The organism is Enterococcus sp. 3C7_DIV0644 (assembly GCF_002141235.1).
GTDB lineage: Bacteria > Bacillota > Bacilli > Lactobacillales > Enterococcaceae > Enterococcus_D > Enterococcus_D entomosocium.
Genome location: NZ_NGLK01000001.1, coordinates 2,088,741 through 2,204,083, shown reverse-complemented (window position 1 = coordinate 2,204,083; position 115,343 = coordinate 2,088,741). Strand labels below are relative to the sequence as shown.

The window sequence follows — 115,343 nt, the reverse complement described above, 5'->3', positions numbered from 1 at the left end:
CCAACGCTTGACCGGCGTCTCCTCTGCCACCCATTGCGCCATTTTTCCGTCACCGGCAAAATCAGCCGCATTCATCGGCGTTTGAATCGCACCTGGCGCGATGCCCTTCACCGAGATCCCTTGATCTGCAACATCCAACGCCAACTGTTTGGTAAACCCGACGATCGCGTGTTTTGCGGTTGTATAAGCGATCCCACCTCCACCTGCGACCATTCCAGCGATCGACGCCATATTAATGATCGTTCCGCCACCATTGGCTTGCATCAGCGGCAAAATTTCTTTCGTTAAATAAAACATGCTGGAGACATTGGTTTGAAATATCTCCTCCCACTCCATTGATGTCGTCTCAGCGATCGTATGATAGCCATCTAGTTTCCCGGCTGTATTCAACAAGATCGTCATGCCACCAAAGTGTGTAACACAAGCTTGGACCGCTGCAAGACAATTTTCTTCCACCGCTAAATCGCAACACGTGCCGAAAAAGCGGGGCTGGGCTAAAAGCGTATCAGGAAACGATTGGCAGTCAACCCCAAATACTTGAGCGCCTTCTGCAAGAAACGCCTCTGCTTGCGCTCTGCCGATGCCTGAAGCAGCTCCTGTGACAAACACAATCGTTTTGTCATCGATCCACGATGCTGTCATTCCACGATTTTCCAATCTTCCGCAAGAATGTCGCAAACAGTCGGTGCGAAACTCGAGAATCCCTCATCTGCTGTTTTGATCAAAAAGTAAGGGGTGACTGGGGCATTGTCGTACACTTCGCCTTCAACGAATGTCACATAAAGTTCAAAACCGCCCCAACCTTCACGGATGATTTTTTTTCCGGCTTTTAATTCTGGTAAGATTTCTTCAAATGTCATAATTTTTCTCCTTTGTGTTTTTCTTCTAATGGTTTAAATTGCTTGGAAATTCAATTACGAAAACAAGCAGGACTCGGTTGCTGCGCTAATACGGCAGTAGTGTGATCGCTTGCGCCAATTCTTCTAAAAGATGCGTCGTTTTATAGTCCTCAAATGCCTCATGATGGTTTCGCAGCAGCGTCCGAACTTTCGTTGGCGAATATGCTTCTGCTAAGTGATTTTCCATAACGAACCGGCGGGTCAACTGCCATTCATAATAGTAGCCGAAGGGGCGGCAATAGTAGCTGGTTCCCGCAAGTTCTTTTTTCTCAAAGCGTCGATGGGTATGCCCAAAGACAACTGCCCGAACATTGGCGTAGCGGTCGATCACTGCGCCAAAATCGGGCGACCCTAAAAACGCATTTAGGTGGTTCCAGCGGGCATACTTGCCGGTCTGACGAACAATAAACGCTTCTTGGGGCACAAAATGGGTAGAAAGAAGAATTTCTTGGTCTTGCGGCAAACGGGCCAATGTTTCCGCTAAACGCTCATTGATGGCTTGACTGATTTCCTTATCCGATCCCTTTCGCTGAATCATGCGGTCATACCAAAACAAATTTTTCAGCCGCAAGATCTCAGATTCACTGGTCAGATCAGAATATTGGTAGTCATACCAGCCATTGATTCCCAACAGCAGTGTTTTTTCTGATAAGCGATACGTCTGAAAATTAAGAAAGGCGGGATCATCGAAAGCCTCGATCTCTTGTTCCGTCAAGTCCACCATTTCATGATTGCCCCAGTGAAAGGTCGTTGGCACCTGTCGACTTTGAAAAAATGCGACCACGTCTAATAGCCGTTGCTTTTTATTCGCCACATCTCCTGCCAGATGCAGATGGGTCACCTGATTTTGCTGCAAATAATCAGCGATCAGCTTCAGATGGGGGTCGAATAATTGGTTGATATCGACGTGCAAGTCGCTAATAACCGCCAGCGTGCCCATATCAGTGGCCTGCCGTCTGCTTTTCGATCCGTAACAATTGGACATCGTTAGCTAAGATCCCGCTATTTCCAATCAATTGCAACCGTTGATAGGTCGGTTCCACCTGCAACCGGGTCTGTTCTTCTAAATACACCTGTGCCCCTTGCTTCAACCAAATCGTGCCTAATGGTGTCGTTAAAGGGGTGTCGTAGATCGCCAATCCTTCTTCTGGATAGCTTTGCGGCACGATAATCAGGCGAAAATGGATGTCCAAACGGCAGGTGATCTCCGTTGCGGGAAACGGACCGACGCCGTCTTCAAAATCCAAATAGAGACGATCGTCTGGCTGCACATAAGGGGTTATTTTTTCAATTGCTGCTGGCTCAATGTTCAGTTCCATGACGAGAGCCCTCCTTTACATAATACGTTTTTTCCATTCCTCAAGGGTGATGCCGCGCGTGACTTCATCGATGATTTCTTCACCCGATTTGCGGGCAGCTGGGATCGTTGCTTCCAATTTCATCCCAATTTTCTCCATGACCCGTCCAGACTTGGGATTTCGGGCATCATGTCGAGCAAAAATCCGAATCAATTCGAGTGTTTCAAAACCAAAATGCAGCAGTGTCATTGCCGCTTCTGGCATGATCCCTTGCCCCCAGTAATCGCGACTTAATGTATAACCAAGCTCAGCGATCTCTTTTTCAGATTCCACCCGTAAATCGATGGTCCCGATCATTTTGCCTGAGTCTTTTTCTTCGATCGCAAATTTTCCTAAGGGTGCAGCAACAAAATACTCGGCGATGCGCAGTTTTGTTTCGTCAACCGACCCATGTCTAGCAAAGACGAAGGCTGTCGTTTCTTCATCATTTGCATAGGCAAACATGTCCGCTGCATCCGCCAAGGAAACGGGGCGCAAGAGCAGCCTCGGTGTCTCCAACCGCTGATTTTCTGCTAATAATAGCAAATGTCGTTCTTTTGTTGTCATAGGATCCCTACTTTCTATCAAAACTCTCTCACGATCGCACCCCTCTTTTGCTATTTACTGGATATGCTATAATAAACATAAGTAAACGCTTTGAGGAGGATACTTCAATGTCAGACGAATTAGAAAAACGCCTTGATACAGGAATGTATGGGACGCCTCGCGTCAACCCAGATGAACAGCGCAAGTATTTAGGCACGTTTCGTGAACGGTGTTATCTTAGTATGACAGTAACAGAAATGAAGAAGAAGGACAACCAGAAAACGCTCTTAAACGCCTTACCAGATTATCAAGGAGCACTCGTGCTGCTCAACGGAAAATTGCCAGAATCGATCCAGACCGATTACATCACTTTACTGACCAAACAACAGATGGAATTTCGGATCGTCTCCGATGCCCAAGATGCCGGTCCAGACAGTATTGGCTTGCTGATTGCCGGGAAAGAAGCCGTCAATCAAGACGTCATCGATATCGAAAAAAAATTCCCTGCAGCTGCCGCTCCATCGGATAAAGAGCAGGAACAACCAGAGAAAATGTCATTTTGGAAACGACTTTTCCATTAAAAGGAGGAACTATCATGGAACAATCAACACCGCCCTACCTTTCATTAAAGAAAGAACTGCTTGATGCTTTGGATCTGCATATCGATTTGTTGAAAACGGCCCCTACGATCGAATCCAGCCATCTAGATGGCGTATTGTTCATGATGCGCAGCTTGGGTTTTATGCTGGATCGCGCTCCGAAAGTGCTCCTGCTGGAGGATAAGAATGAAATGAACTTTATGATGTTTCAATATTATAGCCTCCTGTCAGAACTGAAGTACAATCTGGTTTTAAACTTTCCCTATGCCTCGATTCAAGGCGTACCGTTATTGACCTTGATCCAACGTTTTCCTACCACGTATGAAAAAGAAATGAAACAATGGTGGGAAGCCCGAACGGGTCTCAAGGTGGAAGAAACAAAACAAACGATTGAGATTGCTGCTTTTGAAGCCTAATAAAAAGACTGCACACTTTCGAAGGGAATCACCTTCCAAAGTGTGCAGTTCTTTGCTCTCTATGCTTCCATCAGCTCTCGAAGACTTCAGGGAACAACAGGCGTAAAACAGACATAGTTAAGCGTCGGCCTTTCCCGCTGTATGGATAAACGTGCATATGCATCGCTGGGTTGAAATTGGCTTCAATGATTCCATAAGCCCCCGGTTCATTGGCTGGCTTGGTTTTATCTGGAATAATCAGATCGATTCCGCTGATAGACGCTTGTAATGCGGCGACCGCATCGACTGCTACTTGTTTGTAGTCATCGTTGAAGTCATCCGTTACATCGATAGAATCACCGCCAGTACTGATATTCGAGTTTTCTCGCAGATAAACGATCTGCCCCTCTTCTGGCACTGAATCCACTTGATACCCTTGCTCTTTTAACATCAGTTGTTCCAGTTCCCCTAATTGGATCAACTCTAATGGAGTCCGATGATGGGTGCCGCGCAATGGATCGAGATTTTTCTCTGCGACGAGTTCCGTGATCGTGCGCTTGCCGTCACCCACGACATTGGCTGGGATACGTAATAAAATCGCATCGACTCGCCCATCGATCACGAAGAACCGATATTCCGTCCCTGATAAAAAGGTCTCAACGAGGATCGAATCATCTTCCGCAAAGGCAATGGCGACCGCCGCTTGATAATCCTCTAAAGAGGCACCTTCTTTGAAAATCGAGATACCGATCCCATAGTTGGTGGTTTTCGGTTTTACCACAAACCCGTTGTGGGCGATCTGCGGATAAAACGCGATTGCTTCTTCTGCCGAAGCGAATTCAGCGCCACCTGGTACATGAAAGCCATTTTCGGCTAAGATTTTTTTGGTGACCGTTTTATTCGCCATGATCAATGGGACGATGTACTGATCCTTACTGGTCATATTGGCATTTTTAATATATTCGATGTGGTCTTTCACGGCTAATTTCAAGAACTGATCCGTTTCATCCAGTACCGTCACTTCGATACCTTTTTGGATCGCATCGAACAAGAGAATCTGGGTCGACAATTCCATTGCTCGAAAACCAGCCAATTGATACGGTTTTTCCCAAGCAGCATGATGATACTTTTGTCCCAGCAATGTTGCTGTCTGCGCTTGGCTGGTTGCTTGACTCGCTGAGAAAAGACGTCCAGCGAAGGTTCTTTCTGGTTCAGCCAGCATCTCAGAAAGCTGATCCAAAAATGGCGGATGCGGCAGCTCAAGGGCTTGGGCAAAGTCCATCATTTCAGCAATCAGTGCTTGCGCTTCTTGCTGATAAGTCAATCGTGCAAGTGGGTGTTCTAATGCGACCTGATCATTTTTCTGATTGCCTTCTTCGATCCACGTATCGGCATCGCTGCCTTCTTCTTTTGTACTTAAAAACAATAAGAAGAAATGTAAGAACGCGACTTGCTCTTTGGAAATGCCATAGCGGGCAAAGGGATCGATATCGATATTTCTTAACTCAATATAACGGATACCAGCTGAGGCTAGATCTGCGACCCGTTTTCCCCCACGTAAACGCACTGGCGCATAAAATTCTTTTTCTTCTGAAAGCTTTCCTGTCTCCACTAAGTTGGCAATATCCGCAAGATAGGTCTCTAACGAAGCATAAGATACCTTGACGTCTTCGTGATTCGTGTAGCCATAACGGCTATTGCGAATACTGCGGACTGGTTCTTGCGGTCCGTTTTCTGTCGTAAAATAATTGGCTTCTGATGCAGGGGTCGCCCCAAAGAAATACGTCAAAAACCAGCGATAATGCAAATAATTGCGAGTTACTTTCAAATAAAGCGCCGTTTTAAAGGCTTGATAGCTTTCCTTCGTTTCAGATAAAGCATACAGTTGCTGCAAAAAGTCTTCCGCAAATTCAAAATTGAAATGTATCCCACTGACCATTTGCTTGCGGCGACCATAAGTTTTGGCCAAATAGCGGCGGTAGAGCACATCTTCAAATTGGTCTAATTTAGCAATGACGATGTCTTCTTCTTTTTCTGGTAAAGCCGGTGGCATACTCAAAGGCCAGAGCATTTCTTCTGCTGCCATTGAACGATATGCCACATCGTGGATGGCCCCTAAGAAACGGAACAATTCATCCACTGAATCCGCGACCGGCGTGATCAGTTCCAGTTGATTTTCCGCAAAATCTGTTTGGATATACGGATGGAAGCGCCGATTGCCCAGCGCTTTCGGATGATCGGTTCCCGCGAACGTCCCATCGAGCCGCACCCGTTGCGCTTCACGCTCAATCCCATAGCGTCCTTTCAATAAATAGGGAAAAAGCTCTTTATGTGATAACAATGTTTTTATTTTCATTCGACTGCCCTCTATGTTCTTCTACTATTTTTTTCTTAAATTCTGCTTCTTTCCATCTATTATAGTGAAAAATGGTGAAAAATGCAGAAATTTGCTCTTCACTTGTAATATCTCTTACTAAAATTACCAAGAATTTATAAAATACTTGAATAAATTTGATATTTACCTTCAAAATAAAGTATACTGCTTATAGAACAGTAAATTATTATGTCCATATTACTCTTTTTGAAAGGAAGAATAGTGAATGAAGCCACTTAATCTTACCAAACGCGAACGTCAAATCATGAATATCTTTTGGAATTCAGACAAACCTCTTTCTGCAAATGACATTGCTGTCCAACAGCAAGATCTAAGCAAGAATACCATTCAAGCAGTCGTACGTAAACTAAAAAACCACGACTTATTGAAAGTAGCAGATATCGGCTACAGCGGTACTGTTTTGACTCGGTTGTATTCTCCGAATGTGACCCAAGAAGACTTCTTAGCAGCAGAATTGTCTGATCAATCTTTATTGAATTTGATTACGAACTTTATCGAAACCAATAAAGATATCGATACGTTGAACAACTTGGAAAAAATGATCACTGAGCGCCAAGGGGAACTTAAGAAATAATCTTTCCCCCTCGTTCAACTCGTTGTATTCTGCCTGATACTTCCCAAAGTTTTTAGACAGCGCAGAAGAAAACGAATCGTTCAAACTGCTTTTCCTGATTTTTGGCAAAGTCGTGCATCGCTGTACCCACATTTGCCACGCCAAGTGTTCTCAGCTTTCCGTCACAAGTCAAGCTCATGGAAAGAGACGACGACCCGTTTTCTCTTCCCTTTGATCTCACAAAAGCAACAATAAAGGAGAGCCATGTGCAGGTATTTGACCTGACACAGGGCTCTTCTTTTTTTATTCTTTGATCAAGCCTTTGAATAAGCCGACGACAAATTCATTTGGATCAAATGGTTCTAAATCGTTGATGCCTTCTCCAAGTCCCACTAATTTGACTGGCAGCCGCAGCTCGTTACGGATCGCCAAGACGATCCCTCCTTTAGCTGTGCCATCAAGTTTGGTTAAGACGAGGCCAGAAACATCCGTCGTCTCTTTAAACTGTTTTGCTTGATTCATGGCATTTTGCCCCGTTGTTGCATCCAACACGAGCAAGACTTCATGAGGGGCCGTTGGGTCCACTCGCTGAATGATCCGTTTGATTTTTTCTAATTCGTTCATCAAATTGACTTTGTTTTGCAAACGGCCAGCTGTATCTACTAATAAAACGTCAGCATTTTCTCGTTTTGCGCGCTCCATCGCATCAAACACAACCGCTGCTGGATCGCCTCCTGCATTGCCACGAACGACTTCAACCCCAGCCCGTTCACCCCAGACCACTAATTGATCGATGGCACCGGCACGGAAAGTATCCGCTGCAGCCAATAAGACTTTCTTGCCTTCGGCTTTGAATTGATGGGCTAATTTCCCGATGCTGGTGGTTTTTCCAACACCGTTCACGCCAACAAATAAAATGACGGTCAACCCCGGTTGCATGTTCAACTCGTTGACTTCACCGACACCCGCTTCCCCATATAGGTCAACCAGTTTTTCGATGATGACATTTTGGACATCTGCCGTTTTCTTCACATTACGCAATTTGACTTCTTGTCTCAATGCATCCGCGATCTTCATCGCCGCATCAAAGCCAACGTCTGCGCCGATCAGCGTTTCTTCCACTTCTTCGAAGAAGTCTTCGTCCACCGTACGGAAGTTGGCAAACAATTCGTTCATCCGTTGCCCAAAGGTTTTCCGTGATTTCGTCAATCCTTTGGTGTATTTGTCCTGCACACTTTCCGTCTCTGGCGCTGCTTGAAGGATTGGTTCAGAAGCTGGTACTTCCTCTGATGGTGTATCCTTAGCCACTTCAACTGGAACACTTGGTGCTTCTTCTACTTTATTCGCTACCGTTGCTTCTTGCTGTGGAAAAGTTTCCGCAGTTTCTTGCTCTGCCTCCAAATCACTGGAGTCGGCGGCGTCTGCAGGTGCCACTGGTTCTGAAGCTTCATGTTCAGCAGGAGTTTGTGCTGGCTGTCTTTCTTCTGAACGCTGTGCCTCTGGTGAGTCAGCATCGACTATCGGTTTGTCGATTTCTTGCTCTGCTTCTTTGGTTTCTCCAATCAGCGCTTTTTTGATTTTGTCAAAAAATCCCATCTTACGCACCTCCTTTTAAGACATATTCTTCAATCACTGCTGCCACACCGTCTTCTTGGTTTGAAAGGGTGACAACGTCAGCCGCTTCTTTAATGATTGGCACGGCATTGGCCATCGCTACGCCAATCCCTGCATAGCGAATCATCGGCAAGTCATTTTCTTCATCACCGATCGCCATCACTTCTTCTTGCTTGATCCCTAAATCTTGCGCCAATAGGCTGATACCATAGGCTTTGGTGATTCCTTTAGGCATAAATTCCAACAGGTTATTCCGGCTTTTGATGATTTCATATTTCTCGCGGATCTCTGAGGAAATCTCAGGGATCTTAGGATCCAAAACTTCCTGATGGTAGGCGATCACCGCTTTATTATAGAGCATCGATTCATCCAGATCAGCTACGGCAAAAGGACGACAATCCAATAAAGGATTCAAGGAGCCATAAATCGATGGATGCGCTGCTGAAGTGGGCAAACTCAAGACGATCTCTTCTGATACCACGTCTAGAGGCAAATTTAAGTCTTCCGCCACTGAAACCAATTCATGGATATCTGCCAGCTGCATCGCTGCTTTTTCAATGATCTCGCCAGTCTCATTTTTTTGAACCAAACCGCCGTTAAAGGTGATGCTATAGTCGCCGGGTTCTTTCAGCGATAATTCTTCTAAATAGGGACGGATCGCCCGTAATGGACGTCCCGTACAAATGACGGTCTTTACGCCTTGTGCTTTGGCACGAGCAAGTACCTCTTTGTTGCGAGGAGTCACTTCTTTTTTGTCATTCAATAACGTTCCGTCTAAATCGATCGCAATCAGTTTAATCATACCATTCCTCCTCTATGCTTGATCTGCTGCAAAACTACCGCCTTCACGCACTTCTTCTAAGCGCACGGACACGATCTTCGACACTCCAGATTCTTGCATGGTCACACCATACAACACATCTGCTGCCTCCATCGTTCCTTTACGGTGAGTTACGACGATAAACTGTGTATCATTTTGGAAAGCACTCAAGTAATGACCGAAACGAGAGACATTGGCTTCATCCAATGCTGCTTCCACTTCGTCAAGCACACAAAACGGTACTGGACGAACTTGAATAATGGAAAACAATAACGCAATCGCAGTCAGTGCCCGTTCGCCCCCTGATAGCAAGCTGAGGTTTTGCAATTTCTTGCCCGGTGGTTGGGCTTCGATCTCAATCCCAGTGTTCAATAAATCTTTCGGATCTGTTAAGACTAATTCCGCATGACCGCCGCCAAACATATTAGGAAATACTTGTTTGAATTGCAGACGAATCGCATCGAAGACTTCGCCGAAACGGGTTTTGACTTCTTCATCCATTTCAGACATCGTATCAAACAGCTGTGCTTTAGCCGACAGCAGATCGTCTCGCTGACTCGTCAAGAACAAATGCCGTTGATTGACTTGCTCATATTGTTCGATCGCATTTAAATTGACTGGACCAATTTGTTCGATCGCTTGTTTTAGTTCCTGAATGTCGACTTTGGCTTGATCTGCATCCTCGATTTCAGAAAAATCTTGCGCGGCCTTTTCAAAGGTAAGATTGTATTCTTCTTGTAAATACAACAAGCGATTGTCCATCACCAATTCTGCGCGATTTTTTTCGATCTCAACTTCAGTTTTTTCTGACAGCTTTTCTTTTTGCGTTAAGTTTTCAGCACTCAGGGCTTCGTCTAATGCGCCGATTTCTTGTTGAACCACTTGCCGTTGTTCACGAATCACCGTCAATTCCGCTGTTACCTGCTGCTTGGTTTTTGTGAATGCTTCAATTCGCTGAAGAATGTTTTCTTCTGAGAACTCATGATCGCTGACGTTACTTGTCAAGGCAGCTAACTGCCGTTCTAAGGAGTGCTGACGCGCTTCGTTTTCTTCCAATGCTTGATTCGTAGCGGCAATTTTTTGCTGCAAATGCGCCACTTGTTCTTTTTGAACGGCGAAAGCTGCCTGCAAGCGCGCACTTTCTTGTGCTAAGGTTTGGCGTTTTTCCTCGATCAAGTCTTCTTCGGCATTCATTTGATGAATATCTTGATCGATTTTCGCCAATTGCGCCGCAATATTCTTTTGCTGTTCTTCCAAACTCGTCTTCTTCTCATCATATTCTTCAAAGAAGGCTTGCACTTCGCGATGTTCAAAATCAAACACTTGCTGCTCTTGCTTCAAGCGGCTCAGGTCATTCTCAAGATTTTGTAAGCGGCTTTGCAGCTCATGCTCCGTCATGCGAGCCTGTTCCCCTTGCGTCCGCAATTCTTCTAGTGCTGCTTGTGCTTCTTTGGTCGCTGCTTCAAAATGCTGGACTTGCTTTTCCGTTTTTAAAAGCCGCTCATCCAGTTGCGCCGCTTGTGCCGTCAATTGTTGCAGCTCATTGCTTTGGCTAAACAAACTACCGGCATTTTTCTTCGTTGCGCCACCCGTCATGGAACCGCCAGCATTCATGACATCCCCTTCTAAGGAAACGACCCGATAGCTATAGTTCAATGCCCGTGCTAACGCATTGGCACTTTGCAAGTCTTCGGCAATCAAGATACTACCTAACAAGTTATCCGTAATGGTTTGAACGTGTTCAGACGACTGTACCAATTCGCTGGCAACACCGATAAAGCCAGACACTTGCTTGGCTTGATTGCGGGCATAATCTGGCAAATGACGGGCTTTGATGGTCGTCAACGGTAAGAAAGTGGCACGACCGCCGCGATTTTCTTTCAAATACGTGATGGCTGACCGTGCATCTCGTTCATTTTCAACGACGACATGCTGTGCAGCGGCGCCTAGTGCGGTCTCGATCGCCACGGTATAGTCTTGTGGCACATCGATCAACTCCGCTACTGCGCCAACGATGCCGCTGATTTGCTGTTTGTTTTTCAAAATCAAGCGAACGCCTTGATAGAAGCCGCTATAATTTTCTTGAATGTCTTGCAGACTGCGCTGTTTCGCTCGTACCTGCTGCACTTGACTCATTAACTGATACATTTTCTTTTGTTCTTCATCAAAGCGTTTTTTGTTGGTCTGAGCTTTTTCTTGAAGATGGATGTATTGCTTGCGTTGTTCTTCTAAAATCACCTTAGCCTGCGTTAGCTGCTCTTCCACGATTTGCGCTTCCGTCGTCTTTTCTTTCAACGACGTATTCATTTGCGTCTGCTTGCTTAACGCCGTTTGATTTTTCGCGGCTTCTTGCTGGTATTGACGCTCCAAGTATTTCAATTCGTTTCCGATCGTTGCCTGCTCTTGCATAGCTTCGACATATTGGCTACGCAATTCTTCAATGATTTCTTTTGCTGAACGTTGGTACTTTTCCTGCTCTTGCTGACACGCCAGCATCGCTGCTTCAACTTCCTGCACACTACGATTCTTTTGTGAAAGCAAGCCAATCAGTTCTGCTTTTTCTTCATTTAAAAGTGTGACCCGTTCCGTGACTTCCTCTAAGGTTTCTTGGTATTCCGCGGAGCTTTTTTGCGTATGTTTTGATCGTTCATCCAAGACTTCTTTTTGTCCTTCAGCTTGCTTCAGTCCTTCGGTAACCTCTAAAAGCTGCTGATTCAAACGCTCCAACGTTTCATCAAAGGCGGTACGTTGTTGTCGCAAAGAATGTAGCGACAGTTCCCCTTGATTGATCTTTTCGGAAATCTGCGCCAGTTCTTGGTTAAAGGTACTCAGTTGAGCTTTGGCTGTCTCCCACGCTTCTTTTGCTTTCGTGATCTCTAAGACCGCATAGGCCACATCAACCGTCGTCAATTTTTCTTTTAACGCTAAAAAGCGATTGGCTGCGTCACTTTGGGCTGCCAAAGGCACCAACTGATCTTCTAGTTCATAAATGATATCTTGTAGACGGCTTAAATTGTCTTCCGTTTCAAACAACTTTTGCTCGGCTTTCTTTTTCCGCTGTTTGTACTTCAATACCCCCGCCGCTTCTTCAAAAATCCCACGACGGTCTTCTGGTTTGCTGCTGAAAATTGCTTCTACCTTGCCTTGGGAAATGATCGAAAATGATTCTTTCCCCAACCCAGAATCCATGAATAACTCTTGGATGTCCTTTAAGCGGCAAGCTTGTTTATTTAAGAAAAAGTCGCTTTCGCCGGTTCTTCTCAAGCGGCGAGTCACGCTGATCTCACTGTAATCCATCGGTAAGTAATGATCGCTATTGTCTAAAACGATCGTCACTTCCGCTATATTTAGCGCTCTGCGGGTGTCAGAACCTGCAAAAATAACATCAGGCATTTTGCCACCACGTAGATTTTTGGCAGATTGTTCTCCTAAAACCCAACGAATCGCTTCGGTAATATTGCTCTTGCCGCTGCCATTTGGTCCGACGACTGCAGTCACACGATGTTCGAAATCAATGACTGTGCGGTCGGCAAAGGATTTAAAGCCGGCAATCTCTATTCGTTTTAAATACACTCCGCCAGTCCTCTCTTACTGTTCAAGATCTGCCAAGGCATTCGCCGCGGCGTCCTGTTCTGATAATTTCTTCGATTTTCCTTGTCCTTTTCCGATCAAGGTATCATCGCAATAGACTTCCGTCCAAAAAATCCGTTCATGGGCGGGGCCTGCTTCTTTGATCAAACGATAGTTGATGGAAACATCGCCGCCACGCTGCAAGACTTCTTGCAAGCGGGTCTTGTGATCCATCTCATGGGAAAAAGCACCTGCTTTTACTTTTGGAAAAACAACTTTCGTCAAAAAGCCGCTGACACTTTCCAGTCCTTGGTCCAAGTATAACGCACCTAAAAAGGCTTCAAATAGATCACAAAGCAAAGAAGGTCGTTTACGACCGCCAGAGTTTTCTTCCCCTTTGCCTAGACGAATGTATTCATCGAATCGGCAATCTTTGGCAAACATGGATAAACTGTCTTCGCGAACGATTGCCGCCCGTAGCTTCGTCAGCTTACCTTCGGGCAGATCTGGCAATTCACGATACAAATACCGTGAAACGATCAACTCTAAGACAGCATCGCCCAAAAACTCTAAACGTTCGTTATCTGACAAGTGCAAGTTGCGGTGCTCATTCACATAAGATGAATGCGTAAACGCTTGTTCAAGCAGATCTACATCATGGAACACAATATCAAACTTTTCTTTTAGTTCTTTCGTTAATTGTGTATTCATTTGTCACATTCCTTCATTAGTTTATCGACACTTCCCTATTATACTGGTTTTTGCCGAATTATGAAATGTTTCCTCCAAATTCTTGGAAAGACCGTAATAAAATTTTATCTACTTATTCTTCTCCTGTATAAAAAAAGCCTGTTTTCCTCAGATACCTGCAAAAAAACAAGAAAAAAGACGTCCCAGAAAGGACGTCTTTTCATCGATCATTGATTAACGAGATTCAGCTGTAACTGAAATTGTTGCCCAAGGATTGTAATTCACATCATAGGCCCATGTGAAGTCTTTGACACGATTTGATACAGGTAACACCGCACTACGGTAAAGTGTTGGGATAACAAATGCTTCATCAGCAGCATATTCTTGCCATGCATCAAACGCTTCTTTACGTTTTGCTTCGTCAAACGAATCTTTTGAATCGATTGCTTCTAGCAATTTCGTATTTTCTTCTGATTCAAAACGAGTGTAGTTGAACGCAGAGTTAGGTCCATACAAGCCCATTGGTGATGGGTCATAGCCAGTATTCCATGCACCTTGGTAAACATCAATCTCAGGATCATCATTTTCCAATTTGTCATAGAATGCTTGGAAGTCGATCAAGCGACCTGTTGTGTATTGTACATCAAGTCCGATTTCATTCCATTGTTGGATGTAGTAATCTGCTAACGGTTGTGCTGTTTCGCCACCGGACATTGAAGCAAAGTTGATGGTCAATTTCTCACCATTTTTGTCTTCACGCATACCGTCGCCATCGACATCTTTGTAGCCAGCATCATCAAGTAATTGATTTGCTTTGTCGATGTTTAAAGTATAACCTTCAACATCTGTATTGTGTAATGAGCCAAATACTGGTGGGATCAATGTCGTTGCATTTGTACGCAAGCCATTGTAGAAACGGCTTCCGACAGCATCATTATCTAATGCATACCCCATTGCTTGACGCAATGATTTGTCAGCCATTTTTGAATCAGGATTATATTCTACTTTTCCTTCATCAGCATTCCATTTACCTAATTTGAAACCTAAATAGGTGTAAGCAGTATCTGTTCGGCCTAAGATTTGATAACCATCAGTATCTTTATAAGTAGGATACGTATCTGTCGGCATTGATAAAGCCATATCATATTGTTTTGCGTTCATCGCTTCAACAATAGATGAAGTTGGAACTGCTTTAAATGATAATTTATCTAGTTTTGGCTTATCTCCATAATAGTATTCGTTTGGAACGTACTCTACGGATTCACCAGCTACGATATTTGACATTACATATGGTCCGAAGACGATTGGATTTTTACGAACTTGATCGCTTGATTCCATATCTTTGACTTCGATTCCTTCAAAGGCGTGTTTTGGTAATGCAGAAGCCCAAATACCACCACCTGCTTGCATCATACCAGGGTGAACTTCTTTGTATTCGATTTTAACGACTTTGTCACTTTCTTTGGTGATACCAGAAATAGTATCAGCTTTGCCATCATGGTAATCTTCCATACCAACAATGTTAGTAAAGTTACTATCATAACGAATACCAGTATAATCTTTGTTACCAATTACTTCGTATGTGAAGATGATATCATCTGCCGTAACATCTTCGCCATCAGACCATTTCAGGTTGTCGCGTAAAGTAATTGTTGCTGTGTTGTTGTCTTCATCTAGCTCAAGATTTGCAGCCCCGCCGTCAACAATTTTGAAATCAGCGTCATTGACGAATAAACTTTCATTACTTGGCAACATAAATTGTGCATCATAGTTATCTTGATAAAATTCTGTTTGGAACAACCCTTGGAATTGCGTATCCATCACTACTGCAACATCCAAAGTACCACCTTCGATTGCCTCTGCATCATTGCTAACTTCGATTGGGAAGTTGCTTACATCTTCCGTATCGTTTGCTGCATTGCCGCCACCAGAAGAATCGGTTCCGCCGCCGTTGCTGCCACAAGCTGCCAATGCTAACACTGACAAAAGAGTGACCATACCAAAAATATTTTTCTTCATCCTGTATCCTCCTTGTTTATCCTAGTCGTTGACGCGCATCCGCTGAACGCTTAAATGCTTGACCAACGTAATTGATACTCAACATCAAGACTAAAATTAGAATTGATGCGGGTAACCAGATCCACTGTCTGTTGACCAGCACATCACCGCTGCTGGCATATCCGATCAGTGTTCCCAAACTTGGAACATTGGTCGGCAGACCAAAACCTAAGAATGTTAGTGTCGTTTCAATACCGATATTCGCTGCAAAGTTCATTGTTAAGTTGGTGATGATCAATGAGCTAAGGTTCGGCATGATTTCGCGGAACATGATGACAAAGTCATTGGTTCCGAGGGTTTTCGATGCACTAACATAGTCGCGACGGCCTTCTGAAAGGGTCTTACTTCGGAAGAGCCTTGCTTTTCCGACCCAGTAAAAGGCACTCATGACCCATATAAAGGTCCAAACGTTATAACGAGGTACGATCGATACGATAACGATAATGATCAACATGATCGGCAAAATCATAACGAAGTCAACGATACGCATCAAAATGTTATCAATGATGCCGCCGTAGTAACCTGAGATGATCCCTAATCCGACCCCAACGATCGACGTAATGATCGTGATTGAAAAACCAATCAAGATTGAGTTACGCGCACCGATGATCAATTGTCCCCAAACATCACGGCCACCTTCATCCGCCCCTAAAAGGTAGGTGCCGCCGTTTGGCGAAATCGCGCCAGGTACAGCATATTTATCAAGGATGCTGACACGCATCACTTGTGATTGATCGATAACTGCCGAGCCGATAAACACGAATAATAAAACTGCGACTAACAAAACTAATGAAAAAATCGCCATTTTATCTTTTAAGAATTCGCGAAAAATCATTTTCAATCCCATAGGCGGGATGCTCTCTTGTTTTAGTACTTTTTCTTTCTTTTCAGACACATTTATCCCCTCCTATTACTGGATTCTGATTCTTGGATCGACAATACTCATGATGATATCTGACAGCAGCGTACCGATCAAGGTCGCTAGTCCTAAGATCAATGTCAGTGAAGTGATCACGGCATAGTCCCGTTGGACGATACTATCGATAAACAGTTTTCCGACACCTGGGTAGGCGAAGATTTTCTCAATGACCACAGAACCTGCGATCAATGACGTGATCTCGTAGCCCATTTGTGATGCGATCGGCAACGATGCATTCCGGAAAACGTGACGTGAGAAGACTTTGTTCGTTGGTACCCCTTTTGAACGAGCGGTACGAACGAAATCCAATGATTTCGAATCAATGACTTCACTTCGCAAGTATTGGATCGTCACTGCTGTTCCTAATAATGCAGAAGTGATTGCCGGTAATAGTAGGTGATACAAGCGACTCCAAAACTCAGCCATGCCGCTGACCCCCGGTGCAACGGAACCACCCGTTGGGAACCAAGCCAATCGGTAACCGAAGATGAACAATGCGATCAACGCAAAGATAAACAACGGTACGGCGAAACTGAAGAAGTTGTAAACAACGACGACTTTATCAAGCAATGAATTTTGGTAACGTCCTGCCCACATCCCTAAAGGAATGGCAATCACGTAAGTCAAAATGACCGTCAATAAGGATAACCACAATGTATTGCTGATACGTCCTGCTAATAATGTTGAAACAGGCAATTTAAAGATGAAGCTTTGTCCAAAGTCCCCTTTTAAGGCATTTCCGATCCAACGGAAATACTGGGTATACCATGGGTCATTCAAACCAGCGGCTTCACGCATCCGCTCAATAACAGCTGGATCTTGGTTTGGATTGATCAAACCAGTAAATGGATCCCCAGGCATTGCTTGTGCGATCAAGAAAATCAAGATACTCAAAATAATGACTTGTGGGATCATCAACAACAAACGACGTAGAATTGTTTTCCACATTATTCAGCACCCCCGTTTTTCAATGCGACTTGGTGCGACTCGGTGATTTTACGCAAGTCATACACTCTGCCAGATTCGTCGTAGTAATCTTTTTGATGGGTCACATATTCCAACTCGACCTTGCGGCGGTTTTCTTTGTGAGCATCGCGATTTTTTACGTCGATTTGAGGAATCGCTGATAATAAACGTTTTGTATAGATGTGACGCGGGTCTTGGTAGATATCTTCCCGTGTCCCGATCTCAACGAAGCGGCCTTTGTACATGATGGCGATATTGTCGCACATATGTTTTACGACCCCTAAGTCATGAGAGATAAATAAGAAACTTAAGCCGAATTCTTGCTGGATCCGTTTCATAAAGTTCAGTACCTGTGCTTGCACGGATAAGTCAAGAGCTGAAACCGGCTCATCGGCGACGATCAGTTTTGGATTGGAAGCTACCGCACGGGCAACCCCTAACCGTTGACGTTGTCCGCCAGAGAATTCATGCGGATATTTGTATAGGGCATCTTCTGGCATCCCAACGATATCCAACAAACTTTTCACACGTGTTTTCTCTTCTTGATCGCTTAAGCGTTCAAAGTTGCGCAATGGTTCTGCGATAATGTCCACCACACGTTTTTTAGGATTCAAGCTAGACATTGAATCTTGGAAAATCATTTGGACATCTTTGTTGTAGTTCATTTTCTTGCGGACAGAACGTTTAGTCACGTCTTGCCCATCATAAATAATTTCGCCGCTAGTGATTTTTTCTAACCCAACGATAGCTTTCCCAGTTGTGGATTTACCAGAACCAGACTCACCAACCAATCCGTAGGTTTTTCCTTTTTCAATGACGAAGTCCACACCATCAACGGCGTACACGTGATCCGTGACGCGGTTGAAGAATCCGCTGCGAATAGGATAGTGGACTTTCAGATCTTTGATTGTAATTAATTCTGTCATCTACACTTCTCCTTCTTCGTCTCTAAAATGAAAATGCTTGTAGCATGTGCAACGGACCAAATGATCAGGTGCTACTTCATGCAAGACTGGGTTTGCTTCGTGGTCGCTTTCAGGGATCCAAGGAATCCGTGCAGCAAACCGACAACCAGTCCGAGGCATATTTTTCAAGGAAGGAACCACCCCTTCGATCACATGCAGTTCACTGTCTTGAGAATTTTCTTGAGGGATCGAGTTAAGCAATGAGCGGGTGTATGGATGTTTCGGATTGGCAAACAACTCTTCGGCTGATGCGACTTCCACAAACTGTCCCCCATACATTACGGCTACTCGGTCGGCCATCTCTGCTACGACACCTAAATCGTGGGTGATCAAAATGATCCCCGTTTGCGTTTCTTCTTGCAAATCTTTTAGTAGATCAAGGATCTGTGCTTGGATCGTCACGTCCAACGCTGTCGTTGGCTCATCCGCAATGATGATTGGCGGTTTACAAGCAATCGCGATCGCGATGATGACCCGCTGACGCATCCCACCAGACAATTCATGAGGGTATTGACGTCCTACACGTGGCGGATTTGGAATCCCAACTTGTTCTAATAATTCTAATGCTCGTGCTTGGCGCTGTTCGGCATTCATATCTGTATGATAAGACAAACCTTCTTTGATTTGGTCTTCGATCCGCATCAACGGATTCAGTGCAGACAACGGATCTTGGAAAATCATCCCAATATCATTTCCGCGAATTTTGTTGTATAACGTTTCATTTAAGTTTGACAAGTTTAAATCTTTATATAAGATTTCCCCAGTGATTTTCGTGTTGTTTGGGTCATGTAGCCCCATGATCGTTGTAGCCAACGTACTTTTTCCGCAACCAGATTCTCCTACGATTGCTAAGATCTCATTACGATCCAGTGTAAAAGAAATACCATCTACTGCGTCATAGTAATCGTCTTTGATACGAAAACCTGTGTGAAGGTTTTGAACATCTAGTAATTGATTATCTCTGGACAATCGAATACCCCTCTCTACTTTCTAAGATGTCTTGCGTTTTAATGTAAAAAAGAAGGAACATGCATTTCATTTCCAAAAGCTTTCTTAACATTGTATAATATATTCTTAATAATTATATAGAAATGCTAACAATAATGCAAGTCCCAGAAAACTTAATACACTGAATTTTCAGAAAATTTACATTATGCTTCCAACGCCGTCATGTCAGGTTTAACGATCGTTTTTTTGATTTCGATTCTAAAGAAAAACTGCCCAAATCACAGCGGATCAATTATGAGAAAGAAAGAGCTAAGTCATCTAGGACTTAGCTCTTATGTCTGTCTTAAGCAAGATGGCTTGAAATATAATCAACCGCTCCACCGACTGTTTCGATCTGCTCGGCATCTTCATCAGAAATCTCGGTACCAAATTCATCTTCTAGTTCAAGGACGAATTCCATCACACTGATCGAATCAGCGTTCAAGTCGTCTTTAATGCTCATCGTATCCGTTACGTTCTCTGCGTCAATTTCAAAATGATTGGCGATCACGACCGCAACTTTCTTGAATACTTCATCTCGTGTCAACTGGCTTCACCTCCACGCGTTTGCACAAAACATAGAATGGCTAACAAACATTGTACTGCTTTCTATGCTTTTTGTCTAGATTTTTTTGCAATTTCATTACAATGATTGCATTATGATTGCGTTTCGTCTTTTGCAGCCGGCATTTCTTCAAAGTGGGCGACCAATTGTGCCACGACATCTGTTGCTAGCATCGTATGGATCTGCTTGATGGTGTACGCTACCGCTTCTGGTCCTGTCGCACCATGGGTTTTGATGACTGGTGCTTTCAAACCAAACAATACGGCCCCGCCATGTTTCGCATAATCCATTTCATTTTTCACTTTCCGCAATGCATCTTTCAGTAACAATGCGCCTAATTTCCCTTTGGTACCTGAATCAAGAATCGATTGTTTCAACAACGCCATCAAGTTCAAGGCGGTTCCTTCGATCGATTTCAAAACAGCGTTCCCAGTAAAGCCATCTGTCACGACGACGTCAGCTGCACCATCCAGTAATTCCCGGGCTTCGACATTGCCGATAAAGTGGATCGTAGGATCCGCTGACAGCAGTTCAAAGGCTTTTTTCGTTAATTCACTACCTTTGGTTTCTTCCGTTCCGTTATTTAATAAGCCGACCCGTGGTCGATTGATCCCACGAACTTTTTGGGCGTAAAAGGATCCTAAGACGGCATAGTTTGCCAAATGTTCTGGTTTATTGTCGGCATTGGCACCTAGATCCAGCATATCAAAGCCAGCATCTTTGCCGATCACTGGCATTGTGGACATTAATCCTGGACGATCGATTCCTTTGATCCGACCGACGATAAACAAACCAGCCGCTAACAAGGCACCGGTATTTCCAGCTGAAAAAATCGCATCTGCTTCGCCATTTTTCACTGCTTGTGCCGCTAAGACCATTGAAGCGGTTTTTTTCCGTCTGATTGCTTTGACGGGTTCTTCATCACTATTGATTTTTTCATCTGTGTGGATGATAGTGACATTTTTATCATCCGTCATGTATTTTTTGATTTCATTTTCTTTTCCGTAAAGGAGGAATTCAATCTCTGGAAAGTCTTTTTTCGCCAGCATGACTCCTTCTACGATCGCTTTTGGGGCGTTGTCTCCGCCCATTGCATCAACAGCAATCCGCATCTCGCTGCCACTCCCTTCATTTTCCCAATCAGTATAGCATATTCTTTAATCAAAAAATTGTTTGTCTGCTTTTTTTGCTGCCAAATAGTTCGCCAATGCCGAAAATTCTGGCAACAGCTGCCAGCTGTTTTTTTGCCAAAGCTGGGTAGCTTCGACTTGTGCCACTTCTAGAATATGGGCATCCGCGACCAAATCGGCAGCCGCAAACTCTGGCAAGCCCGATTGTCGATTGCCGAAGACTTCTCCTGGCCCCCGCAACTGCAGGTCTTTTTCGCTGACTACAAAGCCGTTGGTGGTTTCTGTCATGATTTTCATTCGTTCGACCCCCGTCTCATTTTTCGGGTTCGCGATCAAAATACAGTAAGAAGCATCGGCGCCGCGTCCTACCCGTCCACGTAATTGGTGGAGCTGGGCTAATCCGAAACGATCAGCATCGATGATCAGCATCACTGTCGCATTGGGAACATTGACCCCTACTTCGATGACCGTCGTGGAAACCAAGATCTGCAGTTGATTTTCTTTGAATGCTTCCATAATAGTGTCTTTTTCTTGATTCTTCATTTTCCCGTGCAACATCCCTACTTGATAGGTTGGGGAAAAATAACTTTGCAGCTGCTCATAAATCTCCGTGGCATTCTTGACATCCAGCATTTCGGATTCTTCGATCAAAGGACAGATGACATACATCTGATGCCCTTGGGCCAATTCTTTTTGCGCCCACTCTAAGATCGATTCAAACTGCGGTGGCCGGACCCAGCGAGTCTCTACAGGAATCCGTCCTGCCGGCATCTCATCGATCACCGAAACATCCATTTCGCCATAAGCCGTGATCGCTAGCGTACGAGGGATCGGCGTGGCGGTCATAAAGAGTACATCAGGCAGATAGCCTTTTTCCCTTAAGACTTTTCGCTGATTAACCCCGAAACGGTGTTGTTCATCGGTGATGACTAAGCCAAGATGTGCAAAGTCTACCCCTTCTTGGATCAGCGCATGGGTCCCAACGATGATGTCGATCTCCCCAGCTGCTAATTGTTCTAAGATGACCCGCCGTTCTTTTGGTTTGGTCGAGCCTGTTAAAAGAGCGGTGGTCACTTCTAAGGGGTCAAAGAGTTGATTCAAGCTCTCTAGGTGCTGTTGGGCCAAAATCTCAGTCGGCACCATCAGTGCGCCCTGAAAGCCAGCCGTCATCGTAGCATAGAGGGCGATCGCCGCAACGACTGTTTTCCCGCTCCCTACATCTCCTTGCAAGAGCCGCTGCATGTGCTGCGGACTTTTCAGGTCATGGCAGATTTCATTGGTCACGCGCTTTTGCGCATTCGTCAATTCAAAGGGCAGTTTACGAGTAAATTCTTTCAAGCGTTGCACATCATAATCGATCGCCAAGCCGTTTTTCTCGGCTTTTTCGCTTTTCTTCAGTCCTTGGATCTGCATTTGGAACAAAAAAAACTCTTCAAAAATCACCCGACGCTTCGCTTGATGGCTCTCTTGGGGATCTTTGGGAAAATGCATTGCAAACATCGCGGATTTTCGATCCAACAACCGATATTTTTCGATCAATGACAAAGGCAAGATCTCCGTGATCTGATCACCAAAATCAAGGAATGCCTGTTTGATCAGTTCGATCAACACACTTTGACGCACGGCTTTATTGACATGATAAATTGGGGCAAAGTCTTCTGCGCTCTTGCTGCCGAGAATTTTCATTCCCGTCAGTCCTTTGCGTTTGGCGTCCCATTTGCCATAGACGGCGATCTCTTCTGAGACCTCTACTTTATCCTTCAAATAAGGCTGATTGAAAAAGGAGACATTAAAGACATCGTGGTCTTGCATCATGCGAAATTGCAACCGACTTTTCTTGTAACCAAAGCGATTGACGACCGGTGGGGAAACGACGATCCCCTTGATCGTTACTTTTTCTTGGTCTTGAATCTCCGCTAATTGCCGTTCTTGAATGTCTTCATAACGAAACGGGTAATACTTTAGCAGGTCTTCGATGGTTTCGATTCCTAAACTCGCCAAGTCTTGGGCGCGTTTTTCTCCGACACCCTTTAATACCGTAAGTGGCTGATTCAGCATAGGTACCCTCCTTTTCCAAAAGTGATTTTGATTCATTGCAGGGGTTCCTGCATTCATAGAAAAAGACGGAGCCAAAAATCATCTACGATTTTTGCCCCCGCCGCCTAATTTGTTTATTCTGCTGAGAAAAGATATGGATAAACCGGCTGATCTCCTTGATGGATCTCTACTTCGATCTCAGGATGCAGTTCAACGATCGCTTCTTCGATTTTCGCTGCTTCTTTGGCTTTGCCTTCTTCACCGATAATGATGGTGACGATCTCAGTATCTTCTGTGATCATTTTTTCTAAGGTAGTCATAGAAGCAGAGAAACGATCAGGAACAGAAACAACGATTTTGCCGTCCACCATTCCTAAGAAGTCGCCTTCTGTGATTTCGATGCCATCAATTGATGTATTACGAATCGCATGGGTCACTGAGCCACTGACAACACTTGCTAAGACATCAGTCATCGCTTGCTGGTTTTCAGCTAGTGTGGATTGCTCGTGGAAGGCTAGCATCGCCGTCATCCCTTGAGAGATCGTCCGTGTTTCAACAACCGCTACTGGAATCTCGGAAACTTCCGCTGCTTGCTGCGCAGCCATAAAGATATTTTTGTTGTTCGGTAATACGATCACTTGATCAGCATTGACTTCATTGATTGCCACCAAAATGTCTTCTGTACTTGGGTTCATCGTTTGGCCACCACTGATGACATAAGAAGCGCCTAGGCTAGTAAACAATTCTTTCAAGCCTTCGCCAGCCGCGATCGCGATGATCGCAAATGGTGTCCGCGGACGTTTTACTGGTGCAGTTTTTGCTTCTTGCTGATCGTGTTCCAAGATCGTTTCATGCTGAAGACGCATGTTATCGACTTTGATTTTCACCAACGAACCGAATTTTTGACCATAATTCATAACTTCGCCGGGATGTTCCGTATGGACATGGACTTTGATGATCTCATCGTCATTGACCACTAATAAGGAATCCCCTAACTCGTTTAAGTAATTACGGAATGTTTCATAATCAAATTCACTATCTACAGTCGGACCTTCACCGATCTTCACCATGATTTCTGTACAGTAACCAAAGGTGATGTCTTCTGTCGCTAAGTGCCCTTGAACGCTGCGATGATGTTCGGCATTGACCATTTCGTCCATAGCCGCTGGGGAAGGTTCGAAGATTTCATCGGCTGGGTATTCCCCAGTCAATGCATTTAAGAAGCCTTCATAGATAAACAACAATCCTTGACCGCCGCTATCTACCACGCCGACTTCTTTTAAGACGGGCAATAGATCAGGGGTTTTCGCCAATGAACGTTTTGCGCCGTGAACCACGGCTTTCATCACTTCGATACAATCATCGGTAGTTTGTGCTTTTTTCTCGCCATATTCAGCTGAGATGCGTGCCACAGTCAAGATGGTTCCTTCCACAGGTTTCATGACTGCTTTATAGGCGGTTTCTACTCCATGAGTAAAGGCTTGAGCCAATTCTGGTGCAGTGAGTGTTTCTGCGGTCGGGATAGCTTTAGAAAAACCGCGGAATAATTGAGACAAAATGACGCCGGAATTCCCACGTGCGCCCATCAATAGTCCTTTTGAAAGTGTAGCGGCAAGATCGCCGACGTTTTCTGAAGTCGCATCTGCGACAGCTTTTGCTCCACTGGTCATGGATAGATTCATGTTTGTCCCGGTGTCTCCATCTGGAACAGGAAACACATTCAATGAGTTGACAAACTCTGCATTAACTTGTAGACGAGCCGCGCCTGCCTGCACCATTTCTTGAAACTGACTTGCGCTGATATTCGTTACCTTCACTTAGATAGTCCTCCTTAAAATCATCCGCCATGAACGGATCCCTTGCCTAATCTGGCAGTACACGTACGCCTTGAACAAATACATTTACCGAGTTCGCAGATACACCTAGCATCGTTTCTAAGTTGTATTTCACTTTTTCCTGCACGTTGCGGGAAACTTCGGAAATTTTTGTTCCATAGCTAACAATCGTGTATACATCCACTGCAATGCCGTTTTCTTCTTGGCGGACAACGACACCGCGAGAATAATTTTCTTTTCGTAAAATTTCATTGATGTTATCTTTGATTTGTTTCTTGCTAGCCATACCAACAATGCCGAACACATCTGTTGCTGCGCCTCCGACCACTGTTGCAATGACTTCATTGCTGATTTCAATAATACCTGATGAGGTTTGAATTTTTACAGCCATTTTATAGCCTCCTTCAATGGGCATGACCCATCTTTCTTCTTACATATTTTATCATAGCTGTACCGCAAATAAAAGGATGAGACATATGAAAAGGGGCTTTCTGACCAAACGTCTTGCATTTCGACCTTGTTTAATTTACAATGTTTACTGGGAAAAGTCAATGTTTCTTGAAAATTACTCTTGCTTTTCTCACCTTTCTGTGATAAATTCAGATGGTATGAGCTGAAATAGCGCTCCAACATCAAGGCAAAGGAGGAAATAACCACATGGCTAAAGTTTGTTACTTTACTGGACGTAAAACTGCAAGTGGAAACAATCGTTCTCACGCAATGAATGCGACAAAACGTACTGTGAAACCTAACTTGCAAAAAGTTCGCGTTATGATTGACGGAAAACCTAAAAAAGTTTGGGTGTCAACTCGTGCTTTGAAATCTGGAAAAGTTGAGCGCGTATAATTAGACCTTTTCGGCCGTTCGTTTTGAACGGCTTTTTTTGTACCCTTTTTTTCTTTGGTGCGCTTTCACTTAGGTTTTCATTAAAGAAAATAGGTCTTTGTTTTTTTAATCGATTCACCTGTGGTAAACTAAGAAAAAATTGATAAAGAACAGGTGACTTCTTGTGACGAAAATAAAAACATTTGCCAAACAACATTGGCCTTATATGCTTGCTAGTTTCTTCTTGCCGTTTCTTATCATGGCAGTGATCTATTTGACCATCGGTATCTACCCCGGCAGCAGCCGCAGTGTCTTAGCCAGTGATGCCTTTTCGCAATTCTCAAACTTTCATGCCAGCTTTCGCAATATGCTCTTAGGCAAGCAAAGTATCTTTTATACATGGGACGCCTCTTTAGGCTTAAATTATCTGGCATTGATCTCCTATTATTTAGGGGGAATCTTCACTCCCCTCGTCTTATTTTTCCCAAATCAGCTAATGCCAGATGCGCTGTACTTTTTAACCTTGATCAAAATCGGCAGTGCGGGCTTGGCGTTTTGGTTCTATGCCAGCCAAACCTTTAAGATCCAACGTTGGCAGCATGTGACCTTAGCAGTCTGTTATGCCTTGATGTCCTTCATCACCGCCCATTCGGAACTGATCATGTGGCTTGATGCCATGATCTATCTACCGCTAGTGATTTTAGGTATTGACCGGTTAGTGAAAAAGAAAAAAACAGTCGTGTTATTTATCAGTTATCTGCTGTTATTTTTATCCAGTTTTTACATGGGCTTTATGATCGGTCTCTTTTCCGTGATGTATTTCTTGGTTCAATTGGGTCGCAACTGGAAGCAAGCTCGCGGGGCGATCATTCCTTACGGCATCACCTCTTTGTTAGCTGGCGGCGCCTCAATGGTGATCATCTTACCTGCCTTATTAGATTTGCGGTCGAACGGGGAAGAATTGACGACGATTTCTTCCTTTAAAACCGAAGCCACCGATGTCTTTGATCTCGTGATGAAAAACATGATCGGTGTTTACGATACGACAAAATACGGCTCCATTCCCTTCATCTATATCGGCTTATTGCCGTTGCTGTTGTGTATTTTATATTTTGTTTCGAAGAAAATCCGCTTGAAGGATAAATTCTTATACGCTGGCATGTTTGCTGTTTTGATCGCCAGTTTTTATATCGTGCCGATGAATCTTTTTTGGCACGGGATGCATGCCCCAAATATGTTCCTTTTCCGCTATGCCTATTTGTTCTCTTTCTTAGTGATCATGCTGGCGGGATACGGATGGGAGCAACTTCAGCAAAAAGATCGCGGATTGTTTCTCATTATTGGTCTTTCTACGATCGTGGTATTTGCCCTCTCCTACGCATTGAAAGGAGCCGGAACCTATGAATATGTTTCCGCTACTTCCTTTGCGCTAACGATCGTATTCTTTGTTCTTTACTTGTTATGTATTGGGTTCGGGCAATTAGGTCTTTTAACACAAAAACGAGTGACGATCTTGATGCTGATCTTCGTCTGCGGAGAAATGGCCGTCAATACGAGCGGCATGGTTCGCGGAATTTTGAATGATTGGAACTATGCTTCTCGTAGTTTGTATACAGAACCTTATCCGGACATCAAAAAACTAGTCACTCAAGCCAACGAAGACAATGATACCTTTTTCCGATTAGAAAACCTTGATCCTGTTTCTTCCAACGACAGTATCAATTATGGCTACAGCGGGGTCAGCATGTTTTCTTCAATTCGTAACCGCAATTCCTCAAGCTACCTGGATAAGCTGGGCTTTCGGTCTCGCGGCACCAATTTAAATATCCGCTATCCGAATAATACCTTGCTGATGGATGCTTTTACAGGAATCAAATACAATATCTCCAAGCCAAATCTCACCAAATACGGCTTTCAACGAGTCGGAGAATCTGGTGAATACAAGCTCTATGAAAATCAAAATGCGTTACCTCTAGGTTTCTTGGCTGAACCGACCATCGAATCGATTGAACAGCCGCAAAACGACAACTTGACGAGCCAGAAAAATCTTTTCAATGGCTTGGCCGATTTAAATTTAGAGTATTTTGCCTTTCAGCCGATCACGGTGATCCATAGTAAAAATACAGATATCACCAATGACGGCATGTATATGAAATTTACTGAGCAAGAAAGCAATGTCGCAAAAGAAGTGACTTGGCAAGTGGAGGTTCCGGCGAACTCGCAAGCGTACTTGAGTCTCTTCCCTGCCAACTTCGGAGAATTGGAAAGCTCATCTGCCACCGTGACAGTCAACGGTCAGCAGCGAGAAACGCAAATCAGTATCAACGGTCAATACTACGACTTAGGACATTATGAGACCGATACGACGGTTCAATTCACCGTCAGCTTCTACGGAACGCCTGAAATCTCCTTCCAAAACCCGCAAGTCGTGACCTTGGATACCAACGCCTACCAACAAGCCATTGATGCGATCCAAGATCGAGGGGTCGCTATGACGGTCGGCGAACGCAGTGCCAAAGCCGATGTCACGACTGAAAAAGAGCAGCAGCTTGTAACGACCATCCCTTATGACAAGGGCTGGACTGCTACGCTTGACGGCAAAGAAGTTCCAATTACCGCCTTTCAAGATGGCTTTATCAGTGTGACGATCCCAAGTGGCACCCATCACTTGGAACTCTCCTTCTTGCCGCAAGGCTTTGTTATCGGTGTTTGCTTGTTCTTTGGCTGCATCGCATTGTTTATCTTGTTTGCTTGGTTTTACCAGAAACAAGTAGCCAAAAAGCAAGTCTTGGACAACCAACGCCAACTCATGGATCAACCACCAGAAACCTAATCGAAAAAGAACCAACTCGTCTTTTTGAGGCGATCTCCTTAAGTTAGAGCAAACGCTGACTTATGGGTGTCGCTCAATGATCGGTGAGTTTGGTTCTTTTTTGTGCTCAGGTTCCGCAGTTGTTCGCTCTAGTGGTCTTAGCATCCATTACCCGCTAGATCCCCTTCGATTCGGGGAGCAATGCCTAGCCCGTTAGCCCTTAGAGCGTTTAGCGAAACATAAGATAACTGTTGGGTTCTTCCGCATTTTTCTTGATGGAGTGCAACGATCGCTCCCATAATTTAACCATTTTGGTTTGTTTTAAGACGCGAAAGATCGAAAGCCCTTGATCGATTTTCAACAGTCCTTTTTCTTGATCGCCATAAATATACCAGTACCATCCTTGATAGCAAAGAAGATGCGTACTGTTTAGCATGTCTCCGCGATCTGCCAATAATTCCTCTGCAATGGTCAACACCTCTTTTGCCCACTCCAGGCGGCGAAAATTGACAAACGTCGTAAAACAACTAAAAATCAAATCCATTTGAATTTCTCGCATCAAGGACAAACCTTGTTCTTTTTTTGTGCGAGAGATAGCGATCTGCAGTAAGTGATAGGAGGTTTCGACAGGAAACAAGAATTGAAAATAACGAAACAGCAAAATCTCATAAACGCCCCAGTTGTCTACTTTCGTAAGGTAGGAAATGACGGGGCGGGTTTTGGTGCGAAGCTTTTCCATATAGTCGCCAGAAGAGTGATCGGGTTTAGGACCTGAGAGATTGATTTCATGTATCTCCTTTGTGATCTCAAGGTACAGAAAAACAAAAGAATGCTGTTTGGAAGCGGCGATCAGTTCGCTACGCATTTCCTCCAGCCCTTCTTTGCTTCTCTGGGCGTGGGCGTTACTCAAATAAGCTTCTTTGTTGATCCCTAAAATTCGATCCAGTAAATCCATAAATTCGCTCGTCATATAGCTGGGAAAGCTCATCAGGTTGTCGTGACCTTTTACGCCCTTTTGTTGCGCACGCAAATAATAAAACTCCTCCACTGTGACATGGATATTTTCTAATAAGCGTTCCAATCGATGAATACTGATACTTGAAGCACCTTGCTCAAATTTACTGATAAACGAGCGACTGTTTTGTTCATCCGCCACGTGAGCGATCGTATAGCCGCGCTCTTTGCGCAATTGTCGGTACAGTTTTCCTTCTTCCATAACCATCCTCCTCACAACGATCGGTCTACAAACACCAAACCAATCCCACTTCACGAATGAAGCTCCGCAATTAAATTTTCCTGTTCTAGATTCAAGTTTAGATTCAAACCTATAAAATGTTGAGGAGCAAAATCTGCGGCACCTTATTTACATGCCACTCTTTTAACTGCTAATCACTCGTGACAGTAACCTCTGGTATGCTCCTGGTACATTTAAATTCCACTATAGTGGATTATTTTCTTCTCTTAGTATAAAGCATCCTATACTGATTTTACAACGTAGAACGTGAAAGGATGATTTCGATGAAAGAATATCAACAAAACAACGGCTATCGTGCCTTAGTCAACGCCGCCTTACTCAGCGGTATCGGCATGAGTTTATTTAATATCGTCTTTGTAGTTTATGCCAGTACTTTACCCTTTAATGCCCTTGCTGTTTCCTTAGCCTCCATGGCACTGCTGATCCCTGATCTCTTACGGATCCTGACCGGCTATCTAGCCGATCGTACCAAAAACAAAGTGCAATGGATGATCAGCAGTCGACTATTACAAGGAGTCCTTTTCGTGGCACTCGCTTTTTTGATCCAACTGCCGCCTAGTTTATGGTCTTTCTTCCTTTTGCTAGGCATCAACATTGTATCTGATTGTTTGGGCGCTTATTGTTCTGGGTTACAGCTGCCCTATGTTCGCCGTCTTGTGCCTGCTGATTCCTTAGACAGTGCCATGGGCTTTCAAATGGCGTGTCAAACCACCGTTCAAATCGTCTTTCAAGGCATCGGTGCTTGGGGTATCATTTTACTGAATAATAATTTTGCGGCTTTTGGTTTGATCAATGCCGTGACGTTTTTCTTAGCCGCGATCGTGATCTTCTGGAACCGCTCGCTCTTCTATGCGGTGCCAGGGAAAATCAATCAAGCAGCAACACCACTCTTTCAGAATTTCTCGGATACTTTTAAATTATTGACTGGTACGGCTTTTCTTAAAAAGATGATCCTCTTTGCCTTACTGATCAATACCTTAGCTGCTAGTACGAGCGGTCTACTAAATCTCCAGCTGTTGGATGACCTTGCGCTTTGGTTTGCCACTTATGGCAACACCGTTGCGATGGCAGGCATCGCTACTTCGATCGGTATGGTCGCTGGCGCCTTGTTTGCTGCCGACTGGTTCAAGAATACCGGTCTGGTTCGCTTGATTGCGTATACCTCTTTCGTTTTATGTCTGTTGACCTTGAATTTTCTCTTCCTGCATAACCGTTGGCTCATGATTGCGCTGCTCTTTGCTGAAGGCTATCTGATTGGAAAAATCAATCCACGTTTTTCGGCACATCTGATTCGTGAGATTGATGAAGAACATCTCGCCATCAGCAGCGGGATCTTTTCCACCATTGTAATGCTAGGGGGACCTGTCGGACAAATGATCTTTTTAGGCATCGGCAATCGCTATCACGTTGCTTGGAGCTGGCTGCTTTACTTGCTTTTCGCATTTTTGGTAGCCATCGCCGCCTTAGTCGCTGCCGGTACCTTGGAAAAAACACCCACCACTGCTGCGCCTAAAAACGCGACGGCAAGGACTGAAGATTGGCAAGAAACCACCTCTGTTTTGCCTGAGAAAAAATAAAAACACAAGCTTTCGCTTTCTCTTGTTGTGTAAGAGCAGCGAAGCTTGTGTTTTTCCTTATTCATAAGCAACATGAACCAAATACAATCCTTCTGGATGAGCCGTGGGACCTGCCGCATTTCGGTCTTTTTGCGCAATGATTGCAGGAATGCTGTCAGGTGCGATCCGTCCATTGCCGATTTTCAGCAATGTGCCCACCATGATCCGGATCATCTTGTACAAAAATCCATCGCCGCGAAAGGTAAAAATCAACTCATCTCCAGCGTCATTGACCGCCATGGACGCCTCATGGATCGTCCGCGTCTTGTCATCGACTGAACTGCCCGTCGCACAAAAACTGGTAAAGTCATGGGTGCCTAAAAAATCTGGCAACGCCCGTTGGATTTTTTCCAAATCTAGCGGATACGGATAATAACTTGCATAATGACGGCGGAAAGGACTGCGGGGCTTCCCAATGTCTACCCGAAACTGGTAGGTTTTTTCAATGACTAAGTAGCGGGCATGGAAGGTATCGTCAACGATCTCCACCGATTTTACCGCAACATCTTCTGGCGTTTGGGTATCTAAACCAAAGCGCATTTTTTCCAGTGGACGCTTTTGAGGGAAATCGAAGTGGATCACTTGCCCTTGCGCATGGACACCCGCATCGGTGCGGCCAGAGCCATGAATCTGAATCGGCTGACCATTGTTCATCTTCGTTAATGTCTTTTCAATCTCTTCTTGAACCGTTCGTCCATTGGGTTGACGTTGAAATCCTTGAAAATTCGTGCCATCATAAGCGATCGTCGCTTTATAGCGGACCATTGAATCACCTGTTTCTTTCTATTTTTTCAAAAAAAGGCCTATGAGAAAAGTCTGATCGATCGACAGGCCTTTTCGAACCAGCCGCTGGGATTGCGAGCAGTCTCGTTGCTTCGTTAAGAACCTTTCGTGGGTTGACTTCAATCATAGGTCTTCGATTATCCTCTTAAGAACACTAACGCTACTGTAAAGAGCGCAAAAACGATGACAACCAATGTGTCCCGTTGGTGCCAGTGCAAAATACGATACTTGGTACGCCCTTCGCCGCCTTGATAGCCTCTGGCTTCCATAGCGGTAGCTAGATCTTCCGCACGGTTAAAGCTGCTGACAAATAAAGGAATCAATAAAGGAACGATCGCCTTCATCTTCTGCAACAGTCCCCCTTCGCCGAAATCGACCCCGCGGGCACGCTGAGCATTCATAATTTTTTCTGTTTCATCCATCAAGGTTGGTACAAAGCGCAACGCAATCGACAGCATCAGTGAGATTTCATGGACAGGGAAACGGATCGCTTTTAAAGGACGCAAAATGTATTCGATCGCATCTGAAAGCTCTAATGGGGGCGTCGTTAACGTCAACAGAGTCGACATGAAAATGATCAAAACAAAACGACAAAAAATAAAGATCCCATTTTGGACACCAAATTCTGTGATGTTAAAGATCCACCAAGACCAATAGACGTCACCGCCGGTAGTAAATAAAATCTGTAACGCCACGGTAAACAAAATCAGCCAAATCAAAGGACGCACGCCTCGAATAAAGAAGCCAAAATCGATTTTTGAAAAGGAGATACAAAAGAGCGTAAAAGCACCCGCTAATAAATAGCTTTGCCAATTATTCGCCAAAAAGATAATCGCGATAAAATAAAAACTAGCAATCAATTTGACTCGTGGATCTAAACGGTGGATCAAGGAGTCCCCAGGAATAAAACGACCGAAAATCAGTTTATTCATCATGGGCAGTCGCCCCCTTTGCTACTAAAACATCTGCCAGCTCATCAGCTGTTAGCGGCAACTGCTCAAATGCCAATCCTCTGGCTTGTAGTTGCTCCGCAAATGCAGTTGCTGTCGGTACCCCTAGCTGCTTTTCTTGCAGCCAGGCAGTGTCTTGAAACACAACAGACGGCGTGCCTGCTTTGACGAGACGGCCTTTTTCTAACACATAGACATAATCAGCATAGTTTGCCACATCATCCATCAAGTGGGTCACTAAAATGATCGTCATGTTCTTTTCCCGATGCAGGCGATCAAACATTTCCATCATCTCTTTGCGTCCTTGTGGATCTAAGCCAGCTGTCGGCTCGTCTAAGACCAAAACTTCTGGTTCCATAGCCAAGACCCCAGCAATCGCTACACGGCGCATTTGCCCCCCTGAAAGGTCAAATGGTGAACGTTCCAGAAAACTTTCATCTAAACCTACCAATTGAATGTATTCTTGGGCTAAACCTTTGGCTGCTTCTTCGGAGACCCCAAAGTTTTTCGGTCCAAAAGCGATATCTCTCGCAACGGTTTCTTCAAATAATTGGGATTCAGGAAATTGAAAAACGATCCCGACTTTTTTACGTAACGGTTTTAGATTTTTGTTGTCTGTCTCGGGTTTGATGACTCGCTCACCGATCGTGACCGTGCCAGTCGTTGGTTTTAATAATGCATTCAAGTGCTGCAGCAACGTAGATTTTCCGCTACCCGTATGACCGACTAAGGCGGTATAAGAGCCTTCTTTGATCTCTAAATCGATATCGAACAAAACTCGCTGTTCAAACGGAGAATGCGGTTGGTAGGTGAATCCTACTTGTTCAAAACGGATGTCCATAGCCAATCCACCATCCCTTCTTCAGTTAAGTACGCTTGCGGTACCGTGACGCCCCGCTGTTTTAGTGACGCCTTTAATTTTTCAGGAAATGGCAGATCTAAGCCTAGCTCAATCAGTTCTGGACCTGCAGAAAAAATCTCTGCGGGTGTCCCTTCGCGGACGAGCTCTCCTTGACGCATCACCAGCACCCGATTGGCGTTGGCTGCTTCATCGATATCATGGGTGATCGATAACACGGTCAAATTGTTTTTTTCTTTGATTTTTTTGATCGTTGCGATCACTTCTTCACGACCTTCTGGATCTAGCATACTAGTGGCTTCATCAAGAATGATGATATCTGGACGCAATGCAACGACGCCCGCAATGGCTACCCGCTGTTTTTGACCACCAGAAAGACGCGCGGGTTCCCGGGTCGCAAACTCGCTCATCCGTACTTGTTCCAGAGCGTCTTTGACACGAACCAGCATTTCTTCACGTGGGATTCCTTGATTTTCCAAACCGAAAGCCACATCATCTTCCACCGTCGAACCAACGAATTGATTGTCAGGGTTTTGAAAGACCATACCGACCATTTTTCGAATATTCCAGATATTTTCTTCATTCAAAGGCAATTCGCCGACAGAAACACTGCCTTCTTGCGGCAAGATCAAGCCATTGATGGTTTTTGCTAAAGTTGATTTTCCAGAGCCGTTATGGCCGATCAACGCCACCCATTCCCCTTTGTTGATGGAAAAGGATACGTTATTTAACGCGGCACGCTCTTCTTCACTATAACGCACAGTAATAGCATTCAATTCAATGATTGGCTTCATGATAGACTCCTTCATTTGCGATTAATTCTTTCTAACACTACCAAAAAAGCGCACGTTTTTCAATGATTCACGCACGATTTGTCTCCAGATCTTTTTTTCACTTGCCATTACCTGTCTTGACAGGTAATCGAAAGTAAAAAAAAAGCACTTTATGATGAGTGCGTACACCTCGAAATACATCGAGGTGTAGGCGCTGAGCTAGACTCGGAAAGTTTCTTCCAACATCATAACACTCTTAGTAAACATCTATAAAGTGATGATAAGTGTGATTTTAAACAAGTTCTAGGATAACCATTGGTGCAGCATCTCCGCGTCTTGGTTCTGTTTTCAAGATACGAGTATATCCACCTTGGCGATCTGTGTAACGAGGAGCGATATCATTGAATAATTTTTGTAATGCTGATTCAATAACTACTTCTTCGTTTTCTTCACGTACACTTGCAACTTCATTACGAACGAATGCTGCTGCTTGACGACGTGCATGCAAATCACCACGTTTACCTAAAGTGATCATTTTTTCTGCAGTTGAACGAACTTCTTTCGCACGAGCTTCAGTCGTAACGATACGTTCGTTAATGAATAAATCAGTTGTCAAATCACGCAACATCGCTTTACGTTGGCTAGATGTGCGTCCTAGTTTACGATAACTCACGTGGTTTCCCTCCTTCACTTTCGAATGTTGTATCGGTCAGACGAACCGAACTAACGTAATCGAAAACGGTTTAATCGTCTTTACGTAGTCCTAAACCTAAATCATGTAATTTCACTTTGACCTCTTCAAGAGATTTACGGCCTAAGTTTCTTACTTTGATCATTTCTGGTTCAGATTTGTTTGTCAATTCTTGTACAGTATTGATTCCTGCACGTTTTAGACAGTTGTATGAACGAACAGATAAGTCTAATTCTTCGATCGTCATTTCCAACATTTTTTCTTTTTGTGTTTCTTCTTTTTCAACCATGATTTCAGCGTTTTTCGCTTCATCAGTTAGGTTAACAAAGATGTCTAAATGTTCAGTCATGATTTTCGCAGACAAACTCATTGCTTCCAATGGTTCGATTGAGCCATCAGTCCATATTTCCATCGTTAATTTGTCGAAATCATCTCGACGACCGACACGTGTGTTTTCTACTTGATAGTTGACACGACGTACTGGTGTATAGATTGAATCGACTGGAAGAACGCCGATTGGCATGTCTTCTTTTTTGTTTTCGTCCGCTTGAACGTAGCCGCGGCCAGGTTTCACTGTTAAGCGAGCATGGAACGTAGCACCTTCAGAAACGGTACAGATATACATATCTTTGTTAAGGATTTCTACATCACTATCAACGATGATATCGCCAGCAGTTACTGTAGCAGGTCCTGAAATATCAATTTCAAGGGTCTTTTCTTCATCCCCGTACATTTTCAATGCAAGACCTTTAATATTCAAGATGATTTGAGCAACGTCTTCCCGAACACCCTTAACAGTTGAGAATTCGTGTAAAACTCCATCGATTTGAATATTGGTGATTGCCGCACCAGGTAAAGAAGATAATAAAATACGACGTAGGGAATTTCCTAGTGTAGTTCCGTAGCCTCTTTCAAGAGGTTCCACGATGAACTTGCCATAATCTTTGTCTTCATCAATCTTTGCGATTCTTGGTTTTTCGAATTCAATCATTCTTATCTATTACCCCTTTCAAAACGAAAAGTGTCTTGTTCAATGACGTATTTGTTACACTCAAAATGAGCAGCACTCATTAAACACGACGGCGTTTTGGAGGGCGGCATCCATTATGAGGGACTGGAGTCACGTCACGGATCGCACTCACTTCCAAACCTGCTGCTTGTAATGAACGAATTGCTGCTTCACGTCCAGAACCAGGTCCTTTAACTGTTACTTCAACAGTTCTTAATCCGTGTTCCATTGCTGCTTTGGTAGCTGTTTCTGCTGCCATTTGAGCGGCAAAAGGAGTAGATTTTTTGCTTCCTTTGAAACCTAATGAACCAGCTGATGACCATGCTAATGCATTACCATGAGTATCAGTGATCATTACGATTGTATTATTGAATGTTGAGTGAATATGTGCAATACCCGCTTCAATATTCTTTTTCACACGGCGTTTACGACTCACTTTTTTTGCTGCCATGAAGTTTTAACCTCCTTCACTTAGGAATTATTTTTTCTTGCCTGCGACTGTTTTAGACGGGCCTTTACGAGTACGTGCATTGTTTTTCGTGTTTTGTCCACGAACTGGCAATCCACGGCGATGACGGATCCCACGGTAAGAACCGATTTCCATCAATCGTTTGATGTTTAAGTTCACTTCACGACGAAGGTCACCTTCAACTTTTAATTTATCAACTTCTGCACGGATAGCATCTGTTTGTTCATTCGTTAAATCACGAACACGAACTTCTTCAGACACGCCAGCGTCAGCTAAAATTTGTTTTGCAGTCGTGTTACCAATACCATAGATATAAGTAAGTGAAACGACCACACGTTTATCACGAGGAATATCTACTCCTGCAATACGAGCCATATTTGTTACACCTCCGATTATCCTTGACGTTGTTTATGTTTTGGATTTGCTGGGCAAATCACCATAACGCGTCCTTTACGACGAATTACTTTACAATGTTCGCACATTGGTTTTACTGATGGTCTTACTTTCATGATAATACCTCCTGTGGTTTTACGGAGTACAATTATTTAAAGCGATAAGTAATGCGGCCACGGTTCAGATCATACGGGGATAATTCCACCGTTACTTTGTCTCCAGGTAAAATACGAATGTAGTGCATCCGGATCTTACCAGAAACGGTCGCTAGAACTTGGTGTCCGTTTTCCAATTCTACTTTAAACATTGCATTCGGCAAAGTTTCGACGACTGTACCTTCGACTTCAATCATATCTTCTTTTGCCACGCACAGTACCTCCTTGTACTTGTGATTTTCACACGATAAAATGGCGGAAACTCGGTTCCCACCTGATATTCTCAAACTATGCTCCTACTTAATAAAAAGTAGAAGTCGGACTGACATATTCTATCATATCCTGTCAAAGATTTCAAGAGAAAGTTTTAAGCTGCAAGTTGGACTCGGGCAATCTATGATTAGTCAATGATCTTTTGAACATCTTTGAATACAGCGTCGATGTCGCGATCCCCATCAATCGATTGCAATAACCCTTTGTCTTTGTAATAAGTCAAAATTGGTTCACTGCTTTTGATATTGACAGCTAGACGATTTTTGACCGTCTCAGGCTTATCATCTTCACGCTGGTAGAAGTCATGACTTCCACAACGATCACATGTTCCTTCCTCTTTGGGAGGATTGAACAATTTATGATAAGTTGCCCCACAATTGCGGCACATGAAGCGGCCGGCTAAACGTTCTACAAGAACTTCTTCAGGAACATGAATATCAATAACGGCATCAAGTTTTTTGTTAAGGTCAGCTAGCATCTCATCTAACGCTTTTGCTTGATCCAAAGTACGAGGAAAACCATCTAATAAGAAACCTTTCTCGGTATCAGGTTCAGCTAAACGTTCTTTAACGATCCCATTTGTAACCTCATCAGGAACTAATGCGCCTTGATCCATGTATGATTTTGCTTTAAGGCCTAGTTCTGTTTCGTTCGCCATCGCAGCCCGAAACATATCGCCTGTTGAAATATGAGGAAGACCGTATTCAGCAACGATACGTTCTGCCTGAGTACCTTTTCCAGCACCAGGTAATCCCATTAAAATGAAGTTCATTCTAATTCCTCCTGTAAGTTTTTGAATAGTGTTGAGGAAATCCTCAACACTTCAATAACTTTAATTGATGAAACCAGTATATTTCCGTTTCAGCATAAGCCCTTCTAACTGCTTGGCAGTATCAAGTGCCACACCGATAATGATCAATAGACTCGTTCCACCTAGTCCGATCGATTGCGGTAAATTCCAAGCCATCTGAGCGATGATTGGAAGTAAAGCAACCAATCCTAAAAAGATCGATCCCACCGTGCTTAATCGCATCAACAAACGCGATACATATTCTTCTGTTCCTTTACCAGGACGCACACTCGGAATGTAACTTCCTTGTTTTTGCAAGTTTTCCGCTAATTTCTCAGGGTTCACTTGAACAAATGCGTAGAAGAAGGTAAACGCAACAATCAAGACAGTGTAGATGATCGCACCCGGTACAGTGTTGTAACTAAAGATCGTTTGCACCACTTCGTACCAAGTTTCTCCTCTATATGAACTACCTAATGCTTGAATGATCGCATTTGGTGTTGTAATAAAAGAACTGGCAAAGATAACTGGGATAACCCCGGCAGCATTTACTTTCAAAGGAAGGTAACTGCTGGTAGGCGCTCCTGCTACCCGTTTTGTATATTGGATCGGAATCTTGCGTTCTGCCTGTTGAACATACGTTACTAAAGTAATGACGATCAACACAGCGATCACAAGCAGCGCCATAAAGATAGCATTTAGCCAGATATCCGATTGATCCACGTTAATGAAGTAATCTTCAATCAATTCTTTGATGCTTGCTGGTAAGCGTGAAATGATCCCCGCAAAGATGATCATTGACACACCGTTTCCGATACCACGCTCGGTGATCTGCTCTCCTAACCAAGTGACTAACATCGTTCCGGCTGTTAAAATCAGTCCGATCACGATATAGGTTGCCATATTAGGATTGTTTACAAACCCGAGTTGAGTGTAATAGTTAAATCCAGCCGTTAATGTCATGGATTGGACAAAGCCTAATACCAACGTCAAGTAACGTGTTGCCTGATTTAATTTCTTACGACCCACTTCACCTTGTTTCGACCATTCAACAAATTTAGGGACGATATCCATCTGCAACAACTGAATGACAATTGAGGCAGTGATGTAAGGCGAAACCCCCATCGAGAAAATCGAAAATTGTTGCATGGCGCCACCACTTACCAAATTCAACATGTTTAAAAATGGTAGATCCGCGATGGTATTTAGGCGACTTGCGTCTACGCCTGGCACAGTAATATGTGTTCCCAGACGAAAGACAAACAAGATTAAGACGGTGAACAATATTCTGGATCTAATATCCTTAACCTTAAAGGCATCCTTCAATAGTCTGATCATTAGATCACCTCGATTGATCCACCAGCAGCAACGATTGCTTCTTCAGCTGCTTTTGAGAATTTAGCTGCTTTCACAGTCAATTTCTTCGTTAATTCTCCGTTAGCTAATACTTTGATTCCAGCTTTTTCGTCTTTGACGATTCCAGCTTCGTGTAAAGCAACAGGTGTTACTTCAGCACCGTCTTCAAAGCGGTTCAAGACATCAAGATTGATGACTGCATATTCTTTGCGGTTCACATTTGTAAAGCCACGTTTTGGTAAACGACGGAACAATGGTGTTTGTCCACCTTCGAATCCTAGACGTACTCCGCCGCCTGAACGAGCTTTTTGACCTTTTTGTCCACGTCCAGCTGTTTTACCGTTACCAGATGAAGTTCCTCGTCCGACACGGTTACGTACTTGGCGTGAGCCTTCTGATGGTTTTAATTCATGAAGTTTCATAGGTTTGGCACCTCCTTAATCAAACTAGATCTGCTGATCCTTAGACCTCTTCAACGTCCACTAAGTGAGAAACAGTGTTAACCATGCCTTTGATTGCATCATTAGCAGGTTTTACAACTGTTGAATTCAACTTTGTAAGACCTAACGCTTTTACAGTATCACGTTGGTTTTGGGGACGTCCGATAATACTGCGTTTTAAAGTAATTTTCAATTCAGCCATTATAGTGTCCTCCTTAACCGATTAATTCTTCTACTGATTTGCCGCGAAGTGCTGCCACTTCTTCAGCGCGTTTTAATTGTTTTAAACCTTCAACTGTTGCGCGAACAACGTTGATTGGTGTGTTAGAACCTAAAGATTTAGATGTGATATCAGCTACCCCAGCTAATTCCAATACGGCACGAACTGGTCCACCAGCAGCTACCCCAGAACCTTCTACAGCAGGTTTCATAAGGATGCGTCCGCCGCCGAATACACCGATAACTTCGTGAGGGATTGTAGAACCAACCATTGGTACTTCCACCAAGTTTTTCTTCGCGTCTTCGATTGCTTTACGGATTGCTTCTGGTACTTCTTGCGCTTTACCAGTACCGAAACCTACGTGTCCGTTTTTGTCACCGACAACAACTAATGCAGCAAAACGTAGACGACGTCCACCTTTAACAACTTTAGTTACACGGTTGATCGCAACAACGCGGTCTTCTAATTCCAAATGTTTTGGATCAATATAAACCATGAATGGTGTTCCTCCTTCTCTTAAAATTCCAGTCCATTTTCGCGAGCTGCTTCAGCTAAAGCTGCTACACGGCCATGGTAAAGGTATCCACCACGGTCAAAGACTACTACTTTAATACCTTTTGCTGCTGCACGTTCTGCGACTAATTTACCGACAGCTTGTGCTTGTTCAGTTTTTGTTGCACCTGAAACTTCTTTGTCTAAGGCAGAGGCACTTGCTAGCGTCACACCCGCTACGTCATCAATTACTTGTGCGTAGATGTTTTTGTTCGAACGGAACACGTTTAAGCGTGGGCACTCAGCAGTACCAGAGATTTTGTTACGTACACGACGATGTCTTTTCTGACGTGTCTTGTTTTTATCTGGTTTTGTAATCACAATTTGTCACCTCTTTTAATTTTGCTAGCCTAAGCTGCTAGTCGTAAAGAATTACGACTATTTACCAGTTTTACCTTCTTTACGGCGTACAAATTCGCCAACATAACGAATTCCTTTGCCTTTGTAAGGTTCTGGAGGACGAACGCCACGGATATTGGCAGCCAATTCGCCAACGACTTCTTTATCTGATCCTTTAACGATCACAGAAGTGTTTGAAGGAACTTCGATTTCGATTCCAGCTGGCGCTTCGATTTCAACTGGATGAGAGTAACCAACGTTCAATACAAGTTTTTTTCCTTGTAATTGAGCACGGTACCCAACCCCGATTAATTCTAACGCTTTTTGGAAACCTTCAGAAACACCAACAACCATGTTGTTGAAGTTTGCACGGGTAGTTCCGTGGATAGTTTTCATTTCTTTACTATCATTTGGACGAGTGAATGTTACTTCGTTTCCTTCGATATTCATTGTGATATCAGAAGAGAAAGTACGTGTTAATTCACCTTTAGGTCCTTTAACTGTAATGTCGTTTCCGTTTTGCTTGATTTCAACACCAGCAGGAAGAACGACGATCTTATTACCGATACGACTCACTTAGAGGCACCTCCTTGTGGAATATTTTAAATTACCATACATAAGCGACTACTTCGCCGCCAACATTTTTTGCTCTAGCTTCTTTGTCAGTGATTACACCGTCAGAAGTTGAGATAATCGCGATTCCTAGACCATTCAATACTTTTGGTACTTCGTCAGCTTTGACATAAGCACGCAAGCCTGGTTTAGAGATACGTTTTAAGTTTGTGATAACACGTTCACCGTTTTTACCGTATTTAAGAAATACGCGGATCACGCCTTGTTTGTCATCTTCAATGTATTCAACATCGCGGACGAAACCTTCACGTTTCAAGATTTCAGCGATATCACGTTTGATTTTTGAAGCAGGTACTTCTAGGCTTTCGTGTTTAACCATGTTTGCGTTACGCACGCGCGTTAGAAAATCTGCAATTGGATCTGTCATGACCATGGGATAATTTACCTCCTTTATGCGAGTATAGTTTACCAGCTAGCTTTCTTCACGCCGGGAATTTGTCCTTTATAGGCAAGTTCGCGGAAGCAAATACGGCAAAGATGAAATTTACGATAAACTGAATGTGGACGTCCGCAACGTTCACAACGAGTATATTCTTGCGTTGAGAATTTAGCAGGGCGTTTGTTTTTAGCAATCATTGATTTTTTAGCCACGTAGTTCGCCTCCTTTTTTTATTTTTGGAATGGCATGCCTAATTGTGTCAACAATTCACGAGATTCTTCATCTGTGTTTGCTGTTGTTACAATCACGATATCCATACCACGTACTTTGTCGATCAAATCATAATCTACTTCAGGGAAAATCAATTGTTCTTTGATACCTAAAGTGTAGTTTCCGCGTCCGTCGAACGCTTTTTTGCTCACACCGTGGAAGTCACGGACACGTGGCAATGACACACTTACTAGTTTATCTAAGAATTCATACATTCTTTCGCCGCGTAGAGTTACTTTCGCACCGATTGGCATTCCTTCACGTAAACGGAATCCTGCGATAGATTTTTTTGCTTTTGTGATCAATGGTTTTTGACCTGAGATCAATTGTAATTCTTCAACAGCTTTGTCTAAGTTTTTAGCATTAGAAACAGCGTCACCGACACCCATGTTGATAACGATTTTATCAACTTTTGGTGCTTCCATGATTGAGCTGTAGTTAAATTTGTCCATTAATGATGGGACAACTTCTTTTGAATATTTTTCTTTAAGGCGGTTCATCTGTTAGCCCCTCCTTCCTTCATCAGATTATTTATCAAGAACTTCTCCGGTTTTCTTAGAAACGCGGACTTTTTTGCCGTCAACTTCTTTGTAACCGACACGCGTAGCTTCACCGTTCGATGGATCAACCACCATCACGTTAGAAACATGAATTGGTGCTTCCATTTCAACGATTCCGCCTTGAGGAGCAGTTTGAGAAGGTTTTTGGTGTTTTTTGACAACATTGACACCTTCAACAACGACTTTGTCATTTTTAGGAAACGCTGCTAGCACAACGCCTTCTTTGTTTTTGTCTTTACCAGTGATAACTTTAACTTTATCGCCTTTTTTAACAAACATGTTTGTTTCGCACCTCCTTTAGATAAGAATCACTATTACAATACTTCTGGTGCTAGGGAAACGATCTTCATAAAGTTGCCTTCACGCAATTCGCGGGCAACTGGGCCAAAGATACGAGTTCCACGAGGGCTCTTATCGTCACGGATAATAACCGCAGCATTTTCATCGAATTTGATGTATGAACCGTCTGTACGACGAGCTCCTGATTTAGTACGAACGATAACGGCTTTAACGACGTCACCTTTTTTGACAACCCCACCTGGCGTTGCTTGTTTAACCGTAGCAACAATCACGTCACCAATATTGGCAGTTTTACGACCAGATCCGCCAAGGACTTTGATCGTTAGAATTTCACGGGCACCTGAGTTGTCCGCCACTCTTAATCGGCTTTCTGCTTGGATCACGATGTGTATCCTCCTTTCAGATTTTGCAATTCACAATCTATATAGGAAAATCTCGTGTGATTAGATAATCACTGCCTTTTCAACAATCTCTACTAGACGGAAACGTTTCGTAGCTGATAATGGACGAGTTTCCATAATTTTCACGATATCGCCAACTTTTGCTTCGTTGTTTTCATCGTGTGCTTTGTATTTCTTAGAATAGTTCAGACGTTTGCCGTAGATAGGGTGGTTTTTCTTTGTTTCAACGACAACAGAGATAGTTTTATCCATTTTGTCTGATACCACGCGACCTTGGTAAACTTTGCGTTGATTTCTTTCTTCAGTCATACGCTAAATGGCCTCCTTCCACTATTACTTAACTTGTTCACGCAATACTGTTTTAATGCGTGCAATCGATTTACGTACTTCTTTGATACGTGCAGTGTTTTCTAATTGACCTGTTGCTAATTGGAATCTAAGATTGAACAATTCTTCTTTCAATTGTTTTTCTTGATCTAGCATTTCGGCAGTGGTTAATTCTCTGATTTCTTTAACCTTCATTCGATTCACCACCCATTTCCTCACGTTTTACGATCTTCGTTTTCACTGGTAATTTGTGAGAAGCAAGACGTAGCGCTTCGCGCGCAACTTCTTCAGGTACACCGGCAATTTCAAACATGATTTTACCACGTTTAACTGGTGATACCCATCCTTCAGGAGCCCCTTTACCAGAACCCATACGTACCCCGATAGCTTTGGCAGTATAAGATTTGTGAGGGAAAATTTTGATCCATACTTTCCCGCCACGTTTCATATAACGAGTCATTGCGATACGGGCAGCTTCGATTTGACGGTTTGTGATCCAGTGTGATTCAACAGCTTGTAAGCCGTATTCACCGAATGCTACTTCTTTTCCGCCTTTCGCTTCGCCACGCATTTTTCCGCGGAACTCACGACGGTGTTTTACACGTTTAGGTACTAACATGTTTATTTCCCTCCTTTCTCAGTGTTCTTTTTAGTTGGAAGAACTTCTCCACGATAAATCCACACTTTAACTCCTAGTTTTCCGTATGTTGTATCTGCTTCTTCCCATGCGTAATCAATGTCCGCACGTAATGTATGAAGTGGAACTGTTCCTTCTGAGTAACCTTCTGAACGAGCGATATCCGCACCATTTAGACGGCCAGAAACTTGTGTTTTGATTCCTTTAGCGCCAGAACGCATTGTGCGTTGGATCGCTTGTTTTTGAGCACGACGGAAAGCAACACGGTTTTCTAATTGACGTGCGATTCCTTCGCCTACTAATTTAGCATCTAAATCTGGTTTTTTGATTTCAACGATGTTGATGTGAACTCGTTTGCCAGTTAGGCTATTTAATTCTTTTCTTAGGTTTTCGACTTCAGATCCGCCTTTACCGATAACCATACCTGGTTTAGCTGTGTGGATTGAAATATTCACGCGGTTTGCTGCACGCTCGATCTCAACTGTAGACACAGCGGCATCAGCAAGTTTAGATGCGATAAATTTACGGATTTTCAAATCTTCATGTAGAAATTCAGCATACTCTTTTTCAGCATACCATTTAGCATCCCAGTCACGGATGATGCCTACACGCATTCCAATTGGATGTACTTTTTGACCCACTGATTGTCCCTCCTTATTTTTCTGATACGACTACAGTAATATGACTTGTACGTTTGTTGATAGGTGAAGCTGAACCTTTCGCACGTGGACGGAAACGTTTCATCGTTGGTCCTTCGTTTACGAATGCTTCAGAAACAATCAAGTTTTCAACATCTAAGTCAAAATTATTTTCTGCATTGGCAATAGCTGACATCAAGACTTTCTCAATGATTCCAGCTGCTTTATTTGGTGTGAACTTTAAGATCGCGATTGCTTCAGCAACGCTTTTCCCTCTGATTAAGTCAATAACTAGACGAGATTTACGAGGAGAAACGCGGACTGTTTTAGCAGTTGCTTTCGCTGATGTGATTTGTTCTGCCATTTTTGGATATCCTCCCCTCAAAATTAGCGTCTTGTTTTCTTATCATCGGCAGCATGTCCGCGATAAGTTCTTGTTGGTGCAAATTCACCTAATTTGTGTCCTACCATGTCTTCTTGGATGTAAACTGGTACATGTTTCCGTCCATCATACACAGCAATTGTAAATCCGATAAAATTAGGGAAAATTGTAGAACGACGTGACCAAGTTTTGATCACTTTTTTCTTTTCAGCGCCTTCTTGTGCTTCGACCTTTTTCATCAAATGGTCATCGACAAAAGGTCCTTTTTTCAAACTACGACCCATGGTGTACCTCCTCTCAAAATGTGCGACACACGGTCAAGTATATTACTTAGTTTTACGACGACGAACGATAAGTTTGTCTGATTTTGCTTTTTTGTTACGTGTTTTGTAGCCAAGTGCTGGTTGTCCCCAAGGAGAAACTGGTGCTTTACGTCCGATTGGTGCTTTACCTTCACCACCACCGTGTGGGTGATCATTAGGGTTCATTACGCTACCACGTACAGTTGGGCGTTTGCGCATCCAACGAGAACGGCCGGCTTTACCGATGTTGATCAATTCGTGTTGTTCATTACCAACAGAACCGATTGTTGCACGACATGATGCTAAGATCATCCGTACTTCACCAGAGTTCAAGCGGATCAATACGTATTTGCCTTCTTTACCAAGTACTTGAGCACTTGTTCCAGCTGAACGAATCAATTGTCCACCTTTACCAGGTTTCATTTCGATGTTGTGGATAACAGTACCGACTGGAATGTTTTCTAGTGGTAATGCATTCCCTACTTTAATATCTGCATCTGGACCAGAAACGACAGTCATGCCAACTTCTAATCCTTTAGGTGCTAAGATGTATGCTTTTACTCCATCCTCGTAATGTACTAACGCAATGTTAGCAGAACGGTTTGGATCATATTCAATCGTTTTAACCGTAGCAACGACGTTGTCTTTGTTACGTTTGAAATCGATCAAACGGTATTGACGTTTGTGACCGCCACCTTGATGACGAACCGTGATACGTCCGTTGTTGTTACGACCAGCATTGTTTTTCAAAGGAGCTAACAATGTTTTTTCTGGTGTTGAAGTTGTGATTTCAGCGAAATCAGAACTTGTCATATTACGACGGCCGTTCGTGGTAGGTTTGTACTTTTTAATCGCCACGTCTTTTTCCCTCCCATGTAAAATTTATGCGTGAGTTGCTTATTCAGCAGCTTCGAAAATTTGGATTTCTTTAGAATCTTCAGTTAAAGTCACAACAGCTTTGCGACGTTTTTTTGTATATCCTGCATATTTACCCATGCGTTTGAATTTCGGACGAACGTTGATGATGTTCACGTTTGCCACTTTCACTCCGTCAAAGGCAGCTTCTACAGCTTGTTTTACTAAAGTTTTGTTAGCTTTTGTGTCCACTTCAAAAGTGTATTTCTTGTCATCCATGGCAAGCATTGATTTTTCAGTGATCACTGGGCGTTTAATAACGTCTAGTAAGTTCATTATGCAAGCACCTCCTCGATCTGAGTAAGAGCAGTTTGTGTCACTAACATTTTGTCGTTAGAAACGATGTCTAGCACACTAATGTTATCAGCAGTAACTACAGAAACTTTTGGCAAGTTGCGCGCAGATAAAGCGGCAAAGTCGTTTTCAGATTCTAAAACTACCAATACTTTAGAGTCAATTGTCAAGTTAGCTAAAACTTGTTTGAATTCTTTTGTTTTTGGAGCATCAAAGCTTAATCCTTCTACTGCTACCAAGTTATTTGAAGCAACTTTTTCTGACAATACAGATTTCATTGCTAAGCGACGAACTTTTTTAGGAAGTTTGTAGCTGTATGAACGTGGTGTTGGTCCGAAGACTACGCCACCTCCACGCCATTGTGGTGAACGGATTGAACCTTGACGGGCACGTCCAGTTCCTTTTTGGCGCCATGGTTTACGGCCACCGCCACGAACGGCACTGCGGTTTTTCACAGCGTGTGTTCCTTGTCTTAATGAAGCGCGTTGCATGATGATTGCATCATAGACAACTGATTCATTTGGTTCGATTCCGAAGATTTCTTCGTTCAATGTAATTTCGCCATTTTGGCTTCCATCTTGTTTGAATAATGCTACATTCGGCATTCCTTAGTTCCTCCTTTCTTCCTATCTACTTATTTAGCTTTCACAGCTGATTTGATTGTAATCAATGATTTTTTCGCGCCAGGTACATTACCTTTGATCAAGATAACGTTGCGTTCTGCGTCTACGCGTACGATTTCCAAGTTTTGGATCGTGATGCGATTTCCGCCCATACGTCCAGCAAGACGTTTGTTTTTAAATACACGGTTAGGTGCAACTGGACCCATTGATCCAGGACGACGGTGATAACGAGAACCGTGAGCCATTGGTCCGCGGCTTTGTCCGTGACGTTTGATAACGCCTTGGAATCCTTTACCTTTCGAAGTGCCGGTTACATCGATGATGTCTCCTGCTTCAAAAATATCAACTTTGATTTCTGATCCTACTTCTAAGCCCTCTAGCTCTACATTCTTGAATTCGCGAATGAAGCGCTTAGGAGCCGTGTTTGCTTTTGCAACATGACCTTTCGCAGGTTTGTTAGACAAAACTTCACGCATATCTTGGTAGCCGACTTGAATTGCTTCGTAGCCGTCATTTTCGATTGTTTTCACTTGTAGCACTACGTTTGGTGTAGCTTCTACTACAGTTACTGGAATCAATTCGCCAGATTCAGTGAAGATTTGAGTCATTCCCACTTTTTTCCCTAAGATTCCTTTGGTCATGATTACACCTCCATCTTAATTATTATAGTTTGATTTCGATATTAACACCGCTTGGCAAGTCTAGCTTCATTAAAGCATCAACAGTTTTTGGTGTTGGATTCACAATGTCGATTAGACGTTTGTGTGTACGCATTTCGAATTGTTCGCGTGAATCTTTGTATTTGTGCGTCGCACGGATGATCGTGTACAAGCTGCGTTCAGTTGGTAATGGAATTGGACCAGATACGCCAGCTCCAGTTCTCTTTGCAGTTTCTACGATTTTATCCGCTGATTGATCTAAAATACGATGTTCATACGCTTTTAAACGGATACGAATTTTTTGTTTTGCCATTGTTTTCCCTCCTTCGCCTATTTTGAAAAGTAGACATAGCTCCACGAAAATTTTCCGTCACGCTCGTCCATGGCAAAGCGTCCGGGCGTGTCGCAACCTCTCGTTTCGTAGCCGGCAGAAAATTTCTTTGCTGCCAGTGTGACTTACGTATTTACGTAAACAGCACCTTTATGATTATATTACGGATAAACATTGATTGCAAGCTTTTTTTATGGAAAAACCGGGATTCTTTTGCATTTCTTTCAGAAAATTTTCTTTTGTTTTCGAAACACAAAAAAAGAAGCGTTGCCCGCTTCTTTTAAGTGCTTCTTCAATTCCTATTTATATAGAAGAAAACCTGCTATTGCGGCGCTTCTTCCTTCATACGGTCTTGGGCGTGGGTATAGGCACCGTGCCACACATGACCCACATAAGGATTGATGACCACGCCTTCTTTGATTGCTGCTGTGACAAAGGCTTTTGCTAAGCGAATACTTTCCATGACGGGTTTGCCTTTTGCAAGACCCGCAGCGATCGCTGCTGAAAAGGTGCAGCCTGCTCCGTGATTAAAATCGGTAGCGATTTTGTCACTTTCCAACAGGAGGAAGGATTCTCCATCATAAACAAGGTCGATGGCTTTTGCTCCTGGCAAGCGATGACCGCCTTTGATCACGACGTATTTAGCACCTAATTGATGGATTTTTTCAGCAGCTTGCTTCATGGCTTCCACACTCGTCAAATCACCCAAACCTGAAAGAATCCCCGCTTCTACTAAATTAGGGGTGACAACATCTGCTAAAGGCAACAAATGCGTGATGATGGCATCGACACTTTTTGGCTGTAAGATTTCTGCAGTCCCTTTGCAAGCAATGACGGGATCGATCACCACATTTTTAACTTGCTGTTGTTGAATCATCTTCGCTGCTTGCACAATATTGTCTTCATTGCCTAACATCCCCGTTTTAAGGGCATCCATCGGATCACCTGCAAAGGCGGAGATCAATTGCTTTTCAACAAGCGCTGGTTCCATTGCCGTTACTTCATGGCTCCAACCCGCTTGTGGATCCATCGTGACGATCGAAGCAATCGTGGCAAAACCAAAGACACCATACTCCTGAAACGTTTTTAAATCTGCTTCGACACCGGCACCTCCGGTTGAATCAGACCCGGCAATTGATATTACTTTTTCCATCTTCCTCATCTCCTTGTGCTTTTTGCTAAGTATAGTCAATCTTCCCCTTGACGAAAAGAGCCATTTGGCTTATTTTTAAACCATCCAATTGAAAAAGGTGGTGCAGGATGGCTTCATCAAGTATCGACAAACAAAAGAAACAACCGATTTACCAGCAGATCGTGACCCATTTTATCGAAGAGATCCAAGCGGGAACCTATGGGCCTGGGGATCGTTTACCACCAGAGCGCAGCCTTGCTCAGACTTTTGACGTCAACCGTTCCACCGTCGTCAAAGCGTTAGATGAATTGAAGAGCTTAGGATGGATCGAACGAAAACAAGGCAGCGGCTCTCGCGTATTGGAAGGTCGTTGGGGGAACCGACAAACACCGCTTTCTTATTTGCGCTCGTCTTTAAGCAGCCCTTACTTGCAGCAAGACCCTTACGTTCAACAGATTCAGCACTTGCGCACCGAGAAGGATGTGCTGGATCTGTACACAGGTGATCTACCTGCCGATCTGATTCCCGACTTCACGTTTCCCGCCTTTACATGGGAAGAGATCCGCAAAGAAAGCACCAAAGTATTACCGACTGGTTATGAGCCTTTGCAAGAAATCTTATTGCAGCACCTTGCTGATTCCTTCAATTTGCCCACCAGCGGTCAAAAACTAGTAATTACTGCCGGTTCGACGCAAGGAATCACTTTGCTGATGCAAGTCTTATTGCAGACGGGGGATTGTATCGCGACAGAGGACCCTTCTTTCTTGTTCTCTCTCCCCTTGTTTTCCACGATGAATGTCCAGTTGATTGGGATCAAGCAGGATAGTGAAGGGATGCGGCCTGCGGCATTGGAAAAAGTGTTGAAGGAAAAGAAGATCAAATTCGTCTATCTGAATCCCACCTTCCAAAACCCAACTGGCCACACCATGAGCGAGCATCGGCGCCAAGCGATCATCCGCCTTTGCCAGACCTACCAAGTACCGATCATAGAAGACGATGTTTTTAGCGAGTTGGCTTTTGATGAAGTACCGCCCAAGCTAAAATCCATGGCTCCCGAAACCGTCATTTATTTAGGCTCGCTTTCAAAATTACTTGGGTCATCAATCAAAATCGGCTGGCTTTTGGTGCCAGAAGCGTTAGCCGACCAATTTGCCCAAGCGAAAAAACGGATGGCGATCGATACCACGATTTTCCCGCAAGTCCTTGCCAACATCGCCTTACGCTCCTCTGATTACCACCAGCAGCAGCGGACACTGCTTACAGAAATGGCCCAGCGCCAGCAAGACCTACTCCAACTCTTGCAGGCATTTCAGGAGGACTGGCAATGGCAGCCGACGAAAGGCGGTCTTTACCTGTGGTTGACTTGGCGTCACCGCACATTGACTCGCAAAGATTGGTCGCTCTTTTTGGCGAACGATTGCTTAGTAGCACCTGCGTTTCTTTTCAGTAACGATACGAATGGCTTGCGTTTGAACTATACCCGCTTAGCCAAAGATGATTTACCACGATTTCAAGAACGATTCACAAAAATCACCCAACAGTTAAAGGAGCAAACCTATGAACGAAACCATTGAGCTTTTGCACAATCATCGCACTTACCGACAATTTGACCCTGACTACCGCTTGAGCCAAGAACAAGTAACCGCGATTTTGACTGCCGCTCGTCAAGCACCAAGCTGGATGAATGGGCAAGCCTATTCGATCCTGGTGATCGACGACCCGCAGATCCGCCAACAAATGGTCGAATGGAATCCCGGCAATCCTCATATCGCAGCAAGTTCGCTCTTTCTGCTGTTTCTCGCAGATTTAAACCGAACCAAAAAAGTTGCTGAGAAAAAACAGACCCCCTATCCAATCGATGAGGGCTATCAGCCATTATTGATCGCCACCACTGATGCCAGCATTGCTTTACAATCTGGTGCGATCGCTGCTGAATCGCTGGGCTTAGGTACCGTCATTTCCGGCAGTGTCCGCAAAGACAGCGCCAAAATCGCTGAATTGTTGCACTTACCGGAATATGTCTACCCTGTGGCTGGCTTGAGCATCGGTAAACCAATCGTAGAAATGAAGGTCAAGCCTCGCTTGCCAGAAGAAGCGGTCATTCATTACAACCATTATCACGACTATTCTTATGAGGCGATCGAAGCCTACGATCAAACAATGACTGATTTTGGAGAAGCTCGCGAGACCAAACCATGGTCAGAAAAATTTGCTGGGTTTTACAGCAATCGCCCTGACCAAGGATTTGACGCCTTCTTGAAGAAGCAAAAACTAATAAAATAAAAAGCACCGCTCTCTTTAGCTTCGATGAACCGCAGTGGATTCGTCAACGCTAGAGATGGCGGCTCTTTTTTGGTTCTACGAGTCAAAAAAAAAGAGCAAAAGCGCGTACGCTTTTGCTCTTCGATCAATCAAATTAAGCTTGGATTGAAGTTACAACGCCTGAACCAACAGTACGTCCGCCTTCACGAATTGAGAAACGAGTTCCGTCTTCGATAGCGATTGGGTGGATCAATTCAACGTCGATTGTTACGTTATCACCAGGCATAACCATTTCAGTTCCTTCTGGTAATTCAACAACACCAGTTACGTCAGTTGTACGGAAGTAGAACTGAGGACGGTAGTTAGTGAAGAATGGAGTGTGACGTCCACCTTCTTCTTTTGTTAAAACGTAAACTTCAGCTTTAAATTTTGTATGAGGTGTGATTGTACCAGCTTTAGCTAATACTTGTCCACGTTGGATGTCTTCACGAGCAACCCCACGTAGCAATGCACCAATGTTATCCCCTGCTTCAGCATAGTCTAACAATTTACGGAACATTTCAACACCAGTTACAGTTGTTTTAGCAGTTTCTTCAGCAATACCAACGATTTCAACTTCGTCACCAACGCGAACTTGTCCACGTTCAACACGGCCTGTAGCAACAGTACCACGTCCAGTGATTGAGAATACGTCTTCGACTGGCATCATGAATGGTTTGTCAGTGTCACGTTCTGGAGTTGGAACGTATTCGTCAACTGCAGCCATTAATTCCATGATTTTTTCTTCGTATGAAGCATCGCCTTCAAGAGCTTTCAAAGCAGAACCAGCGATTACAGGAACATCGTCGCCTGGGAAGTCATATTCTGACAATAAGTCACGAACTTCCATTTCAACTAATTCTAGTAATTCTTCGTCATCAACCATATCCATTTTGTTTAAGAAAACAACGATGTATGGTACACCAACGTTACGTGATAACAAGATGTGTTCACGTGTTTGAGGCATAGGACCATCAGCAGCAGATACTACTAAGATCGCGCCGTCCATTTGAGCAGCACCAGTGATCATGTTTTTAACGTAGTCCGCGTGTCCTGGGCAGTCAACGTGAGCATAGTGACGTGCTTCAGTTTCGTACTCAACGTGAGCAGTTGAGATAGTGATTCCGCGTTCGCGTTCTTCTGGAGCGCCATCGATTTGGTCGTAAGCTGAAGCTTGAGCCAAACCTTTTTTAGATAATACAGTTGTGATAGCAGCTGTAAGTGTAGTTTTACCATGGTCAACGTGTCCGATCGTACCAATGTTTACGTGGGGTTTAGAACGGTCAAATTTTTCTTTTGCCATTTTAAAATGTTCCTCCTAAAAATGCAGTTTATTTTTTATATTTGATAGGTAGGGAGCCGCAGCTCCCCATCCCTTATCATCGATAATATTGTACACGAAACTCAGAAAAAAATATAGCTTTTTACTTAATTTCCTATACTTCCATCAATTATTCAGCTTTGCCGCCGTTTTTCTTGATGATTTCTTCTTGAACAGATTTAGGTACATCTTCATAGTGATCAAATGTCATCATGAACGTACCGCGACCTTGTGTTGATGAACGAAGTGTTGTTGCGTAACCGAACATTTCAGCTAATGGCACGATTGCGTTCACGATTTGTGAGTTACCGTGTGCTTCCATTCCTTCTACGCGTCCACGACGAGCAGTTACGTGACCCATAACATCACCTAAGTAATCTTCTGGTACAGTGATAACTACTTTCATCATTGGTTCAAGAATTACTGGGTTTGCTTTCTTCGCTGCAGCACGTAAAGCCATAGAAGCTGCAACACGGAAGGCAGTTTCACTTGAATCGACATCATGGTATGAACCATCATAAAGTTTTGCTTTGATGTCTACTAATGGGTAACCGGCTAAGACACCGTTCGCCATTGAGTCTTCAAGTCCTTTTTCAACTGCTGGGATGTATTCACGAGGAACCACACCACCGACAATCGCGTTTTCGAATTCGAAGCCTTTACCTTCTTCGTTTGGTGTAAATTCGACCCATACGTGACCGTATTGACCTTTACCACCAGACTGACGTACAAATTTACCTTCCGCTTGTGTTGCTGCACGGAATGTTTCACGATAAGAAACTTGAGGCGCACCTACGTTTGCTTCAACTTTAAATTCGCGACGCATACGGTCAACTAAGACGTCCAAGTGAAGTTCTCCCATACCAGCGATAACAGTTTCGCCTGTTTCAGCGTTTGTTTCCACACGGAATGATGGATCTTCTTCAGCAAGTTTTTGTAAAGCAACCCCCATTTTATCTTGGTCAGCTTTTGATTTAGGCTCAACAGCGACTTCGATAACTGGTTCTGGGAATTCGATTGATTCAAGGATTACTGGTGATTTTTCATCACATAGTGTATCCCCAGTTGTTGTGTCTTTCAAACCAACAGCAGCGGCGATATCGCCTGAGTATACTGTTTGGATTTCAGCACGTGTGTTGGCGTGCATTTGTAGGATACGACCGATACGTTCGCGTTTGCCTTTTGAAGCATTCAATACGTATGATCCAGAGTTCAAGATACCTGAATACACACGGAAGAATGTCAAACGACCTACGAATGGGTCAGTCATTACTTTAAACGCTAATGAAGCAAATGGTGCTTCATCGTCAGCCGGACGATCAGTTTCTTCGTCTGTTTTAGGATTGATCCCTTTAATCGCAGGAACATCAAGTGGTGAAGGCAAGTAGTCGATGACTGCATCCAACATCAATTGAACCCCTTTGTTTTTAAAGGCAGATCCACAAAGAACAGGGAAAAAGTCAACAGTCAATGTTGCTTGACGAATACCAGCTTTCAATTCTTCTTCAGTGATTTCTTCACCTTCCAAGAATTTCATCATTAGTTCTTCATCAGTATCAGCAACAGCTTCGATTAATTTTTCGCGCCATTCTTCAGCTAATTCTACATATTCTTCAGGAATTTCAGTCTCTTGGATTTCAGTTCCTAAGTCATTTGTGTAGATTTCAGCTTTCATTTTTACTAAGTCGATAATACCAGTAAAGTCATCTTCCGCACCAATTGGTAATTGGATTGGGTGAGCATTTGCTTGTAAACGATCATGTAAAGTTGATACAGAGTATAAGAAGTCTGCACCAATTTTGTCCATTTTGTTACAGAATACAACACGTGGTACGCGGTAATCTGTCGCTTGACGCCAAACTGTTTCTGTTTGAGGTTCTACACCTGATTGTGAGTCCAACACAGTTACAGCACCATCAAGTACACGCAATGAACGTTGCACTTCGATTGTGAAGTCCACGTGTCCTGGTGTGTCGATGATATTTACGCGGTTTTCTTTCCATTGCGCAGTTGTCGCAGCAGAAGTGATTGTGATCCCACGTTCTTGTTCTTGTTCCATCCAGTCCATTTGAGAAGCACCTTCATGTGTTTCACCAATTTTATGGATTTTACCTGTGTAATAAAGGATACGTTCAGTTGTCGTTGTTTTACCAGCGTCAACGTGGGCCATGATCCCGATATTACGAGTTTTTTCTAGCGAAAATTCTCTTGCCATTCTAGGTTGTTCCCCTCTCATTCTTACTTAACTTAAGCTAAGGTTGTCTCAGTACCTTCCAATAAAAAGCAGTGAGGATCTTACCAACGATAGTGAGCAAATGCGCGGTTGGCTTCCGCCATTTTGTGTGTGTCTTCGCGTTTTTTCACAGAAGCACCAGTGTTGTTTGCTGCATCCATGATTTCTTTTGCAAGACGTTCTTCCATTGTGTGTTCGCCACGCAAACGAGCGTAGTTTACCACCCAACGAAGACCTAGAGTTGTACGACGTTCAGGACGTACTTCTACTGGTACTTGGTAGTTAGAACCACCGACACGGCGAGCTTTAACTTCCAATACAGGCATAATGTTTTTCATTGCTTGTTCGAAAACTTCCAATGGATCATTTCCTGTAGATTCTTTGATAATGCCAAAAGCATTGTAGATAATATTTGCAGCAACACCGCGTTTACCATCAACCATTACACGGTTGATCAAACGAGTTACTAATTTTGAGTTATAAATAGGATCTGGTAAAACATCACGTTTTGCAACAGGACCTTTACGAGGCATCCGTAACTCCTCCTTCCGAGATATCAGTTCTGATTTAAATAAGATTCATTTGATCTGTTTGTCTTAAAGATTAAGCTTTAGGACGTTTTGTACCATATTTAGAACGAGATTGTTTACGATCGTTAACACCGGCAGTATCCAATGCACCACGAACGATATGGTAACGTACCCCTGGTAAGTCTTTTACACGTCCACCACGTAACAAGACCACGCTGTGTTCTTGTAAGTTGTGTCCGATACCTGGAATATAAGCTGTCACTTCAATCAAGTTTGACAAACGAACACGCGCATATTTACGTAGAGCTGAGTTCGGTTTTTTCGGTGTCATAGTTCCCACACGAGTAGCTACCCCACGCTTTTGAGGTGAGTTAACATTCGTTTGAGCTTTCTTGAAACTGTTATATCCTTTGTTCAATGCTGGTGAATTTGATTTTTCAACCTTGGATTTACGAGGTTTACGTACTAATTGATTAATTGTAGGCATCCCTAGTTGTCCTCCTTCCTTGATTCGCTTTATAGTCCCACACATCCAGGTGGTTCTTTTTTTGCGATAAAAAATAATGCATTCTCTGCATTCATATCAACTATGCTTTGATAGACAGTCAGCACGTCTCCAACGAGAGACCTGTAGATAAAGCACCTTTGATAGAATATCATGCTTATTCTTACCTGTCAAGTATCCTCCCAAGCTTTTTTCAAAAGAAATCTGTTACGAAAAAATCCGCAAATTTTGCGCTTCTTCCTATATAATAGAGACAAAGCATTTATTTAAAAAAGGCGGGAAGAAAATGAACCTAAAAGAAATGGTCGGCATTGAAGCGGCTAGTTATGTAAAAGATGGCATGGTCGTTGGCTTGGGCACTGGCTCAACAGCCTACTACATGATTGAAGAACTGGGTCGACGTGTAAAAGAAGAAGGTCTATCGATCACTGGTGTCCCAACTTCTTGGGCATCGAAAAAACAAGCAGAAGGATTAGGTATCCCGATTCGCACCATCGATGAAGTGGACGCTGTGGATCTAACGATCGACGGTGCAGATGAGATCAGCAAGGATTATCATGGCATCAAAGGCGGCGGTGCAGCCCTTTTATTCGAAAAAATCGTGGCGTCTAACTCCAAAAAAGTTTTGTGGATCGTTGATGAATCGAAAATGGTCGAAACACTTGGTGCCTTCCCGTTGCCAGTGGAAGTGATCCCTTATGGCAGCCAACAGCTGTTGCGTCTGTTCGAGAAGAAAAACTACCATCCAAAACTGCGTCTGAATGAAGAAGGCGAACCGTTAAAAACCGATTGCAGCAATTACATCATCGATCTTCATCTAGAAACGATCACCGCTCCTACTGAGTTGGCACAGGAATTAGATGCTACAGTGGGCGTGGTTGAACACGGTCTGTTTTTGGATATGGTTCATACGATCATTGTCGGATTGCCTGAAGGACCGAGTACCAAGCACGTTAGATAAAGGAAACAAAAAAGGAGAAGCAAAAGTGCTTCTCTTTTTTTCGTTATTTTTCTTCAATCGACTTAATTTTTATTATTTTTTGTGCAAATTACCCTATCATTTAAGAAATAATTATGATACATTCAATAAAAAGGGAAAGGTAGGAGGGTTTATGAAAATCATAGGCTATGCTCGTTCAACGATCACCGACAACTCAACAAGTGAACAATTAAACAAGCTCGAAGAATTTGGGTGTCATGAATTTTTCCATGAGACATTTAGCGTGGAAGAAAGTGAAGAAAATCATTCATTGGAGTCAGTGGTGGCACAAATGCAGCCCGGCGACACCTTAGTCGTTACGGAACTGCATCGTTTAGGGAAAACGACCAGACAGCTGACCGATCTCACTGATCTATTAAAACAGCGAGAGCTTCATCTGGTTTCACTGGCAGAACAAATCGATACCCGCGGTCCGATGGGACAGGTTTACTTCAATTTAATGGAAGGACTTGCGATCATGGAACGCTCACTCATCAAAGAGCGCACGCTGGTCGGCTTAAATAAAGCCCGCAAAAAAGGCAAAATTGGCGGTCGTCCAAAAATCGATCCAAAAACGATTAAAAAAATCCGTCAATTGTACTACGAAAAAAAAGAAACGATTCAATATATTTCTGAAAAATGCGGTGTTTCTGTAGGTACATGCTATAAATACATAAAATTATCCGAAGAAGAATGGAACAAGTTACGTTCATAGTTGTCGACTCCCCCTAGAACAGCATGAAACAAAAGCGGTCCTCTTTTTAATGATCCCCTTTTGTTTTTCCTTAAGAATGGCGTTTTCCCCCAGCTTTTCCTCCAAAACCATGGAAATTCTTTGAGAAAGAGTGTACAATAAATACGGAATTGAAAATTTCAGAAAAATATCGAATATCTAAAGGAGAGTTTTACATGCCAAAATTAGTATTTTCTCGTCATGGACTAAGCGAATGGAACAAATTAAACCAGTTTACCGGTTGGGCTGATGTTGATCTAGCGCCAGAAGGTGTCGAAGAAGCAATCGAAGGCGGACGTAAAATCAAAGAAGCAGGCATCGAATTTGACGTTGCTTACACATCTGTTTTAACTCGTGCCATCAAAACTTGTAATTACATTTTAGAATATTCTGATCAACTTTGGGTACCAACGATCAAATCATGGCGCTTAAACGAACGTCATTACGGTAAATTACAAGGTTTAAATAAAAAAGAAACTGCTGAAAAATACGGTGACGAACAAGTACACATCTGGCGTCGTTCTTACGATGTTTTACCTCCATTGATGGAAGCTTCAGATGAAGGTTCTGCTGCAAACGACCGTCGTTATGCAATGCTTGACCCTCGCGACGTACCTGGTGGAGAAAACTTAAAAGTTACTTTAGAACGTGCATTGCCTTTCTGGCAAGATGAAATCGCCCCAGCATTAAAAGACGACAAAACTGTCTTAGTTGCGGCTCACGGAAACTCTCTACGTGCATTAGCAAAACATATCGAAGGTATTTCTGACGAAGATATCATGGATCTTGAGATCCCAACTGGTCAACCACTTGTTTATGAATTGAACGATGATTTGACTGTTGCGAAAAAATACTACTTATAAGCCTCGCTTATCGCTGCCCTTTTTAACCAAAGGGCAGTTTTTTTATTGGCATTTTCTCCCCCCTCTTTTATAATTGAGGGCATACTCGAAAGGAGCTTATTATGAAACTAGTCAAAAATGATACCGTTTTATTTTTAGGTGACAGCATCACAGATTGCGATCGTGATCGCCAAGACCCCCACGATTTAGGACATGGGTTTGCCCGTCTCGTTGCCGATCAGCTGGCAGAGAAATTCCCCACTGCGGGCTTTACCTTTTATAACCGCGGGATCGGCGGCAATAAAGCTGCCGATGTCTTAGCCCGTCTCCAAGAAGATTGCCTCCAATTAGCGCCTGACGTCTTGGTCTTTATGATTGGGATCAACGACACGTGGCACAATGCCGGTGGTCCCGATTTTGGTTCAGAAGCTGCGGCAACGTCCTTTGAGGCAACCTACCGTCAAATTCTGGAACAAGTGACCCAACAGGGGATCACGCGTATTTTCTTGCTGGAACCTTTTGTATTGCCATATCCTGAAGATCGCCAAACCTGGCGGATCGATCTTGATCCGAAAATCCAAATCGTTCGTCGCTTAGCTGCCGCCTTTCATTGTCAACTGCTGCCGCTGGATGGCTTGTTTGCCGAAGCATCCGTCGCTAGCTCCCCACAGGCACTGACAGGCGATGACGGTGTGCACCCTACTCCTGCAGGACACGCCTTGATTGCGAATCAGCTAATGGCCCGTTTGGCTTTTTCTTCTGAAGGGTAAATAAACAGACCGCTCCGCGACAACCAAGTCGCAGGAACGGTCTGTTTAATGATTAAAGATAGGTTGAAGGAGTCAAGGAATCTTGGTAGATTGCGATCACGTCTTCTTCTTGTAGCGGTACATACGCATTTGTTGCAATAGAGCTGAATTGAACTGCTTGAGCCGCCATTTCAGCAAAATGAGTGTCATCGGCGATTCCCACTTCTGGCAAAGTCATCGGAATATCGCAAGAAGCAAAAAAGTCATACAGTTTTTGAATCCCCATTCGGGCAGCTAATTCTGGCACTGCTTCTTGGACACCAAAGACTTCTCTGGCAAAACGCGCAAATTTCGGCGCCGTTTCTTCATTCAATACATGAAGCATCCAGCGTGGGGTCAGGATCGCTAAGCCGATGCCATGGGTAATGTCATAAAACGCACTCAACTCATGCTCCATCGCATGACAAGACCATGCACCACCCTTGCCGCTTCCAGTCAAACCATTTAAGGCTAAGGTGCTCGCCCACATCAAATTCGCCCGTGCGTCATAGTCCGAGGGATCCTTTAATGCGATGGGCAGATTTTTAATGACTGCTTTTAGCAATCCTTCTGCTACACCGTCTTGGACATCTGTTCCTTCTGTTTTACTGAAATAATTTTCAATCAGATGGCTCATGATATCCGCTGAACCGGCAGCCGTTTGATAACGACTGACACTAAAGGTCGTTGTTGGATCTAAAAAGGATACTTTCGGTAAAAATTCGGGTCCGTGAACGCCAAGTTTTTGTTTCGTTTCTAGATTAGAGATCACTGCGCCGCGATTCATTTCACTGCCGGTAGCCGCAAGGGTCAAGATCGTTACTAATGGAATCGCTGGTCCTTGATAGCTTCTGGAAAGTACTAAGTCCCAAGGCTCTTGCTCACTGCAAGCCGCCCCAGCAATCACTTTGCTGCAATCAATTACAGAACCGCCGCCAACAGCTAAAATGACGTCGATCTTTTCTGAACGACAAAGAGCGGCTCCTTGACGAACGGTTTCGATTCGTGGATTTGGATCGACACCAGTCAATTCAGTGACTTGATTGCCGTTGGCAGTCAATTGCGCCATGACTGCATCGTACAAGCCGTTTTTCTTGATACTGCCGCCACCATAGACTAGCAAGACGTTTTTTCCAAATGTATTCAGTACTTCTGGCAATTCGTTCAGACGGTCTTTCCCAAAACGAATGTCCGTCGTTACATGAAACGTAAAATTATTCATTGTCTCGTCTCCTTTTTACACCTTTTCTTTTCATTAAACCATTTTCTGGCAAAAGTGCAACGCTTCTTCGTGGCTTTTTGCCAACAAAAAAAGATAACACATTCTCGGTTGCATGCAAACCAATACGATTTGGCTGCTTGCTCTCTCAAAAGCAAGCAGCCCTCGCATCGTTCATGCACCGATCCTGTGGTATCTTTTTTACGCAATCGCTGTTTCTAAGCCAACTTTGATCATGTCGTTAAACGTCGTTTGTCTTTCTTCTGGCGTTGTTTCTTCTCCAGTGATGATGTGGTCGCTGACAGTACAGATCGCTAAGGTTTGAACGTGGAATTTCGCCCCTAAATAGTATAAGGCTGCGGCTTCCATCTCAACACCCATCACTCCAAGGTCTGCCAACTGTAACGTTTCCGTCATGTCATCTTTGTAGAAGGTATCTTCAGATAAGATGTTGCCGACGTGGGTCGTAAATCCTGATTCAATCGCTGTATCATAGGCTTTACGCAGCAGTGCAAAGTCAGCGATTGGTGGGAAATGGAAACTTTGGAAGTTTTTTGCCACCATCGATGAACTTGTTGCTGCCGCTTGGGCAATCACAAGATCACGCACGTGGACATCTTTTGAGATGGCACCACACGTACCGACCCGAATCAATTTCTTCACGCCGTAAGAGTTGATCAATTCATGGGCATAGATGCTCGCTGAAGGCATGCCCATGCCGGTTCCTTGGACAGAGACCCGCTCGTCCTTATAAACGCCTGTATAGCCCAACATTCCCCGAACATTGTTGTAACAGATCGGGTCTTCTAAAAATGTTTCAGCAATATATTTTGCCCGCAGTGGATCACCTGGTAACAAGATTTTGTCTGCGATCTCGCCTGCTTTTGCTTCGATATGAACGCTCATTCGTTTTTCTCCTTTGGTCTGCTTTTTATAGTACTGCTAACGTTTCTTTGATCAACGCTTTAAATTCTGCCTTGACCCGTTCCGTCGTTTCCACGACTTCTTCGTGATTCAAGCTCGCTTGCATACCAGCAGCCAAGTTTGTGATGCAAGAAACACCTAAGACTTTCAAGCCACTGTGAACAGCAACGATCACTTCTGGGACAGTCGACATACCGACAGCATCGGCACCGATCGTCCGAGCAAAGCGGATCTCTGCTGGCGTTTCATACGTAGGACCTGAGAAGCCCATATAGACGCCTTCTTTTAAGTGCAATCCTTTTGATGCGCCAACTTTTTGTGCCGCTTCCCGATAAGGCAAATGGTAAGCTTGGCTCATATCTGGGAAACGTGGACCCATTTCTTCTTCGTTTTCACCAATCAGTGGGTTGTCCCCCATAAAGTTGATTTGATCGGTGATCAACATCAAGTCTCCAGGCTGGAAGCTTTCGTTCACACCGCCACAGGCATTGGTCACGACTAAGGAATGAGCTTTCAATGCCGCCATCACACGGACGGGGTAAGTGACCGTCTGCATCGAATGGCCTTCATAATAATGGAATCGTCCTTGCATCGCTAAGACTTTTTTCCCAGCTAATGTTCCATAGACCAATTGTCCAGCATGACCGACCACTGTCGAAACAGGAAAATGCGGGATATCGTTATAAGGCAACACGATTGGATTTTCGATCTCATCGGCTAGTTCACCTAAGCCAGATCCTAAAATCAACCCAAATTCCACTTCACCGACGCCGCTTCCTTTGATAAATGCCGTTGTTTCTTGTAATTTCTCATGTAACGTTGTCATTTCATCACCTCTAATTTAAATGTTTTAAAAAGCTTGTTCCGTTTTCTGTAGCTGAAACACCAAAGTTTTCAGCGATCGTTGCGGAAATATCCGCATAGTAGCCTTGTGGCAATTGGCCTTGGCCTTGAAATTTCTTGCTGTACGCTAGTAATGGCACATATTCTCTCGTGTGATCCGTTCCCGTAAAGGTTGGGTCATTGCCGTGGTCAGCTGTGATCAACAGCAGATCCTCGTCTCCCATTGCTTCTAAGAGTTCTGGAATACGCAAATCAAAATCTTCAATGGCGTGGGCATACCCTACGACATCGCGACGGTGACCATAAAGCGCATCGAAGTCGACTAAGTTCGTAAAGCTTAGACCCGTAAAGTCTTGTTTCATCACCTTCAATAATTGATCCACACCGTCCATATTGCTCTTCGTCCGTACAGAATCGGTGATTCCTTGCCCGTTGAAGATATCATTGATTTTCCCAACGGCGATCACGTCTTTTCCAGCTTCTTTCAATGAATCTAACACTGTATGGCCAAATGGATCGAGTGCGTAGTCATGACGATTGCTCGTACGAGTAAAGTTTCCAGGCTCACCGACATAAGGACGCGCGATGATGCGGCCGATCATATACGGCTCATCTTTCGTGATATCCCGAACGTACTGACAAATACGATACAATTCTTCTAATGGAATGATTTCCTCATGAGCGGCGATCTGCAACACTGGGTCAGCCGAAGTGTAAACGATCAGATCCCCGGTCTTCATTTGATGTTCGCCAAAGTCATCAATGACTGCTGTCCCAGAATACGGCGCATTGCAGACGATTTTGCGTCCAGAGAACGCTTCGATCTGTTGCAATAATTCATCGGGAAACCCATCTGGAAATACGCGGAAAGGCTTTTGGATATTCAAGCCCATGATCTCCCAGTGACCCGTCATCGTATCTTTCCCAACAGAAACTTCTTCCAATTTGGTTGCATACCCATCATGGTCAGCTACCGCCTTTACGCCTTCTAAAGGACGAATCGTCCCTAGGCCTAATTGTTCCAAGTGAGGGATCGTTAAGCCTGCTTCTTTTGCAATATGGCCTAATGTATCTGAACCGACATCACCAAAAGCTGCCGCATCAGGTGCTTCACCAATTCCGACTGAATCCATCACGATCAAGTGTACACGTTTAAACATTCTATTCCCTACTTTCTTTATTTTATGCTTTTACAAGCGGATCTACTACCTCTATCATACTAAACTTAAGCAAAAATTGCGCTGGGTTGCTTTGGAAATTTCCTGACGCTTTCCTTTCACCCAGAGGATAGAAAAAGGGCAGGACACAGCAACACATTCATGTCCCATAGCCCCACCCTTTCATACTGAAAAAATTATTTAGATTTAATGTAGTTCTTCCCGTTAGCTTTCGGACCAGCAGCTTTTCCAAGGAAAAGAACGAGCACGATGATCGTCAAGGCATAAGGCGCAGCTTGTAAGTAAACTGCTGGAATGGAAGAGATGATTGGCAGCTGGCCACCTACGATACTGATGTTTTGCGCGAAACCGAAGAAAATCGCTGCGCCCATCGCACCAAGTGGATTCCATTTACCAAAGATCATCGCAGCCATCGAGATAAACCCTTGACCGGCGATCGTTGTCACAGCAAAGCGACCCGCGATCGATTGAGCAAACAAGGCACCGCCCATCCCACCAAGGAATCCAGAGATCAAGACGCCTGAGTAACGCATCACGTAAACATTGATCCCTAAGGTATCAGCTGCTTGAGGATGCTCACCGACAGAACGAAGACGCAACCCAAAGCGTGTTTTGAAAATCACGAACCACGCGATCACTGAGATCAAAATAGCGAAGTACGCCGGTAAGAACGTTTGATTAAAGAAAATCGGGCCAATGATAGGAATATCTTTAAGAATCGGGAAATTGAAATACCCCAATGTCCGTTGGATGTTATCGGTTTGCCCTTTATTGTAGATCGCTTTAACTAAGAACACGGCCAAAGCTGGTGCCATCAAGTTCATCACCGTACCACTGATGATGTGGTCTGCACGGAAGTTGATGGTTGCCACCGCATGCAGCAAGGAGAAAACCACACCGACAAGTCCGCCGACGAGCATCCCTAACCACGGTGTCCACGCACCAAATTGTGACGCAAATTCAATATTGAAAACAATCGAGCTAAAAGCACCCATAACCATGATTCCTTCAAGACCCACGTTAACGATCCCGCTTCGCTCTGAGAACACGCCACCTAGCGCCGTCAAAATCAGAGGAGACGCATAAATCAATGTTTGAGTGACGATCGAAGAAATTAAACTAATATCCATTAGATGGTTCCTCCTTCCTGATCTTGATCGTTTGGTTGGGCTTCAATCTCCTGTACGACCAGCGCTTCTTTTTTGCCGTCAAAGATTTTTGCCAACAAGAAACGAATCACAAAACTGATCGCTACGAAGAAAATAATAATTGCGATATTAACATCAACTAATTCAGATGGAATACCTGCAAACTGCATGCCTTGTCCACCTAATTTCAAAATACTGAACAAGAGGGCTGAAAGCAAGATTCCGATCGATGAGCCGCTTCCTAACAAGGATACAGCCATACCGTCAAACCCGATGCTTAATGATGACCCTTGAACGAAGAAGTTTTCAAACGTTCCTAGTCCTTGAACAACTCCACCTAATCCGGCAAGTGTCCCAGAGATGATCATGGAGATAATGATCGTCCGTTTGCTGCTCATCCCAGCATATTCAGAAGCGCTTGGGTTCAAGCCCACCGCGCGGATCTCATAACCAAGAGTGGTTTTTTTCATCAAGAACCAAACCAAAACTAAGAAGATCAAGGCTAAGAAGATCCCTAAGTTCAAGCGAGAGTTGCTCGTGATGCTTGCTAGAAACGGCGTCTGCATGGAGGCATTTTCCCCCACCATTTTCGTGACCCCTTTTGTCGTGATCATGGATTCACTCATCACATTATTGACTAAATGGTTCCCCGTATAAAGCAAGATATAGTTCATCATGATCGTCACGATGACTTCACTTGTTCCAAAGAATGCCCGTAGGAAACCAGGAATCGCAGCTGCGATCGCCCCGCATAAAGCCCCTACGATCACGGCTAATGGCAAGACCACCAACCGAGGCGCATCCGGCATCGCCAGTGCGACCCAGATACTGGCAACCCAACCTGCTAGCGCTTGACCAGAAAGACCGATATTGAAGAATCCTGCTGAGTTTGCAACGGCAAATCCCAGAGCAGTAAAGATCAAGGGTCCTGCTGTAACAAAAATCTCACCAATGTTGCGGGCATTTAACCCACCTGTTTGTCCGTTGATAAAAACGGTCCGGAACATTTGTGTATACCCTGTGATCGGGCTGTAGCCGAAGGCCGCCATGATGATTCCGCCAAGGACGAATCCCAACAAGACAGCGATGATCGGCACTAATATATTGCGGATCTTTTCTTTGCGGTTATTCAACCGAACCACCTACTTCCTCCATTTGCAGCTCTCGTCTTGCTTCCTCCAAGGAGTACCCTGCCATCAACAAGCCAAGCTCTTTCTCTGATGTTTCTTTCGGATCAACGACCCCAACGATCTCACCAGCATGAATAACAGCAATGCGGTCTGATACATTCAAAATTTCATCTAATTCAAAGCTGACTAATAAAACAGCTTTGAACTTATCCCGTTGTTCAATCAAGCGTTTGTGGATAAATTCGATCGCTCCGACATCCAACCCACGGGTCGGATTGGCAACGATCAATAGATCAGGATCGCGGCTGATTTCTCGTGCGATAATCGCTTTTTGTTGATTCCCGCCGGACAATGCCCGTGCCGGTACGATCTCATTGACTGTTCGTACGTCAAATTCTTGAATCAAGTCACGAGCAAACTCGTTGATTTCTCCATAATCTAAGACACCTGCATTACTCAAAGGTTTTTTGTAGTAGGTTTGTAAGGCGATGTTTTCTGATAACATCATATCCAAGACAAGCCCGTATTTATGGCGGTCTTCTGGCACATGACCAACGCCGGCTTCGGTGACTTTCCGAGGCTTGAAGTTGGTGATGTCATCGCCATTCAGCAAGACCTTGCCACTTTCGACTTTCCGTAAACCAGTGATGGCTTGTAACAGCTCTGATTGCCCATTGCCATCGATCCCAGCAATCCCCAATACTTCACCTGCACGTACTTCTAAGCTTAAGTTTTTGACTGCTTCTAAGCCACGGTTTTCTTTTACGACTAAGTTTTCAACAGAAAGCACGACTTCTTTTGGTGACGCTTCTTTCTTCGGTGTCTTGAAGGACACAGAACGACCAACCATCATATCGGCCAACTGTTGCGAGCTGACGTCTTTGACATTGACAGTGCCGATCCCTTGTCCCCGACGGATAACTGTACAACGGTCTGCCACCGCTTTGATCTCATCCAGTTTGTGGGTGATCAAGATAATCGATTTGCCTTCACGCACCAATCCGCGCATGATTTCGATCAGCTCTTCGATTTCTTGCGGTGTCAAAACTGCCGTTGGTTCATCAAAAATCAGTACATCTGCGCCGCGGTAAAGAGTCTTCAAGATCTCTACCCGTTGTTCCATCCCGACAGAGATGTCACGCACATAAGCATCTGGATCAACCGATAAACCATATTGTTCAGAAACTTTTTTGATTTCTTTGCGGGCTTTCTTGCGATCTAACACACCGAGATGATGGGGTTCGCTCCCCAAAATGATATTTTCTGTTACAGTAAAGGCGTCTACCAGCATGAAATGCTGATGCACCATACCGATCCCCAATTTGTTTGCTGCGGTCGGACTCGTGATATTCACTTTTTCACCATTCATCCAGATTTCACCAGATGTTGGTTCCAATAATCCTGACAGCATATTCATCAAGGTCGACTTGCCCGCTCCATTTTCACCAAGCAATGCGTGGATTTCTCCCGGCCTTACTTGCAAGTTGACATCGTCATTGGCTTTGAACGTTCCAAACTCTTTGGTGATATGACGCATTTCTACAACATATTTTTCCTCAGCCAAATTACTCACATCCTTACTTTCTAATTCGCTTATACAAACCATTCGTCATGTCAAAAAAATAATTGCTATTGCTTAGGATGATTACTATCCTCATGAAAACCCGTAGCTTTCATCAACATAGTAATCCAACAACGATCATCTTGCCCTAAGCTAGGGCAAGATAACCGAAAAGCATAACTTTATTTTTCAGGTGTTTCTGGTACTTCTACTTTGCCGTCGATCACGTCTTGTTTCGCTGTTTCGATCGCTGCTTTGGCATCATCTGAAAGGAAACCTTCAGTAATGTCTACACCGCCATCTTTCAAGCCGTAAACAATGTGTTCGCCGCCAGGGAAGTTATCTTCTAACGCACGAGTTGAGATATCTTGTACCGCTGCGCCAACACCTTTCAATGTTGAAGCCAATGTGAAGTTATCTTCTTTGCCGTCAGCAGTTGTAAAATTACCTTCGTCTTGTTGATCGCTATCTACACCGATGACCCAAACTTTTTTGTCTTCTAGGTCTGCTTCGTTCAATTGTTCGTTGATTGCTTTTGCTTCTTGGAAGACACCTGCACCAGTACCGCCAGATGCGTGGAAGATTACGTCAATGCCGCTTTGGTACATTGAAGCTGCCAAAGCTTTCCCTTTGGCAGGATCACCAAATGATGCTGCATATTGAGGATCAACTGTGATTTCTTTGCCTAATTTTTCAGCTGCGTCTTGAACACCTTTCATGAAACCAGCTTCGAAACGGTCGATAACGACGCCTTCTTCACCACCGATGAAGCCGACTTTGTTTGTTTTGGTTGTATACGCTGCGGCAAAACCAGCTAGGTAAGCTGCTTCGTTGTCTTTAAATGTTGCTGAAACAACGTTGTCTTTGCCTTCGATCACATCATCGATGATCCCGAATTGTGTATCAGGGTTTTGATCAGCTGCTGCTGCGATTGAATCTTTCAATAAGTAACCCACACCGAAAACTGTTTTGAAACCATTTTGAACGGCACCATTTACGTTTGTTGTGTATTCTGATGCTTCATTTGATTGCACGTAGTCATAACCACCAGCACCGCGAGCGATCCCGTGTTCCTCACCCCATGCTTCTAAGCCTTCCCACGCGGATTGGTTGAATGAACGGTCATCCACCCCACCGATATCGGTAACGATTGCGACACTATGCGCTGCATCAGTCGTACCGTCTGCAGAACCGCCGCCAGTTGAATCAGTTGAACCTGAATTTCCTCCGCCACAAGCACCAAGTAAAGTCAACCCAGCTACTGCAACAATACCTAAACTAAATAATTTTGCTTTTTTCATTGCTGTAAAGCCCCCTAAAAATATAGTTTTTTTCAACAGCCGCATCGACTGAATGAACATGGTTTATAAATCTTTGTTCGTGAAGTAATAAGGCAATAGGCCTTCTACCGTGGTTTCTTTGATGACACCATCATCGCCGACTAAGGTCACCGGCATATCTGGCGCACAAAATTCCACCATGACCTGGCGGCAAGCACCGCAAGGAGAGATCGGTTCTGGCGTATGACCCGCCACAACCAAATGTTGAAACTCTTTTTCGCCTTCAGAAACGGCTTTGAAAAAAGCCGTTCGTTCTGCGCAATTTGTTAAGCCATATGAGGCATTTTCAATGTTGATCCCTTGATATATCGTCCCATTTTTGGCAACGAGACAAGCACCGACCGGAAACTTAGAGTACGGCACATACGCTTTATCTAAGGCGGAAACGGCGGTGTCGATCCACTCTTTTTTCGCTATTGTCATTGTCTTCCCCGCTCTTGTTTTTAATTTTTGCCACTTTACTTAATGCTAGGCTTAATAGCCAGCACCTGTTGAGCCAGTCACGATGGCAACACTTGCGCTTGTTCCTAAGCGATTTGCCCCCGCTTCGACCATAGCTGCCGCTTCTGCTTCGTTGTGGATACCACCGGAAGCTTTGACACCCATTTCTGGTCCTACAGTTTCACGCATCAAGCGAACATCTTCAATGACTGCCCCACCAGTTGAAAAGCCAGTTGAGGTTTTCACGAAATCTGCACCGGCTGCTTTGGCTAATTCACAGGCTTTGACGATTTCTTCGTTGTCTAATAACGCTGTTTCAATGATTACTTTGACAAGCGCTTTGTCTTTGGCTGCTTCAACGACTGCTTCGATGTCTGCTTGAACTTTTTTGTATTGTTTTGATTTCAAGGCACCTACGTTGATTACCATATCGACTTCATCTGCGCCGTTTTTGATCGCATCTGTTGTTTCATAAGCTTTGACCTCAGATGTGTTTGCCCCTAAAGGAAAACCGATCACGGTACAAACAGCCGTTGGTTCGCCTTGTAATTTTTCTGCTGCTAATGAAACCCACGTTGGATTGATGCAGACAGAATAGAAGTGATAGGTTTTTGCCTCTTCGATGATTCGTAAAACATCTTCCTCCGTTGCGTCTGCTTTCAAAATCGTGTGGTCGATCATGCGATTCAATTCCATTTTTATTCGCTCCTTATTCTGTAATAATGTCATGGATCAATGGCGGTTCTGCGCCATCTTCCCCAATTTCAATATTTTGGTCGATCAATGCTTTGACATCCTCGATTGCTTCGGTATTGCTATAGATCGTCAATAGCGATTCCCCTTCAGTTACGGATTCGCCAACTTTCTTATGCAATTTGATGCCCACTGCATGGTCGATGTCTTCGTCTTTGGTCTTACGACCTGCCCCTAACATCATCGCCGCGATCCCTAGCTCATTGGCAACTAATTTCGTCACCACGCCGCTAGTTTTCGCTGGGACCTCAACTTCATATTTTGCTGTCAAAATCTTGCTCGGGTCATCGATCACTGAAGCGTCTCCGCCTTGATCTATGATCATCTGTCTGAATTTTTCTAACGCTTTGCCTGAATGCAAGGCTTCTTCCAACAGTTGGCGTGCTTCTTCCAATGAATCAGCTTTTTTCGCTAAAACGACCATTTGGCTGCCCAGTGCATAGCACATTTCTTCCAAGTCTTTCGGTCCTTTTCCTTGCAGTGTCTCAATAGCTTCCACCACTTCCAAACTGTTCCCGATCGCTTCCCCTAGAGGTTGTGACATATCAGAAATGACTGCCATCGTTTGGCGATTTGCCAATTTTCCGATGCGGACCATCGTTTGGGCTAAGCGTTTGGCATCCTCCAAGTTTTTCATAAAGGCGCCATCGCCTGTGGTTACATCTAACACGATCGCATCGGCACCTGCCGCGATTTTTTTACTCATGATCGAGCTGGCGATCAATGGGATCGAACTAACCGTTGCCGTCACATCTCGTAAGGCATACAGTTTTTTGTCCGCAGGAGCTAAATCTCCTGATTGACCGATCACGGCCACTTTACTTTCGTTGACTAATCGGATAAAGTCGGCTTCAGAAAGCTCGATTTTAAATCCAGGGATCGCTTCAAGCTTGTCTAACGTCCCTCCGGTATAGCCTAAGCCGCGGCCAGACATTTTCGCAACCGGTACGCCAACACTAGCCACTAATGGCGCTAGGATCAACGTGGTCGTATCACCAACACCACCAGTCGAATGCTTATCGACTTTGATTCCTTCAATTGAGGATAGGTCGATCACTTCACCAGAATTTGCCATTGCTAGCGTTAAGTTCGTGATCTCTTCATCTGTCATATCTACATAAAAAATAGCCATCAACAAGGCACTCATTTGATAATCTGGAATACTTCCTTCAGTATACGCAGTTACAATGTAGTCAATTTCTTCCTTCGTCAATGACTTGCCGTCACGTTTCTTTTCAATTAAATCCACCATTCGCATCGAAATGACCCTCGCTTCCTTTAACATTATACAATAATTTTTCGTAGGGTAAACCACTTTAGTAAAACAGTTTACTAAATATCGCAAAACTATGAAAACACTTACAAGAAGAAATATACCGCATTATTTCTCGCTTGTCAATGTCTTCACGCTCTCACGAATAATTAATTTTGTATCAAAAATCTTATTTGGAATTCGCCGTGTCGGAAACTCAATGGCGTCCACTAAAAACTTCGCTGCGGTAAAACCGATCTCAAAGGTCGGCTGCATGACCGTGGTAAGCGGTGGTGTGATGTATTCCGATAATTTCAAGGCATCAAAGCCGATCACCGAGTAGTCTTCTGGTACTTTTTTACCCGCCTCATAAATCGCTTGATAACAGCCGATCGCCATGGCGTCGTTGCCGCAGAAGAACGCTGTGATCTCTTTGTACTTCAATAATTCTTTCGTTGCTTCGTACCCGCCGGTAACCGTTAATTCAGCATTTTCTACATATCGGCCTTTAAAAGGGATCTGATGGTCCTTTAAGGCATGGCGATAGCCATTGAACCGTTCCTCTAATTGATAGTAGCCGGTGATTTCTTTGAGCATCGCAATGTTGCGGTGACCGTTTTTGATCAAATAACTGACGGCTTGGTAGGCACCTTCGTATTCTTTCACGATCAAACGACCATTGTCCCGCTGATTGATCCCGCGATCGACTAAAATAATTGGTCGGTCATCAAAGAACCCGCTCTTCAAGGAATAATCCTCCGGCAGTAAATGCGGCGTCGCTAATAAGATACCATCTACCGAACGATGAGACAGTTCATTCAAATATTGAACCTCTTTTTCTTGGCTGTGGCGCGAATTGCATAACACTAGCATGTAACCTAGTGGATTGAAATAACTTTCCGCCCCTTCAATGACTTTAGAGAAAAAGAAATCCGTCACATCAGGCACGATCATTCCGATCGTTTTTGAATGGCGGTTGATAAGATTCGAAGCAAAAAAATCCGGCTTATAGTGATATTTATTTACGATATCTAAGACCCGCTTCCGGGTTTCTTCACTAAAACGGCTGCCTTTATTGTTTAGGATCTGCGACACGGTCGTGACAGAGACGCCAGCCATTTCAGCAATCTGTTTAATCGTCAATTTCATCTGCTTCTCTCCTCTCTTGCCTAAAGTGTAGCAAATTTTTCTCAAAAAAAATAGCACACTTTCAACAAGTGTGCGACTTTCTTTTTCGTTGATCAAAAATAGCCCGATGATATAGACAGCTGATTAACCAACGCTGCAATTGCCCGAAAGGCTGTTGGCAATAGGCTTTTTGAGAAACCAACTGGTCCAGTTGCTGCTAACCAGCGCTTGCCTTGGCGATGCCTTTGATCTGCTGAGAATCAAAGAGCAGCTACGCTTCTTTTACGCTTTGAATGATGTAATAGCCTTTGTCTTTTTTGATGATTTCGGCATTGCCAAAGGTCTCTTGCATTTTCTTTTGAGCACTCGGCGCCCCTTGTTTCTTTTGGATCACGATCGTTAAAGTTCCCCCTGTTTTTAGTAGCGGAAACGCCCCTGTCAAAATCTCATGGACGACTTCTTTTCCTGCCCGAATCGGTGGATTGCTGAGGATCGCCGCATAAGCAGGTTGATTTAATTGGGCATAGATATTGGATTGATGGATATCTACCTGTTCAATGCCGTTACGCTGGGCATTGCCTTTTGCCAAATCCACTGCCCGCTGATTGATATCGATCATCTCGACAGGTCGCTGACTTGCATAAGCCAACGATAAGCCAACAGGACCATAGCCACACCCAACGTCTAGCAGACTTCCTTCTGGCAGCTCCGCCCACTCAAACGCATCGATCAGCACCCGCGAGCCGTAGTCCACCGTGTCTCGGGAAAACACCCCGCTATCTGTCACAAAATGAAACTTCTTTCCTCTTAATTCAAACGACCACTGTTCAAAATCATGGGCTGTATCAGGATTTTCTGTATAGTAATGATTACTCATGTTTATGCTCCTTTCTTCTATTCCCTTTTCGCTTGTTTTTTCTACTGGCTTCTACTGGTTTTTTCCTTGTTGCTTCTATTAGAACGAGTGAACGTAGTGAAAACACCAGTAAAAAGGCGTGCAAGATTTGTCTGCTGCTTCTTTCTAATCATACCGAAAAACAGCCAGAAGTAAACGCCCAGCAAAAAAAACAACGAAAAAACAGTTTTTTGTTGTTTCTGCAAAGGAAATCATGTCTTTTTTCCAAGTTCAGCGGGTTTCTATGGTAAAATACTTTCGAACAGTGGCCTATCGCTTCTAAGAGAAACCGATGATGCCGCAAAAAAGGAGCCTACTATGCAAGAAACCATGAATTTTTATCAAATTCCTCGTGAGCAATGGCAAGGGTTTTATACGAACGGAATGATGCCTTTCACTCAAGAAGAATTGGATAATATCAAAAGTTTGAACGACCGGATCTCGGTCCAAGATGTGGAAGATGTTTACGTGCCTTTATGCCATCTGATCCATCTTTATATGAAAGAGTTTGAATCATTGACCCTCAGCAAGGGACTCTTTTTACACCGCTATGTTAAAATGCCGCCTTTTATCATCGGCATCGCCGGAAGCGTCGCCGTCGGCAAAAGCACCACCGCACGGCTCGTCCAAAATTTATTGGCCCGTTTGTTTCCCCGCAGAACCGTCCAACTGATCACCACTGACGGCTTTTTGTACCCGAACGAAGTCTTGGAGGAACGCGGCAGCTTGAATCGCAAAGGATTTCCAGAAAGTTATGACATGGAAGCCTTGATCAACTTTTTGAATGCGGTCAAATCAGGAGAACCAGACATCCAGATCCCCGTCTACTCCCATGAAGTCTACAATATTATTCCTGATACGTATGAAACGATCAGTCAACCAGATATCTTGATCGTGGAAGGCATCAATACCCTGCAACTACCTGCCAACCAACAAATCTATATCAGTGACTTTTTTGATTTTTCAATTTTCGTGGATGCCCAACCGGCACTGATTGAAAAATGGTATTTGGAACGATTTGAATCATTACTAGACACTGCCTTTCAAGACCCTAGCAATTATTATTACCAATATGCGATCGGGGATCGCAAGGAAGCGATTAAAATGGCAAAAGAAGTATGGAAAAATGTGAATTTAAAGAATTTACACGAGTATATCTTGCCTACACGCAGCAGAGCCGATATAATTCTTCATAAAACAAAGCACCATTTGATCGATGAAGTGTTCTTGCGCAAGTATTGACCGCTTCATTTTTATAATTATGCTGTTGAAAAGGCCCAGCCTTTTTTCAATAAAAACTAAAAGAATTGAGGTAATTTATTGTGACAAACGTTGACACTTTGCCAAACGTCGAAAAAATTATCGTACTTGATTACGGTAGTCAGTATAACCAGCTGATTACACGCCGTATTCGTGAGTTCGGTGTTTTCTCAGAATTATTGAGCCACCGCATTACCGCTGAAGAAGTAAAAGCGATGAATCCAAAAGGGATCATCTTATCTGGCGGACCAAACAGCGTCTACGACGAGAACTCTTTCGGCATCGACGAGAAAATTTTTGATTTAGGCATCCCAGTTTTAGGGATCTGTTACGGCATGCAGTTGATTACTTATAAATTAGGCGGAACAGTTGAACCTGCCAAAAACCGTGAATACGGCAAAGCAGAATTGGAAGTCACTTCTGATGCAGCGGCCCTTTTCCAAAACACGCCCGCAACCCAAACCGTGTGGATGAGCCACGGAGACTTGGTCACTCAAGCACCTGCAGGCTTTGATGTCGTGGCGACGAGCAAAGATTGCCCGATTGCTTCTATCCAAGATGCAGAACGCAAAATGTACGGTATCCAATTCCACGCAGAAGTTCGCCATTCAGAATACGGCAACGACTTACTGCGTCACTTTGCCATTGACGTTTGTCAATGTACAGGTGATTGGACAATGGATAACTTCATCGATATGGAAATCGCAAAAATCCGCGAACAAGTGGGCGACAAAAAAGTCTTGCTTGGTCTTTCAGGCGGGGTCGATTCTTCTGTCGTTGGTGTTCTTTTACAAAAAGCGATTGGCGATCAACTGACTTGTATTTTTGTTGACCACGGCCTCTTGCGTAAAGGCGAAGCCGAGCAAGTAATGGAAAGCTTAGGTGGCAAATTCGGCTTGAACATTATCAAAGTTGATGCCAAAGAACGTTTCCTATCAAAACTTGCGGGGGTTTCTGATCCTGAAGAAAAACGCAAGATCATCGGGAATGAATTCGTGTATGTCTTCGATGATGAAGCAACCAAACTAGCTGGCGATGAAGGCGTTTCTTTCCTTGCCCAAGGAACCCTTTATACCGACGTCATCGAATCAGGAACCGAAACTGCTCAAACCATCAAATCACACCACAATGTGGGTGGTTTACCTGAAGACATGCAATTCAAATTGATCGAACCATTGAACACCTTGTTCAAAGACGAAGTCCGTGAATTAGGGACTCAACTTGGCATGCCAGACAGCATCGTATGGCGCCAACCATTCCCTGGACCAGGTCTAGGTATTCGTGTCCTTGGCGAATTGACAGAAGAAAAACTAACGATCGTCCGCGACTCGGACGCAATCTTGCGGGAAGAAATCGCAAATGCCGGCTTAGACCGCGACATTTGGCAATACTTCACCGTCTTACCAGGCATCCGCTCCGTCGGTGTCATGGGTGATGGCCGGACCTACGATTATACCGTCGGCATCCGTGCAGTCACTTCAATCGATGGCATGACCGCTGACTTTGCCCGCATCCCATGGGAAGTCCTACAAAAAATCAGCGTCCGCATCGTCAACGAAGTCGCACACGTCAATCGAATCGTGTATGATATTACGAGCAAACCACCTGCTACTGTGGAGTGGGAATAAAGTAGCAACCTCACTTGGTTGCAAAATATTGATTTAACAGTTTTTTAGTTCACTTGGAATGGATAACAATGACCTGTTTTACCTAGGTTCACCACCAAAATCCCGTCAGATTTCTCTGACGGGATTTTTGATTTAGGCTTAATCTGACAAACCCTTTGGGAAAATACGATAAGAAATTGTTGATTCTCGTTAACTACGTTAATCCCAATAGTGGGACTAACGCTCATATTGGAAATCAGATACGATAAAATAAGCTTAAATGCTTTTATTGCCTAAGTTTCTATAGAAGGTTTTTATTAAAAAATAAAAAACACTAAAAAGGGTGGACCTGAACTATGAAGAAGAAAGCTGTCGTTTATTGTGTTACGGGGTCACATATTCAATTAGCTGCAGTATCCATTGCGTCAATAGTAAATACTTATGAAGGGAATGAACCTTTAGATATATTAGTAGTTGTAAATGAACTAGGGAACGAAGAAATACTGAAATTGAAAAGTATTTCTAGATTATATGGAGAAAAAAATGTAATTATTACTATTTGGTATCCACCTAAAATAATAAACGAAATAAAGAATTATAGTAATTCGCGTTTTCCTGAAGTCACTCTGTGGAGATTATTTCTACCTTCATATTTTAGCAATTATGATTACATTCTCTATTTAGATAATGACACTATTGTATACGATGACGTATCCAATTTCTTTGATTTGATCCCTGATCAAAAATCAATTGCTGCAGTTAGAGACTTCTACTTCTCAGTTATAAGTGATACAGAGGACAGCTTTAAATATTTTGGCGTAAAAACTATGAAGAATTACTTCAATTCTGGAGTTATTTTATTTAATGTAGTTGTGTTCAATGAACAGATACGACCAGAAGCCATAGTACGTATGATAAATAAGAATGAATACTTGTATTTAGATCAAACCATTTTAAACATTCTTTGTGAGAGAAGTGTTGAGTTGTTGCCTTATGAATACAATTACCAGAAAGATGATCATTGGTTATTTGATTGGGCAAAAAATGTGAATCCACTCAAATTTTTGAAAATTGAAAAAGCTAGAAAAAATATAAAGATTCGACATTTCGTTGAATTTGAAAAAAATTCGATGCCCTGGGAGCATCTTTCCATACAAGATAGATGGGAAAAAGATTTTTGGAATTATCTGTATGAAATCAAGTCAACAAGTTTAAGGAGTGGAAAACAATGAAAAAAAATTTTTCAAGAATTCGTTCGTTATTTTTAATTGCATTAATTTACTCTATAGGAACAATTTCTGTAGATGCAAAGTCAGCCGACATAGCGAAGACGCCTATTGTTGATTATTACTATCCTGGAATATTGTATGGTACAGCTACTTGTGTTAACGAATACGGTACCATCATTTACGACTCAAACTCACTAGGAGAAACCTACCAAGAGGCTGTCAATGAAGCTGCGCAATCATGGAATCAGTCGATTGGGAGATCGATAATTGTCGAAAAATCAAGTGTAAATGCAGCAGATAACCAAGTTGATTTAGTTTTGCAATCAACGGATGGCGATTCCTATGCAGATATGGGGTACTCCGGATTTGGTTGGGGGAATAGTACGAACAGAATATTTTTGAATAAAGCTGCTTTAAATGACGCATCATCTGGAAAAGGAACCTCCGGCTACGTACAGCTGGTTTCAACTATCCGACATGAAATGGGGCATACTTTAGGTCTCCAACATGACAATGGATCAGTGATGGCTGATTTATATGATGCCCAGGTTAGCAACAATCAAGAGATGCTGGATGCAGCGCAAAAAACGGCGGACTCAATTTCTAAGGGGATACTTCCTGCTGTCCCATTATTCAACAAATATGCGATACTAAATATCCTTAATAATAGGGATAAAATCTATTATTTGAATAATCATCGTTCTAATCAAATTGCCTCAATCTTTTTAGATTCTCCTGCTGGAAAAATTTCTGGCGTTACTTTCATCGATCAAACAGTTGAAATAACAGGTAACTATAATTTGTATAAACTGTCTCTGTCCCCAAGAGATCCATATGTAGGAACAATTTCGAGTAATAATCTTATGAATAGAACTGTTTCAGTTACTGAAGATATTGTTTCTATTTATGGTCAACACTATTATCTTTTTGAAATTGATGGAGAAGAGTATATTGTTAATCGCCGCGCCTTCGGATAAATTCGCTACCAATTCTTACTTGAAAAGTTGCCACTGCAATCTTGGAAAAGTGTGCTTGCAATCTTAGATACATTCTTTAGTGGCAAACATACGCCTTTTAAGTAAGAAGAAAATTAGCAAACGTTTCATGCTAATGCGCAAGTTTTCAGCATTTTCTGTGAGGATTTTTTTGACAAAACCTCGGCCCTTGAAAAGTAGTTAAAGGAATTAATAGTCAAAGAAAAATCTATGTTTAGCCTTTCATCGTTTCATTTTCTAGCTGACAAAAAACAGCTAGAGATTGATCCCTAGCTGCTGATGATGAGACAGATAGCATTGAAACACCTTACTCGACTACAATCACTTTATTTCCACCATCTTGCTCCGCAAAGTTTACCGTAAATAGATCCGTCGAAGCATCATAGCTGATTCCATCACTTTGAAAGACGATTTTTTGGTAGTCTTTTGGCAATTTTAAGGTCATGGTAGTCGTTGTTTGAGTTGGATCAGAAAAGGCATAGATGGTTTTGCCTTCTCTACTTGTTCTAATCAATGAAAGAGGTTTGTTAGTAGTAATATCGGCGACACTACCTCCATCATTCTGCCAAAAATTGATACCTAAATAGTCAGTTTGATCAAGTTTTACTGCTTGAACTTCCGAGGTATTGGCTAAAATCTCCAGCGGTTCTTCTTGGGCATAGGCAGTCAGTCCTGTTTCATTGATACCTGGCAACATGACATACGCATAATGATCCTCCATGGGATTTTTGCCATGATTGATCAAGAATTTTCGATATTCTCCGGTATAAACCGCATTACTTGGAAAGGCCTCATTGATTTCTGTATAGCTGCCTGTTCGTGTTTCACTTACCACGTTTACTGTCGTTTCTTCTGGAAAATAGTAACCGATATTGGCCTGGGAATGATCGGAGTCTAACAACAACCACTGCTTGCTACTTGTTTCATTTGTTTGATCAATACTTCCTTGATCAGAAAGGATTTGATAAGTATACGCATCGTTTAGTAAGCGATTATCCACGACCGTCTCAATAGAAGCTGTCGTATCACCAGTGATTCCCGCACCTAAAGCGACAATCTGCCCATCAATGATAAACCACGATTTTTTTGCCCGCACGTTCATAGGTAAAACATTCCCGTTATTTTTTGTACCCGTTTTGTTTAATGCCATTCCCACCGCAGCTGCACCATCATAAGCCACACCGCCTACCCACTTTTCTGGAGACGTTACCGTTGTAAAAGCTGAATTTTCATCCGCTAATTGTATGGTATCCACGGTTGTTCCTGGCAAGCGATATGGATCGACGGTCGGCCAATAACTAGAATTGAATTGAACTTGATCATCATTATAGAGGTAGAGCATCCCGTCTGCTGTATGCCACCCACGCTTGTTTTCCTTGTTGCCAGCTTCAAAGGAAGAAATACGACTGGAATATAGTCCTAAACCCACCATATAATCAGTTGTTCGTTGAACAAAGCGATCCATTGAAGCGTACAGTTTTGTTCCCGTAAAAGGTAATGCATCCCCTGTAATCGATGGGTCTGCCAAGAGATTCATTGTCATTTGTAAATCATTGAAGTCTCTTGCATTCGTCAAATAATAGTCTGGATTTTCTTTGAGCCAATACTTGGCAGCTTCACGGAATTTTTGCTGGTATTGGGTTGGTGCGAATTGGGATACGATCAACAAATTATAGACTGTTGATGAGCCATAGCCGGCTTTGGTTTTGGCTGGAGCTCTTGAAATCGAACGACCATTGACCAACGGCAGCATTTCTCCTTGATAGATCAACGGCAAGAATGCTTGATCAACATTTTTAACAAACGTTTGTACGAGATCAGCGTCCATCTCAAAACTTGATCCTTGCGTGATAGCTAGAATTTGTCCCACACCCTTGATCAGTACATTTCCATAAGAACCAGTATAAGGGATCGTATTATGCTGAATAAAGGAACCATCTTTATAAAAACCATCGCCTTTTGTGACTAACTGAAATACTTCTTCGATACTTGCTGAAGCTTGAGTGATTTTCCCAGCGTCCCTTTGCAAAATGCCCAAGCCTAATACAGTAAGCGCGAGATCTGTACGATTAGCACCAGAAGTCACAAAATTTGGAATAAAAGCAAGCTCAGTAAAACTGCCTTGTGTCTTCGTATACAATTGCTTGAAGGGATCTGGTACATAACTGCTGATAATGGCAGTGTATTGCTGTAATTTCTCGGACGGTAACTCAGCGCCTAAAATCATTAAAGTACTGATCAGTTTTTGCGGGACACCGATTTGCCAATCCCACCAGTTTCCATGGTACTTTTTCCCATCATACCCTTTTCGAGTGACCATGAAATCTATCCCATCAATAATCGTCGTCGCCACTGCATCATCTTGATACAAAGAACTACCTTTCGTGCCATAGGCTAAAGCCATTTTCTGTAATTTTGTAAATTGAGTCGTTACATCCGCTGAAGCAGTATTCCCTTGTTCGAGGGGCCATAGGCTCGTTCGATCAGATGCTTTATTTATGGTTTGATACAACGCCTCAGCTTCTGAGGTGACCATCTGCACGTAATCAGCCATAGTCGGATTATTTGGATCATAGTGATCGGAAACCAGTTGATTTTGCCATTTTTCTTGCAGCTTCATAAATTCTGCTGTATGATCTTCCACGGGCAAGCTGCCGATAGGACCGCTGCGCATCGATAATACCTTCAGCTTAGATAAATTGCCAAACAAACGGATACCCACATACCCGGACCAGTCCCCATCAATTGCCGTACCATTGGGATAGTTTACCTTTTGATTCTCATAAAATAGCTGATCATTTAAAAAGGCACGAAAACTCGAGCCCTCATACTGAAGCAAGAGTTTATATTTTTGTCCCGCAATCAAAGTAGGTCCAGAAATAGCTGTCAGCCATTTTCCACCTGGTTGACCAAGTTGCCACTGCCCATCACGATTATAAGCAAACGATTGCCACTGATCTGTCTTTTGTTCATCTGCGCGAAAGACCACCCCAATGTTCGCTTGGTCTTCATATAAGAAAGTAGTTTCAAAATCCCCTGAAGACCGCTTGGGAGCATCTTTGTTGAGCGTTACTGATTCCAGATTGGTGCCTTGCTTCGTATTACTGATCATTAAACCAGTAGCATTTTGTGCTACTTCGGCTTTCCCGACTAAATCTTGCCAAGACCCTTTCTGGTTAGAAAAATCCGAGTGATAGATCGATTCTGCTTCCGGCAATTCGGGTATTTGTTCCTCGGCATTTCCAGAAAGACGAGTGGCGCCAACTACCGAATACAGCAACAAGAAACACCCCATGATCAGCAGATATTTTTTCCCTTTTTCCATCCTTTACTCCTCCTATTTCCCCGCGCAAAAGATAGCGCTATCATTTTGTGGAATGGGAAAAGAGTGAAGAAATTCATTTCCGCACTCTTTTCCATTTAGTTCAACTATTCTAAAAAAGAAAACAGGTTGACTACCCTAACTACTTATACGATTTACAAAACAATAACAGCAGCTGCCCATTTCCTTTTACACCATGATTCTTTCTTAACCCAAAATACCAAACGCACTCAAAACGATCGACAAGATCAAGATGATCCAAATCACTCGAGTGGAATTTAGTTTCTTTTGGCCTAACATCCAGTAGGTCAGCAAGACGAGCAAGATAGGTACAAGGGATGGCAAGATGGCATCCAATGTGTCTTGGATCACTAATTCGACGCCGTCTTTTTTATAGACAAAAGGAACGGTCGCTTTAACGACAGAGGGAATCAAAGCACCAATCACTGTGACCCCTAAAACGGTTGCGGCATTGGTGAAGGCAGATAATTTGTCTTTCAAGGTCGTCACTAATTTGACCCCTTGTTTGTAACCTAGGGGAAGCAACGCTGCCCGACCGAAAAGTAACGCGATGTTGGCGATGATCCAGATGACACAACCAACGACGGAACCATTTTGCGCCAATGTGCCAGCAACAGAGCCAAAGATCGTTCCCCAAATCACGTGGAACAAGGAGTCACCGACACCGGCCAAGGAACCCATCAAGGCCGTTTTCAAGGCTATGATCGTTTCTTTGGCTTTGTGTCCGTCTTGTTCTTCGATAGCGACATCGATCCCCATGATCAAGTTCCCAAAGATCGCATTGGTATTGAAAAATTGATTGTGGGTCCGCAGCATATCTTGCAGCTGGGTTTCATCATGGCCATAGAATTTTTTCAAGACGGGCAGGATGCCGTAAAGGTAGCCTGAACTCATCATTCGCTCATAGTTCCAGTTTAATTGGCTTGCCAAAATATAGCGCCAGCTAATGGTATTCAACTCTTTTTTTGTCAGTTTTTGATCACTCATCGCCATCATATCCTCCTTCAAAATCTCCAGCAGCTGCCGTTGCAACCGTGCCTTTTTCGCTATCACGTTTAAAGACTAACATTGCTGCTACAAGTCCGATGATGGAAACGCCGAGCATTGGTACTTGCAGATACGCAGCTAAAAAGAAGCCTAATAACAAATAAGGAATGTAGTGCTTTGTTGGCAAGTAGCGCAATAAGATCGCTACCCCGACGACTGGCAAGACGCCACCAGCGGTTTTTAGTCCGGTCATCAGCCATTCTGGCGTGTTATCGGTAATCGTCGTAACGACTGCATCTCCAGCTAAAAGCATCAATAAAATCGGAATCGCCCGTGACAATCCCCATAAGAAAGAACCCGATAAAACTAACCGTGGGATTCGTTTGACTTGCATGTTGTCGATGGCTCTATCGATCCGGTGTAGTAGAAATACGTTACAAAAACGAGCCACGACATCCAGTTGCAGCATCAGCAAGGACACTGGAACTGCTAAGCCGATGCCATATTCCGCGCCGTTTCCTGAGATCACGGCAAACGCTGTTCCCAGTACTGCGCCGGTAAAATAATCCGGGACGGATGCACCACCAAATGCGGCGATCCCCAAACGCATCAACTGTAAGGTCCCACCGACCATCAAACCGGTCTTTAAGTCCCCCATGATCATTCCAGAAATCATTCCGGCGATCGCTGGTTGGGTCAACGTATTGGAAATAAGTGAATCATTAATAGCAATAAAAGCATAAACAGTAATAAGAATGATTTGATACGCTGCTAAATGCATGAATTTTCCTCCTAATTGTATGAACGAGTCTTAACTGGCTAGTTATCGATCGTTATGTCGCCTCAGATAAATCGTGAAAAACACTCGTTTTTTGACAAATCTTCCGCTACATATTCTCCTCGATTCAATCCCTGCCTGGTTTATCCTCGTAATTTCTTCATAAAGTCGATCGATGGTTCATTGGGTACAAGCTGTGCCGTGACGGTGATGCCTTTTGCGGCGATCGCTTCAAAGATCGGCTCTTCTTCTGGCAGTACTTGAATGCTTTTGGTCACTTCCCGTGCGCCTTCTTTGTAGCTCATGTTGCCGACGTTGATCGCTTTGATCGGTCCATCTGCTTCAATATAACGCAAAACATCTTGGGGATTTTTGAAAAGTAAAAACAACCGTTGTTTTCCATAACGACCGGCGCGAATATTTTTGGCTGCCGTTGCCACTGGAAGGACGGAAAGTCGCATCGAAGTTGGCGCTGCCATTCGTAAAGAAGATTTTTGTAATGGGTCTACGGCGGCTTCATCATTGGCTACGATGATCCGTTGCGTGTTTAAACTGGTGGACCAGATACCGGCGACTTGTCCATGGATCAAGCGCTCATCGATTCGACTATTGACGATATTTTCTTGCCCAGCATACGCACTGTAATCCCCTAATTCCTCTTGCTTTTCTTCTAACATCTCTTGTTCTGCTTGGTTCATCCCTGCTTTGACATCAACGATGTTTTCTTTGGCTAAGCAAAGCAGCTCTTTGATCGTCGCTCGTTGATTGACGACTGCCTCGATCACTACGGACAATGTCATTCCAGCGAAGATCGCCACTTCGTCATCCTCTAAATAATTCTTGACTGCAACGTTGCACGGGGTTCCTCCTAATAAATCCGCAATAATCAATGTTGAACCGTTAAGGGCTTTCATTTTCTCGTTCAATTCTTTCTCAAATTGTAGATTGTCACTATCTGGTCGTAATGAAACGGTGTGAACGTTTGCTTGCTGGCCTACGATCATCTCCAGACTGCTTTTGACCCCTTCTGCCATGCCGCCATGACTGATCAATACAATGTTTTCCACTAATTTCCCTCCTACTCCGCAGGTCGCCCCACTTAACATGTTATGTTCCTTGTAAGCATACTATACCACATGGCAAGCCATTCGTAAACCTAATATCTTAACATATTGAATTTTATTTTTCAGGCCTGTATAGACTGGAAAACAACGAATTTTCTACACTAATTAAGTGGCAGGAAAGGATTTAACATGTTATGCTTGATGTATTCATATGGAATGGAGGGAAACCACTGTGCTGCCAAAGTATGAGCAGATCAAGCAAGATCTTTTACAAGAAATCAAAGACCATAAATTCATTCCCGGTGATAAGTTTTATTCAGAGGCAGATATCAAGCGGATGTATTCTGTTAGTTCAATCACGGCAGTCAAAGCGTTGAATGAATTGACGAGTGCTGGCTATCTGTATCGCATCCAAGGCAAAGGGACCTTTGTTTCAAAAGCAAAAGTATCTCAGAGTGTGAAGTTTTCCGACATTGAGCTGCATTCACTGGACCAAGAAAAGGTCAAGGTCCTTGCGGTGGAAGAAGGAAATGACCCAGAGATTTTGAAAGAATTAGGATTGGCTGCCAGTGCTTCCTACTACCGAATCAAACGAGTCCGCTATTTTGGCGACGTTCCTTTCTTGGTTCACATCACTCATTTGCCGAAGAAGCTGATGAAAGAACCGATCGCCAAAAACCTCAACCAATATGCTAGTGTTTATGAGCGGGTCCGAAAAGACTTTGCGATCGACATTTTCTCATTGGCTTCTGTTGAAACCAACGAAATCGTCTTTCCTGATGACGCTGAATTGTTGAACTTATTGCAACTGAGCTTCCGAGAGCCTGCGGTCAAACAAGTCAAGCACTCCTATTTGGCAGATGGAAGTGTCGCTGAATACATCGTCAGCTACAAGCATTGGAAATATTTCAAAACAAAAATAGAAGTAGAGCCCGCGTAAATTTGGGTCTCTACTTCTAGTTTTTTATTCTACGACAGGTTGATCACAGAAAACGAGTTCCTTGATCTCAACGCCATCGGTTTCAAATACCACGACTTCGTTGCTGCCTTTTTTCAAAAATTCTTTCGGACAGTATAAGGAATGCACGGGGCCACGTTGCCAATAGCGACCAAGATTGATGCCATTGACGATAACGACGCCTTTCCCATACCCACGGCAATCGATAAACGTATCTCCTACCTCTGTCAGCGTGAAGGTCGTTTGATAAAAGGAGGGGTGTGTCGGATTTTTTCCTGCTTGATAATCGATGGCTTGTAGCTGCTCTGCGGAAAGCGTCAATGGGTAATGACGATAGCCTTGATGAAAATGAATATCTTGCATGATGCCTCCACGGATACCTTTGGCTTGTGTAGGCCCGTTCAATTTAAACCCGTAATTCACGCGCCCTAAGTTTTCCACTAAGACATCTAGCTCGATGGTTTCTTTATCTGGTGCCCCTTGGATCAACAGCTCCTCGCCTAGCGTTTCTTGGTATTGAATCGCCTGTAATTGGCCGTCGGTAAAAATATGCAACCGATCGCTAGCTTCTACCACTTTTAATTTGTTTTCTCGATGATAGTTTTTTAACTGAACCGAATAGAGCAAATAGCCGTAGCCTGTGCTGACAGTTTCCATTGTTAGTGGATACATGTTTTCTTGCGGTGCCATCAGCTGATCTTTGATAGCCAATAATGAGACACTGTTTTCGATGGGAAAGGTTCCTAATGCCGCTAATTGCTTGGTCCGTGGTTTGGCTTGCCACACTTCGGGACAGGCTTCTTTTATGGCTTTTTGTACCTGATAGTATTTGTCGGTAGGTTCTCCTGCTTCTGTCAGTAAAGCATCGTAATCATAGCTGGACACTTGTGGTAGATCCAGCGCTCCCCGAGCGGAACAGCCATTGTAAAAGCCAAAGTTCGTACCTCCATGGAACATGTAAAGATTCAAGGAGCCGACTGCTAACATCTCTTTGACTTCATTGGCTAAGTCTTGACCGTCTCGCTTGATGATTGGCTCGCCCCAGCGGTTGAACCAGCCATCCCAGTATTCCATGCACATGATGGGCCAATTTTTGCCATGTTTTGCCATGAAATCTTTCATCACAGCCGCATTTTCCTTGGAACGACTGCCGAAATTGCCTGTGACAAAGACGTCGTCTTCAATCAATGTTCCAGCGTCCAAGACTTCTTCCCATGCCCCATCTGAGGTAAACAAGGGTACATCGATGCCGTATTCTTCCATCAACTCCTTGGTCTGGCGCAAATACGCTTTTTCCATTCCATAAGAGCCGTACTCATTTTCCACCTGCATCATGATCACTGGTCCCCCATGGGTGATCTGCAACGGCACAAGCTTTGGCAACAAGACCTGGAAATAGTTGCGCACCTTTGCCATGAAGCGTGGGTCGGTTGAGCGCAACCGCATCGGTTCATTTAACAGCCAAGCTGGCAACCCGCCAAATTCCCATTCAGCACAGATGTAGACGGAAGGTCGTAAAATGACCATCAAGCCAAGCGTTTGGGCTTGCTTTACAAAAGCACAGATGTCTTTCATTCCTTCAAAGTCGTAGACTCCTTCACGAGGTTCGTGGAGATTCCAAGGAATGTAGGTCTCAACTGTGTTGGCTCCCAGTGCTTTTAGATTGTAGAGGCTATCTGTCCATTGCGCCGGTGTCATGCGGAAATAATGGATCGCTCCGCTGATCAATTTGATTGGTTTTCCATCTAACAAAAAATCTTCTTTTATCTCAAACGTTCGCATGTCGTCTTCCCCTTTACCAGTATCTTTGCCAATCAGGCAATGCCAATCGGATCAATCCTTCTAAATAGAAATAATCACCCCAAAGATTGGGCTCATCGATGCCTTTGCCTTCCGCATGAGCATACACACCATGCAGCAATAATCCTTCATTTTCTGGCACTTGGCTCGCTGCATAATGTTCGCCTAATTGGTAAAGCATCCCTTTAGCGATTTTTTTAGCATCGGGATATGCCCCCATTTTCTCTGCTTCCAACAAGCCACAAGCCGCAATCGCTAAAGCAGAGCTGTCTTTTTCAGCAGGATGTTGGTCGTTAAAATCAAAGTCCCAATACGGTACCAAATCTGCTGGCAAATGAGCCAAAAACACCTCCACGATCTGCGGATAATTTTCTGGAAAAGGCTGACTATGCAGGTAGCTTTCATTCAAAGGAAGCCCTAAAATCGCCCAGCTCTGCCCTCGTGCCCAAATCGATTGGTCGCTGTTTCCTTGATGCGTCGCACCGTGACTTGGCTGCCCCGTCTCAGGATCGAAATAATACGTATGAAAGGTGGTGGCGTCATTCTTAATGACGGTCTTTCGGACTGTCTGATAATGCTTACTCGCAGCCTCTGCGTAGCGAGGCTCTCCCGACAATTGAGTTGCTGCAAATAAAAGCGGCAAGTTCAGTAGCGAATCAATAATCAAGCGGTATTCTTGTGGGTCGCCATAAGCGCCCCAAGCTTGAATAAATTCCCCCTTTTCTTGAAACCGTGCCAACAAAACATCTGCTGCTTGAATGACTTCTTGCTTGCAGTGTTCATCGCCAGTGATCTTGTAGCCCGCACCGGCAGATAAGCTATATAAAAAACCAATATCATGATGATCTAATACAAAATGGTCGTCTAAACGCGTTTGAAAACTGTCGATATTTGCCATAGCTCGATCAAGAAAGTTCTTTTCCTTGGTCCACTCATAGGCGAGCCACAACATCCCGGTCCAAAAGCCATTGGTCCAATCATCGTTGCCTTTCAGCCGATATTTGCCATTGGTGGCACAGGCTGAAGGAAATTGTGTGCCAAAGCGCTGACTATTTTTTTCGATCTGTTGGATGCACGCGGTGATTTTATCCGCTACCCACACATCGGTCACTTTTTCTCCTAACAGGATCAAGCGTTGTTTGTTCTCTTGCAGACGCATGTTTACCCTCTCCTTAACTTGTTAACATATTAACTGAAATCATTATAACGTAAACGCACAAAAAAAGCGACCTCCCTTTGTTGATTCCCAAAAAAAGAGCATGACAACTGCACACAAATGCAGACCTGTCATACTCTCGTCCTCTTTTTTTAACAGTTCCAACCAAATACTTCGATTTGTGAAAGAGCTGGGAAGGGGGAATCATCCTCTGCTTTTTGCAGCTCTTTATAGGTCAGCTTAGTCGTTTCTTTTTTCGGAAAACGAACTTCTTGAAAAGACGCCGTATTTGTCGTTTCCACCACCAGCTCTTCTCCATCAGCAAAGACCAAGGTCCCTTTGGTCCAGTAGCTATCATGGGGATAATCTGCCCGCAATAGGAAGCGAACCCGATCAATCAAGACGGGACGACCAAACTCAATGGTCAACGCAGCATCGGCTTGCTGATTGATGCCCCAAGAAGCAAACGGATACGACCCGTGGGATCGGTTGCCATATTTTCCATCAATCGCATTCTTAGCAAAAAAGACGGAATCATCTCGCGTTTCCACATTCGCTGAAGCATGAGGATACGCCCCTGTCGCTGACTTTTGATCATGGGCATTGAAGGATAAATTTTGATAATTCGTGATCTCAAACGCATGGGCTTTGCGCACCATCAGGTGATGGCGCTGCGAGGTAAAGGCCGTTTCCACCGAGGACTTTCGAGCGGATTCCGTCCAAGGAATCTGATACTCCCAAGTGGATTGGGAAAGATAGATCAGTGATGGTGCTAAGGTTTCATCAAGCTGAAGGACATAATACGGATTTTCCCCCGTCACCTCAATAACGATCTTATCTCCTTCCTCATAGGGATAGTTTTTAATGGCTAATACGGCCAAATCATCATCAGAAACTTGAAATGGCGCGGGTTCTTTTTCATGGTCGATGCGACCGACGATCACCTGGTCCTGCTTATTTTTTATTGCTAGCGTAATCATTTGGATCGCTCCTTTCTTTTTCTACGATACCACCGACTAAACAAATCAAACGGTGCTTCCCTGGCAGGATATGTTGTGCTAAGTATGGAAAACTGGTTCTTGGAAAAAAGACGGAGGTATTGGCTTCTGGCTGAACAATACTGGCTTGTTGATAGCCTTCGATGTTGATGATTTGAGAACAAAAGCCCTCTTCACTGACTCGACTCCAGGTCGGTCCTGTTTGGGCCTGAGGCAACCGTCCAGTTAGCGGTACACTAAATCCGCCCTCACGAAGGTCCAACGAAATCGTCGTCGTCAACTCGTGCACGCGCACATGCCACTGACCAAATGGATAAATCTCAGTTTCAATCACTACCTCCTCAAAGGGAGCCCATTGGAAAAAGACGCCTTTTTCCGTCACTCGATAATCCATGACTGCGCCCTTCGTGCGAAAATAGCTGCCATCTCGAGCAATAGCTAATGTGCTATCGAAGGCGCCTTCGGCATACGTGACGCCGGCTTTCGGCACACTGAAGCCAAATTTGCTCGAATAGACGAATTTGCTGTATTTTGCTTGAGCATGCGCTTGCTGTTCAAGCATCAAACCTGCAGGATACCCCAACAAATGATGGTTTTTTTCATTGTGCACCAGCAACATATTGCCTTTTTCAATCCGTTTTTGCGGCTCTCTCTTGATTGGCTCAGGTTCAGCCCGCCAAAAAGGATGCGTTTCTGCGACCGCTAAAAGCAAAAAGGTCTTAAGCCCCCAGTAAGGCGAGCCTGGTGCATTGTACCCTTCTGCCATCACTTGATTTTCATAGTGGTATCCGATGGACAAGCGACCATCGAAAGTGAAAATCTCCTGCGCCATCCAATTGCGCAAGTGTTTCGCCAGTAGTCCTCGCACCTGTCCCCATGGGATCGCTTCGACATCTGCGAAAACCAGCGCCGAGAAAAAAGCACCTTGCGCAAACCGATAGGTCAGGCTGCGGCCATAGGGCAAGGCTTCGCCGTCTTCATCAAAATAATAGATGAAATCTTGGGCAAATCGGGTGGCTCGTTCTTTAAAACGCTGTGCCCATTCTGGGTCTTCGTCTTGCATAAATGTAGCGTAAATCAAGCCATAATAATGAAACGCAAAAGGAATATAGTAATCTCGCTGCGTCGTTTTCCCATCTACGTACCAACCATCGCCAATGTACATGGAATCGATCAATGCCAACTCTTGGGACAATGCTTCTTTTGCCAACGGTTCCCCACAGTGAAACAGGGCAACGCGAATCAACACTTTGAAGAATGTCCAGTTGTTCTTAGGAATCTTGCACTCAAGTGCTTGGGATAGCCAAGCCACTAGCTTTCGCTGGTTCTTCTGCGGCAACGCTGTCCAAAAAGCGTCCTTTTGCAATAAAAGAGTCAATGACAATGCGGCTGCTTCCACGATGTATTGATCATAATCCGTGATGCTTCCCCAGTAAAATGCGTGTTCAGGATCTGTCCCCGCGATCACTTTTTCCACATAAGCTGCTCGTAACGGATCATCTGAGCAAATCCTCCAATAAGGCGCCAGCCCCCACAAAGGACGCACAAGCGCTTCCATCTCAGCCCGTGTTCGGTCATACACGGCCCCACTGCTACCTAGATTCAATCCTGGATAGTCATCTGCCAAGATCGCTTCTCGCAAAGGAGCGATCATGTCTTCCACTGCCCGCTGATAATCCAGACGCGTCAAAAACGGATTCTCTTTGATTGCCATTTGCTTCATACGCCATCTCCTTCTGTCAATTTACAGAACAGAATAGCAAGCAACGGCTTTTTTATCAAGCGATTTTCTACTGGCAATACTGCTGAAAAATGAGAAAAGATTTCGAGGGATTTTTGACTTAACCTGTTAACAAATCTTTTGGGATTGATTTTCTTGCCTTCATTTTCTTTTAACTAGCAAAGTTAACTTAGTCTATATGAAAAAATTATGATAAATCATCCGTAGTGCCATGACTTTTTTTCATAATTTTTTTGCTAACCTTTTTTTGTCTAAATGAGGTCAGCATCCGTTATACTATCAACCTTTTTTCACTAGAAAAAGACACCTTAAAGCCTTAAGTCAGAAGCCTGCACTTCTTCTCAAAAGCCCTTAAGATGTCTGATCATTGGCCATTTCTCTTGTCAAACAGCGAAAAAACTATTCCTCGACCGTGACTTTGTCCCACCAAGAAGTGGCGGTCTTTTGGATCACTTCATTCAAGTCTTCGATGTGCTGTTTTCCGGTACTTGCTAGCCATTCTTTGGCTGCTTCTGTTCCTTGTTTTACAAAGGGTTCAACACCATCTTTCCACGTTGCCCGGCCGCACAAGACGCCATTGAAGGTGGAGCCAGCTTCTTTGGCAAAAACCAGCGTTTCTTGGAATAAGCTGGCTGATACGCCTGCACTGAGAAAAATAAACGGCAGATGTGTCGCGTCGCTTTGCGCTTTGAAATACGCGGCAGCTTCTTCCTTGGTATGCACGGCTTCTCCCTTGGCAAAACCTGCCACATAATTCATGTTGACTGGTACTTCCACTTTTAACACATCAACTTTGTACTGCGGTTTTGAAAATTCCTTCATCAATCCGATGACTTTTTCTGGTTTGCGTTGCGCATATGCTTTTGAGTCGACTTCAGGCAGCTTAGCATCATAGGAAAGGACTTCTAAAAAGAAGGGCAGATCAGCCGCTTGGCATTCGCTGCCGAGTCGTTCCACAAAGACATGTTTCAACTGATTGATCTGGGCATCTTCATCTACATCATAGTAAAGCAAAAATTTGATGGCATCTGCGCCAGCTGCTTTTAATCGCTCAACCGACCATGCCCCTAATAAATCAGGCAAACGTCCCGGCGTAGTCGCATCATAGCCGGTTTTTTCATACGCCAGCAAAAGCCCCGCCTCTGGATCACGGCTTTGCGCAGCTGCCAACCCATATTCTGGATCTAATAAAATAGAAGACGCGTAAGGGGTCAATTCTTGTGAGACTAGCGTTTTAAACTGACTGATTTTTTCTGCATCAGCCTCCACGCCAAGTGCTGCCATCATTTTTTTCAAGGCACCTCGTTGGTCGATCGCTAAAGCTGCGATCACTCCTTCTTTCGTTGACAGGCGATCCATCGCTGCTTTTTTGGCTTTCGTTACGGTTGCTTTCATTAAAATTCCTCCTTTTTTGTCCATGCCAAAGAATCAACCGCTTTCACTTTTTTCAGCGTTGGCGAAACGGTTGTCAGCACGTATAAAAATGTCTATTGATGAAGTCGTTCGACTGATTGACCACCGCACGTATCGACTTCGTACACGAAAAGATACGTGCTCGTGGTGGTCTTTCTCAGTCATCGTTAGTTGTTATACGGATGAATCGTCACGCCTTTGACCACCCGATTGACGGTACGCGTTGGCGAAGGGGTATCCGGTGTATTACCGACTTTGATCGATGCCAACAGTGCGATCGTTTGCGCAAAAACAATGTCTGCTAAGGCAAGATAGCCATCTGGCAGTGAAGTGTCATCTGGAAAGAAAAAGTTTGTTCCTGAAAAATTCACAGCTGCCGGCTGTCCGATGGCGGTCACTGCGACGGCGATGCCGTCACTCTTTAATTCTTCCAACATATCAAGATCATATTGCCGCGTGTAGGGCGTATTGCTGACAAAGACAAAGACGAGGGTTTGATCATCTACGAATGATTTCGGTCCATGACGGAAGCCCATCGAAGAATCGAACACGGTGGCGATTTTTCCCGCAGTCAGTTCCAATACTTTTAGCTGCGCTTCCCTGGCCAACCCCGACAACGTGCCTGAACCAAGGTAAACGATTCGCTTAAAGGAACGGTCCGTCAGTACTTGGAGATCTGTTTCTCTGTCGATCACTTCTTGCCCCAACCGGCTAAGGGTTTCAACATAATGCCCTTTTTCCGCCAGAGGCGTCTGGTCAAAAATCAGCAGTGCCGAAAGGGCCATGCAAGAAAAGCTTCCCGTCATCGCAAATCCAGCATCATTTGACCTCTCAGGCATCAATAACAGATAACTCGCTTCATCAGCGGCAGCTTGTTGTGCCAAAGATCCGTCGGCTGCACAAGTGATCGTCAAATGATAGCTGTCCGCAACGAATTGATCGACGATTTTGACCGCTGCTAAACTTTCTGGTGAATTGCCACTTCTAGCAAAAGAAACGAGCAGTGTTGGCTCATCCGCAAATAAAACTTGTTCTGGAGCAGCGACAATATCCGTCGTAGCAATACTTTCAAAAAGATAATCCACCGTTGCGCCGTTCTTATTCAAGTAAGGAACGATCGTATCTCCAACATATTGCGATGTCCCCGCTCCCGTGAAGACCACGCGGATTCGCTTGTCCGTCTTTTGCTTGATAGTACGTAAGAAAGCCGCGATCGCCTCTTGCTTTTCTTGATAGATCGTCAAGGTTTCTTGCCACAGTTCTGGCTGTTGTTTGATTTCTCTTGTTGTAATCTCCGCACCTAATTCTGCTAATTCCTTTGTTGACAGTTGAAACATCTTTCTTCCTCCTAGCTGCTGGTTTTCCAGTATGTATTCCCATTGACGGTACGAGGAGCGTTGTCTTGGATGAATACTTAGCGATCACCCAAAGGGCAAACTTCCTCGACCTCACTGGTTTTGAATACACACCTTTTCTTTGCTCGAGCGGATCATTTCAGACTGTCTAGGAAATGCGCTACTCGTCGTTACGCAAGTGGCGGACTTTGTATCTAAATTGGTCTGCTCGAGCAACACTCAAGGTGTATTCGATCACTTCATTTTCAATATTGAACGTGCTGCGTACCAGGTTCAACACCGGCGCACCTTCGTGGATTTTTAGCAATGCCGCATCTTTCGCACTGGCAATGCTGGCAAAAAATTCTTCGTCCGCTAGGCGGATCACTTGATGAAAATCTTCATGGAAGATATCGTACAATGGTTTTTGCTCGATCATCTCACTCGTTAAATTCATGAAGCGCTTGACGGGCAGATAAGAACGCTCGATCATCATCGGTTGGCCATCAGCAAGACGCAATCGTTTTAACTTGTAGATCGGCTCGCCAATGGAAACTTGCAACTGAGTGGCAAAATATTTTGTCGCTTCCATTTTTTTGAATGCCAATACTCTAGTTTCCGGTTGTTTCCCCAGTGCTTTCATCTGTTCGGTAAAACTATAGGAACCCGATAAATTGGTTGCCTGCTTGCGGATCTCCGAGACAAAGGTTCCTTTACCATGTTGGCGATAAATATAGCCTAATTTTTCTAACTCCTGTAGTGCCAAGCGAACGGTGGTCCGACTTAACCCGTAGCGCTTTGACAGTTCTCTTTCTGAGGGAAGCATCGTGTCTGCTTCCATTTCATTTTCGATTTTTTCAATCAGTAAATTTAACAATTGATCGTATAATGGTTGTCGATTTTTATTGATATTCATAAGCCCCTCCAAACTGGTTACTACCACATAACGAGTGTACTATTTCCCGATAGGCGTGTCAAACAATCGTCTACAGGGGCTCTGTTTCCTGAACTTGCATCTCTTCACGCAGGAAAATGAACCAATTGCCAGCACGAGCTAAGCTGAAAAGTCAGCTTTTGCTTGCTTAGCAAAACTCCTCCTACGGTTTGCGCCGTTTCTTCTGCTAGCTTGCTTATTGCGGCCAAATGGATGGATACAGACCAAAGCCAGAACCGATCAAGCCGATCACTAGCAGCAAAGCGATACATTTCAACGGCGTCCAGCCGCGTTTTGATAAGAAGAAATACAGCATCAGTGTGATGGTCAATGGAATCACTTGCGGCAAGATCCCATCGAGGATTTTTTGAATATCGATCGTCACAGGCACTTCGTTGACTTTGTTAAACGTCAATTCATATTTGCCGTTAGCCAATTCGTTGACCGCCGCATTTTCTTGCAGTGTGTCGGTCAATTGTCCATTCTCATCCGTGGTATACAGCATGTCTTCGTAAGCGGCAATGGCTGCTTGATCATCCACGATCGTCGTCGCTTGTGTCACTTCATTGGTAGTACCGTTAGGGATCTGAATATCCAAAGACGTCGCCCCATACACGCAGGTCAAGGAACCGACAACAAAAATCCCTAAAATACTCGCTGCTCGGGTGAACTCTTTGGCATTTTCCGTTAAGATCCCAATCGCATCTGTCCCTAAACGATAGGACCAATGCATCAAGAAGAACCGTAAACCAAATTGGGCCGCATTGAATACCAGTAAGAAAATAAACGGTGCAGCGATGTTGCCGTTGATCGCCATATTGGCTGTGATACCAGCTGTTATCGGTACCAGAGTGAACCAGAATAACGCGTCACCGATCCCGCCTAGCGGTCCCATCGCGGCGACTCGCACTGCCCGAATCATGGGAATATCGGCTTTGTTTTGTTCCATCGATAGAATGATCCCCATCACAAAGTTCACGAGGAATGGATGAGTATTGAAAAACTCTAGGTTATGGCTCATTGAAGCAGCCAAGTCCTTTTCATTTTTGTGGATCTTTTTCAATCCCGGTAAAATACTGAATAACCAGCCTCCTGCTTGCATTCGCTCATAGTTGAAAGAGGCTTGTAGAAATAAGGAACGCCAGACCATATTGTTCAAGGTCTTTTTATCCAGTTGTTCTGCGGGCGCTTGTTCGCTATAAGAATCGGGAATATTATATGCCATCTTCATCGCCTCCGAAATCATAGGTATTGGCTGTTGCTACTTTAAATTTGGACTGGATTTGATAATCCCAAAAGGCTAATGCAAAACCGATAAAGGCTAGAATGATCAAGGCTGGTCCTTGCAAGGAAGGTGCCGCCATTACGATCGTGGCTAAACCAAACCCCATAAAGAAGAAGCCCCACATTTCTTTGGAAACCATCACTTTTAGTAAAATCGCAAAACCGACATACCGCATCATGCCCCCAGCTGCGCCGAGCCCACCCATCAACCATTGAGGGATCGCTGCGACCGCCTGATTCCCGAAGGCAGCACCGCCGATAAAGAATAAGACCACAATCAAGCCGAAGATCGTTCCAAGACCCACCATCGCTAAATAATTGATCCGGTCAATGCCCTTCGTATTGGCATCATGGGCGTAGCTGTCAGCTTTTGACATCACTGGCGACATTAGTGAGAAGATAATCGTCACCCCATATTGCCCCAGCAAAGAAAACGGAATCGCCGTAGCGACGGCCACTGTCGGTTCCAGCTGCAGCGTGATCGCTAAGATTGCTGCCATAATTCCGCCAATCACCGCATTTGGCGGTTGCGCGCCGCCCACCGGCATATTGCCGATCGTCATTAACTGATAGGTTCCGCCAACGATCAAGCCGGTTTGAAGATCTCCAAGAATAAGTCCGATAACCATCCCGGTAACAATGGGCTGGTACAATGATTCTAAAAAACTAAATTGATCGATTGCGGCAATGAATGTAACTATGAAGACTAAAATGATTTGAAAAATCGTGTAATCCATTTTCTTTCTCCTTCCTTATCTCTGCATCACTGAAATAATTTCTTTTCATCTTCAACAGGTGTCGTTGGAACCCGCTGAATCACTAATTGCACCCCCATTTCCTTCAGTTTTTTAAAAGCATCGACATCTGCTTCATCGACGGCAACTGTCGTAGCAACCTGTCTTTTCCCTTCTGACATATGCATATTCCCAATGTTGAGTTTCTTGATTGGCACCCCACCTTCAGCTAATTTCAACGCATCTTGAGGATTTTCAACCACCATGAAAATCTTTTGTTTTGGCGATGCTTTATGAATGATCTCGATGGTTTTTTGAATCGAGAAATACCTCGTTTGGACGCCAGCTGGCGCCGCCATATCCATCAACCCTTGTCTGACTTTGTCTTTGGCGACCTTATCATTTGCCACTAAAATTAGATTTGCCCCCAACGTACCGTTCCATTGGGTGGCAACTTGCCCATGAATCAACCGATTGTCGATTCGCGTCAACAAAATATTTGGTTCTCCCATAAATATGTCCTCCTTCTATTTACTGCATGATTTCTGCAACCGCACTGCGTTCTACTTCGATCACCGTTCCCGATTTCACCCTTAGATCGACCGTCTCTTTCCCAAGTGCTTGAATCTCCCCAATAATGCCGCCGTATAATTTGATTTTCTGCCCCTTTTTCAAGGACTGCTGCAATTCAGCGAAATAGCCTTTTTGCTTTTTCAGATGTTTCCCATTCAAGAAAGATGAGACCGCCAAAAAGAGAAAGAGAAAAACAAGCACCACGATTGAGGCTGCTAAGATCATTTCCCACATCGTTAAATCCCTTCTTCCTCATTGGTTTCCTCATGGCCTTTGATCTTTCCGTGAAAAATACCGCTCTTGCCAATCTCTGCCAGTTCTTGACAAAAACGCTCTGGATCAGTTGCCGTATATCTAGTCAACGAACCTTCCACTAGCAGCAGTAGATTGATGCCGCCGATGACCTCGACTTGCGGGTCCTCATTGGCAGCGGTCATCGCAACATTAAAAGGGGTCCCGCCTACAAGGTCTGCACAAATCACGACCCCATCACAGGTTTCCTTTAATTGATCGATTGCTCCTTGCAACTCTTTTTCAAAGTCAGCTAACGGATTTTCCTCTAAAAACGACACTGCTAGAAACTGTTCTTGCGGCCCTGCAATCATCGCAAGCGCATTTTCCATCCCTTGCGCAAATCCTCCATGACCTGTTAAAACCAAACCAAGCATCTTATGTCCTCCCCTTACTCTCAACTGGTAGTAACCACATATCCAATATAAACGCTTTCATTTTGTCTGTCAACAATTTTTTTGTTTTTATATAAAAATGTCTTTGTTATCTTTAAATACGAAAAACGGCGCCAAAACAATGATTATCAATTAATAACCCAATTGATAAAGGTATTGAAATCCATCAAGGGAACGACCTTAATGTTATTTTTAACAAGTACGTTCACTGGTTTTTGAGTCTTGGTATCTAAAGAACCACAAGTCACTCACTATTCACCGATACAACAATCAACGTTGTTAAATAAAGGAACTATCAACAAATTTGCTTCCTTACTAAAAAACCAGCTAGGTATAATCCCTAACTGGTTTTGATCATCACCAAACTCATTTTCCATTATGCGTTTTATTAAATTGTATTACCATTTTTTTTAGGAATAATTCATGTTATTAACTTAAACAGGTTAGAGATAACAAGCTACCTTATAATCTAGAAGCTTTAAGAATATAAAAACCACCCATACTAACAGAACTAATGTAAAGCATATCTTGGTGGAGCTGATCTACTCTCTGTTCAATGTTTTCACGTGAAACAAAAAAACCTAACCAACCAGCAGGATCGCTGTTTGATTAGGAAATAGGCACTGCTTTATTGTTTGGTCAACCACGTGCGCGAGTGTTCAACTTCTTCATACGTTAACTGATGACTCGGGGTCCAAACGGTTGAAAGGACTGCACCCCGTGAGGTAAAGATCTCTTGGACGTAAGCACTGTCAGCTAGGGAAACGATCGGGTCGTTTCTGCCAAAACTCATAAACACATGAGTGTCAGGCAAGGAATTCGTCGGTACATTCTCGACTGGATACATGGCGTGGTAGAGGATCGCTTTTTTGAAGTGGTCACTATCATTTAGTAATAAGCGAATGGCAATGTTGGCGCCATTGGAATAACCCACCAGTACCACTTGCGCTAACGAAAAGTTGTATTCTTTGGCGGCTTGCCGAATAAAATCGGCTAATTCGTCGCCGCGAAGTGCTAAGTCGGCTTCATCATAAACCCCTTCAGCTAGGCGTTTGAAGTAACGGGGCATGCCGTTTTCTAAGACATTGCCGCGAATACCTAATAGTGAAGCTTGGGGATCAAGGGCTTTGCCTACTTCTAGCAGCGACTGTTCGTCGCCACCGGTGCCGTGGAGCAGCACCAAAACTGGTGCGTCAGCTGCTCCTTGTTGATAGATTGCTTTCATCGAAGTTCCTCCTTTAACTTGGTCGTTTGATATCGAAAATCTCCCCAATCGTTGCGTAAGAATTTCCCGCTAGCCGGCTGACTGCTTGTAAGGCACGGGGATCGATCTTGCCATCTTGATAGACATCCTCTGCAATCTGGTAGCCGACGACTTCCAACAATAAGAGATCGGCAGTGGTCTGCTGGTCTTTTTTGATGGGTACGTGTTGATGCAGAATCGTTTCTAAGCGTACATTGGCTTCTTTCAAGCCAGGAACGACAATTGTTTTCGATGTCGTTGTGGTAAATCCAGAAACCGTCAACTCGCTTTGGTCTGCGGGCAATAATGCCGCGGTTTTATTGGCCTCTTGGACATTTGTTTGATCCAAAATATGCACGACGGCTTCTTTTGTCGCCAACAGATTGCGGGCGGTGTCTTTCAGTTCCCCCTCTTTACGCTGGATAGCCAACGAGAGGATCACGGGTTCTGAGCTGACGATGTTAAAAAAACTGAATGGGGCGATGTTGACGATACCATCGGCTGATTGCGTACTGACCACTGCCACTGGCCGTGGAATGATGGAGCCGATCAGTAGTTTATAATTTTCTCGTTGGGTCAAATTCTTGGGATCTAAATAGTGCATACAGCGTCTCCTTTTTTCTAAACCGATAAGTCTGGCAAGCGATCCTCGATCTCTGCACGACGGCTTTCAAATTGGGCTGGCAACATCAACTGCTGTCCTAACGTTTCCAACGGTTCATCAACGAAAAAGCCCGGGGTTTCTGTTGCGATCTCAAAGACGATGTTGCCCCTTTCTTGGAAATAGACGGCTTTGAAATAGTTGCGGTCTTTGATTTCAGTGACTCCGTATCTTTGATCGTACAAGTATTCTTGCCACTCTTTTTGCACTGCTTCCGTTGGCACGGACCACGCGATGTGATGGACGGTGCCGACACCCCAGCGCCCTGCTGGCATTGCTGCATGGGGCACGACGATCTCATGAGCGAGGGTGCCTGCGGTATGAAGATGGGTGCTTTTCTCTGTTTTGTTAAAAATGTTCAGACCTAGATCATCTGCCAGCGTTTGAATGGTCGCTTCTGGTTGTGCCGAAAGCAAGACGGCCCCATGAAAGCCTACAATCGCTGGTGTTTCCGCCGATTCTTCGGCTTCGACTAACGCCAAAGACAGGTCATGCTGATCATGAAGTTCTAACGTTGGCCGATCAAACAATGTACTTTCTTGGACAGTTACTTGATGTTTCGCCAAATGTTCTTGCCAATAGGCACTGCTGCCTTTAGGAATACGAAAGGCGATCGTGCCGACTTGTCCGCTTCCTACTCGTCCAGGATGGGCATTTGCCCAAGGGAAGAAAGTGATGATGGTCCCATTTTCTAACGCTTGATTGCTGTAATAAAGATGATACGTGTAGGGATCATCAAAATTGACGGTTTGTTTGACGAGGCGCAACCCCAACACGTCGCGGTAAAAGGCAACGTTCGTTTGCGGATCGCCTACGATGGCTGAAATATGGTGGATCTGTTGAATGGGTTGCATACTGTGTGCCTCCTTAGGCGCGTTTTGTATTGAAGGGTTTGATGACTCCTTCGATGTATTCACGGCGATTTTCTAAAAATGGTGCCAATGATAAGGACTCACCCAATGTTTCGTATGGCTCATCCCCCATGAACCCTGGTTCATCTGTTGCTAGTTCAAAAAGAATATGGCCGATGCGCACATACAAGGATTCAAAATAGTAGCGATCCACATAGCCGGAGTTGGCCAATCCCAAGTTATCAAAGATTTCTTGCCAAACTGCTAATGAGTCGTGGTGAGCTAAGCGAAAAGCGACATGATGCACTTCGCCATCGCCTTGTTGCGCTTGCGGGCTCGTGGTATCTTCCACTAAAACGACTTGAGCGCCATTGCCGCCTTCACCGACTTCTAGCAAATAGCGATTATCTACTTGATCAATGGTTTTGAAATCAAAAACGGATTCCAGCAGCCCTTTGAAATCTGCCAAGTAAGAAACAGACATTTCGACAGGACCTAAGCCATAAATCGCAAATTCAGTAGGAACCGGTCCTTTTTTCCAAGGAGTACCAGCTTTCACGCCAGTATTGTGTTCGTCAGAGATCAATTGATAAGCTTGCGTATCAAAATCCCAAAAACGCATCACTTTTTTCCCAAATTCGGTGGTGATTGCTTCGTGTTTTACCTCAAATTCATCAAAGCGTGCGGCATAATAATCAAGGGCAGCATCACTGGGTACTCGGAAACTAGTGCGGGTGATCGAGTTGGTTCCTTTGCTGCCGCGAGCGGTATTGGGAAAATCAAAGAACGTCATGGTCGTTCCCGGTGACCCTAAATCATCCGCAAAGTAGGTATGGTACGTATAAATGTCATCTTGATTGACGGTTTTTTTCACTAAACGCATCCCTAACACATCTGTAAAGAAATGGTAATTCCGTTCCACATCACTTGTCATGGCCGTCACATGGTGTACCCCTAATAATTGATCTTGTTTTCTCATTTTCTTTTCCTCATTTCTGATCGTAAGTTATTTTTCGTAAAATTGTTTTTAATTGTTGCAATTCTTCACTGCTGAGTTCGGAAAAACTCGCCGCAATCTTTTGTGCATGACTGGGAAAAATTTTCTCCATCAATGCCCTGCCTGCTTCCGTAATCCTGACGTAAGTTACCCGTTGATCTTCTTGGCTAGGTTCCCGGCGCACGCAGCCTTTTTTGACTAATTGATCGACTACATAGGTTGTCGAGCTGCTGGCGATCAAAATTTTTTCCTTGATGGCTTGCGTCGTATGGGTGCCTTTATGGTAAAGCAATTCCAGTACAGAAAACTCTGTGATATTTAAGCCATAACAACGAACATCTTTTTTTGCCACTTGTTCCAAACGACTCGCCGTACGCAGCAAACCAATGTACGCTTTGAGCGCTTCTTCTTGATGCGCCATTTTCCTCACCTCTTTATTTCGAATTCGAGATAATCATAAATTACTTTTTGTAAGTTGTAAAAAGATATGCTTTGGTTGTTTAAGAAAATCATTCAATGCTTATTTTTATAGAGGTTAAGAACGGTTAGACACTAACGAAGGTCCCACCTTTTCTCTATGTCTCCTTCAAATCTAATAAAAAACGGAACTCATGAAAGGTTCCATGAGTTCCGCTAAATATATATTTTACTGAAGAGGATTCGATCCATTCCATGTACTGATCGATGAAGCGCTGATTCCCACGCATAGTTATCTCTTTTTCAAATCTTTACAGTCGGCTGGACCTGCTTTTCCAAAGCCAGCAACCACTTTTTGCGTTCGACACCGCCGCCATAGCCGCCGATGCTGCCATCGCTATTGATGACGCGGTGGCATGGAACGATCAACGCCAATTGATTTTTTCCGTTGGCATTGGCAACAGCTCGGGTGGCTTTTTCATTGCCGATTCGCTGTGCCAATTGTTTGTAAGAGTATGTTTCTCCGATCTTCATCGCCAACAGCTGCTGCCAGACGGCTTTTTGAAAATCAGAGCCGATCAATGCGATGGGTACCGTGAAGGCAGTTCGATTCCCTTCAAAATATTCCGTCAATTCTTGCTTGAGTTGCTGAATGATTGCTGTTTGCTGGGGAATAATCACTGCATTCAAACGGCTTCTCAAAACAGCGATCTCCGTTTCTAGCCCTCTGCGATCCACGAATTCTAACAAGTAAAGCTGCTGCTGGTCGCTGATTGCCAGCATCGATCCCAGCTTGGTCTCAAGCCAAGCAGAAGAAAGAATCGTTTTTTCACGGCTGTTGGAAGGCAATTCCCCCATAATCCGGGAAAACGCATCTCGAAAGCCGTTGCCAGAATCGAAGCCGGCTTCTAATTGTGCTTGGATCAGCGGTTCTCCTTCACGAATCTGCTTAAACGCTAACCCTAAACGGCGTGCACGGGAATATTCGATAAAGGTCATGCCAAAATATTTTTTAAATTGTCGACGCGCAGTATTGGGATGGATCGCTAGCGCTTCAAAATCTTTGTCGGTCCACTTTTTCTCCGGGTTGCTCTCCACCGCTTCCACAAGGCTTTTCACGTCAGGGGATAAGTGGCTAGGTGAGCTGAGCGGGCGACATCGTTTGCAGGGACGATACGCCGCCAGCAGCGCTTCTTGTGCCGTCTGAAAAAACTCGCAGTTTTTCTTGAGCGGTTTTTTCGCTGGACAGGTAGGACGGCAAAAGACGCCGGTGGTTTTTACCCCAACGTAAAAAATCCCTTCATATTGGGAATTTTTTTCAATCAGCATGTCGTAATAGTGGTCCCGTTGTCGGCTATCTTCAATCATCTTGCGCATCCCTCCTTCTTTTCTACACTTACAAAAATACTTTGTGCTTGTCCAAACACACGACCAACCAATGCAGCAGCCTGCAAAGGCAGGTCGAAAATTTGCCCACATCCTTCTGATGACATACGATCACCCTTTCCTCTGAATGACCTTAGTGTACAAAGAATGGTCTTGACGCATCCCATAAAAATTAACACCAATTTTTTAAAAAGGATCGAAGGCAGTTATCCTCCGATCCTTTTGATTTCCCGTTTGCCTATTTTTCGGCGAATCTTAAAAGCAACGCCTACATGAACCTAGACCGTCGCCTTCTGCTTGACTTGCAGGGCACTTTTTTTCAGCAAGACTCGCTCCAAACGGGGGCGATTATAGCGTTGGATCATGATGAATGGGCAGTTTGCCAATAACGCATAGGCGATCATCACCCAGCCCGCCCACGTAGGATTCCAGAGGAAAAAGAACGGTGCTGGAACAATCAGCAGCCAATGGGTCAGCTCTGCTCGGCGTGTTTCGATGACGAATTTTTCCAGATAGTCCTTTTGTTGCTGAGCCAAGCGAGATTTGTCAAAGCTTTTTTTGGCAATCACAGTGCCGTCGGGCAATTTGTCTTTCCACTGACGAATACGAAATACCTCCGCCCAGATTCTGCCGCCTTTTTCAAAGGCAAAAGAACGGAACCAGTTGGCATGACGTTCAAAAAAAGCATCACTGACTTTGCGCAAGCCAAACGAGATGCCTAGATGAAACAGCAGCCAAGCCAAGCTGTCTGTAATGAGCAAGAGCAGTGGAGATAAGGTGATCAGCGGCATGTGCATCGCCTCCTATAAATTGATTTTTCGTCCTTTCCAGGTCACGGATTTCAACAAATGGGTTTGGATCCATGACCAACCAAATAAGCCTAGGAAAAAAAGAAAGTAACATGGGAAAAAAAGCAGCAAGACTCGGTTGAAGTTGCCGACACGGCGAGCAAAGCACAGAGTTTGTCCAAAATAAGCAGCATAAAAAAGCAGTCCTAGCCAAAGCGGTTCCATCAGAAACGGTGCCGCCAGTACCCCAATGCCGCCGCTGATCCACAAGATGACACCCGCCATGATCAAAGGGTGAGTGAATTGCGAAGCAGTGGTAAAGTCCTTCGTCCAGCCTTGAACAAGTTGACGAACACCAGCTGGATACATCCGAAAGGCCAACAGGTCTTTTCCACCATACAAGGTGATCGGCAAGCGTTTTTTCTTAAAGCGTCTCGCTAATGCTAGATCATCTAAGATTCCTTGTGGCATGTCCTGATGCCCATTGGCTTGAAGGTACGCTGTTTTGCTGCACAAGATACACGGACCAAAGGCGCCGCCGGCTGAGAGTTTTTCGCCTACGATAGAGAAACGGTTCAACCCGACAGGTAAGATGACATTAAAGACGGCAGATAGTTGTTCATACAGGCGCTTCGTTTGATGATAGGGCTGCACCGAGAGCAGGCCTTGTCCCGATCGCTCCTCATACGCAGCGAAAAGGCGCTCTAAGCCATCTTCTGCTAGAAAGAAGGTATCGGCATCCAAAAATAATAGATACTTGCCCACCGCTTGTGAGGCGCCTAACCAGCAAGCCGCCGCTTTCCCAGCAGAATCAGCAGCGGTTTGCAAGACCGTCGCACCGAAGCGCTTGGCACAGGCGATCGTCTCGTCTTCCGATCCGTCATCAACCACCAAAATCTCCACAGGATAAAGGGTTTGCTGCTGCAAGGATGCCAACAATTGCGGCAAATTTTCTGCTTCATTGCGGGCGGGGATGATGATCGACAATTCTGCCCTCTCCTTCAAGTCTTTGGATGCGGCTGTCTCCTTGCGGGTGGGTATCGTCGGCAGGCGGAAAAAAATCAGCCAGCCTGCCAGCCAAGCAGCGCAAATACCAGCGAGCAGCAGGTACACAGTCATCATCCTTTCTTGTCTTAGTGTTCTCTTTTGGTGATCATCTCACTGACTTGCTGGCCACTAAGGGTAACCATCGGCATGCCGGCACCGGGATTGACCGTACCGCCAACGAAGTATAGATTTTCGTAGCGTTCGCTGTGTTTCGGGTGTTTAAAGCCATGATTTTTCTTGCGATTAGAGACCGTGCCGTAGATGGCGCCGCGATGTGACAAATAATTCTTTTGGATGTCTTCGGGTGTCCAACGGTCTTCATACACGATGTGCTTGCGTAGATCCGTTAAGCCCATGTTTTCCAGCTTGATCAAGATCCGTTCACGAAAGGCATCGTATTCCGCTTCCGTAAAGGGTTTATCCTGCAAATAAGGGATATGAGGCAAGATTTTGATGTTCTCATGCCCTGCCACTGTTTGCGACGGATCGGTTTTGTTGGCATTGACCAAATAGATCGTTGGGTCTTCCGGCAGCTGATGCTGATGGAAATTTTGATCAAAGTTTTCTTTTGAGGCATTGGAAAAGAAAAAGTTGTGGTGCGCCAGTTGCGGATAGGAGGTTTTGACCCCTAAGTGCAAGACAAAGCCAGAACTTGCTGGTTCAAATTTTTCTTCCAGTTTTTGAGTAAAGGCCGGCGCTTCTTCTAACAGCTCTTCATATGCCGGGATCACTTCCATATTGGAAACAAAATAGTCCGCTTCGATCAACGTACCATCATCCAAACGAGCGGCACGGATTTGTTCTTGTTCAACGATCAATTTTTCCACTTTATGTCCCGTATGGAAGGTCACACCGATCTCTTTTGCTAAGCGAACGATGCCTTCGGCTAACCGATGCATCCCGCCTGGCACGTACCAGACACCTTGGGCATGCTGCATGTAGATCATCATGTTCAAGACGGCTGGGGCGTCATAAGGAGACGAGCCGACATACTTGATAAAATAGCTCAGCATGTCTTGCAGCTGCGGATTGCTGATACGTTTTTGAATGGCATCATGCATGGAAGAGAAATAATCAAAGCCTTTCAGCGCTTTGATCACGCCGTGATACTTCAAGATTTCTTTCGTGGTATCTAAGCCTTTCTCGAAATAGCCTTTTTCCGTGATATCATAAATCTTTTGCGCATAGTCCAAAAAGTCTTGGTACTCTGCCATGTCTTTTTCCGACAAGTGGGGGTTTTCCTTTGCCATGCGGGCAAGATCGCCATAGAGATCGATCTTGGTGCCGTCAGGAAAAAAGGAGCGCCATTCCAATGGCAATCGGCGAATCGCAACATAATCCGCCATATCGCGATTGCTGCCAGTAAATAATTTTTCGAAAATCTGCGGCATCGTCAAAATCGAAGGACCTAAGTCAAAGCCGAAGCCGTTTGTTTCCAGTCGGTTCAATTTGCCACCTAAATGGTGATTTTTTTCATATAATGATACATCAAAGCCATTTTGGGCTAATGAGACCGCCGCTGATAGACCACCAAGTCCGCCGCCGATCACTACAACTGTTTTTTTCTCATTCATTGAGTTGCTCCTCGTTTGCTTTAATAAACGTCCCTATTTAGCCAATTCTTTTCACCGAAACAGACGGTTGCGTCTCACTGCAACTGCGTGTCTTCGCACTATTTTGGCATTGGCCACTTGAATCAAAGGATCGTTTTTCTAGATAATTCTATAGTATCACACCTTTGAAAAAATGACGGGGATGAGCCTACCGGTCAACTGATGCTGTTTTTTCTCAACCATGATTTCAGCGAATGAAAAAACAACCTGCTGGAAAAGAAAGGAAACCCAGTCATTTCGCTCATTCCGAAAATATTCTTTTTATAACAACAATTATCAGAATAGTTGAACATTTTTGACGTTAATACCAGCGAAAACAAATCTTCGTATGGTTACGAAAAAACGCGTTTGAGCCAATTTGGAATATCCTGTACATTGAATGTAGCGAAAGTCCTTCCCCCAATCATTAAAAAAAACAAAAGGGCCTTCTCAGTAAGACATTGCTTAACAGTGACTCTTTTTGATAATGACACGTATTGTCACTTTTTCCTAACACTTATAAGGAGTATTGATATGAACTTAAAAACGATCCAATCAGCCGAAGAATATGTAAACTTTTTTGACGTAGAATTTATCCACTCTCCCTGTTCTTATACACACCCAAAAATCTTTAATTTTTATCTCTCTTTGCGCCAACGATTCTTGGCGATCTATGAACAAGATGAGGGTACTTTTTTCGAAAAAATGTCGTTGCTCTTAGATATCGACGCACAGCTGCAAATACTAAAAGAACTTTATGTTTTAAAAATTTCTTCTCTAAACGAGTATACGGAAGAAGAGATCATTCAGCTGACGGTCAAAGACAAAACCTGTTTCTATCGGGAATTGACCGGTCTTCAGCTAAACCAAAAGGCGCCTTGGAGTTTGATTTACTTAAGTGAAGCCCAATGATTTCGCCCACATTGATCGATTGAATTGAAAACCGCTGGTTCCAAAGGCTTGCATCCGTACCTGATGCATTCCCCACTTCCCCTTCCCACACTCCTGCACAGCTGCGGAGAGTCAAGCCATTAAAAAAGAAAGCATCTTTCCTTCTCACTGTCTAAGCAGTGAAGGAAAAATGCTTTCTTTTCATGTAAAAGGCCCTTTCTAGCAACTCTTTAGGTCAAAACAGAATGGGAAACTAGAAGAGGTCTTTTAGGGCAAATTGGCGGGTGACGTTAGGATTGATCCGTTCAAGCAGCCGATTCCAGTCAGAAGAAGAAGGGATCGTTTTGAAGACGATACATTCAACGATATCTCGAAATTCGGTCGCATGCTCGGCATAGTTCGTCACTAGCAGATCAATGGTATTTTGTTCTAAATATTGAGCATTGACTTCCCCTGAGTCAGGATAAAAGACTTGATGGGATCGGCTAAAATAGCGGTTGGACCAGCCCTCAATGTACTGAACGATATTGTTATTTCCTTCGAAGATAAAGGCGATATTTTTTCGGGGAAACCAATGACGTTCTCGAACAGATTCAATAAAAATCACTAAGTTTGCACAAAAATCCGTCAGATACTCCACAGAATAAAGGGTGTGGTACTCGCAACTACTTTCTAAAAACTCTCGGTAAGCAGCAAACTCCTTAGAAAAAGTTTTCTTAATAAACGCATTCACATCATAAATATTACGATTGGCCGAAGTGGATAAGCACTCCTTCAATTTGGCAGAAGTAAAAAAGGATTCGATCAGAATCTGATCTTCTTTAGGCTTTTTCGACGATACATTCAACATCTGATAAAACTCGTTGGTCAACGTGCGAATCTCGGTCCAATGATTATAAGAAAGACAAAACTTTTGTTCGACGATCACATTTTGCAGTTTTTTCTTTGTGATAATACTAACAAACAAAAAGATAAGTTCATCGTTCGTCAATCGACATTGAAAGTACTTTTCAATAATGCCATTGATTCGCTGAAAGTGCATCAGCTGAATACTGTGTCGCAAGGCGTGGTACAATTCGTCGTTGATTTGCACAGTTTTGCCTTGCATAAATCGCTCAAGCGAAATATAGAGTAGATACGTATATTGTGAAAACGAAACAGTGTGATAACTATTTTTGTCAAACATCCTGCCGATTTCCGTTACTGCCTGTTGGACCGCAGCTGGCGGAAAGACAGTATGGGGTGTGCTATCCGTTTCATAGAAAAAGGTACAGAAGAAATTGCGGATATCTGCTTCTTGTCCAACGATATTCAGGGGATCTAGTGCTAGTTGGAGATCAAAGCGTGCCAGTTGTTCATGAATGCGCTGCAAGTATTTTGATAAGGTACTCTTGGATAAAAACAAGCAGTCCGCCCACTCATCGATCGTCTTTAACTCTCCAATAAAAATATTTTCCAATAAAATAAAGAGCGGTTCATTCGCTAAAAGCGAGGCTTTTTTCTTTTCATACTGTGAATAATCAAATAGTTCAAACGAATAGCCTTGATTGGTGGAAGTGATCAGGATCAACCCACAGAAATAATCATTAATCTGACTGATGTCTTTGCCAATCGTCCTTGTGGTACTACTTGTTACTTCAGCCAAATGGCTGGCACTGCAAATTTCATTTTTTTCAAATTCACTTAGAATCTGCAGCCATCGGACGGTCGATTTGCTTGTGACAAAACTCAATTGAAAATTTTTCAAACATAAGCTCCTTACTAAGAATTTCTTTTTTGCGGCTAATTTACGCATGAAAGGCGCCTAAGCAGTCTCATTATATCGGTTTTCATCCTACATAAAAAATCGGTTTTTTCATAGACTGATGAAAAAAAGCGTTGTGTCCAGACTACTGTCTTATAACAATTATTTTATCGGCTATTAAAAATAGTGCAAGGATTTCGCTTTTACTTTCATCAGATTCTGCTTAAGGAATAAGAAAATTCTTTGTATTATTTGCTTCATTTTGAAAAAAAACTGCTATGTTGAAAATCACCTATGTTTTCTTTATTTGTCTAAATGTGTCTGTCATGATGTTTAAAAGCTGTTCATATTGCGTTTCTTGACTTACTTTTTTCATCTGCACATTAAAGTCCTGTTCAATAAATTGTTTGGGTATCAACTGATCCATTTCTATTTTTGAAAGCCTCTCGGTACATTCCGCTAACAGTTGGTAATCCTTTACGAGTGTTTGCGGCAGCTTGTATGTTTGTGTAAAAAAGGAATAGCTCGCATTCTTTTGAATCGTTAGTGCCACCTGCTTTTGAATCAAATAGTGTAATTTTTCTAATTGCTTATCTGTGACGGATCGTTCACCGTTTTGTTCAAATAATTGACAGTAATAGTCTAAAAATTCGCTATTGGCCATCACTGCCTCAAAATCCGTTTTATTTATTCTCATAAAATGTTCCCCTCTTTTTTTATTTTATGCGTCACTGTGCAAAACATTCTTTTCGTTTAACAGAAAAAAAGAGCAGCTCATTTATCTCTTCTACTTTTTTATGGTTAATCATTTCTTGTTAGTTCTTTTCAACGATCAATACTGATTAGAAAAAAAGGAGTAGACTTATAATTGATGCACTTCCTGATTATTCGCTCCCCTACTTCGTTAGCAAGTTTTTATTCGTAGGGGTAACAACTGTAACGATTTTGCTTCTCCGCTCATCATCAATAGCATTCGAACCTACCATTTGTGCTGCTGGTTGACCGATCTGCTCACGCCAGTTTATGGATTAGCAACTGTTACGGTTATGTGAAAATTATAAAGAATCTATGCACGATTTTTTTAAACATTTTTTCGGTTTTCATGAAAAAAAAATTAAAATCGTTGCTCCCAAAAAATTGCTGGAAAAAGACAAAAAAAGAAAGTATCCACGATACTCTCTTTTCGGCAATCCTTATTTTGTTAAAAAAGCGATTGGATCGACCAATTGCTCTTGGCTCAAACTAGGCGATGCACTGACTTCAAAGTGCAGATGTGTTCCTGTGCTATTGCCCGTACTACCCATGAGCGCAATCGTTTCTCCTTGTTTCACTTGTTGGCCCACCCTCACAAGGTTCTGTTGATTATGGGCATAGAGCGTCGTCATCCCGTCGTCATGAAGAATTGCTACATAATTCCCCCAAGAAGGATGAACCTCTGAACGGATGACCGTTCCAGATTGACTCGCCATGATGGGTGTCCCAAACGCTGCGGCAAAGTCAACACCTCGATGAAAGCTTCCCCAACGTGGACCAAAGGTAGAAGTGACAACGGCTTTTTCAACAGGAAAAAGATACGTCTCACTTGCGGTCACATCGGGTTTTTTCTGATCATAACGGGTCAACGCATAGGCTTCGATCAATGCGGTCAGCTTTTGATCATACGCGGTATCAGTGGCATACCGACCAGTCAAATAATGGGCAGCTTCTTGATAAGAAGCCGCTTCTGATTTCCATACACCTTTATAAAAATCAGACTGCTGTCCGACCCCTTCTTTCAACAAACGAGCATAGTCCATCAATGACTCTTTGTACCCAGTATATTGGCGGAACGTTGCCGTGATTGTGTAGTGATTTCCCGAACCATCATCTTCTTGTGTCCGAAAGGCAACACCCTGTCCGTGATAGGTTCCTTTGATACCAAAGAGATTGAAGTACGGCGCCTGACTCAGTCTGCTTTGCCCGCCACCTGATTCTAAAATAGCCTGTGCAATCATGACAGAAGCGTACAAATCATTTTTCAAGCCAATTTCCCGAGCATCTTCGCCGATTTCTTGGATAAAATCCCACACTTCTTTTACTGGTGTGACCGTCCAGCTCGTTTCGCTACCTTGCTGCGTTATAGGATCGGATTGACTTGGCCCGCTTGGTGCTTGGGTACTTGGTGGCATGATCGGAGACACAGCCGCCGGTGTTTCTTGACTTGCTCCCCTATTTTCTTCTGGTGTCGGTTGCGTTTCTACAGGTTTTGACGGTTGGGGCTTCTCTGGCTGCGTCTCAGGTTTGGGCGCTTCAGGCTGTGTTGGTTTTTCTGGTTTCGGTGCTGGGGTTGGTTCTTCTGGCTGAGAAGGCTCTGGCTTACTCGGTAGCTCTGGCTCTGGTTTCGGCTCTGGTTTCGGTTCAGGCGTCGGTTGGGGATCTGGGGTTGGTTCTTCGGTTTGCTCTGTTCCCTCCGGCGCTGTCTCAGATCCTTCTGGTACACTTTCTACAGGTGCCGATCCTTGCTCCGAATCGGACACTTGTCCTTCCCCTGCTGGAGCAGTTTCTTCAACCGTCCCTGCTGTGCTGCTACTGTCACTTTCTTGTGCAGCTGTTTCTGATGTTTGGGCAACGATCGTACCTTCCGATGCAACAACCGCAGCTGAAACTGGCACACCAGCTAAAAGTTGTCCGCAAACCAAAAGAAGCGCTACCCCTTTTTGCGAATGCTTCATAGGCGATTTCCTTTCTCTCCTTTTTTCACTTAACAACCTCTATCAAAAAAACATGTTGTCATCCAAATAGTAAATAAATATCAATTCTCTTTTATTATACTACGCTTCGTTTTTTCGACTCAAGCAAATGACTCCCGTGCTTGTCAAAGAGAACGAGTTGTTGGAAGAATGGGTCTACTGGTAAAGGATCACGTTTTGCATCCAATTCGTTATCGAGTCTGGGTTGCAGCTTTTACTTTCTGTTGCCTAAGATCCTCTGGCGTCATCAGAAAAAAACACAGTTGTTCAAATGGGCAACTGCCAGTTGAACAACTGTGTTTTTATCGTCTTTTCTTACTTCATTAGCTTTTTATCTAGCGTTTGGAGCCTTTCTATTAGCGTTTCGTTTTCTCAAGTTTATGTATGATTTTTGGCAATTGGTTTCTCAGGTCCTTGCTATACTTACCGTGAACGATTGATATTCCCGGAAATGTTCTGCTGGTAGTCAGAGCCTTCAAGGCACTGTGGCAAGAACGCCTAACAGTTGAACGTTTCATTATCTGTGTAAATGATTATGCTATAATTATTTAAACTTATTTTTCGGAGGCTGACATGAAAATATTTCAATTAAAATTCATGCGAAATCGCACGTTGATTCGCTGGCTGCAATTGTTGAATGAATTTGAGAAAAGTCCCTCCCGTACACTGGGAGAACTCGCTGAAGTGACCGAGAGCAGTACGCGTACGTTGATTACTGACATTGCTAGCTTGCGAGAGTATTTTAAAGGGGCTATGGCGATCCATACAGCAAAAATCGGGTATCTTTTTGAAGAAATCGATCATGATAGGTATCGAAAGCAAAAGCAAGAACTGATAAAAGATGAACCGATTTTCCAGATTTTAGAAAGTATTTTTTATGATGAGCAGCAAACCCTCTTTGATTGGAGCTTAACGCTTAATATTTCTGAACAAGCGCTGATCAGCTACTTCCGTAAAATACAGCCATTTTTATCCCCTTTCGGTTTAAAAATCAAAACGGATCCCGTCTCTTTGGCAGGTTCGGAGATCGATATACGAAAATTTTTCTGTCTTTTTTACTACGAGTCTGACATTAATGTCCACACGTTATTTCCCTCGATCCATGTACAAGATGCAGTGATGGAAATCACTGACCTTTTGGAAACGAAGGCCTTACAGAGCTCTTCGTTTTCTTATTTTGCGTATATCCTTTATATTAGCGTGGAGCGCAGCAAACGCGGTTTACTTGCTGCCCCCTCTCCAGAACTAAGCGAGTTAGTTAAAAAAAATGGTTTACTTTCAAATTATGAGGACCTTAAAAAGATTATCCAGCGTTATTTTACCTTTGAGTTTCCTCAAGAAGAAGCAATCTATCTTTTGACTTGCATCATTTGTCGTCGCAAACTCAACACCGATCTAGAAACAAGCAAAGTGTTTTGTCTTAACTATAACCACTGGCCCGCGATCAAACAAATCACTGCTGATTTCTATGCCCAAAATCGCGGCAACAGCTTTGATGAACAAAAAGATTTGCTTTGGTTAGAGTCATTCTTCACTATTTTCAAGCTTCGTGAGTTGTTATCGCCAACGATGAACGTCAACATCGATGATTTGAATGCTTTCGTCAAAGAAAAATTTGCGGCTGAATATAAAAGAAATCGCCAGTTTTTGCTCTCACATCCTCTTGTGAAAACACTCTATTCTTTCGACCATTTGGATGATTTTTGTGCAAGTCTCACCTTCCACATGGAAGCCATCATTGAAGAGAATTGGGGCACACGGAGAACTATAGCTGTTATTTTTGAAGGTAACGAGTATGTTTGTGAGTACGCCGAAAGTATTATCCGAAAATATCTTGGCGTTTATCATGAAATGTA

119 protein-coding genes (2 of these 119 cut by a window edge) are annotated in these 115,343 nt (G+C 43.8%); 19 read left to right on the top strand and 100 right to left on the bottom strand.

Annotated elements, in window-relative coordinates:
• From A5877_RS10490 to A5877_RS10470, 5 genes are all read right to left on the bottom strand, one after another.
• Positions 1 to 642 carry the 5' portion of a 3-oxoacyl-ACP reductase gene (locus A5877_RS10490; RefSeq protein ID WP_086316799.1) on the bottom strand. Its footprint begins 108 nt before the window's first position, so only the first 642 of its 750 coding nucleotides appear in the window; its start codon is at positions 640 to 642; its stop codon lies beyond the left edge, outside the window.
• Complete coding sequence (locus A5877_RS10485; protein WP_005227147.1) at positions 639 to 860, bottom strand: DUF2829 domain-containing protein; 222 nt, start codon at positions 858 to 860, stop codon at positions 639 to 641. The genes A5877_RS10490 and A5877_RS10485 overlap by 4 nt, the downstream gene beginning before the upstream one ends.
• Before the next feature lie 85 nt (positions 861 to 945).
• Positions 946 to 1,839 (bottom strand): metallophosphoesterase, encoded by an 894-nt coding sequence (locus A5877_RS10480; protein ID WP_086316798.1) that lies wholly within the window; start codon positions 1,837 to 1,839, stop codon positions 946 to 948.
• A gap of 1 nt (position 1,840) precedes the next feature.
• Complete coding sequence (locus A5877_RS10475; protein ID WP_086316797.1) at positions 1,841 to 2,218, bottom strand: iron-sulfur cluster biosynthesis family protein; 378 nt, start codon at positions 2,216 to 2,218, stop codon at positions 1,841 to 1,843.
• Positions 2,219 to 2,233: 15 nt separating this feature from the next.
• Positions 2,234 to 2,803, bottom strand: a complete 570-nt coding sequence (locus tag A5877_RS10470) for a GNAT family N-acetyltransferase (protein WP_016619612.1) — start codon at positions 2,801 to 2,803, stop codon at positions 2,234 to 2,236.
• Positions 2,804 to 2,910: 107 nt separating this feature from the next.
• Here A5877_RS10470 and A5877_RS10465 point away from each other — a divergent pair, with 107 nt between their 5' ends.
• Positions 2,911 to 3,363 (top strand): YueI family protein, encoded by a 453-nt coding sequence (locus tag A5877_RS10465; RefSeq protein ID WP_086316796.1) that lies wholly within the window; start codon positions 2,911 to 2,913, stop codon positions 3,361 to 3,363.
• A gap of 14 nt (positions 3,364 to 3,377) precedes the next feature.
• Positions 3,378 to 3,797, top strand: coding sequence for a hypothetical protein (locus tag A5877_RS10460; protein ID WP_086316795.1), 420 nt, complete (start codon positions 3,378 to 3,380; stop codon positions 3,795 to 3,797).
• Positions 3,798 to 3,867: 70 nt separating this feature from the next.
• Here A5877_RS10460 and gshAB read toward each other — a convergent pair whose 3' ends face one another.
• Entirely contained in the window at positions 3,868 to 6,132 is a 2,265-nt protein-coding gene (gene gshAB / locus A5877_RS10455; protein WP_086316794.1) for a bifunctional glutamate--cysteine ligase GshA/glutathione synthetase GshB, read from the bottom strand.
• Between the two features lie 244 nt (positions 6,133 to 6,376).
• Between gshAB and A5877_RS10445 the strand changes: the two genes are divergently transcribed.
• Entirely contained in the window at positions 6,377 to 6,745 is a 369-nt protein-coding gene (locus tag A5877_RS10445; RefSeq protein WP_005227140.1) for a BlaI/MecI/CopY family transcriptional regulator, read from the top strand.
• Positions 6,746 to 7,027: 282 nt separating this feature from the next.
• Here the strand turns inward: A5877_RS10445 and ftsY are convergent, their stop codons facing one another.
• The 14 genes from ftsY to A5877_RS10370 form a co-directional block, all read right to left on the bottom strand.
• Positions 7,028 to 8,320, bottom strand: coding sequence for a signal recognition particle-docking protein FtsY (ftsY, locus tag A5877_RS10440; RefSeq protein WP_086316792.1), 1,293 nt, complete (start codon positions 8,318 to 8,320; stop codon positions 7,028 to 7,030).
• A 1-nt stretch (position 8,321) separates the two neighbouring features.
• A complete protein-coding gene (locus A5877_RS10435) occupies positions 8,322 to 9,140 on the bottom strand; it encodes a Cof-type HAD-IIB family hydrolase (RefSeq protein WP_086316791.1) in 819 nt (272 codons plus the stop codon).
• Positions 9,141 to 9,152: 12 nt separating this feature from the next.
• Positions 9,153 to 12,731, bottom strand: coding sequence for a chromosome segregation protein SMC (gene smc, locus A5877_RS10430; RefSeq protein WP_086316789.1), 3,579 nt, complete (start codon positions 12,729 to 12,731; stop codon positions 9,153 to 9,155).
• A 15-nt stretch (positions 12,732 to 12,746) separates the two neighbouring features.
• The gene (gene rnc, locus A5877_RS10425; RefSeq protein ID WP_005227136.1) at positions 12,747 to 13,439 is read right to left on the bottom strand and encodes a ribonuclease III; all 693 of its coding nucleotides are present in this window, start codon (positions 13,437 to 13,439) and stop codon (positions 12,747 to 12,749) included.
• 213 nt (positions 13,440 to 13,652) lie between these two features.
• Entirely contained in the window at positions 13,653 to 15,437 is a 1,785-nt protein-coding gene (locus A5877_RS10415) for an oligopeptide ABC transporter substrate-binding protein (RefSeq protein ID WP_008376345.1), read from the bottom strand.
• A gap of 16 nt (positions 15,438 to 15,453) precedes the next feature.
• Entirely contained in the window at positions 15,454 to 16,371 is a 918-nt protein-coding gene (locus A5877_RS10410; protein ID WP_005227133.1) for an ABC transporter permease, read from the bottom strand.
• Between the two features lie 15 nt (positions 16,372 to 16,386).
• On the bottom strand, positions 16,387 to 17,343 hold the full coding sequence (gene opp4B / locus A5877_RS10405) for an oligopeptide ABC transporter permease (protein WP_005227132.1): 957 nt from the start codon (positions 17,341 to 17,343) through the stop codon (positions 16,387 to 16,389).
• Positions 17,343 to 18,287, bottom strand: a complete 945-nt coding sequence (locus tag A5877_RS10400; protein ID WP_005232492.1) for an ABC transporter ATP-binding protein — start codon at positions 18,285 to 18,287, stop codon at positions 17,343 to 17,345. Before A5877_RS10400 ends, opp4B begins: the two co-directional genes overlap by 1 nt.
• Positions 18,288 to 19,295 carry an ABC transporter ATP-binding protein gene (locus A5877_RS10395; RefSeq protein ID WP_005232494.1) on the bottom strand — a complete coding sequence of 336 codons (1,008 nt, stop codon included), beginning with the start codon at positions 19,293 to 19,295 and terminating at the stop codon, positions 18,288 to 18,290.
• 322 nt (positions 19,296 to 19,617) lie between these two features.
• Positions 19,618 to 19,860 (bottom strand): acyl carrier protein, encoded by a 243-nt coding sequence (acpP, locus tag A5877_RS10390; protein ID WP_005227129.1) that lies wholly within the window; start codon positions 19,858 to 19,860, stop codon positions 19,618 to 19,620.
• 110 nt (positions 19,861 to 19,970) lie between these two features.
• Entirely contained in the window at positions 19,971 to 20,990 is a 1,020-nt protein-coding gene (gene plsX, locus A5877_RS10385; RefSeq protein WP_086316787.1) for a phosphate acyltransferase PlsX, read from the bottom strand.
• Positions 20,991 to 21,035: 45 nt separating this feature from the next.
• Positions 21,036 to 23,102 (bottom strand): ATP-dependent DNA helicase RecG, encoded by a 2,067-nt coding sequence (gene recG / locus A5877_RS10380; protein WP_254904959.1) that lies wholly within the window; start codon positions 23,100 to 23,102, stop codon positions 21,036 to 21,038.
• A 77-nt stretch (positions 23,103 to 23,179) separates the two neighbouring features.
• Entirely contained in the window at positions 23,180 to 24,862 is a 1,683-nt protein-coding gene (locus tag A5877_RS10375; protein WP_005232500.1) for a DAK2 domain-containing protein, read from the bottom strand.
• Positions 24,863 to 24,908: 46 nt separating this feature from the next.
• Complete coding sequence (locus A5877_RS10370; protein ID WP_005227125.1) at positions 24,909 to 25,271, bottom strand: Asp23/Gls24 family envelope stress response protein; 363 nt, start codon at positions 25,269 to 25,271, stop codon at positions 24,909 to 24,911.
• 266 nt (positions 25,272 to 25,537) lie between these two features.
• Between A5877_RS10370 and rpmB the strand changes: the two genes are divergently transcribed.
• Positions 25,538 to 25,726, top strand: a complete 189-nt coding sequence (rpmB, locus tag A5877_RS10360) for a 50S ribosomal protein L28 (RefSeq protein ID WP_005232504.1) — start codon at positions 25,538 to 25,540, stop codon at positions 25,724 to 25,726.
• A 163-nt stretch (positions 25,727 to 25,889) separates the two neighbouring features.
• A complete protein-coding gene (locus A5877_RS10350; RefSeq protein WP_086316786.1) occupies positions 25,890 to 28,538 on the top strand; it encodes a YfhO family protein in 2,649 nt (882 codons plus the stop codon).
• Between the two features lie 208 nt (positions 28,539 to 28,746).
• On the opposite strand, the gene A5877_RS10345 is transcribed toward A5877_RS10350, so the two are convergent.
• Positions 28,747 to 29,733, bottom strand: coding sequence for an Rgg/GadR/MutR family transcriptional regulator (locus tag A5877_RS10345; RefSeq protein WP_086298993.1), 987 nt, complete (start codon positions 29,731 to 29,733; stop codon positions 28,747 to 28,749).
• 302 nt (positions 29,734 to 30,035) lie between these two features.
• Here A5877_RS10345 and A5877_RS10340 point away from each other — a divergent pair, with 302 nt between their 5' ends.
• Positions 30,036 to 31,349: an MFS transporter gene (locus A5877_RS10340; protein WP_086298992.1), complete on the top strand. Its 1,314-nt coding sequence runs from the start codon at positions 30,036 to 30,038 to the stop codon at positions 31,347 to 31,349.
• A gap of 57 nt (positions 31,350 to 31,406) precedes the next feature.
• Here the strand turns inward: A5877_RS10340 and truA are convergent, their stop codons facing one another.
• From truA to thiD, 34 genes are all read right to left on the bottom strand, one after another.
• Positions 31,407 to 32,153: a tRNA pseudouridine(38-40) synthase TruA gene (gene truA, locus A5877_RS10335; RefSeq protein WP_008376361.1), complete on the bottom strand. Its 747-nt coding sequence runs from the start codon at positions 32,151 to 32,153 to the stop codon at positions 31,407 to 31,409.
• 155 nt (positions 32,154 to 32,308) lie between these two features.
• On the bottom strand, positions 32,309 to 33,106 hold the full coding sequence (locus tag A5877_RS10330; protein WP_005227113.1) for an energy-coupling factor transporter transmembrane protein EcfT: 798 nt from the start codon (positions 33,104 to 33,106) through the stop codon (positions 32,309 to 32,311).
• Positions 33,096 to 33,962: an energy-coupling factor ABC transporter ATP-binding protein gene (locus A5877_RS10325; RefSeq protein WP_005232516.1), complete on the bottom strand. Its 867-nt coding sequence runs from the start codon at positions 33,960 to 33,962 to the stop codon at positions 33,096 to 33,098. The genes A5877_RS10330 and A5877_RS10325 overlap by 11 nt, the downstream gene beginning before the upstream one ends.
• Positions 33,938 to 34,774: an energy-coupling factor ABC transporter ATP-binding protein gene (locus tag A5877_RS10320; RefSeq protein ID WP_086316785.1), complete on the bottom strand. Its 837-nt coding sequence runs from the start codon at positions 34,772 to 34,774 to the stop codon at positions 33,938 to 33,940. Before A5877_RS10320 ends, A5877_RS10325 begins: the two co-directional genes overlap by 25 nt.
• A 271-nt stretch (positions 34,775 to 35,045) precedes the next feature.
• Positions 35,046 to 35,426 carry a 50S ribosomal protein L17 gene (gene rplQ, locus A5877_RS10315; RefSeq protein ID WP_003128038.1) on the bottom strand — a complete coding sequence of 127 codons (381 nt, stop codon included), beginning with the start codon at positions 35,424 to 35,426 and terminating at the stop codon, positions 35,046 to 35,048.
• A 70-nt stretch (positions 35,427 to 35,496) separates the two neighbouring features.
• Positions 35,497 to 36,435 (bottom strand): DNA-directed RNA polymerase subunit alpha, encoded by a 939-nt coding sequence (locus A5877_RS10310; RefSeq protein WP_008376367.1) that lies wholly within the window; start codon positions 36,433 to 36,435, stop codon positions 35,497 to 35,499.
• 79 nt (positions 36,436 to 36,514) lie between these two features.
• Positions 36,515 to 36,904: a 30S ribosomal protein S11 gene (gene rpsK / locus A5877_RS10305; RefSeq protein WP_005227104.1), complete on the bottom strand. Its 390-nt coding sequence runs from the start codon at positions 36,902 to 36,904 to the stop codon at positions 36,515 to 36,517.
• 27 nt (positions 36,905 to 36,931) lie between these two features.
• The gene (rpsM, locus tag A5877_RS10300; RefSeq protein WP_005227102.1) at positions 36,932 to 37,297 is read right to left on the bottom strand and encodes a 30S ribosomal protein S13; all 366 of its coding nucleotides are present in this window, start codon (positions 37,295 to 37,297) and stop codon (positions 36,932 to 36,934) included.
• A 17-nt stretch (positions 37,298 to 37,314) separates the two neighbouring features.
• On the bottom strand, positions 37,315 to 37,431 hold the full coding sequence (gene rpmJ, locus A5877_RS10295; protein ID WP_002288710.1) for a 50S ribosomal protein L36: 117 nt from the start codon (positions 37,429 to 37,431) through the stop codon (positions 37,315 to 37,317).
• Between the two features lie 32 nt (positions 37,432 to 37,463).
• On the bottom strand, positions 37,464 to 37,682 hold the full coding sequence (gene infA, locus A5877_RS10290; protein WP_002288695.1) for a translation initiation factor IF-1: 219 nt from the start codon (positions 37,680 to 37,682) through the stop codon (positions 37,464 to 37,466).
• Between the two features lie 188 nt (positions 37,683 to 37,870).
• On the bottom strand, positions 37,871 to 38,515 hold the full coding sequence (locus tag A5877_RS10285; RefSeq protein ID WP_086298991.1) for an adenylate kinase: 645 nt from the start codon (positions 38,513 to 38,515) through the stop codon (positions 37,871 to 37,873).
• 60 nt (positions 38,516 to 38,575) lie between these two features.
• The gene (gene secY / locus A5877_RS10280) at positions 38,576 to 39,871 is read right to left on the bottom strand and encodes a preprotein translocase subunit SecY (protein ID WP_005227099.1); all 1,296 of its coding nucleotides are present in this window, start codon (positions 39,869 to 39,871) and stop codon (positions 38,576 to 38,578) included.
• The gene (gene rplO, locus A5877_RS10275; RefSeq protein WP_003128016.1) at positions 39,871 to 40,311 is read right to left on the bottom strand and encodes a 50S ribosomal protein L15; all 441 of its coding nucleotides are present in this window, start codon (positions 40,309 to 40,311) and stop codon (positions 39,871 to 39,873) included. The genes secY and rplO overlap by 1 nt, the downstream gene beginning before the upstream one ends.
• A gap of 40 nt (positions 40,312 to 40,351) precedes the next feature.
• Positions 40,352 to 40,531, bottom strand: a complete 180-nt coding sequence (gene rpmD / locus A5877_RS10270) for a 50S ribosomal protein L30 (RefSeq protein ID WP_003128015.1) — start codon at positions 40,529 to 40,531, stop codon at positions 40,352 to 40,354.
• A gap of 13 nt (positions 40,532 to 40,544) precedes the next feature.
• Positions 40,545 to 41,045, bottom strand: a complete 501-nt coding sequence (gene rpsE, locus A5877_RS10265; protein WP_003128014.1) for a 30S ribosomal protein S5 — start codon at positions 41,043 to 41,045, stop codon at positions 40,545 to 40,547.
• 20 nt (positions 41,046 to 41,065) lie between these two features.
• Complete coding sequence (gene rplR, locus A5877_RS10260; protein WP_005227097.1) at positions 41,066 to 41,422, bottom strand: 50S ribosomal protein L18; 357 nt, start codon at positions 41,420 to 41,422, stop codon at positions 41,066 to 41,068.
• A 57-nt stretch (positions 41,423 to 41,479) separates the two neighbouring features.
• Positions 41,480 to 42,016, bottom strand: a complete 537-nt coding sequence (rplF, locus tag A5877_RS10255) for a 50S ribosomal protein L6 (RefSeq protein WP_005227095.1) — start codon at positions 42,014 to 42,016, stop codon at positions 41,480 to 41,482.
• 31 nt (positions 42,017 to 42,047) lie between these two features.
• Positions 42,048 to 42,446 (bottom strand): 30S ribosomal protein S8, encoded by a 399-nt coding sequence (gene rpsH, locus A5877_RS10250; protein ID WP_005227093.1) that lies wholly within the window; start codon positions 42,444 to 42,446, stop codon positions 42,048 to 42,050.
• 32 nt (positions 42,447 to 42,478) lie between these two features.
• Entirely contained in the window at positions 42,479 to 42,664 is a 186-nt protein-coding gene (locus A5877_RS10245; protein WP_003128010.1) for a type Z 30S ribosomal protein S14, read from the bottom strand.
• 18 nt (positions 42,665 to 42,682) lie between these two features.
• Entirely contained in the window at positions 42,683 to 43,222 is a 540-nt protein-coding gene (gene rplE, locus A5877_RS10240) for a 50S ribosomal protein L5 (RefSeq protein ID WP_005227088.1), read from the bottom strand.
• A 27-nt stretch (positions 43,223 to 43,249) separates the two neighbouring features.
• Positions 43,250 to 43,561, bottom strand: a complete 312-nt coding sequence (gene rplX / locus A5877_RS10235) for a 50S ribosomal protein L24 (RefSeq protein ID WP_005232526.1) — start codon at positions 43,559 to 43,561, stop codon at positions 43,250 to 43,252.
• Between the two features lie 35 nt (positions 43,562 to 43,596).
• Complete coding sequence (gene rplN, locus A5877_RS10230; protein ID WP_003128006.1) at positions 43,597 to 43,965, bottom strand: 50S ribosomal protein L14; 369 nt, start codon at positions 43,963 to 43,965, stop codon at positions 43,597 to 43,599.
• Positions 43,966 to 44,025: 60 nt separating this feature from the next.
• Positions 44,026 to 44,292 carry a 30S ribosomal protein S17 gene (gene rpsQ, locus A5877_RS10225; protein WP_005232528.1) on the bottom strand — a complete coding sequence of 89 codons (267 nt, stop codon included), beginning with the start codon at positions 44,290 to 44,292 and terminating at the stop codon, positions 44,026 to 44,028.
• A 24-nt stretch (positions 44,293 to 44,316) separates the two neighbouring features.
• Complete coding sequence (rpmC, locus tag A5877_RS10220; RefSeq protein WP_005232529.1) at positions 44,317 to 44,505, bottom strand: 50S ribosomal protein L29; 189 nt, start codon at positions 44,503 to 44,505, stop codon at positions 44,317 to 44,319.
• Positions 44,495 to 44,929 (bottom strand): 50S ribosomal protein L16, encoded by a 435-nt coding sequence (rplP, locus tag A5877_RS10215; protein WP_005226918.1) that lies wholly within the window; start codon positions 44,927 to 44,929, stop codon positions 44,495 to 44,497. Before rplP ends, rpmC begins: the two co-directional genes overlap by 11 nt.
• Positions 44,930 to 44,931: 2 nt before the next feature.
• Positions 44,932 to 45,588, bottom strand: coding sequence for a 30S ribosomal protein S3 (gene rpsC / locus A5877_RS10210; RefSeq protein ID WP_005226916.1), 657 nt, complete (start codon positions 45,586 to 45,588; stop codon positions 44,932 to 44,934).
• Positions 45,589 to 45,601: 13 nt separating this feature from the next.
• On the bottom strand, positions 45,602 to 45,949 hold the full coding sequence (gene rplV, locus A5877_RS10205; protein ID WP_003127973.1) for a 50S ribosomal protein L22: 348 nt from the start codon (positions 45,947 to 45,949) through the stop codon (positions 45,602 to 45,604).
• 23 nt (positions 45,950 to 45,972) lie between these two features.
• Entirely contained in the window at positions 45,973 to 46,251 is a 279-nt protein-coding gene (rpsS, locus tag A5877_RS10200; RefSeq protein WP_005226914.1) for a 30S ribosomal protein S19, read from the bottom strand.
• A gap of 42 nt (positions 46,252 to 46,293) precedes the next feature.
• A complete protein-coding gene (rplB, locus tag A5877_RS10195; protein ID WP_005226912.1) occupies positions 46,294 to 47,127 on the bottom strand; it encodes a 50S ribosomal protein L2 in 834 nt (277 codons plus the stop codon).
• Between the two features lie 39 nt (positions 47,128 to 47,166).
• On the bottom strand, positions 47,167 to 47,460 hold the full coding sequence (locus tag A5877_RS10190; protein ID WP_005226911.1) for a 50S ribosomal protein L23: 294 nt from the start codon (positions 47,458 to 47,460) through the stop codon (positions 47,167 to 47,169).
• A complete protein-coding gene (gene rplD / locus A5877_RS10185; protein ID WP_005226910.1) occupies positions 47,460 to 48,083 on the bottom strand; it encodes a 50S ribosomal protein L4 in 624 nt (207 codons plus the stop codon). The genes A5877_RS10190 and rplD overlap by 1 nt, the downstream gene beginning before the upstream one ends.
• 29 nt (positions 48,084 to 48,112) lie before the next feature.
• Positions 48,113 to 48,742: a 50S ribosomal protein L3 gene (gene rplC / locus A5877_RS10180; RefSeq protein WP_003127967.1), complete on the bottom strand. Its 630-nt coding sequence runs from the start codon at positions 48,740 to 48,742 to the stop codon at positions 48,113 to 48,115.
• Between the two features lie 22 nt (positions 48,743 to 48,764).
• Positions 48,765 to 49,073 (bottom strand): 30S ribosomal protein S10, encoded by a 309-nt coding sequence (rpsJ, locus tag A5877_RS10175; RefSeq protein ID WP_003127966.1) that lies wholly within the window; start codon positions 49,071 to 49,073, stop codon positions 48,765 to 48,767.
• A gap of 340 nt (positions 49,074 to 49,413) precedes the next feature.
• Positions 49,414 to 50,244, bottom strand: a complete 831-nt coding sequence (gene thiD / locus A5877_RS10170; protein ID WP_086316784.1) for a bifunctional hydroxymethylpyrimidine kinase/phosphomethylpyrimidine kinase — start codon at positions 50,242 to 50,244, stop codon at positions 49,414 to 49,416.
• 107 nt (positions 50,245 to 50,351) lie between these two features.
• Between thiD and A5877_RS10165 the strand changes: the two genes are divergently transcribed.
• Positions 50,352 to 51,797 (top strand): PLP-dependent aminotransferase family protein, encoded by a 1,446-nt coding sequence (locus A5877_RS10165; protein WP_086316783.1) that lies wholly within the window; start codon positions 50,352 to 50,354, stop codon positions 51,795 to 51,797.
• A complete protein-coding gene (locus A5877_RS10160; protein WP_086298989.1) occupies positions 51,781 to 52,506 on the top strand; it encodes a nitroreductase family protein in 726 nt (241 codons plus the stop codon). Before A5877_RS10165 ends, A5877_RS10160 begins: the two co-directional genes overlap by 17 nt.
• Positions 52,507 to 52,639: 133 nt before the next feature.
• On the opposite strand, the gene tuf is transcribed toward A5877_RS10160, so the two are convergent.
• The 4 genes from tuf to rpsL form a co-directional block, all read right to left on the bottom strand.
• Complete coding sequence (gene tuf, locus A5877_RS10155) at positions 52,640 to 53,827, bottom strand: elongation factor Tu (protein ID WP_005226902.1); 1,188 nt, start codon at positions 53,825 to 53,827, stop codon at positions 52,640 to 52,642.
• A 148-nt stretch (positions 53,828 to 53,975) separates the two neighbouring features.
• Entirely contained in the window at positions 53,976 to 56,060 is a 2,085-nt protein-coding gene (gene fusA, locus A5877_RS10150) for an elongation factor G (RefSeq protein ID WP_005226900.1), read from the bottom strand.
• An 80-nt stretch (positions 56,061 to 56,140) separates the two neighbouring features.
• Entirely contained in the window at positions 56,141 to 56,611 is a 471-nt protein-coding gene (gene rpsG / locus A5877_RS10145) for a 30S ribosomal protein S7 (RefSeq protein WP_003127957.1), read from the bottom strand.
• Between the two features lie 70 nt (positions 56,612 to 56,681).
• A complete protein-coding gene (gene rpsL / locus A5877_RS10140; protein WP_003127956.1) occupies positions 56,682 to 57,095 on the bottom strand; it encodes a 30S ribosomal protein S12 in 414 nt (137 codons plus the stop codon).
• A 304-nt stretch (positions 57,096 to 57,399) separates the two neighbouring features.
• Between rpsL and rpiA the strand changes: the two genes are divergently transcribed.
• From rpiA to A5877_RS10120, 4 genes are all read left to right on the top strand, one after another.
• A complete protein-coding gene (gene rpiA / locus A5877_RS10135; protein ID WP_005226875.1) occupies positions 57,400 to 58,074 on the top strand; it encodes a ribose-5-phosphate isomerase RpiA in 675 nt (224 codons plus the stop codon).
• A gap of 151 nt (positions 58,075 to 58,225) precedes the next feature.
• On the top strand, positions 58,226 to 58,807 hold the full coding sequence (locus tag A5877_RS10130; protein WP_005226873.1) for a recombinase family protein: 582 nt from the start codon (positions 58,226 to 58,228) through the stop codon (positions 58,805 to 58,807).
• 194 nt (positions 58,808 to 59,001) lie between these two features.
• Positions 59,002 to 59,688 (top strand): 2,3-diphosphoglycerate-dependent phosphoglycerate mutase, encoded by a 687-nt coding sequence (gpmA, locus tag A5877_RS10125; RefSeq protein WP_005226871.1) that lies wholly within the window; start codon positions 59,002 to 59,004, stop codon positions 59,686 to 59,688.
• Between the two features lie 101 nt (positions 59,689 to 59,789).
• Positions 59,790 to 60,437: an SGNH/GDSL hydrolase family protein gene (locus A5877_RS10120; RefSeq protein ID WP_005232551.1), complete on the top strand. Its 648-nt coding sequence runs from the start codon at positions 59,790 to 59,792 to the stop codon at positions 60,435 to 60,437.
• 52 nt (positions 60,438 to 60,489) lie between these two features.
• On the opposite strand, the gene A5877_RS10115 is transcribed toward A5877_RS10120, so the two are convergent.
• The 13 genes from A5877_RS10115 to A5877_RS10055 all read right to left on the bottom strand — a co-directional run bounded on the left by A5877_RS10115 (position 60,490) and on the right by A5877_RS10055 (position 74,249).
• Positions 60,490 to 61,677: an iron-containing alcohol dehydrogenase gene (locus A5877_RS10115; RefSeq protein ID WP_005232552.1), complete on the bottom strand. Its 1,188-nt coding sequence runs from the start codon at positions 61,675 to 61,677 to the stop codon at positions 60,490 to 60,492.
• Positions 61,678 to 61,875: 198 nt separating this feature from the next.
• Positions 61,876 to 62,580 carry a purine-nucleoside phosphorylase gene (gene deoD, locus A5877_RS10110; RefSeq protein ID WP_086316782.1) on the bottom strand — a complete coding sequence of 235 codons (705 nt, stop codon included), beginning with the start codon at positions 62,578 to 62,580 and terminating at the stop codon, positions 61,876 to 61,878.
• Positions 62,581 to 62,605: 25 nt separating this feature from the next.
• Positions 62,606 to 63,424 carry a purine-nucleoside phosphorylase gene (locus A5877_RS10105; RefSeq protein WP_008376402.1) on the bottom strand — a complete coding sequence of 273 codons (819 nt, stop codon included), beginning with the start codon at positions 63,422 to 63,424 and terminating at the stop codon, positions 62,606 to 62,608.
• Between the two features lie 10 nt (positions 63,425 to 63,434).
• Positions 63,435 to 64,601 (bottom strand): phosphopentomutase, encoded by a 1,167-nt coding sequence (deoB, locus tag A5877_RS10100; protein ID WP_008376404.1) that lies wholly within the window; start codon positions 64,599 to 64,601, stop codon positions 63,435 to 63,437.
• A gap of 194 nt (positions 64,602 to 64,795) precedes the next feature.
• Entirely contained in the window at positions 64,796 to 65,749 is a 954-nt protein-coding gene (locus A5877_RS10095) for an ABC transporter permease (RefSeq protein WP_005232556.1), read from the bottom strand.
• Positions 65,749 to 66,900, bottom strand: coding sequence for an ABC transporter permease (locus A5877_RS10090; protein WP_005226844.1), 1,152 nt, complete (start codon positions 66,898 to 66,900; stop codon positions 65,749 to 65,751). The genes A5877_RS10095 and A5877_RS10090 overlap by 1 nt, the downstream gene beginning before the upstream one ends.
• Positions 66,893 to 68,461, bottom strand: coding sequence for an ABC transporter ATP-binding protein (locus A5877_RS10085; RefSeq protein ID WP_005226842.1), 1,569 nt, complete (start codon positions 68,459 to 68,461; stop codon positions 66,893 to 66,895). The genes A5877_RS10090 and A5877_RS10085 overlap by 8 nt, the downstream gene beginning before the upstream one ends.
• A 179-nt stretch (positions 68,462 to 68,640) precedes the next feature.
• The gene (locus tag A5877_RS10080) at positions 68,641 to 69,759 is read right to left on the bottom strand and encodes a BMP family protein (RefSeq protein WP_008376407.1); all 1,119 of its coding nucleotides are present in this window, start codon (positions 69,757 to 69,759) and stop codon (positions 68,641 to 68,643) included.
• A gap of 63 nt (positions 69,760 to 69,822) precedes the next feature.
• Entirely contained in the window at positions 69,823 to 70,221 is a 399-nt protein-coding gene (locus tag A5877_RS10075) for a cytidine deaminase (protein ID WP_005226837.1), read from the bottom strand.
• A 51-nt stretch (positions 70,222 to 70,272) separates the two neighbouring features.
• Positions 70,273 to 70,935, bottom strand: a complete 663-nt coding sequence (gene deoC / locus A5877_RS10070; protein ID WP_008376411.1) for a deoxyribose-phosphate aldolase — start codon at positions 70,933 to 70,935, stop codon at positions 70,273 to 70,275.
• Positions 70,936 to 70,948: 13 nt separating this feature from the next.
• Entirely contained in the window at positions 70,949 to 72,250 is a 1,302-nt protein-coding gene (locus tag A5877_RS10065; protein ID WP_042890150.1) for a pyrimidine-nucleoside phosphorylase, read from the bottom strand.
• A 123-nt stretch (positions 72,251 to 72,373) separates the two neighbouring features.
• Entirely contained in the window at positions 72,374 to 73,393 is a 1,020-nt protein-coding gene (locus A5877_RS10060; protein ID WP_005226832.1) for a LacI family DNA-binding transcriptional regulator, read from the bottom strand.
• A gap of 250 nt (positions 73,394 to 73,643) precedes the next feature.
• Positions 73,644 to 74,249 (bottom strand): class I SAM-dependent methyltransferase, encoded by a 606-nt coding sequence (locus A5877_RS10055; protein ID WP_016611508.1) that lies wholly within the window; start codon positions 74,247 to 74,249, stop codon positions 73,644 to 73,646.
• Positions 74,250 to 74,585: 336 nt separating this feature from the next.
• Here A5877_RS10055 and coaA point away from each other — a divergent pair, with 336 nt between their 5' ends.
• From coaA to A5877_RS10025, 4 genes are all read left to right on the top strand, one after another.
• A complete protein-coding gene (gene coaA, locus A5877_RS10045) occupies positions 74,586 to 75,509 on the top strand; it encodes a type I pantothenate kinase (RefSeq protein ID WP_005226828.1) in 924 nt (307 codons plus the stop codon).
• Positions 75,510 to 75,589: 80 nt separating this feature from the next.
• Complete coding sequence (guaA, locus tag A5877_RS10040; protein WP_061053624.1) at positions 75,590 to 77,155, top strand: glutamine-hydrolyzing GMP synthase; 1,566 nt, start codon at positions 75,590 to 75,592, stop codon at positions 77,153 to 77,155.
• A gap of 335 nt (positions 77,156 to 77,490) precedes the next feature.
• A complete protein-coding gene (locus tag A5877_RS10030; protein ID WP_016611513.1) occupies positions 77,491 to 78,366 on the top strand; it encodes a glycosyltransferase in 876 nt (291 codons plus the stop codon).
• Positions 78,363 to 79,340 (top strand): matrixin family metalloprotease, encoded by a 978-nt coding sequence (locus A5877_RS10025; RefSeq protein WP_086316780.1) that lies wholly within the window; start codon positions 78,363 to 78,365, stop codon positions 79,338 to 79,340. The genes A5877_RS10030 and A5877_RS10025 overlap by 4 nt, the downstream gene beginning before the upstream one ends.
• 325 nt (positions 79,341 to 79,665) lie before the next feature.
• Here A5877_RS10025 and A5877_RS10020 read toward each other — a convergent pair whose 3' ends face one another.
• The 4 genes from A5877_RS10020 to A5877_RS10005 form a co-directional block, all read right to left on the bottom strand.
• Positions 79,666 to 82,683 (bottom strand): polysaccharide lyase 8 family protein, encoded by a 3,018-nt coding sequence (locus tag A5877_RS10020; RefSeq protein ID WP_086316778.1) that lies wholly within the window; start codon positions 82,681 to 82,683, stop codon positions 79,666 to 79,668.
• A 204-nt stretch (positions 82,684 to 82,887) separates the two neighbouring features.
• Entirely contained in the window at positions 82,888 to 83,697 is an 810-nt protein-coding gene (locus A5877_RS10015) for a PTS system mannose/fructose/sorbose family transporter subunit IID (protein WP_005226799.1), read from the bottom strand.
• Complete coding sequence (locus tag A5877_RS10010; RefSeq protein WP_005226797.1) at positions 83,681 to 84,469, bottom strand: PTS sugar transporter subunit IIC; 789 nt, start codon at positions 84,467 to 84,469, stop codon at positions 83,681 to 83,683. Before A5877_RS10010 ends, A5877_RS10015 begins: the two co-directional genes overlap by 17 nt.
• Positions 84,470 to 84,609: 140 nt before the next feature.
• Positions 84,610 to 85,572 carry a PTS mannose/fructose/sorbose transporter subunit IIAB gene (locus A5877_RS10005; RefSeq protein WP_016611516.1) on the bottom strand — a complete coding sequence of 321 codons (963 nt, stop codon included), beginning with the start codon at positions 85,570 to 85,572 and terminating at the stop codon, positions 84,610 to 84,612.
• Between the two features lie 190 nt (positions 85,573 to 85,762).
• Here A5877_RS10005 and A5877_RS10000 point away from each other — a divergent pair, with 190 nt between their 5' ends.
• On the top strand, positions 85,763 to 86,470 hold the full coding sequence (locus tag A5877_RS10000; protein ID WP_034872082.1) for a GntR family transcriptional regulator: 708 nt from the start codon (positions 85,763 to 85,765) through the stop codon (positions 86,468 to 86,470).
• Positions 86,471 to 86,494: 24 nt separating this feature from the next.
• Here A5877_RS10000 and A5877_RS09995 read toward each other — a convergent pair whose 3' ends face one another.
• The 21 genes from A5877_RS09995 to A5877_RS09890 all read right to left on the bottom strand — a co-directional run bounded on the left by A5877_RS09995 (position 86,495) and on the right by A5877_RS09890 (position 108,105).
• Positions 86,495 to 88,270, bottom strand: a complete 1,776-nt coding sequence (locus A5877_RS09995; RefSeq protein WP_016611519.1) for a beta-galactosidase family protein — start codon at positions 88,268 to 88,270, stop codon at positions 86,495 to 86,497.
• A 13-nt stretch (positions 88,271 to 88,283) separates the two neighbouring features.
• The gene (locus A5877_RS09990) at positions 88,284 to 89,447 is read right to left on the bottom strand and encodes a glycoside hydrolase family 88 protein (protein ID WP_086316776.1); all 1,164 of its coding nucleotides are present in this window, start codon (positions 89,445 to 89,447) and stop codon (positions 88,284 to 88,286) included.
• Between the two features lie 149 nt (positions 89,448 to 89,596).
• Entirely contained in the window at positions 89,597 to 90,424 is an 828-nt protein-coding gene (locus A5877_RS09985; RefSeq protein WP_086316775.1) for a hypothetical protein, read from the bottom strand.
• Positions 90,399 to 92,165, bottom strand: a complete 1,767-nt coding sequence (locus A5877_RS09980) for a DUF2264 domain-containing protein (protein ID WP_086316774.1) — start codon at positions 92,163 to 92,165, stop codon at positions 90,399 to 90,401. Before A5877_RS09980 ends, A5877_RS09985 begins: the two co-directional genes overlap by 26 nt.
• A gap of 417 nt (positions 92,166 to 92,582) precedes the next feature.
• Positions 92,583 to 93,578, bottom strand: a complete 996-nt coding sequence (gene lacD / locus A5877_RS09975) for a tagatose-bisphosphate aldolase (protein ID WP_303393844.1) — start codon at positions 93,576 to 93,578, stop codon at positions 92,583 to 92,585.
• A 185-nt stretch (positions 93,579 to 93,763) separates the two neighbouring features.
• Positions 93,764 to 94,933 carry an SIS domain-containing protein gene (locus A5877_RS09970; protein WP_086316772.1) on the bottom strand — a complete coding sequence of 390 codons (1,170 nt, stop codon included), beginning with the start codon at positions 94,931 to 94,933 and terminating at the stop codon, positions 93,764 to 93,766.
• Positions 94,934 to 95,111: 178 nt separating this feature from the next.
• Positions 95,112 to 95,846, bottom strand: a complete 735-nt coding sequence (locus A5877_RS09965) for a GntR family transcriptional regulator (RefSeq protein ID WP_005232618.1) — start codon at positions 95,844 to 95,846, stop codon at positions 95,112 to 95,114.
• 214 nt (positions 95,847 to 96,060) lie between these two features.
• Entirely contained in the window at positions 96,061 to 97,089 is a 1,029-nt protein-coding gene (locus A5877_RS09960) for a PTS system mannose/fructose/sorbose family transporter subunit IID (protein WP_008376454.1), read from the bottom strand.
• Complete coding sequence (locus tag A5877_RS09955; protein WP_005232623.1) at positions 97,079 to 97,885, bottom strand: PTS sugar transporter subunit IIC; 807 nt, start codon at positions 97,883 to 97,885, stop codon at positions 97,079 to 97,081. Before A5877_RS09955 ends, A5877_RS09960 begins: the two co-directional genes overlap by 11 nt.
• A gap of 26 nt (positions 97,886 to 97,911) precedes the next feature.
• Complete coding sequence (gene agaV / locus A5877_RS09950) at positions 97,912 to 98,394, bottom strand: PTS N-acetylgalactosamine transporter subunit IIB (protein WP_005232625.1); 483 nt, start codon at positions 98,392 to 98,394, stop codon at positions 97,912 to 97,914.
• 19 nt (positions 98,395 to 98,413) lie between these two features.
• Entirely contained in the window at positions 98,414 to 98,689 is a 276-nt protein-coding gene (yajC, locus tag A5877_RS09945; RefSeq protein ID WP_008376459.1) for a preprotein translocase subunit YajC, read from the bottom strand.
• Positions 98,690 to 98,691: 2 nt separating this feature from the next.
• Positions 98,692 to 99,123, bottom strand: coding sequence for a PTS sugar transporter subunit IIA (locus A5877_RS09940; RefSeq protein ID WP_008376461.1), 432 nt, complete (start codon positions 99,121 to 99,123; stop codon positions 98,692 to 98,694).
• Positions 99,124 to 99,769: 646 nt separating this feature from the next.
• A complete protein-coding gene (locus tag A5877_RS09935; RefSeq protein ID WP_086316771.1) occupies positions 99,770 to 100,366 on the bottom strand; it encodes an alpha/beta hydrolase in 597 nt (198 codons plus the stop codon).
• A gap of 13 nt (positions 100,367 to 100,379) precedes the next feature.
• Positions 100,380 to 100,988 (bottom strand): flavin reductase family protein, encoded by a 609-nt coding sequence (locus A5877_RS09930; protein WP_016611541.1) that lies wholly within the window; start codon positions 100,986 to 100,988, stop codon positions 100,380 to 100,382.
• 17 nt (positions 100,989 to 101,005) lie between these two features.
• Positions 101,006 to 101,899 (bottom strand): VOC family protein, encoded by an 894-nt coding sequence (locus tag A5877_RS09925; protein ID WP_016611542.1) that lies wholly within the window; start codon positions 101,897 to 101,899, stop codon positions 101,006 to 101,008.
• Between the two features lie 13 nt (positions 101,900 to 101,912).
• Positions 101,913 to 102,875, bottom strand: coding sequence for a ring-cleaving dioxygenase (locus A5877_RS09920; protein WP_061053593.1), 963 nt, complete (start codon positions 102,873 to 102,875; stop codon positions 101,913 to 101,915).
• Positions 102,876 to 102,885: 10 nt separating this feature from the next.
• The gene (locus A5877_RS09915) at positions 102,886 to 103,314 is read right to left on the bottom strand and encodes a MarR family winged helix-turn-helix transcriptional regulator (protein WP_005232643.1); all 429 of its coding nucleotides are present in this window, start codon (positions 103,312 to 103,314) and stop codon (positions 102,886 to 102,888) included.
• A 299-nt stretch (positions 103,315 to 103,613) separates the two neighbouring features.
• The gene (locus A5877_RS09910) at positions 103,614 to 104,678 is read right to left on the bottom strand and encodes a bifunctional transcriptional activator/DNA repair enzyme AdaA (RefSeq protein ID WP_061053592.1); all 1,065 of its coding nucleotides are present in this window, start codon (positions 104,676 to 104,678) and stop codon (positions 103,614 to 103,616) included.
• A gap of 296 nt (positions 104,679 to 104,974) precedes the next feature.
• A complete protein-coding gene (locus A5877_RS09900) occupies positions 104,975 to 105,493 on the bottom strand; it encodes a glycosyl-4,4'-diaponeurosporenoate acyltransferase (protein WP_086298969.1) in 519 nt (172 codons plus the stop codon).
• A gap of 6 nt (positions 105,494 to 105,499) precedes the next feature.
• Positions 105,500 to 106,606, bottom strand: coding sequence for a glycosyltransferase (locus A5877_RS09895; protein WP_086316770.1), 1,107 nt, complete (start codon positions 106,604 to 106,606; stop codon positions 105,500 to 105,502).
• Between the two features lie 11 nt (positions 106,607 to 106,617).
• On the bottom strand, positions 106,618 to 108,105 hold the full coding sequence (locus tag A5877_RS09890; protein ID WP_086316769.1) for an NAD(P)/FAD-dependent oxidoreductase: 1,488 nt from the start codon (positions 108,103 to 108,105) through the stop codon (positions 106,618 to 106,620).
• Positions 108,106 to 108,657: 552 nt separating this feature from the next.
• Between A5877_RS09890 and A5877_RS09885 the strand changes: the two genes are divergently transcribed.
• On the top strand, positions 108,658 to 109,035 hold the full coding sequence (locus A5877_RS09885) for a hypothetical protein (RefSeq protein ID WP_005232663.1): 378 nt from the start codon (positions 108,658 to 108,660) through the stop codon (positions 109,033 to 109,035).
• 232 nt (positions 109,036 to 109,267) lie between these two features.
• Here the strand turns inward: A5877_RS09885 and A5877_RS09880 are convergent, their stop codons facing one another.
• From A5877_RS09880 to A5877_RS09870, 3 genes are all read right to left on the bottom strand, one after another.
• A complete protein-coding gene (locus tag A5877_RS09880) occupies positions 109,268 to 110,809 on the bottom strand; it encodes a helix-turn-helix domain-containing protein (RefSeq protein ID WP_005232664.1) in 1,542 nt (513 codons plus the stop codon).
• Between the two features lie 241 nt (positions 110,810 to 111,050).
• Positions 111,051 to 111,455: a hypothetical protein gene (locus A5877_RS09875; protein ID WP_061053586.1), complete on the bottom strand. Its 405-nt coding sequence runs from the start codon at positions 111,453 to 111,455 to the stop codon at positions 111,051 to 111,053.
• A gap of 496 nt (positions 111,456 to 111,951) precedes the next feature.
• Complete coding sequence (locus A5877_RS09870; protein WP_086316768.1) at positions 111,952 to 113,469, bottom strand: peptidoglycan DD-metalloendopeptidase family protein; 1,518 nt, start codon at positions 113,467 to 113,469, stop codon at positions 111,952 to 111,954.
• Positions 113,470 to 114,060: 591 nt separating this feature from the next.
• Between A5877_RS09870 and A5877_RS09865 the strand changes: the two genes are divergently transcribed.
• Positions 114,061 to 115,343 carry the 5' portion of a helix-turn-helix domain-containing protein gene (locus tag A5877_RS09865; protein WP_086316767.1) on the top strand. 211 nt of this gene lie beyond the right edge of the window, so only the first 1,283 of its 1,494 coding nucleotides appear in the window; its start codon is at positions 114,061 to 114,063; its stop codon lies beyond the right edge, outside the window.

Excerpts from the sequence above, each read along its gene's own strand:
- A5877_RS09895 (WP_086316770.1), bottom strand. The coding sequence starts at position 106,606 with ATGATGACTGTGTACCTGCTGCTCGCTGGTATTTGCGCTGCTTGGCTG.
- A5877_RS10010 (WP_005226797.1), bottom strand. The coding sequence starts at position 84,469 with ATGCATTTAGCAGCGTATCAAATCATTCTTATTACTGTTTATGCTTTT.
- rpsJ (WP_003127966.1), bottom strand. The coding sequence starts at position 49,073 with ATGGCAAAACAAAAAATTCGTATCCGTTTAAAAGCGTATGAACATCGT.
- A5877_RS10485 (WP_005227147.1), bottom strand. The coding sequence starts at position 860 with ATGACATTTGAAGAAATCTTACCAGAATTAAAAGCCGGAAAAAAAATC.
- truA (WP_008376361.1), bottom strand. The coding sequence starts at position 32,153 with ATGGTCCGCTATAAAGCGACGATCGCTTATGATGGCACGAATTTTCAA.
- A5877_RS10415 (WP_008376345.1), bottom strand. The coding sequence starts at position 15,437 with ATGAAGAAAAATATTTTTGGTATGGTCACTCTTTTGTCAGTGTTAGCA.
- A5877_RS09970 (WP_086316772.1), bottom strand. The coding sequence starts at position 94,933 with ATGTTTCAACTGTCAACAAAGGAATTAGCAGAATTAGGTGCGGAGATT.
- A5877_RS10115 (WP_005232552.1), bottom strand. The coding sequence starts at position 61,677 with ATGAATAATTTTACGTTTCATGTAACGACGGACATTCGTTTTGGGAAA.
- A5877_RS10285 (WP_086298991.1), bottom strand. The coding sequence starts at position 38,515 with ATGAACTTCATTTTAATGGGATTACCTGGTGCTGGAAAAGGTACTCAG.
- A5877_RS10095 (WP_005232556.1), bottom strand. The coding sequence starts at position 65,749 with ATGGATATTAGTTTAATTTCTTCGATCGTCACTCAAACATTGATTTAT.
- yajC (WP_008376459.1), bottom strand. The coding sequence starts at position 98,689 with ATGTGGGAAATGATCTTAGCAGCCTCAATCGTGGTGCTTGTTTTTCTC.
- deoD (WP_086316782.1), bottom strand. The coding sequence starts at position 62,580 with ATGAGCGTTCATATCGAAGCAAAAGCAGGCGAGATCGCAGACAAAATC.
- rpsK (WP_005227104.1), bottom strand. The coding sequence starts at position 36,904 with ATGGCAGCAAAAAAAGTGAGTCGTAAACGCCGTGTGAAAAAGAATATT.
- A5877_RS09935 (WP_086316771.1), bottom strand. The coding sequence starts at position 100,366 with ATGAAAGCAATCTATCAACAAGGAGCAGCTGACGCACCAGTTTTGGTG.
- A5877_RS09880 (WP_005232664.1), bottom strand. The coding sequence starts at position 110,809 with ATGCGTAAATTAGCCGCAAAAAAGAAATTCTTAGTAAGGAGCTTATGT.
- rpsQ (WP_005232528.1), bottom strand. The coding sequence starts at position 44,292 with ATGACTGAAGAAAGAAATCAACGCAAAGTTTACCAAGGTCGCGTGGTA.
- A5877_RS09920 (WP_061053593.1), bottom strand. The coding sequence starts at position 102,875 with ATGAGAAAACAAGATCAATTATTAGGGGTACACCATGTGACGGCCATG.
- A5877_RS10330 (WP_005227113.1), bottom strand. The coding sequence starts at position 33,106 with ATGATGAATAAACTGATTTTCGGTCGTTTTATTCCTGGGGACTCCTTG.
- A5877_RS09915 (WP_005232643.1), bottom strand. The coding sequence starts at position 103,314 with ATGGCGCATCAAGAAGAAGCGCTCAAAGCGTACATTGGTTTGCTGCGT.
- A5877_RS09965 (WP_005232618.1), bottom strand. The coding sequence starts at position 95,846 with ATGAATATCAATAAAAATCGACAACCATTATACGATCAATTGTTAAAT.
- A5877_RS09930 (WP_016611541.1), bottom strand. The coding sequence starts at position 100,988 with ATGCACTATTTAGATCCCAAGAATTTGACCCAACGAGAAAATTATAAA.
- A5877_RS09890 (WP_086316769.1), bottom strand. The coding sequence starts at position 108,105 with ATGAATGAGAAAAAAACAGTTGTAGTGATCGGCGGCGGACTTGGTGGT.
- A5877_RS10060 (WP_005226832.1), bottom strand. The coding sequence starts at position 73,393 with ATGAAATTGACGATTAAACAGATTGCTGAAATGGCTGGCGTCTCTGTC.
- A5877_RS10465 (WP_086316796.1), top strand. The coding sequence starts at position 2,911 with ATGTCAGACGAATTAGAAAAACGCCTTGATACAGGAATGTATGGGACG.
- A5877_RS09870 (WP_086316768.1), bottom strand. The coding sequence starts at position 113,469 with ATGAAGCATTCGCAAAAAGGGGTAGCGCTTCTTTTGGTTTGCGGACAA.
- A5877_RS10320 (WP_086316785.1), bottom strand. The coding sequence starts at position 34,774 with ATGAAGCCAATCATTGAATTGAATGCTATTACTGTGCGTTATAGTGAA.
- A5877_RS10130 (WP_005226873.1), top strand. The coding sequence starts at position 58,226 with ATGAAAATCATAGGCTATGCTCGTTCAACGATCACCGACAACTCAACA.
- recG (WP_254904959.1), bottom strand. The coding sequence starts at position 23,102 with ATGAATCAAAATCACTTTTGGAAAAGGAGGGTACCTATGCTGAATCAG.
- A5877_RS09940 (WP_008376461.1), bottom strand. The coding sequence starts at position 99,123 with ATGCTTGGTTTGGTTTTAACAGGTCATGGAGGATTTGCGCAAGGGATG.
- A5877_RS09900 (WP_086298969.1), bottom strand. The coding sequence starts at position 105,493 with ATGCACATGCCGCTGATCACCTTATCTCCACTGCTCTTGCTCATTACA.
- A5877_RS10075 (WP_005226837.1), bottom strand. The coding sequence starts at position 70,221 with ATGACAATAGCGAAAAAAGAGTGGATCGACACCGCCGTTTCCGCCTTA.
- A5877_RS09980 (WP_086316774.1), bottom strand. The coding sequence starts at position 92,165 with ATGAAGCAAATGGCAATCAAAGAGAATCCGTTTTTGACGCGTCTGGAT.
- thiD (WP_086316784.1), bottom strand. The coding sequence starts at position 50,244 with ATGGAAAAAGTAATATCAATTGCCGGGTCTGATTCAACCGGAGGTGCC.
- A5877_RS10435 (WP_086316791.1), bottom strand. The coding sequence starts at position 9,140 with ATGATTAAACTGATTGCGATCGATTTAGACGGAACGTTATTGAATGAC.
- A5877_RS10345 (WP_086298993.1), bottom strand. The coding sequence starts at position 29,733 with ATGGAAGAAGGAAAACTGTACCGACAATTGCGCAAAGAGCGCGGCTAT.
- A5877_RS10105 (WP_008376402.1), bottom strand. The coding sequence starts at position 63,424 with ATGACAACGTTACATGAGAAATTACAAGAAACAACGGCATTTATCAAA.
- A5877_RS10400 (WP_005232492.1), bottom strand. The coding sequence starts at position 18,287 with ATGACAGAATTAATTACAATCAAAGATCTGAAAGTCCACTATCCTATT.
- rplV (WP_003127973.1), bottom strand. The coding sequence starts at position 45,949 with ATGGCAGAACAAATCACATCAGCGAAAGCAACTGCTAAAACAGTCCGC.
- A5877_RS10025 (WP_086316780.1), top strand. The coding sequence starts at position 78,363 with ATGAAAAAAAATTTTTCAAGAATTCGTTCGTTATTTTTAATTGCATTA.
- rplC (WP_003127967.1), bottom strand. The coding sequence starts at position 48,742 with ATGACCAAAGGAATCTTAGGGAAAAAAGTGGGAATGACTCAAATCTTC.
- A5877_RS10310 (WP_008376367.1), bottom strand. The coding sequence starts at position 36,435 with ATGATTGAATTCGAAAAACCAAGAATCGCAAAGATTGATGAAGACAAA.
- A5877_RS10190 (WP_005226911.1), bottom strand. The coding sequence starts at position 47,460 with ATGAACTTACTAGACGTTATTAAACGCCCAGTGATCACTGAAAAATCA.
- rpsL (WP_003127956.1), bottom strand. The coding sequence starts at position 57,095 with ATGCCTACAATTAATCAATTAGTACGTAAACCTCGTAAATCCAAGGTT.
- A5877_RS10005 (WP_016611516.1), bottom strand. The coding sequence starts at position 85,572 with ATGTTAAGTGGGGCGACCTGCGGAGTAGGAGGGAAATTAGTGGAAAAC.
- A5877_RS10470 (WP_016619612.1), bottom strand. The coding sequence starts at position 2,803 with ATGACAACAAAAGAACGACATTTGCTATTATTAGCAGAAAATCAGCGG.
- rplE (WP_005227088.1), bottom strand. The coding sequence starts at position 43,222 with ATGAACCGCCTTAAAGAAAAATATTCAAAAGAAGTTGTCCCATCATTA.
- rpsE (WP_003128014.1), bottom strand. The coding sequence starts at position 41,045 with ATGGTTTATATTGATCCAAAACATTTGGAATTAGAAGACCGCGTTGTT.
- rplD (WP_005226910.1), bottom strand. The coding sequence starts at position 48,083 with ATGCCGAATGTAGCATTATTCAAACAAGATGGAAGCCAAAATGGCGAA.
- deoC (WP_008376411.1), bottom strand. The coding sequence starts at position 70,935 with ATGGAATTGAATCGCATGATCGACCACACGATTTTGAAAGCAGACGCA.
- A5877_RS10080 (WP_008376407.1), bottom strand. The coding sequence starts at position 69,759 with ATGAAAAAAGCAAAATTATTTAGTTTAGGTATTGTTGCAGTAGCTGGG.
- rplO (WP_003128016.1), bottom strand. The coding sequence starts at position 40,311 with ATGAAACTTCATGAATTAAAACCATCAGAAGGCTCACGCCAAGTACGT.
- agaV (WP_005232625.1), bottom strand. The coding sequence starts at position 98,394 with ATGGGAGAACCAAATATTTTGTTGACGCGAATCGACAATCGGTTGATT.
- rpmB (WP_005232504.1), top strand. The coding sequence starts at position 25,538 with ATGGCTAAAGTTTGTTACTTTACTGGACGTAAAACTGCAAGTGGAAAC.
- A5877_RS10475 (WP_086316797.1), bottom strand. The coding sequence starts at position 2,218 with ATGGAACTGAACATTGAGCCAGCAGCAATTGAAAAAATAACCCCTTAT.
- rpiA (WP_005226875.1), top strand. The coding sequence starts at position 57,400 with ATGAACCTAAAAGAAATGGTCGGCATTGAAGCGGCTAGTTATGTAAAA.
- A5877_RS10160 (WP_086298989.1), top strand. The coding sequence starts at position 51,781 with ATGAACGAAACCATTGAGCTTTTGCACAATCATCGCACTTACCGACAA.
- tuf (WP_005226902.1), bottom strand. The coding sequence starts at position 53,827 with ATGGCAAAAGAAAAATTTGACCGTTCTAAACCCCACGTAAACATTGGT.
- A5877_RS09990 (WP_086316776.1), bottom strand. The coding sequence starts at position 89,447 with ATGCGTCTGCAAGAGAACAAACAACGCTTGATCCTGTTAGGAGAAAAA.
- opp4B (WP_005227132.1), bottom strand. The coding sequence starts at position 17,343 with ATGTGGAAAACAATTCTACGTCGTTTGTTGTTGATGATCCCACAAGTC.
- rpmD (WP_003128015.1), bottom strand. The coding sequence starts at position 40,531 with ATGGCTGAATTGAAAATTACTTTAAAACGCAGTATTATCGGACGTCCC.
- A5877_RS09985 (WP_086316775.1), bottom strand. The coding sequence starts at position 90,424 with ATGATTACGCTAGCAATAAAAAATAAGCAGGACCAGGTGATCGTCGGT.
- A5877_RS10015 (WP_005226799.1), bottom strand. The coding sequence starts at position 83,697 with ATGATGGCGATGAGTGATCAAAAACTGACAAAAAAAGAGTTGAATACC.
- A5877_RS09960 (WP_008376454.1), bottom strand. The coding sequence starts at position 97,089 with ATGGCATATAATATTCCCGATTCTTATAGCGAACAAGCGCCCGCAGAA.
- rplX (WP_005232526.1), bottom strand. The coding sequence starts at position 43,561 with ATGTTTGTTAAAAAAGGCGATAAAGTTAAAGTTATCACTGGTAAAGAC.
- A5877_RS10325 (WP_005232516.1), bottom strand. The coding sequence starts at position 33,962 with ATGGACATCCGTTTTGAACAAGTAGGATTCACCTACCAACCGCATTCT.
- A5877_RS09955 (WP_005232623.1), bottom strand. The coding sequence starts at position 97,885 with ATGGATTACACGATTTTTCAAATCATTTTAGTCTTCATAGTTACATTC.
- ftsY (WP_086316792.1), bottom strand. The coding sequence starts at position 8,320 with ATGGGATTTTTTGACAAAATCAAAAAAGCGCTGATTGGAGAAACCAAA.
- lacD (WP_303393844.1), bottom strand. The coding sequence starts at position 93,578 with ATGAAAGCAACCGTAACGAAAGCCAAAAAAGCAGCGATGGATCGCCTG.
- A5877_RS09875 (WP_061053586.1), bottom strand. The coding sequence starts at position 111,455 with ATGAGAATAAATAAAACGGATTTTGAGGCAGTGATGGCCAATAGCGAA.
- rpmJ (WP_002288710.1), bottom strand. The coding sequence starts at position 37,431 with ATGAAAGTAAGACCATCAGTAAAACCAATGTGCGAACATTGTAAAGTA.
- fusA (WP_005226900.1), bottom strand. The coding sequence starts at position 56,060 with ATGGCAAGAGAATTTTCGCTAGAAAAAACTCGTAATATCGGGATCATG.
- rpsM (WP_005227102.1), bottom strand. The coding sequence starts at position 37,297 with ATGGCTCGTATTGCAGGAGTAGATATTCCTCGTGATAAACGTGTGGTC.
- A5877_RS10460 (WP_086316795.1), top strand. The coding sequence starts at position 3,378 with ATGGAACAATCAACACCGCCCTACCTTTCATTAAAGAAAGAACTGCTT.
- A5877_RS10370 (WP_005227125.1), bottom strand. The coding sequence starts at position 25,271 with ATGGCTGTAAAAATTCAAACCTCATCAGGTATTATTGAAATCAGCAAT.
- coaA (WP_005226828.1), top strand. The coding sequence starts at position 74,586 with ATGCAAGAAACCATGAATTTTTATCAAATTCCTCGTGAGCAATGGCAA.
- A5877_RS10020 (WP_086316778.1), bottom strand. The coding sequence starts at position 82,683 with ATGGAAAAAGGGAAAAAATATCTGCTGATCATGGGGTGTTTCTTGTTG.
- A5877_RS09910 (WP_061053592.1), bottom strand. The coding sequence starts at position 104,678 with ATGATTGAAGATAGCCGACAACGGGACCACTATTACGACATGCTGATT.
- A5877_RS10480 (WP_086316798.1), bottom strand. The coding sequence starts at position 1,839 with ATGGGCACGCTGGCGGTTATTAGCGACTTGCACGTCGATATCAACCAA.
- rnc (WP_005227136.1), bottom strand. The coding sequence starts at position 13,439 with ATGAATACACAATTAACGAAAGAACTAAAAGAAAAGTTTGATATTGTG.
- A5877_RS10065 (WP_042890150.1), bottom strand. The coding sequence starts at position 72,250 with ATGCGAATGGTGGATTTAATTGAAAAGAAACGTGACGGCAAGTCATTG.
- rplP (WP_005226918.1), bottom strand. The coding sequence starts at position 44,929 with ATGTTAGTACCTAAACGTGTAAAACACCGTCGTGAGTTCCGCGGAAAA.
- deoB (WP_008376404.1), bottom strand. The coding sequence starts at position 64,601 with ATGTTTAAACGTGTACACTTGATCGTGATGGATTCAGTCGGAATTGGT.
- secY (WP_005227099.1), bottom strand. The coding sequence starts at position 39,871 with ATGATCAGACTATTGAAGGATGCCTTTAAGGTTAAGGATATTAGATCC.
- A5877_RS10055 (WP_016611508.1), bottom strand. The coding sequence starts at position 74,249 with ATGAGTAATCATTACTATACAGAAAATCCTGATACAGCCCATGATTTT.
- A5877_RS10445 (WP_005227140.1), top strand. The coding sequence starts at position 6,377 with ATGAAGCCACTTAATCTTACCAAACGCGAACGTCAAATCATGAATATC.
- A5877_RS10165 (WP_086316783.1), top strand. The coding sequence starts at position 50,352 with ATGGCTTCATCAAGTATCGACAAACAAAAGAAACAACCGATTTACCAG.
- rpsG (WP_003127957.1), bottom strand. The coding sequence starts at position 56,611 with ATGCCTCGTAAAGGTCCTGTTGCAAAACGTGATGTTTTACCAGATCCT.
- rpsH (WP_005227093.1), bottom strand. The coding sequence starts at position 42,446 with ATGGTCATGACAGATCCAATTGCAGATTTTCTAACGCGCGTGCGTAAC.
- A5877_RS10030 (WP_016611513.1), top strand. The coding sequence starts at position 77,491 with ATGAAGAAGAAAGCTGTCGTTTATTGTGTTACGGGGTCACATATTCAA.
- gshAB (WP_086316794.1), bottom strand. The coding sequence starts at position 6,132 with ATGAAAATAAAAACATTGTTATCACATAAAGAGCTTTTTCCCTATTTA.
- rpmC (WP_005232529.1), bottom strand. The coding sequence starts at position 44,505 with ATGAAGGTTAAAGAAATCAGAGAATTAACCACTGCCGAAATGCTAGAT.
- A5877_RS10120 (WP_005232551.1), top strand. The coding sequence starts at position 59,790 with ATGAAACTAGTCAAAAATGATACCGTTTTATTTTTAGGTGACAGCATC.
- rpsS (WP_005226914.1), bottom strand. The coding sequence starts at position 46,251 with ATGGGTCGTAGTTTGAAAAAAGGACCTTTTGTCGATGACCATTTGATG.
- plsX (WP_086316787.1), bottom strand. The coding sequence starts at position 20,990 with ATGCGGATTGCTGTTGATGCAATGGGCGGAGACAACGCCCCAAAAGCG.
- A5877_RS09995 (WP_016611519.1), bottom strand. The coding sequence starts at position 88,270 with ATGCGAACGTTTGAGATAAAAGAAGATTTTTTGTTAGATGGAAAACCA.
- A5877_RS10340 (WP_086298992.1), top strand. The coding sequence starts at position 30,036 with ATGAAAGAATATCAACAAAACAACGGCTATCGTGCCTTAGTCAACGCC.
- A5877_RS09925 (WP_016611542.1), bottom strand. The coding sequence starts at position 101,899 with ATGCAACCCATTCAACAGATCCACCATATTTCAGCCATCGTAGGCGAT.
- gpmA (WP_005226871.1), top strand. The coding sequence starts at position 59,002 with ATGCCAAAATTAGTATTTTCTCGTCATGGACTAAGCGAATGGAACAAA.
- A5877_RS09885 (WP_005232663.1), top strand. The coding sequence starts at position 108,658 with ATGAACTTAAAAACGATCCAATCAGCCGAAGAATATGTAAACTTTTTT.